A 113508-nucleotide genomic window follows, 5' to 3' on the forward strand; every position below is an offset into this window, starting at 1 on the left:
GTGCCGAGGTCCTCGGTGTTGAACCCGTGCGGGTAGCTCTTGATGCGGGGCATGTCCCGGACGTACGCGGGCTTCCGCCGCGCCGGCAGCAGCGCGACGAAGCGCGCCCGCGCCTTCAGCGCCCCACGCGACAGCGTCCGGGCGAGCCGCCCGGGCTCGGGGTAGCCGAACGCCTCGAGCAGGTGCGGCTCCATCAGCGACAGCGAGAAGATGCGGATGATCGGCGCCAGCGGCCGCGGATAGAAGGTCGTCAGCAGCTCGAGGGTCGAGTCGGCGACGGCGCGGCCGCCCTCGTCGTACCCGAAGTGCTCGGCCTCATAGGAGTCGAGGAGCTGCTCGAACTCCTCATAGGTCGCCGGGATGTCCTTGATCCCCATCCGCTTCCCGAGCGCCTGGTAGTAGCGCAGGGCGGCGAGCTGCTCGTCGGGGGTCGACTGCCGCCAGCCGAACTCCTGGTTCCAGCGCCGGGGGATCACCACGAACGTGGAGAGGACGTAGACCATGTCGTCGTTGGAGATGTCGTACATCTTGTGCATCTGGTTGATCCGCCGCACCGCGGCCCGGCCGCGAGGGCTGTCCAGGTCCTCGATCGCCGCGTCCTCCAGCAGCAGCGCGGTGTCGTCGTAGCGCTTCTGGGTGTTCTCGGTGAACTGGTGCGTGTCGGCCAGCAGCCGGCCGATCGAGGGCACCGCGTAGGTCCGGAACAGTGCGAAGCTGAGCGCCTGAGTCGTGTCCCAGGGGAACTCGTAGAGCCCCAGACGCCTCGAGATCTCCTGGAACTCGGTCTCCGGGTCCAGCCCTGCTGTGCGCGACTTCTTGGCCATGATGCCTCCTCGCTCGATACATAACCGTATCGTGACTTGGCTCACATGTGGTGGCTCTCACCGTAATGTCTTCTGCATGGAGAAGTCGGGAACGCAGACGCCCCTGTCCCTCGCTGCCGCCGAGGCGGTCCGAACGTACGCCGCCACCACCCGTTCCGCTCTCGGGTCCGCCGAGTCCCCGGTGATCTCGTACGCCGGTCTGTGGCTGCTCCTCGCCTCGCTGACGCCCGCGGCGGAGACCGAGACCGACGAGATCCTGGGCCTGAACAAGGCCGACGCGCGGGCCGCAGCGCTGACGCTGCTGGAGGCGCCGCACCCCACGATCGGGGCGGCGGTCGCCGGCTGGCTGCGCCAGGGTGTCGAGCTCACGAAGGGCCTGCCGATCATGCTCGACCCGCTCCCGGACCAGGCCGGGCTCGATGCGTGGGCCGATGAGCACACCCGCGGGCTGATCAAGGAGTTCCCGCTCGAGATCGACGCCCAGACGCTGCTCGTGCTCGCCTCCGCGCTGGTGGTCACGCCACGCTGGAGCGAGCAGCTGGAGGAGGGCGAGGACGGGTTGCTGCTGCTCGAGGACGGCTTCCAGGCCGTGGTGGAGACCGAGGCCGCCGGCCCGGTCGCGGTCGCCTGCCCACCGAGCGAGGACGGCATCTCGGTCTACTCCGTGATCGCCGAGGAGGGCGTGGCCGCCGACGACGTGTGGCGGGCCGCCGACGAGGTCGTCCGGAGGATCGACGCCGGTGAGGTCCACGACCGCACCTTCGATGCCGGCCAGGAGGACGGGCACGCCTGGACGGTCCGCGAGGTCACCGCCTTCGGCAGCGCTCCGTCCGACCGCTGGTGCAGCCACCTGCCGGAGTGGAGCGCGGAGGACCGTCACGACCTGTCGGCCGCGCCGGGGGTCGCCGAGATCGCCCGCGGAGTGATGGCCGCGATCGCGGAGGAGACGGAGGCCGTCTGTGTGCAGAAGGCGGTCGCGTCCTACGACCGCGAGGGCTTCAAGGCGGCCGCGGTGACCGGGATGATGGTCCGCGCCGCCGCCGCGGCGCCGCGCGAGACGAAGGTGCGGCAGATCGACCTGAGGTTCGACCGGCCGCACGCGGTGGTGGCGGTCGCACGCGGAGGAGCCTGGGAGGGCATCCCGCTCTTCGGCTCCTGGGTGACCCCGGCATAATTTCCGTCATGGACGAGCTTCCCCCGATCGCCGGCCGCTACCGGCTCCTCACCCTTCTCGGAGCCGGCGGCATGGGCGAGGTCTGGCGGGCGCGTGACACCGTCCTCGACCGCGATGTCGCGGTGAAGCTGCTGCGTGATGTGGACGACCCCACGATGGCCGAGCGGTTCCGCCGTGAGTCGCTCTCGACCGCCCGGGTCGTCCACGACGACGTGGTCAAGATCTTCGACGCGGGCAGCGACGACAACGACGTCTTCCTGGTGATGGAGCTGCTGCCCGGACCGACGCTGGCCGAGCCGTTGCAGCAGCGTGGCGCGATGCCGGTCGACATGGCGGTCGAATACACCCGCCAGGTCGCCGGCGCGCTCGGCGCCGCCCACCGGGCCGGTGTGGTGCACCGCGACATCAAGCCGGCCAACCTCATGTTCGACGGTGACGGCCGGCTGACCGTGCTCGACTTCGGCATCGCGTACGCCATGACGGGGGTCGACGCCGGGCTGACCCAGACGGGCCACGTGATCGGGAGCCCGTCCTACCTCTCGCCCGAGCAGGCCTCCGGCGACCCGGTCGGGCCGCCCGCCGACGTCTACTCGCTCGGCTGTGTGCTCTTCGAGATGCTCACCGGCAAGGTGCCCTACTCCGCGCCGCACCCGGTCAAGATCCTGCACATGCACCTCAGCGAGCCGGTGCCGCGCATCACCGACTTCCGGGCGGTGCCCCCGCCGCTGGCACGGCTGGTCACCCGGATGCTCGACAAGAACCCGGCCGCCCGACCCTCGATGGACCAGGTCGGCCACGAGCTCGGCTACGTGCTCAGCGGTGCCGACCCCGATGCCACCGACCGGCTCTCCGCCGGGCAGACGCCGCGGCCGACCCAGGCGATGGCGCCGCGCCCGCTCGACGAGCCGATGGCGCTCGCCAACCCCCGCACCGGCGTCCTGCCCAGCCCCGGCACCCCGCCTCCGGTCCGCGGGCCGCGCCCGAGGTCGTTGCGGAAGTTCCCGACGGGCCGTCTCCTCGGGGCGGTGGCGATCGTGATCGCGTGCGTCTTCGCCGCCTCCTGGCTGGCGGCCTACGAGCCCGCGCCAGCCGAGGCCCAGCCGTCCCAGCGCTCCGACAACTCCGACAACACGGACAACAACGCCGACAACAACGACACCAACGACACCAACGACAATGCCGACAACTCCGCCGATGAGCCCGTCGACAAGTCGGACAACAAGACCCTCAACCGCCTCGACCGGCTCGACCGCTGGCGCGAGAACCTGGAGGGCTGGAACGTCATCGACGAGGGTCAGTCCCAGGAGTGGGAGGACCAGATCCAGCAGATCCGCGACCTCGTCGAGAAGGGCGAGAGCGCCAAGCGCGAGATGGAGCAGCTCCGCGAGGAGTTCGACAGCCTGAGCAAGGGTGACGGCAAGGACGGCGAGAAGATCCTCGACGGGCTGCTGAAGGGCAACTGACCTACGCCCCGCTGGTCGAGCCGCCGGAGCCGCTAGGCGGAGGCGTGTCGAGACCAACACGGTCCTATCGAGCGCCGAGGGGACTGTGTTGGTTTCGACACGCCGTCGCTCGTTCCTCACGACGGCGGCTCAACCAGCGAGGGCGGTCCTGAAACGCTCGACCTGCGGGGCGTGAGGGTGCAGACTTCGCGTCCATGACCCGACTCCAGCTGGCCCGGATGGCGGTCTTCGTCGCCTTCGCGGTGCAGGGACTGACCTTCGCCTCGCTGATCACCAGGCTCGAGTCGATCGCGACGAAGCTCGATCTCGGCGCCGGTGACGTGTTCGTGGTGCTCGGCATCACCACCGCGGTCGGGGCGGTCGGCAGTGTCGTCGCGGGTCACCTCGCCACCAGGATCGGCAGCGCCGCGACCCTCTCGCTGATGCTCGGCGGGGCCTCGCTGGCCGCGGTCGCGCCCGCCTTCGCGCCGACGATGGTGACCCTGCTGGTCCTCAACGGCGTCTACGGCTTCTTCCTCGGTGGCGTCGACGCCTCGATGAACATGCAGGGCACGGCCACCCAGGACGCGTACGGACGCCCGCTGATGAACGGGTTCCACGCGATGTGGAGCGCGGCCGCCGTCCTCGGCGCCGTCTACGCGACCGTGACGATCGCCCTCGGCGTACCTCTGGGTCTGGACATGATCCCGATCGCCGTCATCGGCCTGGCCGCCAACCTCGCCACGTTCCGGCTCCTGCTGCCGCCGGAGGCGGTCGACGCGGCCGAGAAGCGGACCAGCAGTACGCAGCACCCGAAGCCCCCGCTGCCGTGGCTGCCCCTCCTCCTGGTCGCGGTGCCGACGTTCGCGATGTGGTTCATCGACTCAGCGGCCTCCGCCTGGGGCGGGATCTACGTCGTCGACGGACTCGGCGCCGCGGCGGCGGTCGCGCCGGCGATCTACGCCGCCTACCAGTTGGTCCTCCTGGCCGTGCGTCTCCCCGGTGACCGCCTCGTCGCCCGCTTCGGCGCCGAGCGGGTGATCCGGACCGGCGGCATCGTCGGCGTCGGCGCGCTGGTGCTGATCGTCGTCGCCCCGCACTGGAGCGTCGCGGCCATCGGATTCGCCGTCCTCGGCGGCAGCCTGGCGATGGTCCCGCCGCAGTCGTTCGTCGCCGCAGCGCACATCTCCCCGGACAACGCCGAGGACGCGATCGCCCGGGTCAACCTCGCCAACTACGCCGGCTACCTAGCCGCCGCCTCCCTGATCGCCGCGGTCGCCGAGGTCTTCGGCGAGCGCTCGATGTTCCTCATCCCGCTGGCGATCTCCGTGCTGATCCCGCTGATGGCCGGCCGCTTCGCGACCCGTCCGGCACCGGAGTCTCCGGAGACCGTGAAACTGGGTTGATTCACTCCAGAAATTTCCCCATCGTTTCTTGACTCATTCAGGAATTGGCGTAGTGTCTGGGTTGTGGGGAACGCGGACTACGAACAGCTGCTGAGAGGTGCCTCCCTGCGCGTCACTCGCCCGCGAGTGGCCGTTCTGGGGGCCGTCACCGAGAACGCGCACGCCGACACCGAGACGATTCTCGGAGCGGTGCGCGAGCGGCTTCCGGACGTCTCCCATCAAGCCGTCTACGACTCCCTCGCCGCCCTCTCGGCGGCCGGGATCGTGCGCCGCATCCAGCCGTCCGGCTCGGTGGCTCGTTATGAGACCCGGGTCGGGGACAACCACCACCACGTGGTCTGCCGCTCCTGCGGGGCGATCGCCGACGTCGACTGCGCTGTCGGCCATGCGCCCTGCCTGACGGCATCTGATGACAACGGCTTCACGGTCGATGAGGCCGAGGTCATCTACTGGGGCACCTGCGCGGACTGCAGCCTGTCCCAGGGGTAGAGCCCGCGCCGGCGGAGCTTGTCATCGGCCGGCGCAACACATGTGAATCACAGCGTCTGGCAGCAGCCAGTCCGATCAGAAACGGATAGGAATCTCATGTCTGAAGAGGCCGTGAGCAAGTGCCCGGTGATGAACGCAGGCCGCGTTCACCCCACCGCCGGCAGTGCCAACCAGGAGTGGTGGCCGAACAAGCTCAACCTGAAGATTCTCGCCAAGGACGCCCTTGTGAGCGACCCGATGGGCGAGGACTTCGACTATGCGAAGGCTTTCGAGTCCCTGGACCTGCCTGCCGTCAAGGCGGACATCGCCGCGGTCATGACCGACTCCAAGGACTGGTGGCCGGCTGACTTCGGTAGCTACGCCGGGCTCTTCGTCCGGATGGCGTGGCACGCCGCCGGCACCTACCGCAGCCACGACGGTCGCGGTGGCGCCGGCCGTGGCCAGCAGCGTTTCGCGCCGCTCAACTCCTGGCCGGACAACGTCTCCCTCGACAAGGCCCGCCGTCTGCTGTGGCCGGTCAAGAAGAAGTACGGCAAGAACCTCTCCTGGGCCGATCTGATGGTCCTGGCGGGCAACGTGGCGATGGAGGAGGGCGGGTTCAAGACCTTCGGCTTCTCGGGCGGTCGCGCGGACGTCTGGGAGTCCGACGACGACATCTACTGGGGTCCGGAGAAGGTCTGGCTCGACGACGAGCGCTACACCGGCGACCGCGACCTGCAGGCGCCGCTGGCCGCTGTCCAGATGGGTCTGATCTACGTCAACCCGGAGGGCCCCAACGGCGAGCCCGACCCGATGAAGTCCGCGGTGGACATCAAGGAGACCTTCCGCCGCATGGGGATGAACTCCGAGGAGACCGTCGCCCTCATCGCCGGTGGCCACACCTTCGGCAAGACCCACGGTGCCCACCCCGACGATCTGGTCGGCCCCGACCCGGAGGCCGCGCCGCTGGAGAACCAGGGCATCGGCTGGAAGAACGGCCACGGCACCGGTGTCGGCGCGGACGCACTCACCTCGGGCCTCGAGGTCACCTGGACCTACCACCCGACCCGCTGGGACAACGAGTTCTTCCACATCCTCTACGCCTACGAGTGGGAGCTGTTCGAGTCGCCGGCTGGTGCCAAGCAGTGGCGTCCGAAGAACGGCGCGGGCTCCGACATGGTCCCGGAGGCGCACGGTGAGGGCAAGCGCGAGCCGCGCATGCTCACCTCCGACCTGGCGCTGCGCGTGGACCCGGAGTTCGACGAGATCTCCCGCCGGTTCAGGGACGACCAGGAGGCCTTCTCTGACGCGTACGCCCGTGCCTGGTTCAAGCTGACCCACCGCGACATGGGTCCGAAGAGCCGCTACGTCGGCTCCGAGGTCCCGGCCGAGGACCTGCTCTGGCAGGACCCGCTCCCCGCTGAGGGTGGTGCGACCGACGAGGCCGCGATCTCCGCCGCCAAGGCCGCGATCGCCGCGTCCGGTCTGAGCGTGCAGCAGCTGGTCTCCACCGCGTGGAAGGCGGCGGCCACGCACCGTACGTCCGACCACCGCGGTGGCGCCAACGGCGGTCGCATCCGTCTCGAGCCGCAGGTCTCGTGGAAGGTCAACCAGCCCGAGGAGCTCAAGCCGGTCATCGCGAAGTACGAGGAGATCGCGGCCGCGACCGGTGTCTCCTTCGCCGACGTGCTCGTCCTCGCCGGTGGCGTGGGCATCGAGCTGGCCGCCAAGGCCGCGGGCCAGGACGTCACGGTCCCGTTCTCCGCCGGCCGCGTCGACGCGACCCAGGAGCAGACCGATGCCGAGAACTTCGCCTGGCTCGAGCCGGTCGCCGACGGCTTCCGCAACTACGACTCCGGGTTCCTCAACCTCCCCACCGAGTTCCTGTTCGTCGACCGGGCGAGCCTCCTCGGCCTCTCGGCCCCCGAGGCCACGGTTCTGGTCGGCGGCCTGCGCGTGCTCGGCAACAACTGGGACGGTTCCGACCTCGGTGTCTTCACCAAGACTCCGGGCGTGCTGACGAACGACTTCTTCGTCAACCTGCTCGACTACGACCAGCAGTGGACCCCGTCCGCCGACGAGGCGACCTACACCAGCTCCAACGGCTGGACCGGTTCCCGCGTCGACCTGGTCTTCGGTGCCAACTCCGAGCTCCGCGCCCTGGCGGAGGTCTACGGTGCCGACGACGCCAAGGAGAAGTTCGTCAACGACTTCGTCAAGGCGTGGGTCAAGGTCATGGAGAACGACCGCTTCGACCTCAAGAAGTGATCTAGAGCGGTACGCCGCGGCGTACCGCCTGACTACGGAGGCCGGCCCCGTGCGGGGTCGGCCTCCGTTGTCATACCCACCCGGGTAGGATCAACGGCCGCCGCAGTCAGTTGCCTAGGTCAGGTGGAGCAATGGAACACCGGAGCGCCGAGCCTCCGAAGGGTCCGACCGGTCCGCCGCCGTCGTGGCGGCCGCCTCCTCCGCCCGCCCCTCGGATCGCGGCCGAGCCGCCCAGGACCACGCCCAGCAGGCCCGGCGCGCGTCGTGCGGCGCCCAAGCCGTCCTCCGCCGGCGCCTGGCTCGCGAAGGTCGAGCCCGTCAAGATCTGGGCAGCCGAGAAATGGGCGGAGGCCAGGAGCTCGACGTCCACTGGTTCCAAACCCCCGACCTCGACGCAGGCGACCTGGCGACGCTGGGGAAAGGTCACCGCGAAGGTGGCGCTGGTCGGGTTCCTGGCCATCGCCCTGATCGGGTCGGTGACGGCGATCGTGGCCTACAACCGGATCACGGTGCCGGACCCCAACGCCGCGTTCGAGGTCGAGACCTCCTTCGTCTACTACGGCAACGGCAAGACCGAGCTCGGCCGCTACCAGGACGGCGACCAGAACCGGATCAAGCTCGACGCCGACGAGATCCCGGAGACCGTCAAGCACGCTGTGGTGGCCGCCGAGGACCGTACGTTCTACGAGAACAGCGGCGTCGACGTGAAGGGCATCGTGCGGGCCGCGTTCTCCAACACCACCGAGGGCACCTCGGGCGGTGCCTCCACGATCACCCAGCAGTACGTCAAGAACTACTACCTCAGCTCCGAGCGCTCCTACTCCCGCAAGCTGAAGGAAGCGGTCATCGCCCTGAAGCTGACCCGGCAGAAGAGCAAGGACCAGATCCTCACCGACTACCTCAACACGATCTACTTCAACCGCGGCGCCTACGGCATCGAGGCGGCCGCGAAGGCCTACTTCGCGAAGTCCACCAAGGACCTCTCGCTGCAGGAGACGGCGGCCCTGGCGGCCATCCTCAACAACCCGGCCGGCTTCGACCCCGCCAGCAGCACCTTCCGTGGCGAGGAGAAGCTGCTCGGCCGCTACCAGTACGTCCTCTCCGGCATGGTCGACCTCGGCTACCTGAAGCAGGCCGACGCCGACAAGGTGAAGGACGCGCTGCCGAAGTTCCCCGCGAAGACGGTGCCGAGCCGGCTCGGCGGTCAGCGCGGCCACGCGCTCACCATGATCAAGGCCGAGCTGCTCGGCCTCACCGACGCGCAGGGCAAGCCGCTGTTCACCGAGGAGAAGATCGACAGCGGTGGCCTTCGGATCACCGCGACGCTCTCGCCCAAGGTCATGAAGGCGTCGGCGACCGCGGCCAAGACCGTGAAGCCGAAGAACCGGAAGGCGTACGTCAAGGGCGACCCCGAGCAGAAGAACGCCCTGCACGTGGCGACCGCCTCGGTCGACGTCGAGTCCGGTGCGCTGCTCGGCTTCTACGGTGGCCAGGACTACCTCGACAGCCAGCACAACTGGGCCGCGACCGGTGGTCACGCCGGATCGACGATGAAGGCCTTCGCCACCGCGGCGGCGATCGCGAAGGGCTACTCGCTGAACTCGACGTGGGCGGGTGACTCGCCGTTCACGACCTACGCCGGCTCCGAGGTCGTCAACGAGGGTGAACAGGCCGGGATCGCGGACGGGATGGACTACGGCCAGCACATCACCATGCTCAAGGCGATGGAGCAGTCGGTGAACACGGCCTACATCGACATGACCGAGTCGATGGGTGGCCCCGAGGAGGGCCGCAAGGCGATCTACGACACCGCGGTCGCCGCGGGGGTCGCCCCGGCGAAGGCGGACCCGAAGTTCCCGGGGATCCCCAGCACCACCACCGACTTCGACCACAAGACCGACGACCGGATCGCCCTCGGCCGCGCCAACGTCAGCCCGGTCAACATGGCCAACGCCTACGCCACGATCGCCAACGGCGGCTACCGCCACGACGTACACGTGGTGAAGAAGGTCCGCGACCGCGCCGGCAACGTCCTCTATAGCTGGAACGGCCGGAAGCACGCCCGGCACGCGATCTCCGAGGACATCGCCGCTGACGTGACGTACGCGATGCAGGGTGTGGTGCAGAGCGGCTCGGGGCAGAAGGCCCAGAGCATCGGGCGTCCGGTGGCCGGCAAGACCGGCACCGGCACCTGCACCAACGCGCAGTACGTCTGCTCGTCCTGGTTCGTCGGGTTCACCCCACAGATCGCCACCGCCGTGCGCTACTCGCGCGGCAACGGCGAGGGGAAGCTCGACGGCGGCTGGATGCGGTCCTACTTCGGCGCCGACTATCCCACCGAGACCTGGGCGGCCATCATGGCGAAGGCCATGGAGGGCAAGGAGGTCGAGAACTTCCCCGAGCCCGTCTACGTCGACGGCCAGGATCCCGAGACCGGACACGAGGAGGAGCTGATCGCTCCGCCCGCTCCGCCGGAGAAGGACAAGGAGAAGTGCGACCCGGTCTCGGAGTTCTTCGGCACCTGCGAAGGTGACGGCGAGGGCGGCTGGGGAGGCGGCGGCAAACCCTGGGAAGGCCGTCCGTGAGGTGAGCTGAGGCGTACGCCTCGAGCGTTTCGCGACACTTGTGCATTAATTAACACGTGTCTAGGATCACGCTCATGGAGTTCGAGCTGGCCGCGGCCACCCCAGCCAAGGATCGCCGCGTCCGGCGTTCGCGGGCGGCGCTGATCCAGGCAGCGGTCGCGCTGGTCACCGAACGGGGCACGGCAGCGATTCCGATCTCCGACATCGCGGCGGCGGCGGACGTGAGCCGGCAGCTGGTGTACCAGCACTTCGGCGATCGCGACGCCCTGCTGCTCGAAGCCGCGCTCGACCTGGCCAGGACCGAGCTGCTGCCACGTTTCGCAGAAGCGTCGGCGGAAGGGCGCGAGCGTGCGTTGGCCATGACGCGGCACTTCGCCGAGCATCGCGTCTTCTACCGGGCGATGCTGAACAGCTCCAGCGCCCATGCGCTGACCAAAGCACTCAGCGGCCTGATCCTCCCGGTCAACCGGCGTGCCGTGGAGGCGCACTTCGCGGAGGACCACGACCCGCAGCAGCTCGATGACCTGGCGGTCTTCATCACTGGCGGCGGGGCCGCCTTCATCAACGCCTGGGTGACCGACGCGGAGGACCCGCTCGACCCCGAGGACCTCGCCGACCGACTCATCGGGCTGCTCGGCATCATCACCGCCGCAGTGCGCCAGACGGCTGCTTCCGACGTGCCCGTGCTGAAGAGGGAGACCGACCGATGAGCCTCATGAGTCACATCATCCAGCGTCAGATGCAGCTCCCCGATCCACTGACACGGAAGGTCGTCGTCGACCGCGACCTGCGCATTCCGATGCGCGACGGCGTGGAGCTGCTGGCCGATCGCTGGACCCCGAAGGGCGGCGCGGAGCGACTGCCGACCGCACTCATCCGGAGCCCGTACGGCCGCTCGGGCATCTTCGGCGCGATCATGGCCCGCCCGCTCGCAGAGCGCGGCTACCAAGTGCTGATCCAGAGCGTCCGCGGCGGCTTCGGCTCCGGTGGCGTCATGGACCCCATGCTCCAGGAGCGTGCGGACGGCCTGGACACGTTGGACTGGGTGATCGAACAGCCGTGGTTCGGTGACTCCATGGTGCTGGTCGGCCTGAGCTACCTGGGCTATGCGCAGTGGGCGGTCGCCGACAGCCTGCCGCCGCAGGTCAAGGCCATGATCCCCGTGGTCACCGAGTCGGCGCTGACGAGCGAGTTCATGCGCGCCGACGGCCGTTCGCTGGAGCTGCCGGTCGAGTGGGGTGCCATGGTCGCCACCCAGGAGCGCCCCTTCGCGATGTTCCGCAGGAACGCCCAGACCAAGAAGACGGCCGGCGCCATGCACGTACTGCCGCTGCAAAAGGCAGACCTCGAGGCCACCGGCCGGCGTTCGCAGTACATCCAGGACGTTCTCGCCCATGACGCCGACGATCCGCACTGGGATGGTCTCGACCACCGCCACCGAGTCGCCGGCGCGAGCGTCCCGGTCAGCTCCATCGGGGGCTGGTACGACATCTTCTTGCCCGGTCAGCTGCGGGACTTCGCGATTCTTCAGGACGCCGGCAAGCCCGCCCGGCTCACGGTCGGGCCCTGGACTCACACGGACACCACGATTCCTGGCGTGGCCGAAGCGGTCGACTTCGGCTTGGCGTACGCGCGCGGCGAGGAGCCGGCCGAGCGGGCACCGGTGCGGCTGTTCGTGATGGGTGAGGACGCCTGGCGCGACTTCGAATCCTGGCCGCCGAAGGGCTATGAGCCGCAGCGTTTCCACCTCCAGGGTGATGGCGGACTGTCGGTCAGCGTCCCGCGCGATTCGGATCCCGACCGCTATCACTACGACCCGGCCGATCCGACCCCGGCGGCCGGGGGCATCAGCATCAGCCACGGCGGCCGCGTCGACAACGGCGCCGTGGAGGCTCGGGCCGACGTGCTCACCTACACCACAACCGTGCTCGACGAGGACGTCGAGGTCGTCGGCGAGGTAAGTGCCGAGATCTGGTTCCAGTCGAGCCTGGCGTACGCCGATGTCTTCGTCCGGCTCTGCGATGTCGACGAAGAGGGCCGATCCCATAACGTCTGCGATGGGCTCACCAGTCTGACGGGCGCCGACGAACCCACCCGTGCGGTGGTGCGCCTCTGGCCCACGGCGCACGTGTTCAGGCGCGGCCACCAGATCCGCGCGCAGGTCTCCAGTGGTGCCTTCCCGCGCTACGCCCGTAATCCCGGGACCGGAGAGCCGCTCGCCACCGCCACGACGCTCCTGGCTGCCGACCAGACGATCCACCACGATCCAGAGCATCCTTCGGCGCTGATCCTGCCGGTTCGCGCCGTTTCGACCACCTAGAGGCGTGTCCAATATGTAGGACGAGCGTCCATGTTTCGAGACGCACGCCTTGCGGGCACCCGCGGTCTCCGGCACCATCATCGGCGAAGGTCACGACTGCCAGCGCGAAGCCCCGGCTTGCTGGCGGGCAACCCTCCCACGCGGTGGGGTGCTCCGGGTGACGACCAGGCCCTCGCCGAGGTGGCGCGGGCAAGCGCGTGCTTCGCCGGGCAGCCCTGGGGAGCCATGACCCGAAGGGTGCCCCATGTCCCTGCTTCCGCTCGTCGGCTCGAACACACAGGTCCCGCTGCTGGACGGAACGACCACGACGTACGCCAACCTCGATGTCGCCGCGTCGGCGCCGGCGCTGCAGAGCGTGGCCGACCGGGTGGCCGAGGTCCTGCCCTGGTACGCCTCGGTGCATCGTGGCGCCGGCTACCTGTCCCAGGTCTCGACCGCCCTCTACGAGGAGTCGCGGGCGACGATCGGCGCCTATGTCGGCGCCCGCGCGGACGACGTCACCGTCATCACCCGCAACACCACCGACTCGGTGAACCTGCTGGCCGGCTGCGTACCCGGCCGGGTGCTCGTCCTCGACATCGAGCACCACGCCAACCTGCTTCCGTGGCGCCGCGTCGAGGCCGGCGTGACCGTGGTCGCCGGCCGGGACACCCTCGCCGGGACCATCGACGCCCTCGCCGGCGAGCTGGCCTGGAACAGCTTCGCCCTGGTCGCGGTCACCGGTGCCTCCAACGTCACCGGCGAGGCGCTGCCGGTCGCCGAGATCGTCACGCTGGCCCACGCCCACGGCGCCCGGGTCCTCGTCGACGGCGCCCAGCTGCTCGCCCACCGCCACTTCTCGCTGGCCGCTACCGGCGCCGACTACGTCGCTCTCTCCGGCCACAAGCTCTACGCCCCCTACGGCGCCGGCGCCCTGGTCGGGCGCCGCGACTGGCTCGACGTCGGCACCCCCTACCTCGCCGGGGGAGGGGCCGTCGATGACGTCGAGGTGGGGGAGACGACGTGGCAGCCTGCCCCCGCGCGTCACGAGGGCGGCTCGCCCAACGTCATCGGCGCCGCGGCGCTGGCCGCTGCCTGTACGACTCTCGGCGGCCTCGAGCCCGCCGAGCTGGACCGCCACGAGGCGTCACTGAGGGGGCGCCTCGTGGCCGGCCTGTCCGCGCTGGAGGGGGTCGATGTGCTGCGCTTGTGGCCCGACTCCGAGGAGCCCGTCGGCGTGGTGACGTTCACGGTCGACGGCATCGAGCCCGGTCGCGTAGCCGCCTACCTCTCCGCCGAGCACGGCCTGGGCGTACGCGACGGCCGGTTCTGCGCCCAGCCGCTCCTCAAGCGCCTCGGGCTCACCGGCGGCGCGGTCCGCGCGAGCATCGGGATCGGCACCTCGGTCGCCGACGTGGACCGGCTGGTGGCCGGCGTACGTGCTCTTCTCGCGGGTGACGTCCGGGGCGACTACGTCCTCGTGGACGGGGCCTGGACGCTCGCCGAGGACCCGCGCCCGCTCGTCGGGCCAGCCGGCCTGACTCGCCTGGCCGACACCGCCGGCTCGTGCGGAGCGGCCGTCTAGCCGGGATGATTCGGGGCGCTCACGGTGTTGAGAAATCGTGAGCGAAAGAGTGCATGGCGAGCGGAAGGTACGCGGCGGCAAGCTGGTCGTCGTCGACGCGACAGTCTCCGCTGACACGATCATCGACGTCGTCCTCTCGGGCGACTTCTTCCTGGAACCCGACGAGGCGCTGGGCTGGCTGACCGAGGCGCTGGAAGGGCAGTCCGTCGACGTCTCCCTCGACCAGCTGACCGCGGTGCTCGACGTCGCTGCCCGTGACGCGGAGTTGGTCGGCTTCGGCACCCGCGACGTCGCCCTGACGGTGCTGCGGGCGCTGGGCCGGGCCACGACCTGGGACGACCTCGACCTCGAGATCGTCGAGACCGGGCCGCTGTCGCCGCGGATGCAGATGGCGCTCGACGAGGTCATCGTCCGCCAGGTCGCCGAGGGTCGCCGCGCCCCCAACCTGAGGTTCTGGGACTGGGCCAGCAGCGCGGTCGTGATCGGCAGCTACCAGTCGATCTCCAACGAGGTCGACGAGGCCGCCGCCGAGCGTCACGGCATCGAGGTCGTACGCCGCATCTCAGGTGGCGGCGCCATGTTCATCGAGCCGGGCAACACGATCACCTACAGCCTCGCCGTCCCCGACACGCTCGTGGCCGGCATGTCCTTCCAGGAGTCGTACGCCTTCCTCGACGAATGGGTGCTGCGCGGCCTGCGCAGCGTCGGCATCGAGGCCGCCTACGCCGGTCTCAACGACATCGCCTCGCCGGTCGGCAAGATCGCCGGCGCCGCGCAGAAGCGGATCCCCGGCGGCGTCCTGCACCACGTCACGATGGCCTACGACATCGACGCCGACAAGATGCTCGACGTGCTCCGGATCGGCCGGGAGAAGATGTCCGACAAGGGCACCCGGAGCGCCGCCAAGCGCGTCGACCCGATCCGTTCCCAGACCGGGCTGAGCCGCGAGAAGGTCATCGACGCGCTCTTGGCGGAGTTCGAGCAGAGCTTCGGGGCGGCGTACGTCGGTCTCGACCAGGCCACGATCGACGAGGCCGCGGCGCTGGTCGAGAGCAAGCACGGGACCCCGGCCTGGCGGGCGAGGGTGCCGTAGACCGGTCAGCGGTCGATGAAGGCCAGCAGGTCGGCGTGCAGCCGGTCGCGGTCGGTGTCCGGGAGGGCATGGCTGGAACCCTCGTAGACCTGCAGCTCCGCGTCGTCGATCAGCTCGGCCGAGCGGCGGCCACCGACGTCGATCGGCACGATCTGGTCGTCGTCGCCGTGCACGACCAGCGTCGGCACGTCGATCTTGGCCAGGTCGGGCCGGAAGTCGGTGGCGGAGAAGGCCGCGATGCACTCGTAGGCGCCACGGTGCCCGGAGGCCATGCCCTGGAGCCAGAAGGCGTCGCGAGAGCCCTGCGGGACATCGCCGTTGCGGTTGTGCCCGAAGAACGGCCCGTCTGCCAGGTCGCGGTAGAGCTGTGCCCGGTTGGCCAGCTCCCCGGCGCGGATCTCGTCGAAGACCTCGATGGGCAGCCCGTCGGGGTTGTCCTCGGTCCGCAGCATGAGCGGCGGCACCGCCGAGACCAGGACGAGCTTGGCGACGCGGGCGGTGCCGTGCCGCCCGACGTAGCGGACGATCTCGCCGCCGCCGGTCGAGTGCCCGACGAGGGTGAGGTCCTGCAGGTCGAGCGCGTCGATCAGACACGCGAGGTCGTCTGCGTAGGTGTCCATCTCGTTGCCCGACCAGGTCTGGCTGGAGCGGCCGTGGCCCCGGCGGTCATGGGCAACGGCTCGGTGGCCGCGCTCCGCGAGGAAGAGAGCGGTGGCCTCCCAGGCATCGGAGTTGAGCGGCCAGCCGTGACTGAGCAGCACGGGGCTTCCGCTGTCGCCCCAGTCCTTGTAGAAGATCTGGGCGCCGTCGTCGGCGGTGATGTAAGGCATCGGCTTCCTCCCACGGTCGGTTGGGTCCTGTCCTGACGAGCCTCGCGCGGCCACCCGGCTCCGCGGACCACGTGGACCGCGTAGTCCCGCGGGACTACGTGTCGTACGTGGTCCGGAGGCATCGCGACCCGAAGGACGATCGGAGCGTCTCAGCCCCCAGCACAGGAGCCAGATCATGTCCTTCAAACATCGAGCGGGCGGGTTGCTCGCCGTTCTCGTGGCAGCGGTGCTCGCGCTCGCTCCGGCGGCCGACGCCCTCACCACCCGCGGGGTCGCCCCGGCGCCGAAGCCGACCATCGTGCTCGTGCACGGTGCTTTCGCCGACTCCTCGGGTTGGGCCGACGTCGCCGGCAAGCTGACCGGCCGCGGCTACCCGGTGCTCGCCTTCTCCAACCCGCTGCGCGGCCCGTTGTCCGATGCCGAGTACCTGCGGCTGTTCCTGGACACGATCGAAGGCCCCGTCGTGCTCGTCGGCCACTCCTACGGTGGCGCGGTCATCACCAACGCCGCCACCGGCGACCCAGACGTCACGGCACTGGTCTATGTCGCCGCGTACGCGCCGGCGGCGGGTGAGAACGTCTTGGCGATGAACGACCTGGGCGGTGGCCACACGGAGGTGTCCGACCATCTCGTCACCAGGCCGTTCCCCGGTGCCCAGCCCGGCGACATGGATGCCTACATCGACCCGGCGTGGTTCCCGCAGGGGTTCGCGCAGGATCTGCCGCGGGCCGAGGCACGGTTCCTGGCCGCCTCACAGCGGCCCGGTGCACTCGCCGCACTCGTCACGCCGTCGGGAGAGCCGGCGTGGGAGGACCTGCCGAGCTGGTACGTCGTCGCGAAGCAGGACCGGATCATCCCGCCCGAGGCGGAGCGCGCCATGGCGGCCAGAGCCGGCTCGAGGACCGTGTCCGTCGACTCCTCCCACGCCGTGATGATCAGCCACCCCGGACTCGTCGCCGACGTCGTCCACAACGCGGCGCGCACGACTGTGCGCTGACGTGCCTGACCGAGCACCAGAGAGGAAACCTGACATGAGCACTCCGGACACCATCGTCCTGATCCACGGCTTCTGGGTCACACCCCGGTCGTGGGAACACTGGAAGGCGCGGTACGAGGCCAACGGCTTCACCTTGCACACCCCCGCCTACCCGGGCTTCGAGGTCGAGGTGGAGGCCCTCCGGGCCGACCCGACCCCGATCGCCGACCTCACCCTGGAGGCGATCGTCTCCCACCTGGAGGCCTTCCTCGACACGCTCGACACCGCGCCGATCATCATGGGCCACTCGGCCGGCGGGGCGTTCACACAGGTCGTGATGGACCACGGCTACGGGGCCGCGGGCGTCGTCCTCAACTCCGCTCCGACCGAGGGGGTCCGGGCCACGCCGTGGAGCCAGCTGCGCTCGGTCTTCCCGGTGCTCAAGAACCCGGCGAACCATCACCGCGCCGTCGGGTTCGACGCCGAGCAGTGGAGGTACGCCTTCACGAACACCTACACCGAGGAGGAGTCGGCGGCGTTCTACGAGCGCTACCACATCCCGGCTTCGGGCCGGGTCCTGTTCGACTCCGTGCTGGCGAACTTCCAGCCCGGTCACCAGGGCGCCTGGGTCGACTTCAAGAACGCCGACCGCGCGCCGCTGCTGTTCCTGTCCGGATCCGAGGACCACATCATGCCGCCGTCGGTGCAGGCTTCGAACGTCAAGCACTACAAGGGCGCCGGAACCGTCACCGAGCACGAGACGTACGAGGGCCGGCCGCACCTGATGGTCGCTGGCCCGGGATGGGAGGAGATCGCCGACCACGCGCTGGAGTGGGCGCTCTCCCATGCGGTACAGCGGGGGGCCGCCGAGCCCACCGCGTCCTGAAGGCACGCGATGGACCTCACCCATGTGGGCGGGCCGACGACCCTCCTCGAGGTGGCCGGGTGGCGGATCCTGACCGACCCGACCTTCGACGCCCCCGGCCGGACGTACCGGTTCGGCTGGGGTACGTCCTCGCGGAAGACCGCAGGTCCTGCGGTCCCCGCCGCTGAGATCGGCCCCATCGACGCCGTCCTCCTCACCCACGATCATCACGCCGACAACCTCGACGACGCCGGCCGGGCGCTGCTGCCGGATGTCGGCGTGGTGGTCACCACCGCCTCGGGCGCGGTCAGGCTCACCAGGTCGGGCCTGGGCCGAACGGTCCGGGGTCTGCGGCCGTGGCAGACCACGGTGCTGCAGGCTCCGGGCCGTCCGACGGTGACGGTGACCGCCACCCCGGCGCGTCATGGCATCCGAGGCAGCAGGCCGATCGTCGGCGACGTCATCGGCTTCTCCCTGACCTGGGAGGGGCAGGAGCACGGAGCGGTCTGGTATTCGGGGGACACGGTGCTGTACGACGGCCTCGAGAAGGTCGCGACCCGGGTCGACGTCGGGACCGCGGTCCTGCACCTCGGCCGTGTCGGGTTCCCGGTGACCGGGCCGCTCGCATACACGATGGGCGGTCGGGATGCGGTCGAGCTCTGCGGGCTGCTCGACCCGGTCACGGTGGTCCCGGTGCACTACGAGGGCTGGTCGCACTTTCGTCAGGGGCGGGACCGGATCATCGCCGACCTGGCCGATGCTCCGCCCGGGATCGCAGACCGCTTCCGCTGGCCGACACCGGGCTTGCCGCTCCGGCTGCCGGTGTAGACCTATGCGTTCAGACGGTCGGTGAGCTGCCGGCGAGAGGAGATGCCGAGCTTCTGGAAGACCTTCCGCAGGTGGTAGTCGACGGTGTTCGGGCTGATGAACAGGTTGGCGGCGATCTCGGCGTTCGTACGTCCGGACGCGGCCAGGCGCGCGATCGTGTGCTCCTGCGTGGTGAGCTCCAGCGGCGGGGCCGTCTCGGCGTTCACGACGTCGTCGGTCCGGGCACCGAGAACCTCGAGCTCGGCCAGGACGCGGGGGACGAAGATCTCGGCGCCGCTGTGGCGCAGGTGCCGCAGCGCGAGCCGGAGCTGCTCGGCGGCCTCGCGGCGGCGCCGGACGCGACGGAGCCACTCACCGTAGAGCAGGTACGACCGGCCCAGCTCGGTCTCGGCCAGCGTCTTGTGCAGGGCCGCGACCGAGGCGAGGTAGTGGGCCTCGGCCTCGTCGTCCGGGCTCACCAGGGCGAGCGCGCGCTCGGCGGCCCCCTGACACCACGGCATGCTGTTGACCGCCGCCCGGCTCGCCAGGTCCTGAGCGACCCGCCGTGCAACGTCTGGGTGACCGGAGCGTACGGCTGACTCGACGAAGTCGGCGTACCAGATCGGGGTGACCTGGAGGAACGGCTCCTCGACCAGCGGCTTGTGGCGCTGGTAGGCGTCCTGGTAGCGCCGGTCCGCGAGGTCACGCGCGACCAGCCCCTCGATGCCCGAGAACTGCACCCCGCCGAACCCGAGCGCACCGGCGCCGTCGGCCACGGCCGCCACCAGCTCGCGTGGCTCGCCGGACCAGGCCATCACCGCGACGTTGGGCACGTTCGCGTCGTCGTAGCCCATCGCGACACGTACCTCGCGATGCGTCTCCACGCAGCGGCCGGCCCGGTGCAGGGAGCCGCCGTAGACCTCGCAGAGGGCCATGATCCACAGCAGCGTGTCGAGCACGAGCAGGGCGCCTCGGTCGCGTGCGGCCCGTGCGGCGCGATCGAGGCCGGCAGCTCGGGCCTGGTCATCCCACAGGTAGGCACCGAGGCCGCCGATCACGCTGCCGAAGTACATGATCTCGTCATCGGGCAGGGCGAGCACCGCGTCGAACGCCGCACGAACCTTCGGGTGCGCCGTGTCGTACGGCTCCAGGATCAAGGCGGCCAGCCCACGCAGCACGACCGACCACCGCCCGTCCAGGTCCGCGCCGCCGAGCATCCGCCGGCCCAGCTCGGCCTGGGTCACGCCGGTCATGAGCCGGTCGGCGCTCGAACATCGGTCGAAGGCCCGGAGCAGGGCGTCCTGCTCGCGTACGTCGTCGAACCCGTGGAAGAGATCGGCGGCCCGCAAGTGGTCGGCCGCACCGCTCATCACCCCGTCCCGTTCGGCGCGCAGCAGCGTCAGCGAGCTGCGGATGAGCAGCGCACGGCCTCGGGTGACTGCGCCGGCGGACGCCTCGTCGAGGTCTTCGACGAGCCGCTGCGAGAGGTGCGCGGCGCCGACGGCCAGCGCCGCCTCCGCCGCGCCGACCTGTCGTACGGCACGAGTCTCGCCCGGCGGGCTCAGCTCGGCGGCACGGGCGAGCAGACGGGCACAGGAGACGAGGCCGCCGCGGCGGGCGGCCAGCTCCGCGGTCAGGGCCAGCCGGGCGGCGACCTCCTCGTCGGTCCCGACCACGGCCCGTGCCGCGTGCCACGCTTCCGCCTCGGTCAGGTCCGCCCGGTCGGCGGCCAGCGCGAGGGCACGGTGGACCCGGCGTCGTTCGACTCCCGAGGCCGCGTTGTAGACCGCCGAGCGCACCAGGGGATGGCGGAACCGCACGGTCGGGCTGAGCTGGACGAGCCCGGCGATCTCGGCGCGGTCGGCGTCGTCGAGGGTGAGGTCCAGCTCCGCGCCCGCGGCGGTGAGCAGGTCGATGTTGCCGGTCGAGTCCGCGGCGGCCAGCAGCACCCAGGTCTGGACCGGCTGGTCGGCCTGGCGAACCCTGCGTACGTAGTGGGCTTCGAGGTGGCGCCCGACGGGGACGGGGTCGCCGGCCATGCCCAGGTCGGGCAGCTCGTGGACCAGCGACTCACCGGCGAGGTCGATCAGGGCGAGGGGGTTGCCGCCGGTGGCCTGCGCGATCGCCAGGGCCACCGATGGCGGGAGGGGTTCTGTCACCGCGCGGTTCAGCAGGTGGACGGCGGCATCGGTGTCCAAGCCGGTCAGCACGAGCTGGGACACGCCGCCGAGATGCTCGGCCAGGCCGGCCTCGTCGCGTCCGGCGAACACCACCGCGACGCGCTCCACCGCGATCCTGCGGGCCACGAACGCCAACGCGTCCAGGCTCTCCGGGTCGACCAGATGAGCGTCGTCGATCGTGCAGACGATGCCCTGCCCGTCGCTTGCGGCAGCCAGGAGCCCGAGGACTCCCAGGCCGACCAGATAGCGGTCGGGCGGTGGTCCGTCCGCCTCGCCCGAGGCGACGAGCAGGGCCCGGCGTTGCTGCTCCGGGAGCATCCCGCACTCGCGGCGCAGCGTCGTCGCCAGTCGCTGGACCGCGGCGAACGCCATGTCCGACTCGGACTCATAGCCGTCGAGCCGGATCACCCGAAGGCTCGTGCCCGTGGTGGCTGCTGCGAGCAGCGCGGACTTGCCCATGCCCGGTTCGCCGAGGACGGCGATCGACCCGCCCTTGCCGTTCCGGGTACGGCTCAGCAGTGCGGCCAGGCGTACCTGCTCCGGGTCTCGGCCGACGAGGGCGGCCTGGTGCTGCTGCTCGGGGGCGCTCTGCACGAGGACGACGCTAGCTACCGGGGCGGGTATGTCGCATGACCCAAATGGACGACAACCCGGGGGATGTTCGGGTCGGCGCCGCGAATGCGGAAGCCCCTACGACCGGGTCGCAGGGGCTCCGAAGCTTGGACTCCGCTGCTCGGAGCGTTCCTTGGATGAGATGGGGGGGTCCTCATTCACGACCGACATCACGAGCAGCGGAGCGCCGCCAGTCTGGCACGCTCAGATGGGCCCTCGCAATAGGTGAACGCCCCTCCGAGCCTATTTTCTGTCGGTCGATCTGCAGGGCGGAACACATGGACTATGGAAAGTACTAGACCAGAGGATTTGGACCGTACTTTCCGGGTCCTCTGACCTAGACGGGCCATGTCCGTGGACGGGGTCGCGAATGACGGTGACCGCGGTGGTCGGCTACCCTTGACACATGCAGATGTCTGTCCTGCTTCTTAGGCAGCCGCGCTGACCCTGAGGGACACACCCCGGTCACGCGGCTACCCCTCCATGTGAGGGGCCCTTCTCATTTGTAGGGCTTCTTTCAGAAGCAGTCTCGACGCACGACACTCGACAAGGACGAAAGACCAATGACGCAGGAGCAGGCCGAGCACGCGACGTACGACGTCAACGAGCTGCAGGACAAGTGGCGCCCCATCTGGGAGAAGCTGGAGCCGTTCAAGGCGGGCCAGCGCAAGGGGGCTGAGAAGCGCTACGCGCTCACGATGTTTCCCTACCCGTCCGGTGACCTGCACATGGGCCACGCCGAGGTGACCGCGCTGCACGACGTGCTGGCCCGCTACTGGTGGCTGAAGGGTTTCGACGTCCTGAACCCGATCGGCTGGGACTCCTTCGGCCTGCCCGCCGAGAACGCCGCGATCAAGCGCAACGAGAACCCCGCCGGCTGGACCTACGCCAACATCGAGACCCAGGCGGAGTCGTTCAAGCGCTACGGCATCTCCTTCGACTGGTCGCGCCGTCTGCACACCTCCGACCCGGAGTACTACAAGTGGACGCAGTGGATCTTCCTGAAGCTGTACGAGGCCGGCCTGGCCTACCGCAAGAAGTCGCCGGTCAACTGGTGCCCCAACGACCAGACCGTGCTGGCCAACGAGCAGGTCGTCAACGGCGAGTGCGAGCGCTGCGGCGCGGTGGTCACCAAGCGTGACCTGACGCAGTGGTACTTCAAGACCACGGCCTACGCCGAGGAGCTCTACAACGGCCTGGACCAACTGCAGGACACCTGGATCGGCAAGGTCGTCAACATGCAGCGCAACTGGATCGGCCGGTCCGAGGGCGCGCACGTCGACTTCGAGATCTCGCTGACGGACGGCACCAAGAAGTCGGTCACCGTCTTCACAACCCGTCCCGACACGCTGTACGGCGCGACCTTCATGGTCGTCGCCGCCGATGCGGAACTGGCTGCCGAGATCGTGGCGCCGGACCGGGCGGCCGCGCTGGAGGGCTACCTGGAGGACGTACGCAAGGCCTCCGACATCGACCGCCTGGCGACCGACCGTCCCAAGACCGGTGTCGACCTGGGCGTCACCGCGACCAACCCTGTCAACGGCGAGCAGATCCCGGTGTGGGCGGCCGACTACGTGCTGGCCGACTACGGCACCGGCGCCGTGATGGCCGTCCCGGCCCACGACCAGCGCGACCTGGACTTCGCCAAGGCGTTCTCGCTGCCGGTGCGCCGCGTGGTGGACGTTCCGGGCGCGGAGAACCCCGAGGAGACGTACGTCGCGACCGCGGGCGACGGCGCGTACGTGAACTCGCCGGAGCTGGAGGGCGTCGCCGACAAGGCGAGCGGCATCCACAAGATCATCGAGAAGCTGGAGGCCGAGGGCCACGGCAAGGGCACGATCAACTACCGGCTGCGTGACTGGCTGCTGTCGCGGCAGCGCTACTGGGGCGCGCCGATCCCGATCATCCACTGCCCGGTCGACGGCGAGGTGCCGGTGCCGGACGACCAGCTGCCGGTGCAGCTGCCCGATCTGGCTGGCGCTGACCTGAAGCCGAAGGGCGTCTCGCCGCTGGCGGCCGCCTCGGAGTGGGTCAACGTCTCCTGCCCGAAGTGTGGTGGTCCGGCCACGCGCGACTCGGACACGATGGACACCTTCGTGGACTCGTCGTGGTACTTCCTGCGCTACCTGTCGCCGACGGACGAGACCCAGGCGTTCTCCTCCGAGCTGGCCCGCGAGTGGGGCCCGGTCGACTTCTACCTGGGCGGCGACGAGCACGCTGTGCTGCACCTGATGTACGCCCGCTTCTTCACCAAGGCGCTGCGTGACATCGGCCTGATCGACTGGGACGAGCCGTTCTCGGCGTACCTGTCGCAGGGCAAGGTCATCAACGGCGGCAAGAAGATGTCGAAGTCGCTGGGCAACGGTGTGAACCTGTCGGACGTGCTGGAGGAGTTCGGTGTCGACGCGACCCGGCTGACCCTGGTCTTCGCCTCCCCGCCGGAGGACAACATCGACTGGGCCGACGTCTCGCCGGCGGGTTCGGTGAAGTTCCTGCAGCGGGCCTGGCGCCTGGCCGGGGACGTGACGTCCTCCCCGGGTGCCGACGTCTCCGGTGGGGACGTCGCGCTGCGGCGTACGACTCACAAGACCGTCGCCGAGGCCGAGCAGCTGATCGAGTCCTACCGGTTCAACGTGGTGGTGGCTCGCGTGATGGAGCTGGTCAACGCGACCCGGAAGGCGATCGACTCCGGTGTCGGTCCCGCCGACCCCGCCGTACGTGAGGCCGCGGAGACGGTCGCGATCCTGCTCTCGCTGGTCGCGCCCTACACCGCCGAGGAGATGTGGGAGCGTCTGGGGCACGAGCCGACGGTTGCGCGGGTTGCGTGGCCGACGGTCGAGCCCCACCTGCTCGTGGAGGACTCCGTGACCGCCGTCGTGCAGATCAAGGGCAAGGTGCGTGCGCGCCTGGAGGTCTCGCCCTCGATCTCCGAGGCCGACCTGGAGGCCGCCGCGCTGGCCGACCCGGCGATCGCGGCCGCGATCGAGGGTCAGACCGTACGCAAGGTCATCGTCCGCGCGCCGAAGCTCGTCAACATCGTCGTCTGATCGGCTCGGCTCGCGCTGTCGAGGCGATGGGTCGATCTGTAGGCTTCTGACATGGCCCGGGTAGCGATCGTGACCGACTCGACCGCGATGCTTCCATCCGATCTCGGGGATGCCACGGAGCTGATCACATCGGTGCCGTTGCAGGTGATCGTGGATGGGACGTCGTACGACGACGGGGTGGAGGAGACGTCGCCCGAAGCGCTGCTGACGGCGTTGGCGGCACACAAGACGGTGACGACCTCCCGGCCCTCGCCGGCGCTCCTGGCGGAGGTCTACGCGAAGCTCGCGGCGCAGGGCTTCGAGGAGATCGTCTCCATCCACCTCTCCGCGGAGCTGAGCGCGACGTGCGAGTCCTCGATGCTCGCGGCGCGGGAGGCTCCGGTGCCGGTGATCACCGTGGACACACGGCTGGTCGGACCCGGGGTCGGGTTCGCCGTTCTGGCTGCCGCGGAGGTGGCCGGGCGCGGCGGGAGCGCTGCCGAGGCGCGCGAGGCCGCGCTGGCGCGGGTCGCCGCCACGCGTTCCTACTTCTACGTCGACACGCTCGAGTACCTGCGCCGGGGCGGGCGGATCGGAGCCGCTGCTGCCCTGCTCGGGACGGCGCTGGCGGTCAAGCCGCTGCTCACGATCGAGGACGGCCGGGTCGTGCCGCACGAGCGGGTGCGTACGGCCGAGCGGGCGATCGCGCGGCTGCAGGCGCTCGGGGTCGAGGCGGGTGAGGACGCGGACGCCGTCGAGATCGTCGTCGCTCACCTGGGCAGCCCTGATCGTGCGGCCGCTATGACCGAGGGGCTCTGCGCCGATCTGAACGGCAAGATCAACGGCGACGTACGCGTCGGGGTGCTGGGCGCGGTGCTCGGTGCGCATGTCGGGCCGGGGTGTGTGGCGGTCGTCGTGGGGCCCAAGCTCTGATTCTGGGCCTGATCTGGGCCTGATTCTGGGCCGGTTACCGTCCACAGGGGCGGTTGAGGATCGGGTTGTCCACAGGCGCTGAGAACACGCTCGGAAGTGTCGGCGCGGGCGCATAGCTTCGGCGTCATGCGGACCCGACCGACCTCTGATCACGCCGATGCCGTCGCCCGGCGGCTGGAGCAGTTGCGCACCGAGCTCGACCCGCCGGGGGAGGAGGACGAGGGCGAGGAGGACTGGCAGCCGCCGTGGTGGGACGGACCGAGAGCGACCGACACCGCGGAGCTGGATCCGTTGGTGCCGGTCCCGGGACGCCACGCGTCTCGGCGTCAGGTCGTGATCTCGCCTGATGCGGTGCTGCCCGAGCCGTTGCGCGGGCGGGTGAGCCTCGGTCCCTGGCATCTCGTCGTCGTCTCGCTGGTCCTGGTCGCCGGACTGGCGGTGGCGTGCTGGTGGATGATCCGCGCCGACCCGGAGGTGGTGCCGGCCGCCCGGGCCTCGCCCTCGGCCTCCCCGCTGGTCGCGCTGCCGACCGCCTCGGCGGCGCCCGGGAGCGCGGCCGCGGTGCCGTCGGGCGGGGCGTCGGCCGGGACGGTGACGGTCGACGTGGAGGGCAAGGTGCCCAAGCCCGGCATCGTCGTGCTGCCGGTCGGCTCGCGGGTGGTGGATGCCGTCGAGGCCGCCGGTGGGGCCTCCCACAAGCAGCTCGCCGGGCTCAACCTCGCCGCACTGCTCAGCGACGGTCAGCAGATCGTGGTGGGTGCGCCCAACGGGGGAGTGGGCGCTGCAGCGGCCGGCTCCGGTGGTCCGGCCGCCGGGGCGCCGGGTGCGGGAGTGAGCCTCAACGCTGCCTCCATGGAGGAGCTGGAGACGTTGCCCGGGGTGGGCCCGGTGACGGCGCAGGCGATCATCGACTGGCGCACCACCAACGGCGCGTTCACCTCCGTCGACGAGCTGCTCGAGGTCGACGGGATCGGACCGAAGACCTACGACTCGCTGGCACCGCTGGTCACGTTGTGAACGACCTGCGACTGCCGCTTCTCGGGGCCGGTGCGTGGGCGGGGGCGTTGGCCGGGCCGGTGGTGGTGGCCGGCGGACGGTCCGGGGTGGTTCTGCTCGTGCTCCTCGCCGCGGTCCTCGGCATCGGTGGTGGATGGGCCGTTCGGAAGCGCCGCCCGACGGCGCTGGCGTTGGTGCTGATGGTCGCCGGGACCGCCGTCGTCGCGGGCCTGCACGCCGCCCGGGTCAGCGACAACCCGGCGGCGGACCTGGCCGCGCGCAAGGCGCAGGTGCGGGTGGTCGCCACCGTCACCACCGACCCGAAGGAGGTGACGGGCCAGCACGCGACGTACCAGCTCCGGCGCGCCAGCGTGAGGGAGATCAGGGGCCGAGGGGTGGTCTACCGGCTGCGTACGCCCGTGGTCGTGCTCGGCGACGACGCCTGGGCGGACATCCCGCTGGGGGCGACGGTGTCGACGACCGGACGCCTGGGGAAGAGCGACTCGCACGAGGAGTCGGCGCTGCTGATCGCCGGCCCGCCGAGAGTCGTCGCCGGTCCGGGGATCTGGTGGCGAGCCTCCGAGACGCTGCGTGCCTCGATCCGGGACGCGGTGGCACACCGGCCGCCCGACCAGGCAGCGCTGGTCCCGGCGCTGGTCGATGGCGACGACACCGGCCTCTCCGACGACCTCGCGGACGACTTCCGCACGACCGGCCTGACCCACCTCCTCGCGGTCTCCGGCACCAACCTGACCCTGGTGGTCGGGTTCCTGCTGATCGTGGCCCGCTGGGCCGGGGTGCGGGGGAGAGGGCTGTACGCCGTCGGGGTGCTCGGCATCCTCGGGTTCATCGTGCTCGCCCGCACCGAGCCGAGCGTCGTGCGGGCCGCCGCGATGGGTGCGGTCGGACTGCTGGCGATGACGCACAACGGACGCCAGCGAGCGTTGCGTGGGCTCGGCGCGGCGGTGATCGGGCTGCTGCTGATCGACCCCGGGCTGGCTACCTCGATCGGGTTCACCCTCTCGGTCCTGGCCACGGCCGGCATCCTGCTCTTCGGGCCACCATGGCGCGACGCTCTGAGGCGTTGGATGCCGCAGTGGTGCGCGGAGGCGATCGCGGTCCCGGCAGCGGCGCAGCTCGCCTGCACTCCGGTGGTAGCCGCCATCTCCGGCCAGGTCAGTCTCGTCGCTGTGCTCGCGAACCTGCTCGTCGAGCCCGCCGTCGCACCCGCGACGGTGCTCGGTCTCCTGGGAGGTCTGCTCGGGCTGGTGTGGGGTCCGCTCGGCATGGTCGCCGGCACGATCGCGACCTGGTGCGTCGCCTGGATCATCGCGGTGGCCCGCTTCGGCGCCGGGCTGCCGAACGCGGAGGTCGGCTGGGCGACCGGGCCGCTGGCCCTGGCGGTGCTCGTGGCCGTCTGTGCCGCGATCGCCTTCCTGGCTCCTCGCATCCTCCGGCATCCGGTCACCGGGGTGGCCGGATGCCTAGTGCTGCTCGCGGTCGCGCTGGTGCGGCTGCCGAGCCCGGGCTGGCCTCCACCGGCGTGGGTGCTCGTGATGTGCGACGTGGGACAGGGAGACGCCCTGGTGGTGCGCACCGGGACGGGGAGTGCCGTCGTGGTGGACGCCGGTCCCGATCCCGATCTCGTCGACGACTGCCTCGACCGCCTCGAGATCGAGGACGTTCCGCTCGCCGTGATCACCCACTTCCACGCCGACCACGTCAACGGCGTCGAGGGCGTCTTCGCCGGCCGCCGGGTCGGTGAGGTGTGGACCTCGCGGCTCCAGGACCCGCCCGAGGGCGTACGGGTCCTCGGGGAGACCGCCGGTGCGGCCGGGGTGGTGCCGGTTCCGGCTCCCTACGCGGCCACGACCACCATCGGTGAGGTCCGGATCCAGGTGCTCTGGCCGACGGGCGAGTCCGACACCCGCGGCCCCGGGGACGGCTCCACCGCCAACGACGCGAGCGTCGTCCTCCTCGTCGAGTCCCGCGGCCTGCGTCTGCTGCTGACCGGCGACATCGAGCCGGAGGGTCAGGACCAGCTCGCCGACGACCTGGCCGAGCTCGACATCGACGTGCTCAAGGTGCCCCACCACGGCTCGCGCTATCAGGACCTCGACTGGCTGCGTACGCTGCGAGCGCAGGTCGCGCTCACCTCGGTCGGTGCCGGCAACGACTACGGCCATCCCGCCACGGCCACGGTCCAGGGGCTCGAGGAGAGCGGCACCAAGGTCTACCGCACCGACCGCGACGGCTCGGTCGCGGTGGTCGAGTCGGGAGGTGAGGCCGCCGTGGTGACGCGATAGTTGTCGGTGGCGTGTGGGAGGGTTTGAGCATGGCACGCACCGCCTCCGCACCCAGCCCCACCGGCGACCTGTCGGCCTCCGACGTTCTCGGCCGGGTGACGCTGGTGACCGGCAAGGAGGAGTTCCTCGGGGAGCGTACGGTCGCGGCGGCGAAGGCCGCGGTGAGGGCCTACGACGCGGAGGCGGAGGTCTCCGAGGCAACCGCAGCTGAGCTGACCCTGGCCACGCTCGGCGAGCTGAGCGCGCCCTCGCTCTTCTCGAGCATCAGGTGCGTCGTCGTCCGAAACCTCGAGAACCTGCCGGACGAGTCGGTCGAGGGCCTGGTGGCCTATGCCGGGATGCCGGCGGAGGAGGTCGCGCTCGTCCTCGTCCACGGAGGAGGGCAGAAGGGCAGCGGCACGCTCTCGAAGCTGCGCAAGCTTCCGAAGGTGACCGAGCACAAGTCGGTGGAGCTGAAGGCGCGTGAGTTCGGGAGCTTCGTGAAGGCCGAGGTGCGGCGGCACGGCGGGAGCATCGACGAGGAGGGCGCTGACTTCCTGATCCAGGCGGTCGGCCAGGATCTCCGCGCCCTGTCGGCAGCGGCCAGCCAGCTCGCCTCCGACAACGAGGCGAAGCGGCTCGGGCTGGAGCATGTGAAGCAATACTTCGGCGGCCGGGCCGAGGTGAAGAACTACGTGATCGCCGACGCGATCATCTCCGGCGACCGGGTCAAGGCCCTCGAGGAGATCCGCTGGGCGCTCGACACCGGCTCCTCCCCGGTCTACGTCCTCTCCGCGGTGGCCGGCCAACTGCGCACGGTCGCCAACCACGTCGCCGGCATCCGCGACAGCGGCACCCCGCCCTGGAAGCAGAAGTCCATCGCCGGCCTCGCCCGCGGCTGGTCCCGCGAAGGCATCGGCGAGGCCCTCCGCTCGGTCGCCCGAGCCGACGCCGACCTCAAGGGCGCGGCCAGCGACCCGGCGTACACGCTCGAGCGCCTCGTCCTCACCATCGCCGCCCTTCGCCAGCGCTGACCCCCGCCCGAGGCGTCACCCCGGTCGGCCGATGCGTCAGGTGCGTCGGCCGAGATGGCAGCACGCTGCCCACTCGGCCGACGCACGTGACGTCTCGGCCGCCACAACTGCCGTCTCGGCCGACGGGGGCGACTTCTCGGCAAATGAACAAAGCCCCCGTCGCGAAGGACGGGGGCTTCGGTGGGGCTTACCTCAGAGGGAGGAAGCCTTCTTGGCGATAGCCGACTTGCGGTTGGCGGCCTGGTTCTTGTGGATGACGCCCTTGGAGACGGCCTTGTCGAGCTTCTTGGTGGCGACCTTGGCGGTCTCGACCGCAGCGTCCTTCTCGCCGGCCTCGGCGGCGGCGTGGAACTTGCGGATGACGGTCTTGAGCTCGCTCTTGACGGCCTTGTTGCGCTCGTGCGCCTTCTCGTTCTGCTTGTTGCGCTTGATCTGCGACTTGATGTTCGCCATGGGTGAATGATCTCCAGTGCTTCGACGTGTGGTGGTGCGAGCTCTCAATCCGGCCCCTCGGGGAAATGAGAGGGGAGAGGCCTACGCGAACACGCTTGCGGTCAAGATTACAGACTCGCGTCGTTTGGCCTCAAATCGCCGTACGTCACGTAGCTACTCCGGGGTAGGCTGTGGTGATCTCGGTCACGAGATTTCCGGCGGAACCCCCTGTTGCGGCTCGGCTCCAGCGTCTAGGGTCCCCCGCGCGGTCCCTCTCGTGCTAACCGCCCACCGTTCACCCCCACGCACACACTGCAGGCCAGGAGAATCATGCCGACCCAGTCCGCGATCGATCTCGCATTCCTCGACGAGATGCCGGCGAACTTCGCCCTTCACTTCCTCAACCGGGTCAAGGCGACCCCGAACGCTGAAGCGTTCCGCTATCCCGTGGTCGGCTCGACGACCGAGGCAGGCGGAGAGGAGTGGAAGTCGCTGACCTGGAAGGAGGCCAGCGACCTGGCCAGCCGGCTCGCGGCGGGCCTGGTCTCGCTCGGCCTCGAGCTCGAGCAGCGGGTCGGCATCGCCTCGACCACGCGCTACGAGTGGATCATCGCCGACCTCGCGGTCATGCTCGCCGGTGGCGCCACGACGACGGTCTACCCGACGACCAACGTCGACGACACCGCCTACATCCTCGGTGACGCCGAGTGCCGCTTCGTCTTCGCCGAGGACGACGGTCAGCTCGCCAAGATCGCCGAGAGGGCCGCCGACCTGCCCGAGATCGTCAAGGTGATCACCTTCGACGGCGAGACCGACGGCGAGCGGGTCATCGGCCTGGACGACCTGGCCGCCATCGGCGACAAGTACCTCGCCGACCACCCGGACCTGATCGAGGAGACCGCGGCCAAGATCACCCCGGAACACCTGGCCACGCTGGTCTACACCTCCGGCACCACCGGCCGGCCGAAGGGCGTACGCCTGCTCCACCGCGCCTGGGTCTACGAGGGCGAGGTATTTCGGGCCAAGGGCGACGTGCTCGGCCCCGACGACCTGCAGTTCCTGTGGCTGCCGATGTCGCACGTCTTCGGCAAGGTGCTGCTCTCGGTCCAGATCGCCTGCGGCTTCCCGACCGCGATCGACGGCCGGATGGACAAGATCGTCGACAACCTGGCGATCGTGAAGCCGACCTTCATGGGCGCCGCCCCGCGCATCTTCGAGAAGGTGCACTCCAAGATCACGATGATGGTCGAGAACGACGGTGGTGTGAAGAAGAAGCTCTTCGACGCCGCCTTCGCCAACGGCATCGCCCGCGACCGGCTGCTGCGCGAGGGCAAGTCCGTGCCGACCTCGATCGCGCTCAAGCACGCAGTGCTCGACAAGCTGGTGCTCAGCAAGGTCCGTGACCGCTTCGGTGGCCGCGTACGGTTCTTCATCTCCGGCTCGGCCCCGCTCAACCGCGAGATCGCCGAGTGGTTCCGGGCCGCGGGGATCCTGATCATGGAGGGCTACGGCTCGACCGAGAACGCCGCAGGCGCGTCGGTCGGCACTCTGCAGGAGAACAAGCTCGGCACCGTCGGCAAGGCGTTCCCGGGCAGCGAGGTGAAGATCGGCGATAACGACGAGCTGCTCATCCGCGGCCCGCACGTGATGCCGGGCTACCACAACCTGCCCGAGGAGACCGCCAAGGCGCTCGACGCCGAGGGCTGGTACCACACCGGTGACAAGGCCTCGATCGACGAGGAGGGCTACATCACCATCACCGGCCGGATCAAGGAGCTCTTCAAGACCTCGGGCGGGAAGTACGTCGCGCCGCCGGCGATCGAGTCGAAGTTCGCCGCGCTGTGCCCCTACACCAGCCAGTTCCTGGTCTTCGGTGCCAACCGCAACTTCGTCAGCGCCCTGATCGCCCTCGACCCCGAGTCGATCACGGCCTGGGGCGCCTCCCACGGTCTGGAGGGGAAGTCCTACGAGGAGATCGTCACCTCGCCGCAGGTGCGTGAGCTGATCGGCGGCTACGTCGACGAGCTCAACGCGGGCCTCAACCGCTGGGAGACCATCAAGAAGTGGGAGATCCTCGAGCACGACCTGACCGTCGAGAGCGGTGAGCTCACCCCGTCGCTGAAGGTCAAGCGCAACGTCGTCGAGGCCAAGGAGCAGGCGCGGATCGACGCCTTCTACGCCGGGTCCTGATCCCAGCCTCGGCGCTCCGCCAGCCAGTCCAGACACACCTCGCCCTGCCACCGCTGCATCCTGCGGAGGTGGGGCGAGGTCGTCTTGACCGGCTGGTCGGCTGCGGCCAGGAAGTAGCCGGCGAAGAGGGCCAGGACGGAGTCGATGGCCTCCGGTGCGGCCCGCGACAGCAGCGGATGGGTGGCCAGGAACGACTCGGCGTCGAGGCCGTCACCGCGCGGCCCGACCAGCAGCAGGAGCGAGTCGATCCAGTCGGCACCGAGGACCGGCCAGGTCCACTCGACCAGCAGGACGCCACCGTCGGGGCGGATGAGGATGGTGTCGTCGCGTACGTCCAGGTGGACCAGCGTCTCGCCGGCGGTGTGCTCCGCGAACCCGGCGGCGAGCTCGGCCGCCTGGTCGGCATACGGGTAGCCGGCCACCCGGTCCCACAGGGCGGGGTAGGAGGCGTGCTCCTCGGCGAAGGTCGGCCAGCCGATGCCCGGGGCCGGGGTGAGTGCGGCGGCGGTCTCGACCAGCGCCTGCGAGACGATCTCGAGGTCCGAGGGAGTCCAGGGCCGCGACGGTACCCGCGACTCGATGTGCTCGAAGGCCAGGACGACCCACTCGCCGTCGTCGAACCACCTCAGCTTCGGGGCGGGGACCCAGCCGGCGAGCTTCTTCAGCTTCGCGGCCTCCTCCCGGTAGAGCGCCGCGGAGTCGCGCTGCGCCTTGGCGGAGGCGGCCTTCACGAAGTGCTGGGAGCCGTCCTGGCAGGTCAGCACCGAGGCGAACCCCGGCGTGAACCCGGCCCCGTGAGACTCCGCCGAGACCACGGGCCCACCGCCGAGCCGCTTCTCGATCGAGGACCGCAGGAACGGCGGCAGGTGTGGCCACTCCAGGCGGCGGGCGGTCTGCCCGTGCGGGATGTTCGTCGGGATCGCGCTCACGACCACATCCTTGTGTACGCCGGCCATGATGCGCCAGCGCACCACGGCACGGGCAGCTAGGACATCGGCGGCTGGTCGAGCTCTGCGGCGGGCTTGCCGGTGGCGACGTCCCAGGCGGCGACACCTTCCTCAGCCGACGCGGTGTAGAGGGTCTTGCCGTCGGGGCTGAAGATCACGTTCGCTCCTGGAGCCGCGGTCCGGGCAAGGTCACGGGACTCGCCCGTGCCGCCCAGCGCTTTGGGTGCCCACAGGATCAACCGGGCCTCGTCGGAGTCGTCGGTGGCGGCCAGCGAGCGAGAGTCGGGGGAGAATGCGACGGTCGCGACCGGGTGACCGGGAAGCGTCTCGGCGGCCTCGAGCGTCTCGGCGTCCCAGATCGTGGGGTAGCCCTCGGTGGTGACGCCGGCGATCCAGCGGCCGTCCGGGCTCCAGACCGGGTCGGCGCCGCCAGCGGCCGCGAGGGTGCCGATCTCGTCACCCGACTCGGCCTCGAGCACCGAGACGCTGTCGTTGGAGGCAACTGCCACCTGCTTGCTGTCGGGGCTGAACGAGATCGATCCGACGCCGTTGCCGAGATCGGTGCTCGCCACCTCGTCGCCGTCCTCGACCGACCAGATGATCAGGTCGCCCTCGAGCCCGGCGCCGGCCACGAGCCGACCGTCGGGGCTGAACGCGATCTCGCCGACCGGGCTGGCGTCGGTGACCTTCGGGTTCGGCAGGCCCTCGAGCCGCTGGGTCTGCTTGTCGCCGTCCACCTCGACCAGCGCGATGTCCGAGCAGCCGACCTTCCGCGCGACGAGCGTGAGGTCGGGGCTGATGGCGCCGTAGCCGGTCTCGGAGATCGTCTCGTACGCACCACCGGCGGCGCTCCAGCGGCAGGTGCCGTCGGTGCAGCTGGCCACGACGTACTTCCCCTCGGGGTCGGTGACCAGCGAGCCGGCGTCGAGCCGCGACGGCATGACCGCGGCGGCCAGGCTGATCGAGCCGCCGGACGTCCCGAGCGCGGAGATGTCGCAGCCGTCCTGGTCGGGGTCGCCGGCGCACGCGGCCAGGAGCGCGGCGGCGAGCACGCCGATGAGCGGGACGCTGAGGACGTACGTTCGGGGTTTCATCGGTCCTTCTGGAGAGATCGGTCAGGCGAACGAGGACACGTCGAAGTAGGCGACGGTGCCGTCGGTGCAGGTGAGGCGGTCGAGTCGACGGCCTCCGGTCTCGACGAGGTCCTGGCGGTCCCGGACCTTGTCGAGGGCTCGGAGCATGTCGTACTCGTCGTTGATACGCAGCACCGACCACGGATGTTGCTCGCTGCCGTCTCCGGTGGAGCGGATGCTGCGCAGCGCGGCCCCGGCGACCTGGCGCTCGCGCGCGGCGGCCCGTCCGTCGCCGGACTGCTCCAGCGCGGTGGCCATCCGCAGGTGGACCGAGGGGCTGAAGATCGCCCCCGGCATGACCCGCCGTAGCTCGGCGGCGGCCGCTGCGTACGACCCCTCGGCGAGCAGCCTGTCGACCGAGTCGAGGTCGAGGTCGGGGGTGAAGTTGGCCGAGCCGCGGACGGCGCGGCGAAGCGGCCCGAGGGTCTCGGGGCCGGGGTCGTCGAGGTAGGCGGAGACCAGGTCGGCGTACGTCGTCATCGGGACTCCTCGAGGAGACGGTTGAACTCCTCCTCGGTGAGGTTGTTCAGGTAGTCACGGCCGGAGTTGCGGGCGTCGGTCTCGACGGGCTGGTTGTAGTACTCGTCGAAGGAGTCGCCGTTGTCGGTGCTCTTGTAGTCGTCGAAGTTCTCCTCCCACTCCTCGGCCTGCTCCTCGCTGATCCCGTCTTCCTTGTGCTCGTCGAAGGGGTCGTCCTCCCACCAGAACTGCCAGTCGTTCTTGTCGTCGATGGCCTCGTGCTGGCGCCCGTGACGGACCTCGTGGGCGACGGTGTTGATCAGCTGGCCGGGGTCGTCGAGCACGTTGGGGTTGAGCGCCATCGTGGGCTCTTCGTCGCTCCAGTAGCCGTAGGTGATGCTGTTGTCGTCCCAGGTGTCGTTCTCCAGGGCGTCCCAGTCGATGGTGGGCATGTCGACGCCGCTCTCCGCGGCGATCTTCTTGACCATCTCCTCCAGCACGGCCTTGCGCTCCTCGATGCTGAGCGTCTCCCACTTCTCCGCGATGGCCGGGTCGATCTTGCCGTACTCGTCGCCCTGCTCGTCGATGCCGGTCGGCAGGCCGCGGGCGAGGATCGCGTCGACGCCGACGGCCTTGGCGAGGGCCTTCTCGATCTCGTCGGCGATCTCTTGGGCGACGTTCTGACGGCTGTTGCCCCACTCCTCGGCCTCGAAACGGCTCTTGAACGTCGGTGGGGTGGCTGTGCTGGTCACCGTGCCGTCGTCGCTGACGGTGAACTCGTTGGTCTTGGCCCGGTCGAGGATGCCCTGGACGAGTCGCTCGATCGCCTCGACCTCGGGCTCGGCGGTGTAGAGCGCCTTCTGCATCTCCTGCTTGGCGGTGATGTGGCTGCTGAGGCTCTTGACCAGGCCGTCGCGGTGCCCTCGGGCGGCGTCCGCCGCCATTCCCGTCCAGGACTTGGCCACGCCGTTGGCCTCGAGCTCGTCGCGGCTGGTCTCCAGCTTGCGAAGATCGGCCTTGAGGCCGTCGCCGGCGTCACCCAGCGGTGCCGCCTTCCAAGTCTTGACCTGGCCGAACGTGATCGCCATCAGACGAGCGCGGTCGCGTCGAAGTGAGCGAGGGTCCCGTCGGTGCAGGTGTGGCGGTCGATACGCCGCCCGTCGACCTCCAGGAGATCCTGGCGGCCGGGGACCTTCTTGAGGGCACGGAGCAGGTCGTACTCGTCATTGATCCGCAGCACGGTCCAGGGATGCTCCTCGGTGCCGTCGCCGCTCGCCCGGATGCTCCGCAGGGCGGCGCTGGCGACCTGGCGCTCGCGAGCGGCGGAGCGCTCCTCACCGGAGCGCTCCAGGGCGGTCGCCAGGCGCAGGTGGGCGGACGGGCTGAAGATCGCCCCGGGCATGAGTGCCCGCAGCGCGGTCGCGGCCTCGGCGTAGGCGCCCTCGTCGAGCAGCTTGTCGACGGCGCTGAGGTCGAGGTCGACGGTGAAGTTGGCGGAGTTGCGGACCGCGCGGCGCAGCGGCGCCAGCGTCTCGGGGCCGGGGTCGTCGAGGTAGGCGGTGACCAGGTCGGCGTACGTCGTCATTTCGACTCCTTCAGGAGGCGGTCGAGCTCAGCGGGCGTCAGGTTGTCGAGATAGTCGCGACCGGACTTGCGGGCATCGGCCTCGACGGGCTGGTTGTAGTACTCGTCGTAGGTGTCGCCGTTGTCGGTGCTCTTGTAGTCGTCGAAGTTCTCCTCCCACTCCTCGGCCTGCCCCTCGGTGATGCCGTCCTCCTCGTGCATGTCGAAGGGGTCGTCCTCCCACCAGAACTGGAAGTCGTTGTTGTCGTCGATCGCCTCGTACTGCCGGGCGTGGCGCATCTCGTGAGCCACGGTGTGCAGGATGTCGGGATCGTCGACGTTGCCCGGATTGAGGTGCACGGTGTGGTCGTCCTCGCTCCAGTAGCCGTTGGTGCTGCCCTGCGCGTCCCAGACGATGTCCTCGACATCGACGCCGTACTCCTTGGCGAGCTCCTCGATCTTCTGGTCGATGATCGCCTTGCGCTCGGCATCGGTGAGCTGGGCCCAACGCTCGGTGGTCTCGGGGGAGGCCATCCCGCGCTGATCGCGGGTCTGGTCGAGGTCCGCGTCGGTGCCGGCAGGGATGCCGTCGGTGAGGATCTGGTCCACACCGGCCGCCTTGGCGAGGGCGTCGGTGATGTCGTCGGCGAGCTCCTGGGCGATGGTCTGGCGGCTGGTGCCCCATTCCTCGGCCTCGTAGCGGTTCTTGAACGTCGGAGGCGTAGCCGTGCTGGTCACGGAGCCGTCGTCGCTGACGTTGAACTCGTTCGTCTTGGCCCGGTCCAGGATGCCTTGGACGAGACGCTCGATGGCCTCGACCTGCGGCTCCGCGGCATAGAGCGCCTTCTGCATCTGCTGCTTGCCCGTGATGTGGCTGCTCAGCTTGGCCACGAGGGTGTCGCGGTGGCCGCGGGCGGCGTCGGCGGCGACACCGGTCCATGACTTGGCCACGCCGTTGGCCTCGAGCTCGTCACGGCTGGTCTCCAGCTTGCGGAGGTCGGCCTTGAGGCCGTCGCCGGCGTCACCCAATGGTGCCGCCTTCCAGGTCTTGACCTGGCCGAACGTGATCGCCATCAGTTCGGGCCCATGACCTTTCCGCCCTTTTCGCCGGCGGCCTTGTCGGCGGCCTCGAACTCGTCGAGAGCCTTCTGCATCTCCGCGGCGAGCTTCTGGGAGCTGTCGGCCGCGGCCTTGGTCTCGTCGGTCCAGCGGGTGCCGAGATCGGACATGTAGGTGACCGACTCCGCCCCTGGGACCGCAGCGCCCGCCTTGCTCAGATAGCCGGCGGAATCGGCTTTGCGTACGGCGCTCTCGGCGTCCGTGGCGATGCCGATGGATGTCTTCATGTCCTTGGGGACGACATGAATTTCGCTCATGGTCTGCTGGTCCTCCTGGGCCCGAACGGGAGACGGCTAGGGCGTGTCTTCGCTGAGACACGCCCTAGCCCGGAGACCCTAACGGAAACTCGGGTCCAGCGTCTTCGTAAAAAGCGCACCGCCGTCGACGTCACGGAGGGTGACGGTGAGCTGCTGCGTACGTCCGTCGATCTCGACCTCGCCGAAGAACTGGAAGCCGTCGGCGGGCGAGGCGTTGGCGGCCGGGGGAGCGGCCACGAACTCGGCGGCCGGACCGAAGGTGGGGTCCAGCTTGTTGGGGCCGAACGCGCCGGCGTTGAGCGGGCCGGAGACGAACTCCCAGAACGGGTCGAAGTCCTGGTAGGCGGCGCGCCCGGGGTCGTAGGAGTGCGCTGCCGTGTAGTGGACGTCGGCGGTCAGCCAGACGTGGTTGCGGATGCCGAGGCGCTTGAGCCCGGTGAGCACCTTCGCGATGTCGAGCTCGCGGCCGAGCGGGGCGCCGGCGTCGCCCTGGGAGATGCCCTCCTGCAGGGTGCCGTCGGGGACGACCAGGCCGATCGGCAGGTCGGCGGCGATGACCTTCCAGGTGGCCCGGGATGCCGCCAGCTCGCGCAGCAGCCACTTCGTCTGACGCTCGCCGAGCACGCCGCCGTCGGCGCTCGTCTCGGCGTTGGTCGTGTTGGCGTCCTTGTGGGTGCGCATGTCGAGGACGAAGAGGTCCATCAGCGGGCCGTAGGAGAGCTTGCGGTAGATCCGGCCGTCGGGGTCGGGGGAGGCGTCGCCGACCGGGATGTACTCGTGGAAGGCCTGCTTCGCGCGGGCCGCGAGGACATCCACACGGCGCTCGGTGTAGCGGCCGTCGTCGGGGAGGATCTCGCCCGGGTACCAATTGTTGGTGACCTCGTGGTCGTCCCACTGCGCCACGATCGGCGTCTGGGCGAGGAACGCGCGCCAGTTGTCGGCGAGCAGGTTGTAGGCGTACTGCCCGCGGAACTCGGCCAGCGTCTCGGCGACCTTGTCCTTCTCCTCGGTGACGATGTTGTTCCAGACCCGTCCGTCGGGGAGGGTCACGGTCGAGGTGAGCGGGCCGTCGGCGTAGACGTTGTCGCCGGAGCTCAGGAAGAAGTCGGCCTCGCGCGCCGCCATCGCGGGCGCGATCCGGAAGCCACCGAAGTCGGGGTTGGCGCCCCAGCCCTGGCCGGCGATGTCGCCGGACCACAGGAACCGGATGTCCTGGCGGCGTGCCGGGGCGGTACGCAGCCGGCCGAGCTCCCAGGCGCTGCCGCGTCGCGGGTCGTCCGGGTCGACGGCGCGGACCCGGTAGAAGTAATCGCGCCCATCCTCGAGGCCGTCGACCTTCAGCTCTCCGGTGAAGTCGCTGCGTCCTGTCACCACGGGACCGTTGACCGGTCGGGCGCGGCGGAAGGACTCGTCGGCCGAGATCTCCGCGACCAGGCGTGAGGTCTTGTCCGCGCGGCTCCACAGGACCCCGCCCCGGGCGCCGACGTCGCCGGACTGGACACCGTGGGTGAGGGATGGGCGGTTGCTCCGTACGAAGGCGGGGGCAGCTGCTGCGGTCGTGGGGATGACGAGTCCGGCACCGGCGGCGGCACCGAGGCCGAGGACGGAGCGGCGGTTGAGTGGGGTCATGGGCCAAACCTGCCGATTCCGGCGGAACGATCGGTGAGTTCCGCGGGTCGTGTCGGTGAACACGTACGCGAAGGGTGCCGTCCCCCTTCGGTGACGGTCCGTTCGCCGAGCTGAAGGAGGTGCTGGCCAGCTTCGCGGTCATCGACGTGACCAGCCAGGAGCGCGCCATCGACATCGTGTCGCGGATGGTGGCGGTCCTCGGGGAGCCGATCGAGATCCGGCCGGTGATGGGGGACGACTTCGCGCAGGTGTGACCCGCTGGGATGCGGGTGGCAGTATCTGCGGTGATGTGGGCAAGAAAGAACCTGTTCGCCGCTGTGCTGCTGCTCCTGGCGGCGCCGGTGCTGTTCGGCTGCGCCGCCGAGCCCCCGGCGGAGGCGGAGTCCGCCTCGCCGTCGATGCCCGCGAGCCCCATGAACCCCGCGCCCGAGACGTCGGCGAGCGTGCCACCACGCGCGCCCGAGTCGCTGGAGATCCCGTCCGTCCCACCCGCCGACGATCGCGGGATCGTCGAGGGCGGTGACCTGAGCTGGCCGCAGTGTCCCGAGGGGATGGGCATCAAGGAGCGTCGGACGCTGGGGCTGCCGATGCCGCTCGCTTCGGCGGAGTACGTGGTCATCGGGCTCACCAACGGCCCGGCGTTCACCCCCAACCCGTGCCTGGCCTCGCAGGTCGAGTGGGCCAAGAAGAACAAGGTGATGACCTCGGCCTATGCGGTCACCTCCTACCCCCGTGCCGCCGCGATCCGTGAGTACGGCGGCGAAGGGCCGGGCGACCCGGACACGAAGATCGGCCGGCTGACCAACGTCGGCTACCAGCAGGCGGTGTGGAATCTCGAGGCGATGGAGCGCGCCGGCCTGGAGTCGCCCTCGGTCTGGCTCGACGTCGAGCCGGTCGCGGTCTGGGAGTGGTCCGACGACATCGAGGCCAACCAGGCGGTGGTCAAGGGAGCCCTGGCCGGCTATCAGGACGCCGGGAAGCGAGTCGGGGTCTACTCGATCGAGGGCCTGTGGACGCCGATCGTCGGCGACCTGCAGCTGCAGCTGCCCGAGTGGCGCCCGGCGGGCGAGGCGTCGCGGGCCGCGGCCCTGGAGCGGTGCGGTGGCGAGTGGATGTTCCAGGGCGGCGCCGCGGTGATGGTGCAGTGGCTCGAGGACGGCCGCGACCGCAACGTGACCTGCCCGGGCGAGTCGGTGCAGCTGCCGCTTTGGTTCCATCAGTACTGAGCGTGGGACAATCGAAAGAAGACGTACGTCCCCCTCAAGAGACACAGAGCGAAAGCAGCCCGTGCCCACGAACTCCGCGCCGAAGCCTGGGTCCACCGACCCGGCGATCATCCGCAACTTCTGCATCATCGCCCACATCGACCACGGCAAGTCGACGCTGGCCGACCGGATGCTGCAGCTGACGGGTGTCGTCGGCGAGCGTGAGGCCAAGGCGCAGTACCTCGACCGCATGGACATCGAGCGCGAGCGTGGCATCACGATCAAGTCGCAAGCGGTCCGCATGCCGTGGACGGTGGCGGAGGGCAACGAGGCGGGCGCCGAGCCGGGCACGTACATCCTCAACATGATCGACACCCCCGGCCACGTCGACTTCACCTACGAGGTCTCCCGGTCGCTCCAGGCGTGTGAGGCCGCGATCCTGCTGGTCGACGCCGCGCAGGGCATCGAGGCGCAGACGCTGGCGAATCTCTACCTCGCCATGGGTGCGGACCTGCAGATCATCCCGGTGCTCAACAAGATCGACCTGCCGTCGGCCAACGTCGAGAAGTACGCCGAGGAGTTGGCCAACCTCGTCGGCTGCGACGTCTCGGACGTCCTGCTCACCTCCGCCAAGACCGGTCTCGGCGTCGAGAACCTCCTTAACGAGATCGTGAGGCAGGTGCCGGCGCCGGTCGGCGACCCGGACGCTCCCGCGCGGGCGCTGATCTTCGACTCCGTCTACGACACCTACCGCGGCGTGGTGACCTACGTCCGGGTCTTCGACGGCAAGCTGACCCACCGCGACAAGATCAAGATGATGTCGACCAACGCGGTCCACGAGATGCTCGAGCTCGGTGTGATCAGCCCGGAGCCGATCAAGGCCGATCACATCGGCGTCGGCGAGACCGGCTACCTGATCACCGGCGTGAAGGACGTACGCCAATCGCGCGTCGGTGACACCGTCACCGGCAACAACCGCCCGGCCGAGGAGATGCTCGGCGGCTACTCCCACCCCAACCCGATGGTGTTCGCGGGGCTCTACCCGATCGACGGCGACCAGTACCCGGTCCTGCGCGAGGCGCTCGACAAGCTGCAGCTCAACGACGCGGCGCTGACGTACGAGCCGGAGACGTCGGGCGCGCTCGGCTTCGGCTTCCGCGTCGGGTTCCTCGGTCTGCTGCACATGGAGATCACCCGCGACCGTCTCGAGCGCGAGTTCAACCTCGACCTCATCTCGACGGCTCCCAACGTGGTCTACGACGTGATCATGGAGGACGGCTCCGAGCACATCGTCACCAACCCGTCGGAGTTCCCCGAGGGCAAGATCCGCGAGGTCCGCGAGCCGGTCGTCAAGGCCACCATCCTCTCGCCGTCCGACTACATCGGCACGATCATGGAGCTGTGCCAGAAGAAGCGCGGCACCCTCGGCGGCATGGACTACCTCTCCGAGGACCGCGTCGAGATGCGCTACGTCCTCCCCATGGGTGAGATCGCCTTCGACTTCTTCGACCAGCTCAAGTCCTCGACCAAGGGGTACGCCTCGCTGAACTACGAGTTCAGCGGCGACCAGGCCGCCGACCTGGTCAAGGTCGACATCCTGCTCCAGGGCGAGCCCGTAGACGCGTTCTCCGCGATCGTCCACCGCGAGGCCGCGTACGGATACGGCGTGATGATGGCCGGCAAGCTCAAGGAGCTCATCCCGCGGCAGCAGTTCGAGGTGCCCATCCAGGCCGCCATCGGCGCCCGCGTCATCGCCCGCGAGACCATCCGCGCCATCCGCAAGGACGTCCTCGCCAAGTGCTACGGCGGCGACATCTCGCGTAAGCGCAAGCTGCTCGAGAAGCAGAAGGAGGGCAAGAAGCGGATGAAGATGGTCGGCCGTGTCGAGGTCCCCCAGGAAGCCTTCGTCGCCGCGCTCTCCACCACCCAGGCCTCCACCGACAAGACCGCCGGGAAGAAGTGAAGCCTCGCTGGTCGAGCCGCCTTGCTCGCTGGTCGAGCCGCCTTGCTCGCTGGTCGAGCCGCCGGAGCCGCTAGGCGGAGGCGTGTCGAGACCAACACGGTCCTCTTCTTCGGGAAACCTCGCTTAGCGGCTGTTCTTCGTTTCAGAGGTTCGCCGCCGACCCGGTCTTTGAGTGTTTCTCGATCGCGCGCCGCGTCAAGGACGGGCTTCGCCCGCCGCTTCGCGGTGGCCTTCGGCCATCCTTGACCCGGCACCCGATCGAGAAAGATTTCGCCTGTATCGGGGCGGCGGCGAGAGAGTGGCGCAGCACTCACGTTTCCTGTTCGCTGACCGCTAAATATGGGTCTGACCTGCTTAAATGAGTCGCGACATGGTGCCCGATCGCATATAATAAGGCCTATGTACGAGACCGTCGACCGCCTCCTCGCAGGGCCGCCTCCGGGCGCGTCCGAGAGTGAGCTGGTCGACTGGATTGCTGGTCTCGAAGCGGTCAAGTGCACCGCCGAGGCGGTCCAAGCCGAAGCGGCGGTACGTCTCGACGAAGCCGTCCGGGCCCGCCAGGCCGAGGCTGGGGTCCCTTCCCGCAGGCTTGGCGAAGGCGTGGCCTCCCAGGTCGCGCTGGCGCGGCGGGTCTCGCCCGAGAAGGGCGCCAAGCTGCTCGGGCTGGCGAAGATCCTGACCGCAGAGATGCCGCACACCTTCGCCCTGATGAAGGCCGGCTTGTTCTCCCAATGGCAGGCCACCATCCTCGCCCGCGAGACCGCGTGTTTGTCGGTGGAGGACCGGCGGGTCATCGATCACGAGCTCTGCGCCGCCGGTCCTGGCGGTGAACCGGCTCGTGCTGTGGCTATGGGGCTACGCCAGCTCGAGAACGCCGCCAAGAAGCTCGCCATCACCCTCGACCAGGCATCCGTCGTCGCCCGCGCCGCGAACGCGGAGAAGGACCGCCGCGTCAGCCTCCGGCCGGCACCGGACACGATGACCTGGCTCGGAGCCCTGCTCCCGGTCAAAGATGGTGTCGCCGTCTTCGCCGCACTGGACCAGGCAGCCAAGACCGCTGCCGCCGCCGGTGATGAGCGGACCCGTGGTCAGGTCATGGCCGACACCCTCGTCGACCGGATCACCGGTCGTGCTGAGGGAGCCAAGCCTCGGATCGAGGTCAAGATCGTGATGACCGCAGACTCCCTCACCAACACCAGCGACCAGCCGGCCATGGTCGAGGGCTACGGCCCCGTCCCCGCCGCCTGGGCCCGCGACGCACTCGCCGATGCGGAGGTGTTCGTCCGGTGCCTGTTCACCGACCCGGCCGGTCAGTTGGTGGCGATGGAGTCCCGTTCACGCAAAGCCCCCGACGGGCTGGCCGAGTTCGTCGCGACTCGTGACGGCGGGATCTGTCGCACCAACGGCTGTGATGCCCCGATCCGCAACATCGACCACGTCGAACGTCACGCTGATGGCGGCACCACCAGCGCCGAGAACCTGCAGGGTCTGTGCGAGAGATGCAATCAGGCCAAGGAAGCTCTCGGCTGGCGAGCCAGACCAGGACCCGACGGCAGCATCATCACCACCACACCCACCGGGCACACCTACATCAGCCCGCCACCCGACACCTGGCCGCCGGATCCACCATCCTTGTCGCCGGCGGAGCTCAGGCTGCGCGAAGTACTCCGCGATCACACGCTCGCGGCCTGAGCCGCTACGCCTTACGCTCGATGGACGACAGCCTTTCCCTGGGGCGACGAACGGGAGGGGACGTGGATGCGATCCGATGAGGAGCGCTCGGGCGCCCGTGGCTGGGTGTGGTGGTACGGGCTGTTCATCGGCTGCCTGCTGCTCGCGGCGGGAGCGGCAGAGACCGTTCGGGTCGTACGCAGCGGGGACGGTGGTCTTGCCTTCTGGTTCGGCACGCTCGTCGGTGGGGGTGTACTCGTCCTGGTAGGCACACTGCTGCTTCCCCGCAGACCTCGGACGGGGTTCGTGCTCACGGCGATCGGATGTGTCGCGGGGCTGCTCCCGACCATGTGGACGCTGATCGTGCCCGTGATGCTCGTGGCGCTGATCGTCGTCAGCGGCAGCCGGGCTATGGCGGCGCCGGTCAGGAGCGGATGAGCTCGATGCTGTCGAGGACGACGTCGAGGTCGTCGAGCCGCTGGTCGATGTCGTCGGGGTTCTGCCAGAACACACGGATGCCGTTGGCCTGCACATGGACGCAGTCGGCGGGCACGCCGTCGGAGTAGGACCACCAGCTGAGCCGCTCGCCCTCCAGGTCGCCAAAGGTGTCGGTCGGAGCGTCGTAGGTGACGTCCTTGACCTCGTCGTCACCGCCGATGTCCTCGTACTCCTTCAACTCGTCGTTCAGGTCCGCGAGCGACTCTTTCTCGCCGATCTCAACGCTGAAGAAGCGCTCCTCGGACGTACGCCAAGTGCACTGGCCGTCGGGGGTCTGGTCGCTCGGCTCGATGGACTCCGGCTCGAACTCCTTCGGCACGTCCAGCTTCAAGATCACCCGCTTCCCGCCGACGATCCCGGGGCACTCTGCCGTCGTGAATCCCTCCTGCGTCGAGGTCGAGGACGCCGAGAACGGCGTCGGTGCGTCCGTCGTCACCGGCCCCGAGCCGGCCCCGCAGGCCGACGTGGCAGCGATCAGGACGATCAAGGGTGCAGCCCGAAAATGCATGCCGGGTAGTCCATCACAGCAGGCGCCGGGGCCGCCGCCGAGCCACCGGTTATGCGCAAGAACGGTCGGGTCGGCCGGGGGCGGGCAGTGGTTGAGTGAGGCACATGCGTACAGAACAGATTCGGTTTCCGGAGGGATACGGCACGCCGAGCGAGCTGCTGGCGTGGGAGGACGTGCGGCAGCAGTTGGTCGAGGCGAAGCAGTTCTGGTTCGCGTTCGAGAGGCCGGGGCGGAGTCCGCACGTGACGCCGCTGGACGGGATCTGGTTCGAGGACAAGCTGGTCTACGGCGGCAGCCCGGAGACGCTGCACCGGCGGCTCGCGGCCGAGCATCCGAAGGTGACGGTGAACCTGCCGGATCCGTGGAAGTTGGTCGTCATCGAGGGCGAGGTGCGGACAACACCCTTCGCGCCCGAGACGGCCGAGGAGATCGCGGGGCTGCTGAACGCGAAGTATCCCGAGTACGGCGAGAACGTCTTCGAGGCGAAGCACTACATCGAGGGGGCGCCGGCGGTGCATCCACGGCGGATCCGGGCCTGGACGTCGTTCCCGAAGGACGCGACCGCCTTCGTCTTCGACTGACTTCCTGCTGGTCCGCGCTAGTCTCGCAGGGATGCACTTCACCGACTACGACACTCGGGTGGCGGCGTACGCCGTCATCGTCGACGACGCGGGGCGGATCCTGCTGAGCTGGTTCAACGGCAACCACCGCAACGACCCGGGCTGGACGCTGCCGGGTGGCGGTGTCGACTACGGCGAGCAGATGCCCGCCGCAGTCGTGCGGGAGGTGAAGGAGGAGACCGGCTACGACGTCGAGGTCGGGGCTCCGCTGACGACGAACGTGTACGTCGTGCCGTTCGACCCCGGTCGCCGGCCCTACCAGTCCACCCGGGTGGTCTTCGAGGCACGGATCGTCGGGGGTGAGCTGGGCACGCTGGAGGTCGACGGAACCACCGACTTCGCCGCGTGGGTCGGGCTGGACGACCCCGCGATCGAAGCCGACACCACCAGCCCGATCGTCCGGATGGGGATCGCGGCCCTGAAGGTCGCTCAGTCGACCCAGTAGTTGTCGTGGAGCTTGTAGAACTCCGCCATCTCGTCCGGACCGAGCTCGGTGCCCTCGGCCAGCTCGCGCAGCCCCTCGAAGTAGCCCTCCCGCGGCGCTCCCGGGGTGAAGTGGAGCAGCATCGAGGCGGGCTCGTCGGTGGTGTTGCGGAAGCCGTGCAGGCCGCCGACCGGCACGTGCACGAAGTCGCCGGCGCCGGCCGGGATCCACTCCTCGCCGTTGTAGATCCGCACGGTCCCGGTCAGCACGTAGAACGACTCGGCCACGGCACGGTGGAAGTGCGGCCCCGGGCCGGTCTCGTTGGGGCCGAAGTGCCAGCGGTAGAGCCCGTAGTCACCCGCGGTCGTCGCTCCGGTGGCGAGATAGTCGACCTTCACGCCGTTGGGGTAGGACAGGTCGGGCGGGGTGGTGTCGGGACGGTAGAACGCCGAGACCTCACCGGCCTCGCCGTCGTAGCGCTCGGGCGGGTAGGGAACACCTTTGGTCCCCATCGACTCTGGAAGTGACATGGGCACAACCTGCCCGATCCGTCCGGGGTTGGGAAGCGGATTAAGGTGGCTCGCGTGACGCCGCTGCCAGACTCCTTCGTGGCACTCGCGGCGAACGGTCCCGACTGGGCAGCGTGGCTCGACCGGCTGCCCGGGCTGGTGCGCGACCTGCTCGAGGAGTGGTCGCTGACACCGGACGGCGAGGCGACGCACGGCAATACCGCGGTCGTGGTTCCCGTGCGGACCACTGAGGGCGAGGCCGCGGTGCTGAAGGTCGGCTGGCCGCACTGGGAGGCCGAGCACGAGGCGCTGGCGCTGCAGACCTGGGGCGGTCGGGGTGCCGTACGCCTTCTCCGGGCCGACCCGAAGCGCTTCGCGCTGCTGTTGGAACGGCTGCACACCGAGGACCTCTCGGAGCTCTGGGACTTGCAGGCGTGCGAGATCGTGGGCGGGTTCTACCGGCGGCTGCACGTCCCGGCTCCGCCGCAGCTGCGTACGTTGTCTGCGCAGGCCGCACGCTGGGCGAGCGAGCTGGGGGAGTTGGAGCGACGGCTTCCGGTGCCGCCGCGGATGGTCGAGCAGGCACGGGCGATCGCCCGCGACTTCGCCGCCGACGAGGCCACCGACGGGAAGCTGATCCACACCGATCTGCACTTCGACAACGTCCTGCGAGCCGACCGCGAGGAGTGGCTGGTGATCGACCCGAAGCCCCTCTCCGGCGACCCGCACTACGAGCTCGCGCCGATGCTCTGGAACCGCTTCGAGGAGTACGCCGGGCGGATCCGTGACGGCGTACGGATGCGATTCTTCGCCCTTGTCGACGCCGCCGAGCTCGACGAGGACCGCGCCCGGGCCTGGGCGGTGCTGCGGCTGGTCGTCAACGTCAAGGACGAGGTCGAGGACAGCCAGGCCCCCGACAAGGACTGGATCACCGCGATGATCTCGGTCGCGAAGGCGGTCCAGGACTGAGAAACTCGCGTGCCTGATTCCGGCGCGGACTGGAGAATCTGCGCCATGCCCATCGTGCGAAGCGTCAACATCGGTCAGTCCAAGCCCGCCGAGTGGGCGGAGGTGGGCGCCACCTCGATCGAGAAGCTCGCCACGCCCGAGCCGGTGACGGTCGGCAGGGAGGGCATCGTGACCGACACGCAGACCGACCGGCGCCACCACGGCGGCGAGGAGCAGGCGGTCTACGCCTTCGCCCGCGAAGACCTCGATGTGTGGGGCTCGCGCCTGGGCGTGACTCTCCGTGACGGGCAGTTCGCCGAGAACCTCACCACCGAGGGGATCGACGTCAACGCGGCTCTGGTGGGGGAGCGGTGGCGGATCGGGACGGTGCTGCTGGAGATCTGCAGCGTGCGTACGCCGTGCAACGACTTCAAGAACTGGATGGGCGTCTCGGGCTACGACAACGCCCAGTGGGTCAAGAAGTTCACCGCCGAGGCCCGCCCGGGGCCCTACCTCCGCGTCCTCGAGGAGGGGCAGCTGCAGTCCGGCGACGAGATCGTCGTCGTCCACCGCCCCGACCACGGCATCACCGTCTCGACGCTCTTCAAGGCGCTCACCACCGACCGCGGTCTGCTCCCGAGCCTCATCGGCATCGACGGGCTCGGGGACAAGCCGCGGGCGGCGGCGGAGAAGTACGTCGCAGCCCAGCGTTAAGGACCGCAGTGCGTTTTGCCGCAACCGCGCAAGTAGTAACCCTCGGGGGAGATGCCCTGGATCTCGAGCTTGTTCAGCTGGTCCGTGGTGAGCTCGCCGGTCGGGATCAGCGCGACGGCCACGTTGTCCTCGGTGATGGTCGCGTCGAACCGCTGCTTGCCGACCCAGAACCAGGCGGACTCGATCGTCTCGTTGCCGAGCGATCGCGTCACCCGGATCCCATCCGCGGTCTCGGTCCACTCGGTGGTCGGCGGTTCCCGTGTCTCGCCCGGCTCGGGATGAACCAGGTTGCCGTCGGCGTCGTAGGCGCGGAACGTCGCCGACGTGACGGCGACCTTGTGGTCGGTCCAGGCGACCGCTACGCCGTTGACGACGGTCGCCGGGAAGTCCTCGCCGCTCGAGGTGAAGACCACCTCGGTGACGTTCATCTTCTCGGGGAGCGGAAGCAGGAACTCCGTGCCGTCGCCGACGCTTCCACGAGAGAAGTCCTCCCACTGCCCGGTCTCGGCGAAGGTGCCCCAGATCTGGGGTTGGCCGAATGCCCCCGCGAGATCGGGCTCGCTGTCGGCGTCCCGCCCGGCGCTCTGCGACGTCGAGCAGGTCACCTCATAGTCGGGGCCGTCGAAGATCGCCATTGCCGTCGATCCACGCTTCTCGGCGAGGAATGGCCAGGTGTCTGACGGGATCTTCTGGACCTCATCGGGGTCGATGGCATTGTTCGCCTCGGGGGCGTAGTCGTACAGGAGGTCCACGTCAGCCCAGGCCGTCTCCAGGCACCGCTTGCTCAGCGTGTCGAGCTCCTCGGAAGTGAGGTTGGTCGGGTTGCCCGACCAGTCGACCGGAGTCTTCTGCCCGGGCGCGGCCGTCCTCGACGGTTCCGGGGTGGCGATGTTCGAGTCGATCAGCCGATCGGGGATCGCGACGTACGCCATGACCCCGGCGAGTGAGAAGGCGGCGACGGCGGCGATCGCCTTCGCCGCGCGGCGGCGGCGACGCATCCGGTCACCGCGGCGCAGGATCTCGTTGGCAGGAAGGTCCAGGGTCTGGTGGCTGCTGTTGCGCAGCAAGGTCTCGATGTCGTTCATGACAGCATCCCTTCGGGGTCGGTCAGCTGCAGCCGCAGAGTCTTGAGCGCGTGGTGGAGCGTGGCGGAGACGGTGCCGCGAGCGATGCCGAGCTCGTGGGCGGTCGTCTCGGCGTCGAGGTCGAGGAAGTAGCGCAGCGCGACCACCTCGCGTTGCCGTGGTGGCAGCCGGCGTACGGCCTCCAACAGGTCGTGGTCGGTGTCGTCGTCGGAGTCGTGGCGGGGGAGCTCTTCGGGGGTGTCGGGAACGGTCAGCTCGCGGCGGCGCTTGCGCCACCAGGAGATGTCGACGTTGACCGCGGTGCGAACCACCCACGCCGCCGGGGAGTTGGCCAGTCTGACCGTCGGCCAGCGCGACCAGGCGCGTGCGAAGGCCTCAGCGGTCGCTTCCTCGGCCCGGCCGGGATCCATGCCGGTCGCGATCGCCGCACGCAGGCAGCGGTCCTTGGCACCGACGTAGAAGTCGGTGAATTCTTCTCGGCTCACGCCTGGATGACGCACAGCAGCCATTATCGGTTTAGGCGCGACCCGAATAATTGTTTGACGGTTCTGGCCGGCCTCACCAGACTCACTCCCCAACAAATCTTGGGAGGTTCGGGTGGACGAGGAGATCTCGCGGCTGCGGGCGGCCGGGCACCCGCTGCGGCTCCGGATGCTGTCACTGCTGACGGGCGCGGAGCTGTCGGCGGCGGAGGTGGCACGCGAGCTCGATCTGACGCATGCCAACGCCTCCTACCATCTCCGGCTGCTCGAGAACGCCGGGCTGATCGAGGTCGCGGGCGAGGAGCGGATCCGCGGTGGGGTCGCGAAAAGGTATCGGTACGTCTGGCGCCGCGACGCCGCCCAGGGGCCGCCGTCCAGGGAGGACGACGAGGTCCACACCCGCGCGATCGCCGAGGAGCTCGTACGCCGCCGCCGCTTGCGCGCCGACGGACCGGCCATCGTCTCGGACGCGGAGATGTGGGTCGACCCCGATGTCTGGCAGCGGGTCCACGACCTCGTCCGGGAGGCGAGCGGTCTGCTCCACGACAACGCTCGTCCGCCGCGTACGGAGGGCACGATCCACGTGAACCTGACCGCTTCCGCGTTCGTGATGGGTGAGGGCCAGTGAGCATCAAGGAGAGCCTCTTCGTCCTCAAGGAACGCGACTTCGGGTGGTTCTTCGCCTCGCGGTTCGTGAACCTCGCCGGCTCGTCGATGTCGCACGTGGCGCTCGCGTTCGCGGTGCTCGAGGTGACCGACTCGGCCTCCGCGCTGGGCTACGTCGTCGCCGCGCACACCATCCCGATGGTCGTGTTCCTGCTGATCGGCGGGGTGATCGCCGACCGGTTCTCGCGGCGGCTGGTGCTGCAGCTGAGCAACGTGGCCTCGGCCGTGACCCAGGCGGCCGCGGCGGCACTGGTCATCACCGGGCACGCCGAGATCTGGCATCTGGTCGTCCTGCAGGCGATGAACGGCACCACGATGGCGATGGCATTCCCTGCGATGCAGGGGATGGTTCCGCAGTTGGTGGCGAAGAAGGACCTGCAGCCGGCCAACCTGCTGCTCTCGATGTCGCGCAGCACCCTGACGATCCTGGGTCCGTCGGTCGCGGCCGCTCTCGTGGTCGGCGTCGGTGCCGGCTGGGCGCTGGCGGTCGACGCCCTGACCTGGCTGCTCGCGGCGATCTTCCTGCTCCCGGTGCGGATCCCGCCGCGCCCGGCGGACGCGGAGAAGACCTCGGCCATCGAGGATCTGCGGGCGGGGTGGACGTACTTCCGGAGCACCACCTGGCTGTGGGTCGTGGTGGTCGCCTTCATGATCCTCAACGCGATCCAGTCCGGCGGGCTGCACGTGCTGGGTCCTGCGTACGCCAAGTCCTCATCGCTCGGCGTCGAGGGCTGGGGCCTGGCCAACTCCGCGCTCGCGGCCGGGATGCTCGTCATGACGATCTTGCTGATGCGGGCCACGATCCGGCGCCCGTTGCGAGCGGGGATGTTCGGGATCATGGCGTTCTCGCTGCCCTTCTTCGCGCTCGCGCTGTGGCCGGAGACGGTGCCGCTCATCGTGGCGATGGCCATCGCCGGCGCCGGGATCGAGATCTTCAGCCTCGGCTGGAGCCTGGCGATGCAGGAGAACGTCCCGGGCGAGATGCTCTCCCGCGCCTACTCCTACGACGCGCTCGGCTCGTTCCTCGCGATGCCGATCGGGCAGCTCCTCTTCGGGCCGCTGGCGGCATGGTTCGGCGAGCGGCCGGTCTTCCTCGTCAGCGGCGTCCTCTACGCCGCGGTCTGCCTTGCCGCACTCTCGGTGCCCTCGGTGGTTAGGCTGCAACGCGTCGAGCAACCTGCCTCCGAAGGAACGCCTGTATGAGTGAGCGCCAGCGAACGACTATCGGCCTCAGGCCGCCACGTCCGTATTCTTGCCTCTGCCCAACGGAGGTGGCGGCATGAGCCTGAACACCTCCGTCGTCGACGAGCTCTTCCAGCAGCGCTTCGAGGAGAACCTGACTCCGGGCCTGGCCTATGGGGTCGTACGCGGCTCCGAGCTGCTCCACTCCGGCGCGTTCGGGGCGACGAGCGAGGGTGGTCCGGCGCCGACGGCCGAGAGCGTCTTCCGGATCGCGTCGATGTCGAAGTCGTTCACGGCGGCCGCGGTGCTGCTGCTGCGCGACCGCGGGCTGGTCGACCTGGACGAGGCGATCGCGCAGTACGTGCCCGAGCTCGTCGACCAGGCGCCCTACTCAGCCGACTCGCCGGCGGTGACGCTGCGGCTGCTGCTCTCGATGTCGGCCGGGCTGCCGACCGACGACCCGTGGGGCGACCGGCAGGAGTCGCTGTCCTATGACGACTTCGGGACGTTCCTCGACGGAGGCTTCTCGACCGGGCGGGAGCCGGGGGTCGGGTTCGAGTACTCCAACCTCGGCTATGCGCTGCTCGGGCGCGCGATCGAGAACGTGGTCGGTGGTTCGTCTCCTGAGGGGGCCAACCGGGACTTCGTCGAGCACGAGCTGCTGGCGCCGCTGGGGATGACCTCCTCGGCCTACTCGCCCGACGCGGTGCCGAACCGAGTGCCGGGTCATGTGCCGCCGCTGCATCCGGCGTGGGCCGGCGACCGGCTCGAGGGTCCGCCGACGTGGGCCGCGATCCCGCCTGTGCCGTCCGGGTCGTTCGCGGCGATGGGCGGTCTGCACTCCTCGGTCGCCGACCTGGCGCGCTGGGTCGGCGGCTTCCTGGGCGCCTTCTCCGCCGCCGCCGACGGGCATCCGCTGTCGAAGGCGTCGCGGCGGGAGATGCAGCAGCTGCACCGGTTCGGCTCGGTGTGTGCCTCGCTGGGGTTCTCCGGTGCCGAGGCGGGCGTCGGAGCGGTCGCCGCCGGCTACGGCTACGGCCTGATGGTCGACCACGACAGCCGTCTCGGGCAGCTCGTCCACCACTCCGGCGGCTACCCCGGCTACGGCTCGCGGATGGTCTGGCACCCCGAGACCGGCCTGGGCGTGATCACGCTGTCCAACAGCACGTACGCCGGGGGCTACCCGACCGCGATGACCGCGCTGCGCTCGCTGGTGGCGGACGAGCTCGCCGGTAATGGTCCGCAGCGGTTCTCGACGGTGGTCAAGGGCCTGCGGCCGCGGCTCGACACGGCGCTGGAGGCCGCGGTCGAGCGGCTGCGTACCTTCGATCCTGCGGGTGCTGAGGTGTTCGCGCTGCCGTCGCTCTTCGCCGACAACGTCGAGCTCGACGCCCCCGACGCCGGCCGCCGCGTCCAGATCACCCAGGCGCGTGCGAAGGTCGGGCTGCCGCTGGGCGGCGCGCCCTACGGCTACTTCTCCCGCGCGATGGGTGTCGCGCTCGCCGTGGTGCCGGCCGAGAAGGGCCGTTACGACATCGAGGTCATGCTCTCGCCGGAGGCCGAGCCGCGCATCCAGACCCTGCGTGTCAACGCCGTCCCCGACGCCCACGGGGGCCTCGTCGCCGCCGCCCGCGCCGCCCTCGAGGAGAGCTCCCCGGTCATCGCCGCCCTCCGGGCCTTCGGCGTGCCCGAGCTGATCACGACGCCCCTGTCCGGCGATGGTTCGTCGAAGGCCGACTTCCTGGTCGTCGCCGGCACGACCTACTGGAAGATCGCGGTGGCCAAGACGACCACCGTCACCGCCCTCCCCACCTCCGACCACCCCCGCCTCACCTACCTCGCCTCCGCACTCCGCGGCTGACTCCTGCGTCGGCCGAGATGGCATTCCGCTGCCCGCTCGACCGACGTAAGTGACGTCTCGGCCGGCGGGAGCGACGTCTCGGCGGGGTTGCTTCGTTCGAACAAATGTTCGATACTCATTGAGTGGGAGTGGTAGCGGGGATTGAGCGACACCAGAAGCTGGCTCAGATCGAGCAGCTTCGGTCGAAGGTGCGACGGCTGGAGCAGAAGCCGGGCATCGGCGCGGAGCTGGCGACGCACGAGGCGCTCGGTGGGGTGGTGCAGCTACGGGCCGGAGGGACGTACGCGGCCGACTCGCTGTCGCTGGCCATGCTGCTGCTCGCGGGGCCGTCGGCGGCGGGGGAGTGGACCGCCGTCGTCGGGGTGGAGGACTTCGGCGTCGAGGCGGCGGCCGAGGCCGGGGTCGACCTGGAGCGGACCATCCTGGTGCCACGGCCGAAGGACTCCTGGCTGGAGGCGACCGCGGCGCTGGTCGACGTGGCCACGCTGGTGCTGGTCCGGCCGACCGGTCGGGTGACCCCGGGCGTCGCCGAGAAGATCGGTGCCCGGCTGCGCACCCGCGGCGCCGCGCTGGTGGCGCTGGGGGAGTGGCCGAGAGCAGACGTACGTCTGCGGGCGACCGAGCCGCGCTGGGTCGGGCTGGGCAACGGCGACGGCCATCTCCGGGCGAGAAGGATGGTGGTCGAGGCGGTGCGCGGGACGGCTCCGCCGCGGCGTACGGCGCTCTGGTTCCCGGCCGAGGACGGCGGTCTGCGGCGCGTCCTCGAACCCGTCGCTGACCTTGCTGACCTGCGGAAACAGGAGTCGGCATGAGTCGCACGGTGGTGGTCTGGTGCGCCGACTGGCCGGTCGCCGCGGCGCTGGGCGAGGCCGGCTTGCCGCGGCACCTGCCCGCCGCGGTCTTCGCGCAGAACCGGGTCCAGGCCTACAACCAGGCGGCGCGGGAGTTCGGGATCAAGCGCGGGATGCGGCGCCGGGACGCCCAGTCGCGCTGCCCGGAGGTGCAGGTGCTCGCCGCCGACGAAGCCCGTGACGCGCGGGTCTTCGAGGAGGTGCTGGTGCGCCTGGAGGAGCTGCGTCCCGGCGTCATGCCGCTGCGTCCCGGGCTGGTCGCGCTGCGCTCGCCCGCACGCTTCTACGGCGGCGAGGCCGAGGCGGGCGCGGCGATCGCCGAGTGCGTGGTCGGGCTCGGGATCTGGGACGTACGGATCGGCATCGCCGATGAGCTCTTCACCGCCGAGCAGGCCGCGCGGAGCGCCGGGCTGCAGGAGACGTACGCCGTCCCGGCAGACGGAGGCTCCACCGCGTTCCTGCGCGCCCTGCCGGTCCATGTCCTCGAGGATGCGAACGCGGTCAGCCTGCTGCAGCGGCTCGGCCTGACCACGCTCGGCGGCCTCGCCGACCTGCCCGGCGCCGACGTCAAGGCGCGCTTCGGCGCGCAGGCCGCCTGGGTCCGCCAGGTGATCCACGGCGAGGGAGCGCGGCCGGTGACGGGGCGTACGCCACCGCCCGAGCTCACCACCGAGGTGGCCTTCGAGCCGCCGCTCGACTCCGCCGAGGCGGTCTGCTTCTCGGCCCGGCAAGCGGCGGAGGGGTTCGTCAAAGGCCTCGCGACGCGCCAGGAGGTCTGCACCGAGGTGCGGATCGAGGTCGCCATGGAGGACGTCCCCGACTCGGTACGCACCTGGGCGCATCCGCGGTGGTTCTCCTCCGTCGATCTCATCGACCGGCTGCACTGGCAGCTGGCCGGGGTCGTTGCGGGCGGGGCGGTGACCGAGGTCCGCTTCGTCCCCGAGGTCGCCGTCTCCGAGGCGGTCCACGCCGACGGTCTCTGGGGTGGCACGAACGAGCGCGTCGATCGCGGCATCGCCCGGGTGCAGGGCCTGCTCGGCCACGAGGCCGTCGTCTCCCCGGTGCTCCAGGGCGGCCGGACCCCACGCGACCGCCAGGCGTACGTCCCCTGGGGCGACCGCCCCAGCACCCTCCGCGACCGCACGTTGCCTTGGCCAGGAAGCATTCCGCCGCCGGCGCCTGCCCGGGTCCTGGCCGAACCCTGGCCGGCGGAGGTCTGCGACCAGGCCGGACGGCAGGTGCTGGTGCTCCCGCGCGGAGGCGTCTCCGCCGACCCCGCCCGCTACCGCCCCTCGGCCGGCCAACCCTGGCAGCGGGTCGCCTCCTGGGCCGGTCCGTGGCCGGTCACCGAGGCGTGGTGGGAGCCCGGCGGCGGTCGGCGGGTCGCCCGCTTCCAGCTCGTCGGGGTCGACGGCCGCGCCTGGCTGGCCACCTTCGACACCGACCACTGGCTCACCGAAGCCAGCTACGACTGATGGGCTCGGCTGATGGGCTGGAACAACCCCGAGATCCCGTGGAAGGAGCTGGAGCGGCGACTGTCGGGTCGTCCGCCGAAGGACCCCTACGGCGATGCGCCGATCTCGCGCCGCAAGAAGCGGCTGACCGATGAGGAGGTGCGCGGGCCGGAGGGCCCGGTGGTGCCGTACGCCGAGCTCCACGCCCACTCCGACTTCTCCTTCCTCGACGGAGCGAGCTCCCCGTCGGCGCTGGTCAGCGAGGCGATCCGGCAGGGGCTGCACGGGATCGCGATCACCGACCACGACGGGTTCTACGGGGCACCTGCCTTCGCCGAGGCGGCGCAGAAGCTGACGGGACCGGCACGGCTGCTGACCGTCTACGGCGCCGAGCTGTCCCTGGGCCTGACCAAGCCGCAGAACGGGATCGCCGACCCCGAGGGCAGCCACCTCCTCGTGCTCGCCCGGGGCGTCGAGGGCTACCGGCAGCTGGCCGGCGCGATCACCGAGGCGCAGCTGCGCGGCGACGAGAAGGGCCGGCCGGCCTACGACCTCGACGAGCTCGCCGACCGGGCTCGCGTCGGCAACTGGCTGATCCTGACCGGGTGCCGCAAGGGCACCGTACGTCAGGCCCTCACCGGCACCGGCCCGATCGCCGCGGCCAGGGCGCTGCGCGAGCTCACCGACAGGTTCGGCCACGACAACGTCGTCGTCGAGCTGACCGACCGCGGCCATCCGACCGACTCCTACGACAACGACCTGCTCGCCGGCATCGCCCGCGAGGCCGGCCTGCCCACGGTCGCCACCAACAACGTCCACTACGCCACGCCCGACCGGCACCGGGTGGCCGACGCGCTCGCGGCGGTCCGCGCGCGCCGCACCCTGAGCGACATCGCCGGCTGGCTCCCGGCCGGCCCGGTGGCGTACGTCAGGTCGGGGGAGGAGATGGACCAGCTCTTCCGGCGCTACCCGGGCGCGGTGGCACACAGCGTCGAGATCGCCGACGAGTGTGCCTTCGACCTGCGCAAGGCCACCCCGAAGCTGCCCAAGCGCGGGATCCCCGAGGGCGAGACCGCCGCGAGCCGGCTGCGTCACCTGACCGAGGAGGGTTTCGCGGAGCGCTACGCGAAGGCGTACGCCAGCGACCCGGAGTTCGTCGAGAAGGCCCGCAAGCGGGTGGATCATGAGCTCGACGTCATCGAGCGCAAGGACTTCCCGGGCTACTTCGTGATCGTGCACGACATCGTCGAGTTCGCGCGGAGCGAGAAGATCCTCTGTCAGGGGCGAGGGTCGGCGGCCGCGTCCGCGGTCTGCTACGCGCTCGGGATCACCGCGATCGACCCGGTCTTCTACAAGCTGCCGTTCGAGCGGTTCATCTCCGTGCACCGGGAGGAGGAGCCGGACATCGACGTCGACTTCGACTCCGACAAGCGCGAGACGGTGATCCAGTGGGTCTACGACACCTACGGCCGGCGCAACGCCGCGCAGGTCGCGAACATCGTCGGCTACCGGCCGAAGATGGCGGTCAGGGACGCGGCCAAGGCGCTCGGCCACAGCCCCGGCCAGCAGGACGCCTGGTCCAAGCATCTCGGCTACTCCCGCGTCGAGGCACCGGACGACGTCGGCATCCCCGCTCCGGTCCTCGCGCTGGCCGAGGAGATCCACGGAGCCCCGCGCCATCTCGGCATCCACTCCGGCGGAATGGTGCTGACCGAGGAGCCGATCGGCGAGGTCGTACCCATCGAGCGTGCCCGCATGGACAAACGCACCGTGATCCAGTGGGACAAGGACGCCGCCGAATACATGGGGCTGGTGAAGTTCGACCTGCTCGGGCTCGGAATGCTGGCGGCGCTCGACCACATGATGCATCTGGCTCTCGAGCACCTGGGGGAGGGCTGGGCCCTGGCGACCATCCCCAAGGAGGAGCCGGCGGTCTACGACATGCTCTGCCGGGCCGACTCGATCGGGGTCTTCCAGGTCGAGTCGCGCGCGCAGATCGGCACCCTGCCGCGCCTGCAGCCGCGCTGCTTCTACGACCTGGCCATCGAGATCGCGCTCATCCGGCCGGGGCCGGTGCAGGGCGGAGCGGTCCATCCCTACGTACGCCGGGCCACCGGGCGCGAGGAGGTCAGCTACGCCCACGAGCTGCTGGAGCCGGTGCTGGAGCGCACCCTCGGGGTGCCGCTGTTCCAGGAGCAGCTCATGGAGATGGGCCGCGTCCTGGGCGACTTCAACCACGACGACGCCGATCTGCTGCGCCGGGCGATGGGCTCGAAGCGTGGTCTCGAGCGGATCGACTCGCTCAAGGAGCAGCTCTATGAGGGCATGCGAGCCAAGGGGATGACCGAGGAGACTGCCGAGGCGGTCTACACCCAGATCCTCTCCTTCGCGAACTTCGGCTTCGCCGAGTCCCACGCGCTGAGCTTCGCCAAGCTCGTCTACGCCTCGTCGTGGTTCAAGCTCCACTACCCGGCCGTGTTCCTGGCCGGCCTGCTCCGCGCCCAGCCGATGGGCTTCTACTCACCGCAGTCGCTGACCCAGGACGCCCGCCGCCACGGAGTGGAGGTACGCCGCCCCGACCTCGTCCTCAGCCAGGCCGCCGCAGACCTGGAGCCGCTCGACGTCGACGTCGTGTCGCCGACCGGGAAGGAGGACTGCCGGCTGGACGGGGAGAAGACCCCGTGGGTGCCCGGCACCCCCGACCCGACCCCGGAGCACCGGCGTGACGGCAACTTCGCGGTACGGCTGGGCCTGGACTCCGTACGCGGCATCGGCAAGGACGTTGCCAAGCGGATCGTGAAGGCCCGCGAGGAGGCGCCGTTCAAGGACTCCCTCGACCTCTCCCGTCGCGCCGGGCTGGAACGCGCCCAGCTCGAGGCGCTGGCGACCGCCGGATGTTTGGAGGTGTTCACATCGAGCCGTCGCCAGGCGCTGTGGCAGGCGGGCTGGACCGAGACCGAGGACCAGCTCGAAGGGGTGCGGTTCACCGCCGAGACCCCTGCGCTGCCCGGCCTCGACCCGGTCGAGGAGACCCTGGCCGACCTGTGGGCGACCGGCGTGACGCCCGGCAGCCATCCCTTCGCCCATCTCCGAGCCGGCCTGACCGCGGCGGGACTCCCGAAGATCAGCGACCTCCCCACCTCGGAGCCCGGCCGGCGCATCACCGTCGCCGGCCTGGTCACCCACCGCCAGCGCCCCGGGACCGCAGGCGGCGTCACCTTCATCAACCTCGAGGACGAGACCGGCATGCTCAACGTCGTCTGCTCCGCCGGCCTGTGGAGGAAGCACCGCAAGATCGCCGTCTCCACCTCGGTCATGCTCATCCGCGGCATCCTCGAGCGCAACGACGGGGTCACCAACCTGGTCGCCGACCGCCTCGCCCCGCTCGAGGAGATCCACCCCGAGGCCGCCAAGGCCATCGCCTCCCGCCACCGCTCCCGCGACTTCCACTGACCCCTGCCGAGACGTCAGCTAGGTCGGCCGAGGCGTCAGTACGTCGGCCGAGAAGTCACTCCCGTCGGTCGAGACGGCAGCCGGTGACCTCTCGCGCGACGTACGTGACCTCTCGGCCGACGCGGGTGACGCCTCGGCGCTAGGCGGCCGCGCGGAAGAGCTCGAAGGTCGTACGCCGCCGCTCCTCGAACCCGAGACCGAGGTAGACCGAGATGGCGCCGGTGTTGGCGACCGAGGCATGCATCAGCGCACGAGAGCCGCGGGCGTGGATGTCGGCGGTGACGGCGCGGACGAGGCGGCCGGCCAGTCCGCGACCGCGTGCCTCGGGGGCGGTGCAGACGGCGCTGATCTCGATCCACCCGCCCGGGTGCATCCGCTGGCCGGCCATCGCGACGAGGCGGCCCTCGTGGCGCAGCCCCAGATACGTACCCATCGTGTGGGTGGACTTCTCGAACGGTCCCGGCTCGGTGCGGGCGACGAGGTCGAGCATCTCGGGTACGTCGGCGGCCCCGAGCACGACCGCCTCGGGATCGGGCGCGGCAGCGACACGTGACGTCTCGACGAGCTGGACCCCTTCGCCGCCACCGACCATCTCCCACCCGTCCCCGCAGACACCGGCCGCGCCGGTGATCAGCGCGGTGCCGCCGGGCCCGACGGCCGCGGCCAGGTCGCGCCACGCCTGCGGGTCGCGCGGGTCGGAGACGGCGGCGAAAGGCGAGACGTCGGGACGGTAGCGACGGGCGAGTCCCGAGCCCTCGGCGAGCGAGGCATGCGCACCGGTCAGCGAGTGCCAGACCGGGTTGTCGAGAACATCGTCGAGAAGAAGATCAGGCTGCGAGACGGACACGCCGGAATTTTCCCACCACCCCTCCCATGACGGTTAACCCTTTTCGACAGGTGGATCGATAATGGAGGGGTGCCTTCCGCTCTGCCTCCCGGTGACCCCGCCCCCACCGACGGGTCACTGCCGGCCGAATCGCTGAGCACGCTGGGGGAGAAGGGGCTGGGCTTCTACGTCCACGTCCCGTTCTGCACGGTCAGATGCGGCTACTGCGACTTCAACACCTACACCGCGATCGAGCTGGGTCCGGGCGTGAGCCGGCAGACGTACGCCGACCAGGCCATCGAGGAGGTCCGGCTGGCGCGCCGGGTGCTGGCCGACAGTGACAAGCAGGTGGACACCGTCTTCTTCGGCGGCGGCACCCCGACCCTCCTGCCAGCGAGCGACCTGACCGGCATGCTCGGTGCGATCAGGGACGAGTTCGGCCTCGCCGACGACGTCGAGGTGACGACCGAGGCCAACCCCGACTCTGTCGACCTGGACTACCTGCGCACCCTGCGCGAGGGCGGCTTCACCCGGCTCAGCTTCGGCATGCAGTCGGCCGTCCCCCACGTACTGAAGACCCTCGACCGCACCCACGACCCCGAGCGGGTCCCACTGGTCGTGGAATGGGCGCGCGAGGCCGGTTTCGAGCAGGTCTCCCTCGACCTCATCTACGGCACCCCGGGAGAGTCGATCGACGACTGGCGCACCAGCCTCGACGCCGCGCTGGCCAGCGACCCCGACCACATCTCGGCCTACTCCCTCATCGTCGAGGACGGCACCGCCCTGGCCCGAAGGGTCAGAAGAGGCGAGATCGAGATGCCCGACGAGGACGACCTCGCCGACAAGTACGAGCTGGCCGACGCCACCCTCCGAAAGCACGGCCTGACCTGGTACGAGGTCTCCAACTGGGCCACCGACGAGTCCCAGCGCTGCCGTCACAACATGCTCTACTGGCAGGGCGGCGACTGGTGGGGTGTCGGCCCCGGCGCCCACAGCCACGTCGGCGGCACCCGGTGGTGGAACGTCAAGCACCCCAAGGCGTACGCCGACCGCATCGGCGCCGAGCAGAGCCCCGCCCACGCTCGCGAGATCCTCGCCGAGGAGGACCGGCGGGTCGAGCGCGTCCTCCTCGAACTGAGGCTCGCCGACGGCCTCCCGGCGGACGCCCTCGACGACGAGGGCCACGCCGCTCTCCCGGAGCAGGTACGTCGCGGTCTGGTCACCGTCGCCGACGACACGATCTTCCTCACCGAGACCGGCAGACTCCTCGCCGACGCGGTGGTCCGAGACCTGCTCCCCTAGCCCATCCCTGAGTCCGGGACCTTGGTCCTGATCGAAGGATCAGGGGTGATCCTGATTGGTAAAGAGGGCCCGAGAGGGGAGAGTGGAGTCATGGCAACCACAACTCTTTCCCGTCCCAGCAACGACAAATGGATCGCCGGCGTCTGCGGCGGTCTCGGCGACCGTTTCGGCATCAACTCGAACCTGATCCGGCTGGCCTTCGTGATCTCCTGCCTGCTCCCCGGACCGCAGTTCATCGTCTACATCGTGCTGTGGATCATCATGCCGAAGAAGTCGTCCTACTGACCGAGGCTCAGACGGGCTCGGTCACGAAGTCGATCAGCTCCTCGACCCGCCCGAGCAGGGCGGGCTCCAGGTCGCCGAACGAATTGACCCGTCCCAGGATGTGCTTCCAGGCCCGCGCGATGTCGGCCTGATCCCGGTGGGGCCAGCCCATGTGCTGGCAGATGCCCTTCTTCCACTCGATCGACCGCGGCACGTTCGGCCAGGCCTCGAGCCCGAGCCGGCCCGGCTTGACCGCCTGCCACACGTCGATGAACGGGTGACCGACGATCAGCACGTGCTGACCGACCGCGGAGCGCCGGATCGACTCCGCGATCCGGGCCTCCTTGGAGCCTTTGACCAGGTGGTCGACGAGCACCCCGACCCGCCGCTGCGGTCCGGGTTTGAACGAAACCAGGTGGTCGGCGAGGTCGTCGACACCGCCCAGATACTCGACGACGACGCCCTCGATCCGCAGGTCGTCACCCCAGATCTTCTCGACCAGCTCGGCGTCATGACGCCCCTCGACGAAGATCCGCGACTCGCGCGCGACCCGGGCCTTGACGTTGTCCACGGCCACCGAGCCCGACGCGGTGCGGGTCGGCTTCGCCGGCGCTGTGCGGGTCACCGGGGGAGTGAGGATGACCGGCTTGCCCTCGAGCCAGAAGCCCGGCCCGAGCGGGAACGTACGCCGCTTGCCCTTCCGGTCCTCGAGTGTCAGCGTGTGCAGGTCGCGGTCGATCCGCACGATCTCGCCGACGAAGTCGGTCTCGACCTCCTCGATCACAGCGCCCAGCTCTGCGGGAGTCTCGACGGCACGCCCGTTCTTGGGCTTGCGCCAGTCGCCGGCCAGTACGTCGGAGCCGTAGCGATCGCTCATCCGGAGAACGGTAGTGGAGTCAGCAGCGAGAACCGGTGAGCACGCGCCCGAGCTGCTCGAGAACCTCGTCCGGCGTGGCCGCGGCCTCCGGGAACCGGAAGGTCACGTGGTGGCCGCCGTCGAGGGTGATCCAGGAGACGTCGACGCTCTCGGCGGTGAGGTTGGAGAGGCGTACGCCCACGATGTGACGCGGTCGCAGGCCGAGCCGTGCCGAGAGCGAGCGGCACAGGTCCGCCTGGTGCTCGTCGTTGGCGTGGGCCGTGATGCGGACCAGCAGATCGTCGGCGATCATAGGACTCTCCAGTGGGGCGGAAGCAGTGCAGAATGGCTCTAAGGTCAGCCTAACCTAAGGCTATCTCGATAGCGAGAGAAGTGTCCCGTTCCACAGAGCGGAGCGGCCACCGGAAACTGGTGCCTGTGACGCGAACCGGTAGGATTGGCACTCGCACGGAATGAGTGCCAGGCAGCCAGGACGATAGGAGGGCAGATGCAGAACGAACGCAGGCTCTCCGTCCTCCGAGCGATCGTCGAGGACTATGTGAAGACCGAGGAGCCGGTCGGCTCCAAGGCGCTCGTGGAGCGTCACGGTCTCGGTGTCTCCCCGGCGACGGTACGCAACGACATGGCCGCGCTGGAGGAGGAGGGCTACATCACCGCCCCCCACACCAGCGCCGGCCGGGTGCCCACCGACAAGGGCTACCGGCTCTTCGTCGACCGGCTGACCACGGTCAAGCCGATGACTACCGCCGAGAAGCGGGCGATCGCCGGCTTCCTCGAGGGCGCGGTCGACCTCGACGACGTCGTTACCCGCTCGACCCGGCTGCTCTCGCAGCTGACCCGCCAGGTGGCGGTGGTGCAATACCCGACCCTGAGCCGCTCGACCGTCCGCCACGTCGAGCTGGTCGCGCTGGCCCCGACCAGGCTCCTCCTCGTGCTCATCCTCAGCACCGGCCGCGTCGAGCAGCGACTGCTCGAGGTGACCGAGGAGGTCTCCGAGGAGACCCTGGCCACGTTGCGCGCGAAGATCAACACCGCGGTCGCCGGCGCCGTCATCGCCGAGGCCGGCGAGGCGCTGCGCACGATCGCCCAGCCGGCCGACGCGCCCGCCGACGCCCCGCAGACGGATACATTGAAGGATGGGCTCGCGGCCGCGGTGGCGGAGGCCCTGATCGAGGCGATGAACGACCACCGCTCCGACGAGCGGATCTCCATCGGCGGCACCAGCAACCTGGCTCGTTTCGGCGACAGCTTCGACACCGCCGTACGCCCGCTCCTGGAGGCCCTCGAGGAGCACGTCGTCCTGCTCAAACTGATGGGCGAGGCGACCGCGGGCGGACTGGTCACGGTGCGGATCGGCGCCGAAGGCCCCTACCAGGAGCTCTCCCAGACCAGCGTGGTCGCGACCGGCTACGGACCTGGCGACGAGGCGCTGGCCACGCTCGGCGTGGTCGGCCCCACCCGGATGGACTACCCCGGATCCATGGCGGCGGTGCGCGCGGTGGCGCGCTACCTCTCCCGGATCCTCGACGAGGCTTGAGCAGCAGACTCGATTCAAGGAAGATCAGCGAACTTCGATGGCAGGAAGACCGACGTTGGACCCCTATGAGCTCCTCGGTGTCGACAAGGACGCCGACGACGCAACGATCAAGAAGGCGTACCGGAAGCTGGCGCGCCAGTACCACCCTGACGTCAACCCCGACGCCGAGTCGCAGGAGAAGTTCAAGGAGATCTCCCACGCCTACGAGGTGCTGAGCGACCCGCAGAAGCGGGCTGCGTACGACCGCGGTGGCGACCCGTTCGCGGGAGGCTTCGGCGCCCAGGGCGCGGGCTTCTCGTTCACCGACATCATGGACGCCTTCTTCGGTGGCGCAGGTGCCGGCACGGGAGGCGCGGGGCGTGGCCCCCGTCCGCGCGTACGCCGCGGGCAGGACGCCCTCATCCGTCTCGACATCGACCTGGCCGAGGCCGCCTTCGGCGTCACCCGCGACCTCAAGGTCGACACCGCGGTCGTCTGTGACACCTGTGGTGGCGAGGGGGCCGCGGAAGGCTCCCACCCGATCCCGTGCGAGACCTGCCACGGCCAGGGTGAGGTCGCGGTCGTGCAGCGCTCCTTCCTGGGCGAGATCCGCACGCTGCGCCCGTGCTCGGCCTGCAACGGCTTCGGCACCGTCATCCCCGACCCGTGCCGTGACTGCAGCGGCGAGGGCCGGGTGCGCTCCCACCGCACCCTGACCGTCAAGATCCCGCCGGGCGTCGACGACGGCACCCGGGTGCAGCTCGCCGAGCAGGGCGAGATCGGCCCCGGCGGCGGCCCCGCCGGCGACCTCTACGTCGAGATCCACGTCGCCAAGCACGCCACCTTCACGCGGAGGGGCAACGACCTGCACTGCACCGCGAAGGTGCCGATGACCGCGGCCGCGCTCGGCACCACGCTCAACCTGCCGACGCTCGAGGCCGACCTCGTCGGCGAGGGCGCCGACCAGATCGACCCCGAGGACGCCTCGATCCAGATCGACCTCAAGCCCGGCACCCAGTCCGGCACCGACCACGTCCTGCGTGGCCGCGGTGTGCCCGGTCTGCGGGGAGGTCGCGGCGACCTGATCGTGACCATCAACGTGGAGACCCCCACCAAGCTCGACCTCGAGCAGGAGGCGCTGCTGCGCCAGCTCGCCGAGATGCGCGGTGAGGAGTCCGTCCAGGGCCAGCTCAAGGCGGCCCACAAGGGCGGCGTCTTCTCCTGGTTCAAGGACACCCTCAACGGGCACTGAGTCATGACCCTTCCCGTTCACCTCGTCGAGTCGCTCGTCGGCACCCGTGTCGGCGACGACATCGAGGTGAGCGGCGACGAGGGCCACCACGCGGTCGTCGTACGCCGCCTCCGGGTCGGCGAGGAGGTCGTGCTCACCGACGGCGCCGGCGAGGGCGTCACCGGCACGATCACGCAGACCACCAAGAAGTCGATGACCGTACGCGTCGACGAGATCATCCTCGGCGACGCGCCGCCCGAGCCCGCGCTGACGGTCGTCCAGGCGCTGCCCAAGGGCGACCGCGGCGAGCTCGCCGTCGAGATGCTCACCGAGATCGGCGCCGCCAGCATCGTCCCGTGGGCGGCAACCCGCTCGGTCGCCGTCTGGAAGGGCGAGCGCGCGGTCAAGTCCCTCGCCCGCTGGCGAGCCACCGCCCGCGAGGCCGCCAAGCAGTCGCGCCGGCTGTGGCACCCCGAGGTCGAGCCGCTGGCCACCACCGACGCCGTCGTGGCCAAGGTCGAGGCGGCCGACGTCGCCGTCGTGCTCCACGAGGAGGGCACCCTCCCGCTCGGCGCGGTCCCCGTCATCGACGAGGGCACGATCCTGGTCGTGGTCGGCCCCGAGGGCGGCCTGACGGAGGAGGAGATCTCCCTGTTCGAGAAGGCCGGCGCCACCACCATCCGTCTCGGCGGTGAGGTCCTGCGCACCTCGACCGCCGGCGTCGCCGCCTCAGCCGCCCTGCTGGCCCGCACCCGCCGCTGGGACTGACCGCCGACTGCTCGGCGTGGTGGGTTCGTCCTTCGGGGATGCCGGGTGAGTATGGAGGCATGAGGAGCACACGTACGCGTCCGGCGGGCGCCATGATCGCTCTTGCTCTCTGCGGCGTACTGGCTGCCGGGTGCGGCAGCAACGATGCCGTCGCCGAGGATCCCGACGTGTCGGCCGAGCCGTCCGAGGAGCCGTCGACACTGCCACGCACCTCCGGCCTGATCACGCTGGCGGCACCGGCCGAGGGGGCGACGGTCTCCGACAGCTTCGAGGCCTCGGGCAAGGCCAACTCGAACGAGGCGAACGTGCCGTGGGAGGTCCGCGACACCACTGGCGAGACAGTGCTCGAGGGGGCCGCGACGGCCGAGGGCTGGGTGGACAAGCTCTACCCGTGGAAGACCACGGTCGACGTCTCCGAGCTCGAGCCCGGGACGTACCTCTTCATCGCTCGCACCGACGACACCTCCGACGGCGAGGGGAAGCCTTCTGAGGAGGTCGGCGCCCGGATCACCGTCGAGTAGGAGATCATCGCTACCGTGATCCTCACCGAACGGCAGCTCAACCGGACCCTCCTGCTCCGCCAGCACCTGCTGTCGCGGGCCTCGCTCACCCCGGCCGAGATGATCGAGCATCTGGTCGGCCTGCAGGCGCAGGAGTCGATGCCGCCGTTCTTCGCGCTGACCGCCCGGCTGGAGTCGTTCGACCCCTACGCGCTCAGCGCGCAGCTCGAGTCGAGCGCGCTGGTCCGGCTCTCCTCGCTGCGGTCGACGATCCACATGCACACCGCCGCCGATGCCGCGCTGATCAGGGCCTGGACCCAGCCGGTCCACGACTTCTACACCCAGCGGGTCGAGATCGTCCGCCCGGCGGCGCAGCTGGAGGGCTTCGTGGAGGCGGCCGAGGACGTACTCGCTCTCGGGGCGCTGCCCAACGCGGCCCTCGAGGCCGGCCTGGTCGAGCACTTCCCCGACGTCCCGGCCAAGGCGCTCGGCCTGCGGGCGCGCAACGAGCTGCCGCTGGTGCAGCTGCCGCCGCGAGGCCTGTGGAAGGGCTCGGGCGGGCTGGTCTACGACCTGCTCCCGCGCTGGACGGGCGTGCCGCCGGTGGCCGTGGACGATGTCGTCCCCACGCTGGCGCCGGAGATCGTACGCCGCTACCTGCGCGCCTTCGGGCCGGCGACCGCCGCCGACATCACCACCTGGTCGTCGCTGACCCGCCTGGGTCCGGTGGTCAAGCGGATCGAGGGCCTGGTCACCTACCGCGACGAGGCCGGCAAGACCCTCTACGACGTTCCGGACGCTCCGCTCGCCACCGGCGAGGAGCACGCCCCGGTGCGACTGCTGGGCAGGTTCGACAACGTCTGGCTCTCGCACGCCAACCGGGAGCGGATCACCGCCAAGGGGACCCGGAAGGAGTGGGGCATCGGGGGCGGCGGCGCGGTCATCATCGGCGGTGGCCACCTCATCGGTCTCTGGAAGCCGGTCGACGGCAAGGTCGAGGTCGTCAAGCTGCTCCGCGACCTCACCCCGGACGAGCGCGACGAGCTCGCCGAGGAGACCGTACGCGTCGAATCGCTGCTGGCGAGCTGACGCCGCAACTATCCAGTAGGAGAGGGGCCGAGCGCCCGCGTACCATGGACGCATCAGCCTCGTGACGAGAAAGGGCCCGCTCCGGGCATCCATGACCGATCGACACCCAAGTCCGCTTCCGACCGACACCTCCGACCAGGGGGTCACCGCGACCACCAAGCACACCGTGGTCGTTCCGAACAGCGTCGACATGGTGACCGTCCTCGGTCCGGCCGATGAGCACCTCGGGATCATCGAGGCCCACTTCGACGCAGACGTGCACGTGCGCGGCAACCGGATCACCCTCCACGGTGCCCCCAGCGAGATCGCGATGATCGAGCGGGTCCTGGAGGAGCTGGTCCAGATCATCCGCACCGGCCAGGGCGTCAGCGGCGAGACGGTGGAGCGGGTGATCGGCATGCTCCAGGCCGACACGACCGAGAAGCCGGCCGACGTGCTGAGCCTCAACATCCTCTCCAACCGCGGCCGGAGCATCCGCCCCAAGACGCTCAACCAGAAGCGCTACGTCGACGCGATCGACAAGCACACGATCACCTTCGGCATCGGCCCGGCCGGCACCGGCAAGACCTACCTGGCGGTCGCCAAGGCGGTCCAGGCGCTGCAGACCAAGCAGGTCACCCGGATCATCCTGAGCCGTCCGGCGGTCGAGGCCGGCGAGAAGCTCGGCTTCCTGCCCGGCACCCTGACCGAGAAGATCGACCCCTACCTGCGCCCGCTCTACGACGCGCTGCACGACATGATGGACTCGGAGCTGATCCCCAAGCTGATGGCGTCGGGGACCATCGAGGTCGCCCCGCTCGCGTTCCTCCGCGGGCGAAGCCTCAACGACTCCTTCATCATCCTCGACGAGGCGCAGAACACCACGCCCGAGCAGATGAAGATGTTCCTGACCCGCCTCGGCTTCGGCTCCAAGATCGTGGTTACCGGTGACGTGACCCAGACCGACCTCCCCAACGGCCAGAAGTCCGGGCTCCGGGTCGTGGAGGGCATCCTCGACGACGTCAAGGACATCAGCTTCAACAACCTGACCAGCCACGACGTCGTACGCCACCGGCTGGTCGCCAAGATCGTCGCCGCCTACGAGGAGCACGACGTGCAGAGCCAGGGCCGGGCCTCGGGAGAGAGCAGGGCATGAGCGAGCGCCAGCGAGCGACCGTAAGCCTCAGGCCGCCGCGTCCGTATGATTGCGCCTGCGCTACGGAGGCGGCGGCATGAGCACCGAGATCATCAACGAGTCCGAGCAGGAGATCGACGTCGAGCACGTCGCCAAGCTCGCTCGTTTCCTGCTCGAGCAGCTGCGTGTGCACCCGCAGGCCGACCTGCGGATCAAGTTCGGCGACGAGGCGACGATCACCGAGCTCAACGAGCGCTACTTCGACACCGAGGGCCCGACCGACGTGCTGTCGTTCCCTGGTGACGAGCTGCTCCCCGGCCGCCTCGACGAGGAGCCGGAGGAAGGCGACCTGGGCGATATCATCATCGCCCCGACGATCGCGGCCAAGCAGGGCGAGGCAGCCGGCCACGGCACCGTGGCGGAGATCGAGCTGCTGACCACCCACGGCATCCTCCACCTGCTCGGCTACGACCACGTGGACCCCGACGAGCACGCCGAGATGTTCGGGCTGCAGGCCAAGCTGCTCAAGGCCTGGGGCTCCTCGGCCACCGCACCCGAGTAGGAGCACCACCAACACCCATGGACGATGCGAGGCTGCTGATCGCAGCCGCAGTTCTGGTCCTGATCGCCGGCATCTTCTCAGCCGCCGACGCGGCGCTCAGCGCCTTCTCCCGCGCCCGGGCCGCGGAGCTGGTCTCCGAGGGCCGCGCCGGCGCCAAGCGCCTGGTGGCGGTGGTCGGCGACCCCGCCCGCTACGTCAACACGGTGCTGCTGCTCAGGATGCTGTGCGAGATCGGCGCGACCGTGCTGGTCGCGCTGTGGGCGTACGACCTCTACCAGGGGCGCTGGTGGCCGACGGTGCTCACCACGACCGGGACGATGACCGTGGTCTCCTTCGTGGTCATCGGCGTCGGTCCCCGCACGCTGGGGCGGCAGCACCACGAGGGCATCGCCCTCGCGGTCGCCGGTCCGATCGGCGCGATCACCACCATCCTCGGCCCGATCCCGAGCCTGCTGATCATGCTCGGTAACGCGCTCACCCCCGGCAAGGGCTTCCGCAAGGGTCCGTTCTCGACGGAGACCGAGCTGCGTGAGCTGGTCGACATCGCCGAAGCCTCTGACCTGATCGAGGCCGACGAGCGCCGGATGATCCACTCGGTCTTCGAGCTCGGCGACACCCGTGCCCGCGAGGTGATGGTGCCCCGCGGTGACATCGTCTTCCTGGAGCGCCGCAAGACGCTGCGCCAGGCACTGTCGCTGTTCCTGCGCTCGGGCTACTCCCGCATCCCGGTGATCGACGACAGCCTCGACGACATCATCGGGATGGTCTACCTCAAGGACGTCGTCGCGCGAGACTTCGAGGCGCCGGAGGTCGAGACCACCCAGCGGGTCGAGTCGCTGATGCGCAAGCCGACCTGGGTCCCCGACTCCAAGCCGGTCGACGAGCTGCTCGCCGAGATGCAGCAGCACCGCCAGCACATCGCGGTCGTCGTCGACGAGTACGGCGGCACCGCCGGCCTGATCACCATCGAGGACATCCTCGAGGAGATCGTCGGCGAGATCACCGACGAGTACGACATCGAGGACCGCGAGCCCCTCCACCTCGGTGACGGCTCCTGGCGGGTGCCCTCGCGCTTCCTGGTCAGCGACCTCGAGGAGCTCATCGGCCTCCCCGTCGAGGAGGACGACGTCGACTCCGTACGCGGTCTGATGGCCAAGCATCTCGGCCTCGTGCCGATCCCCGGGACCGAGGTCGAAGCCCACGGGCTCTGCTTCGTGGCCGAGGAGGCTGCCGGCCGGCGGAACAAGATCGGTACCGTACGCATCAGCGTCGTCGTCCCGGCCCAGACCGAGGCCGACGACGAGGACGAGCAGAGCGAGAAGACGGACAGGAAGAAAGAGGCACATGCCCGAGCAGAGTGAGCTCACCGCGGAGGACCGCAAGCTGGTGACCCTGGCCCGGGCGACGCGTGCCCGCGCCGGCGCGGCCGAAGGAGCAGCCGTACGCGACCTCGACGGCCGAACCTACGCCGCCGCCACCGTGGACCTGCCCTCGCTCCAGGTCTCCGCGATCGGCGTCTGCGTGGCGATGGCGGTGGCCTCCGGCTCCAAGGGCCTCGAGGCCGTGGTCGTGCTCGGCGAGGCCGAGGAGGCCTCCGCGAACGACCTCTCGATCGTCAAGGAGTTCGCGGGCGAGGATGTCCCGGTCCTCGTCGGCGACCCGCGCGGCAACCTCCGCTGAGTCCCTGCGGGCCGCTCAGCGAGCGGCTCGGTGGCCGCCGGTGCCGCCGGCCCCGCCGGACTCGGCGAGGAGCGGAAGGGTGCCCAGCTCGATCGTGACGTGGATCCCGTCCTCGTCCCGGTAGGCGGTGAGGCCGTTCATGGTCGCCATGTCGACGCCCTTCTCACGCATGTGCACGACGATCTGGTCGATCGCCAGCGCGAGCCGGGCCTGGGACACGGACTTGTTGCGCCACTTGACCTGGTTCTCGGTGAAGTAGGGGGTTGCCTTCTCGGCGAGCGTTGACACAGCGTCACGATGGGCAGCACTGGACATGGGGACCCTCCAGGGTGCACGAGATTGGGGGCGCTCGACGGGAGCAGTCGGCGCTTGTGACTGTAAGCGAACGAACGTGAAAATCGAAACCCGAGATCCCAGGGCGCGAGTAAAGTGCGTCAAGTGACGGGTGAGACTGGTTGGCAACGACACACCGAGGCCGTCGAGCGGTTGACGGCCTCCTACAAGCGGATCCCTGACGGCGCTCCCGTCAGGCTGGCCAAACGCACCACCAACCTCTTCCGGGCCCGGGCGGCGACCGACGCCCCCGGTCTCGACGTCTCCGGCTTGGGCGGCGTGATCGAGGTCGATGCCGAGGCGGGCACTGCCGACGTACAGGGGATGTGCACGTACGAAGACCTCGTCGACGCCACCTTGGCGCACGGGATGATCCCGTACGTCGTCCCGCAGCTGCGCACGATCACGCTCGGTGGCGCGGTGACCGGGATGGGCATCGAGGCCACCTCGTTCCGCAACGGGATGCCGCACGAGTCGGTGCTGGAGATGGACATCCTGACCGGGTCGGGCGAGATCGTCACGACGCGTCCGGGGGAGGATCTCTTCGACACCTTCCCCAACTCCTACGGCTCCCTCGGCTACGCCACCCGGCTCAAGATCAAGCTGGAGAAGGTGCCGGGATACGTCGCGCTGCGGCACGTACGCTTCGACGATGTCGGCCTGCTCACCAAGACGATCGCGCAGATCACCGAGACCAGGACGTACGAGGGGGAGCGGGTCGACGGACTCGACGGTGTCGCGTTCGAGCCGGGGGAGTACTACCTGACCCTCGCGACCTGGACCGAGAAGGCCACCACCCGGACTCTCAGCGACTACGGCGGCCAGCAGATCTACTACCGCTCGATCCAACAGCGTGAGACCGATGTGCTGACGACCTATGACTACCTGTGGCGCTGGGACACCGACTGGTTCTGGTGCTCGGGGGCCTTCGGCGCGCAGAACAAGTACCTCCGCAGGGTGTGGCCGCGCCGGCTGCGGCGCTCGGACGTCTACATGAAGCTGGTCGGCCTGGACCGGAAGTTCGGCATCGCCGACAAGCTCGACGCGCGTGCCGGACGGCTCCTGAGGGAACGGGTGATCCAGGACATCGAGGTCCCGGTCGAGAACCTCCCCGCATTCCTGGAGTGGTTCGACGCCGAGATCGGGATGCGGCCGGTATGGCTGTGTCCGCTGGTCTCCCAGGGGACGAACACAGGAGGGAAATGGCCGACCTACCCGCTCGAGGCGGGCCGGACGTACGTCAACGTCGGCTTCTGGGGCACGGTCCACGTCGGCCCCGGAGCCGTCAACGCTCCCAAGAACCGTGCGATCGAGGATCAGGTCCACGAGCTCGGCGGGCATAAATCGCTCTACTCCGAGGCGTTCTATGACAAGGATGTCTTCGACGCTCTCTATGACGGGGACAACCTCGCTGCCGTGAAGGCGAGGTATGACCCCGGCAACCGGTTGACCGATCTGTACAGCAAGGCGGTGAAGAGACTGTGAATCACATTGCAGAGACCATCAACGAACTCTTCGACGGTGGGCTGCCAATCAAGCTCACCGCGTACGACGGCAGTGTCGCCGGCGACAAGGACTCTCCCTTCGGGATGGAGATCCTCAACCCGCGCGGGCTCGCGTTCCTGCTGACCGCGCCGGGCGATCTGGGGCTGGCTCGTGCCTACGTCAGCGGTGACATGGCCCTGCACGGCATCCACCCGGGCGACCCCTACCCGCTCCTGGACCTGATCCTGGACAAGACCGACTTCAAACGGCCCAGCCCTCGGGAGACGGTCGACATGGTGCGCGCGCTCGGGGTGAAGAACTTCGTCCCGCCCAAGCCACCGCCGCAGGAGCACCTGCCGGCATGGCGGCAGCGGGCCGAGAACGTACGCCACCTCTCCGGCCGCGCGATCAGCGCGCTGCCGTGGACACGGCACTCGCCCGAGCGCGACGCCGACGCGATCCACCACCACTACGACGTCTCCAACACCTTCTACGAGTACGTCCTCGGCCCGTCGATGACCTACACGTGTGCGCTCTACCCGACCGATGACGCCACGCTCGAGGAGGCGCAGGCGGCCAAGTACGACCTGATCTGCCGCAAGCTCGGGCTCGAGCCCGGGATGCGCCTGCTCGACATCGGCTGTGGCTGGGGCGGGATGGTGCGCCACGCGGCTCAGCACTACGGCGTCAAGGCGCTCGGCGTCACGCTCTCGCGCGAGCAGGCCAACTGGGCACAGAAGGCGATCAAGGCCGATCGTCTCGACGACGTCGCCGAGGTGCGCTTCTCCGACTACCGCGACGTGGTCGAGGGGGACTTCGACGCGGTCAGCTCCATCGGGCTCACCGAGCACATAGGCGTGGCCAACTACCCGGCCTACTTCGGCTTCATCAAGAGCAAGCTGCGCGATGGGGGCCGGCTGCTCAACCACTGCATCACCCGTCCCGACAACATCTCGAAGGCGAACGCGGGGGCGTTCATCGACCGCTACGTCTTCCCCGACGGCGAGCTGATCGGCTCGGGCACCATCGTGTCCGCGATCGAGAACACCGACCTCGAGGTGCAGCACCACGAGAACATCCGGGTCCACTACGCCAAGACCCTGACGGCGTGGAACGACAACCTCCGCGACAACTGGGACGCCTGCGTCAACGAGGTCGGTCTCGGCACCGCGAAGGTCTGGGGCATCTACATGGCCGGTTCCCGGATCGGCTTCGAGCGCAACAACATCCAGCTCCACCACGTGCTCGCGACCAAGACGGTCGATGGGCTCTCGGGCTACCCGCTGCGGCACACCTTCTAAGTAACTCTGAGTAGCTGAGTGGGCGAAAGTGGCAGTTCGGACCGCGGTCCGGCTGCCACTTTCGCCCACTTGCTATGAGACTTCGGGCAACTGCCAGGTTCGTCGCATCGTCGCCGTCCCGGACTTCGAGAAGAGTGACGCCTCCAAGAGCTTCCACCATGGTCGGATGTCATCGACGGTGAGCTCTCGTCCGAGCGCATCCATCGCCGCCCGGAGGATCAGCCAGCTGTCGTGGCGGACCTGGCTCGCGATCCATCCGTGGCGTACGTATCCGGCCTTGGCGAGGTCCGCGTCCCTTCCCCGGTCGCGGCGGTACTGACCGCGCTCACGGTGCTGTGCTCCGTCGTACTCCTGCAGCGTTTTGGTCCCGGTCACCACGAGATCGGCTCGCCCGATGAAGACGCCACGGGCATCGTGGATTTCCACCTGCGGCTCGACGTCGACCCCGCACGCGGTGTGCAGGATCCGCAGGACGGACTCCCAGGCGGACTCGGAGCGCCGGTCGCACCAGCGCAACGCCTCGCTCAGCCGACGTGATCCCGGTCGACCAGTGGCTGCGGCCGCCTGGAGATCGGCGAGCGTGCACTTCTCCAGATGGAGGGCGCTGTCGATCAGAACCACCAGATCCAGAACGCCGAGGTCGCGTGCGCAGGCAAGAGCTGCATCGGGCACCGGCGCGACCCGAAGATTGTCGAGCGAGATGGCTGCCGGTGGCCGCGGGTGTCGGCTGATCCGCAGCTCGGGCCGGCGTATCCGCGCGGACGACTCGTGGAGCGCCACGAAGACCGGCAGATCGTCGGGCACCGGTGGGAGCCAGAGGTCGTGGAGCCGCATGGCGGTCAACCCGGTGAGAACGGCCGAACCGGGAAGAACATCTGTCCACGCTGCCAGCCCTGCTCGCCACCTGGAGTCACCGTCGAGCCCCGCTGGCACGTACACGCCGTTCCCGACCCGCTCCCAGGTCGGACCCCGCCGCCGGGGTTGTCGCGGACGTCGTCGGCGGGTGGTCGTTCGCGGTGCGTCGCCTGTGAAGACCGTCGATGTGTCCTCGAGGGGGTGGCCTTCGATATCGATGAGATCCATGGGGCTCAGCATCCTCGCGACCACCGACATCTCTGGTCGACGGCCATCGAGAGTGGGCGAAAGTGGCAGGTTGGAGCGCGGTCTGGCTGTCACCTTCGCCCACTCGTATGTGGCACGGTGTCGGAATCGGCCTTTTCTGTTCGTGGAGTAGGTGAAACATCCTGTTCCAGCCGAAGGAGACAGTCATGGAGACCCACAACCTCGCAGAGATGTACGACGCCCCGCCGATGTCCTGGGCGGAGGTGACCGCTCGACTGGACCAGGGCTTCAACCAGGGGCCCGGGTCGCAGGAGGGCGAGCCCGGGCGCTACACGACCTGGGTGAGCACGATCAACGCCGACGGCGGTCCGCACGTGAACGCCGTCGGCGCGATCTGGCTCGACGGCAGCTTCTACCTGGTCACGGGACCTGGGACGCGGCGTGGCCGCAACCACGCCCGCGATCCCCGCTGCGCACTGTCGCTCTCGGTCCGTGAGTTCGACCTGGTCGTGGAGGGCCGCGTGACGCGGGTCCTCGGCGACGAGCTCGAGCGCGTGGCCAAGCACTACCATGACGACGAGGGCTGGCCGGCCGAGGTCGACGAGTCGGGCGAGGCCGTCACGGCGCCGTTCAACGCGCAGAGCGCGGGCCCGGCGCCCTGGCACGTCTTCCGCATCGACGCGACCTCCGCCCACGCGGTCGCGACCGTCGAGCCCTACGGCGCGACCCGCTGGAGGTTCTGAGATGACCGACCTGTTCGCCGGACTTCCGGTCGCGGACCTGGCCCGTGCGGCCCGTTGGTACGAGGCCCTGCTCGGCGGCCCGCCGGCCTTCTACCCCAACGATGTCGAGGCCGTCTTCGAGGTGGTCGAGCACGGCTACGTCTACGTCGAGGTGAGGCCGGAGCTCGCCGGCCGTGGCTTCGTCACCCTCTTCGTCGACGACCTCGATGCCCGCCTCGCCGCGATCGCCGACCGCGGCCTGCGGCCGGAGTCGCAGGAGACGTACGACAACGGGGTCCGCAAGACCATCTTCCGCGATCCCGACGGCAACGAGATCGGGCTGGGCGGTGGCCCGGCCTGATCAGGCCGGGACGCCGTGCTCCTTGGCGTAGGCACGTCGGCAGGACGCGGCGCAGAAGCCGATGGTCTCCCCGTCGTGCTCCATCGTGATCGCTCCGCGGCCGAGGGTGACCTGCATGCCGCACATCGGATCGATGACGACGCCTTCGGGGAGGTCGACCGCGCCCGCGCTGTGTCTCGCCCGGAACTCCTCGGTCATCCAGCTCGTCAGCTCGTCCGCCGTCGCCGGTCGGCCGTTGAGCCCGATGCTGCCGTCCGCGATCCCGACGAGGTTGACCCAGAGGTGCCCGCCCGGCCTGGTCCAGCCGTGGACGCGGTCGACCTTGCGTACGCCGGCACGGATGGCGCCGGACAAGGGGCGAGACATCTCCTCCCGCCACGCCTCGGGAACGGTGGCCGTGATGACCAGCGGCGGCGGGGCCGGCGGGCTCCACGCGCCGTCACCGGTCGTCCACCCGGCGAGCTCCCGGAAGGCGATGTGGGTCACCGCCCGGCCTCGAGCCATCGTCTCCTCCGGAGCGCTGACTCCCTCGTTGAGGAGCGAAGTCACGGCCTTTGTCAGCGTCGCGCGGTCGCCGTCGGTGAGTGCGCCGGCGGGAGCGGCGATCTCGATCAGGAACACGTCAGGCCTCCTCGTGGTGGGCGTCGGGATCGAAGCCGTCGGGGGCGCGATCGATGAACGCGGTGATCGCGGCGATCCGCCCTGACCGGTCCAGATCGAGGACGTCGGTGCCCTCGGCGAACGAGCCCTCCTCCTTGCGGATCTCCCAGCGCACGCGGACGTGCTTGTGGTGTGAATCGGGCTCGGCGCGGGCCACGAACGTGTAGTCGCCGACGCCCTCGGTGAACTGGCGGGTGAAGTCGATCAGCGCCTCGAGGCCGGTGGACTCGCCGATCGGCGTGGAGCGAGCGACGTCGTCGGCGAACAGGGTGGCGCCGAGGATGCGCTGCTCCTCGGCGGAGAGGTTCCAGAACGAGACGTACGCCTCGGCGGTGGCGGCAGGTGAGCGGGGTGTGGTTTCAGTGGTCATGGCCAAGACGATCCGCCTCCCGGTGAGCCCTGTCGATTACCTCTCGGGTAGTTGCCGCGCCGCGCTCCGCCCGGCAGCCTGGGTGCATGACAACGGCCCAGCTGAGCGTCGGAGACCTGCTTCGGGACTGGCGCGAGCGGCGCCGTCGCTCGCAGCTCGAGGTGGCGATCGCGGCCGACGTGTCGGCCCGCCATCTCAGCTTCATCGAGACGGGACGGTCGGGGCCGAGCCGGACGATGATCGAGCGGCTCTGCGAGGAGCTCGAGGTGCCGCTGCGTGAGCGCAACCGGCTCTATCTCGCGGCAGGGTTCGCGCCCGTCTACCAGGAACGGCCGCTCGACGACCTCGGCGTCGCCAGGTCCGCCGTCGAGGCGGTGCTCACCGCCCACGAGCCCTATCCGGCCTGCGCGGTCGACGTCCGCTGGGACATGGTGGCGACCAACCGGCCCATGGAGCTCTTCCTGGCTCCGCTGCCGGACGCGCTGCGGCAGCCGCGGCTCAACATGCTGCGCGCGACGTTGCATCCCGACGGCCTGGCGGCGCAGGTGCGCAACTACCCGCAGTGGCGGGCCCATGTCGTCGGCCGCATCCGCCGGCAGCTCGACCGCACCGCGGCCGACGGGCTGGTCGAGCTCCTCGAAGACGTCGAGGGCTATCCGGCGCCGCCCGGAGCCGATGTGGAGGCGCCGGCGGTCACGGCGAGGGACGGTGCCTTGCCGGTGCTGCCGCTGCTGCTGCGTACGAGCTTCGGCGATCTGTCCTTCCTCTACGTCCTCTCCGTGATCGGCGCGCCGCGCGACGTGACGGTCGACGAGATCGCGGTGGAGGCGATGTTCCCGGCCGACGACGCGACTCGAGAGGCTCTGCTCGCCATCAGCCACGAATGAGTGCGGCGCTGATGCGGGCGGGCCGCGTCTGCGCGGATAACCTTGAGGCGATGAGTGTCAAGGCCCAGCAGTACGCCGCGGAGGTGTTGCGGCGCGAGCAGATCACGCCCCACCTCGTACGTCTGGTGCTCGGCGGTCCCGGCCTGGCCGGGTTCGAGTCCACCGGGATCCCCGACGAATGGGTCGGGCTGATCGTCCCGGGGCAGTTCCAGTCGCGCTACTACACCGTCCGGTCCTGGCAGGGTGGCGAGCTGACCCTCGACGTCGTCGTCCACGATGTCGGTCTGGTGACCGAGTGGGCCACGCGCACCGACCCCGTGGGCCAGAAGGTCACGATCACCGAGCCCAAGGGCTCCTACGCCGCGCCCGAGGCCGCGCAGTGGCTGCTGCTGGTCGGCGACTTGACCGCGATGCCGGCCATGGCGCGGATCACCGAGACCACCACGCTGCCGACGCGGATCTGGGCCGAGGTGCCCGACGACCTGCCTGGCTATCTGCCCGGCACCGCTGAGGTCACCTGGTCCACGCCGCCGTCGGAGACCTCCTCCGACCTGGCGGCGGCCGTGGAGAAGATCGAGTGGCCCGAAGGCGACGGCTACTTCTGGATGGCCGGTGAGTCCAGCCAGATGCGGGCGATCCGCAAGCATCTGATGCGCGAGCGGAAGCTCGACTCCCACGCCTACGACGTGATGGGCTACTGGCGCGGTGGCGGCCAGAAGCGGCAGCCGCGCTCGGTCGATCCCGGACCGGTGTGGCGCGAGGGCAAGGCCCAGGGGCTCACCGACGAGCAGATCTGGCAGCGATACGACGAGCAACAGGAGCAACAGTGACCGAGCCAGCTTTCCGGAGCGGCTTCGTGTCGTTCGTCGGACGCCCCAACGCGGGCAAGTCCACCCTGACCAACGCACTGGTCGGCACCAAGGTGGCGATCACCTCCGACAAGCCGCAGACCACCCGCACCGTGGTCAAGGGCATCGTCCACCGGCCCGACGGCCAGCTGATCCTGGTCGACACCCCGGGCATCCACCGGCCGCGTACGCTGCTCGGCGAGCGCCTCAACGACCTCGTCGAGGCCACCTGGACCGAGGTCGACGTGGTCGCGATCTGCTTCCCGTGCAACGAGAAGATCGGCCCCGGTGACCGCCGGATCGCGGAGAACGCCAACAAGCTCAAGAAGGGCATCAAGCGGGTCGCGATCGCCACCAAGACCGACCTCGCCACCCCCGAGCAGATCGGGGAGCACCTGATGTCGATCCAGACCCTCGGGGTCGAGCTCGGCATCGAGTGGGCCGAGATCGTCCCGGTCTCCAGCGTCGGCGGCGACCAGGTCGACCTCCTCGGTGACCTGCTGATCAAGCTCCTCCCCGAGGGGCCGCCGCTCTACCCCGACGGCGAGCTCACCGACTCGCCTGAGGAGATCATCATCGCCGAGCTCATTCGCGAGGCAGCCCTGGAAGGCGTACGCGACGAGCTCCCGCATTCCATCGCCGTCGTCGTCGAGGAGATGCGCCTGCGTGAGGACCGCCCGGAGGACAAGCCGCTGATGGACATCCACGCCTTCCTCTACGTCGAGCGCGACTCCCAGAAGGGCATCGTGATCGGCCACAAGGGCTCGCGCCTCAAGGACGTCGGTCAGCGCGCGCGCCTGCAGATCAAGGAGCTGCTCGGCATGCCGGTCTACCTCGACCTGCACGTCAAGATCGCCAAGGACTGGCAGCGCGACCCGCGACAGCTGCGCAAGCTCGGGTTCTAGTCCCAGGCGTCTCACCGGTCACAGCGCTCCGGTCTTTCCTGCGCTTCTCGGGTGTTGCAATGCCCGAGAAGTGCAGGAATACCCGGTTAACCGGGTATTCCAACCGCCCTAGCTCGGCGCCCAGCAGATCCCGTAGGTCTGCCCGCCCTGCCACTGCTCGGCGCTGGGGAACTCCCAGGACCACTCGTACTTGAGCGGGTCGTCGGCGACCTCGGCGGCAGCGGCCTTGCAGTCCTCGGCGCCGGCGCTGTTGACCTTCGACTCGCCGGGGTACTTCCCGGAGCCTAGGTCGATGACCGACAGGGCTCGCCAGCTGTGCTTGAGGGAGCACGGGACGCGCTTGAAGGATTCAGACTTCGGCGAGGCCGTGCCGCACATCCGGAACGGCTCGGCGGTCTTGGAGTCGCCCAGGACGCCCTTCATGTTGCCCTTGAGGGTCATCAGGGCCTTGGGGCCGGCGATGCCGATGACGTCGCAGCGGAACCAGTTGGCGCCGGCCTCGGACTCCTTGATCGTCGGCGTGAACCAGACCGGGCGCAGCATCGAGAGGCGCAGATCGTCGGCGTCGCCACCGAGATATTTGGTGACCTTGTTGGGGCACGCCTCGGCGACCTGGGCCGCGACCTGCTCCGAGTCGACCGCGACGAGGTGGCCGTCGACGACGTTCCTCAGCCGGCCCACGGCGTACGTCTGGGTGGTGTGCTTGCCCTTGCAGGTGACCGCGGTGCCGCCGGCGGTCGGGGCCAGCGCCTCGTCGTAGGTGAGGTTGTAGCAGGCCCCCTCCTTCGGGGACGGCGCCGCAGATGCGGAGGCGGACGGAGGCGCCGACGAGGGCGAAGGAGCCGACTTCGGCTCGCCGCCACCGCAACCGGCGAGAGCCATGGCCCCCACGACGACGAGAGCCCCCCACAGCGGCGCCGATCGGTTCGGGCTCCGCTTCAGCGTGTCTCGCATGCTCACTCCTCGGTCACCGCCCAGCAGACCGCCCAGCGGTTGCCGGCGTTCCACTCCTTCTCTCCAAACCATGTGTACCCGTAGTCGAAGCTTTCCGGGTAACCCAACCAGGCCTGGACCGAGCCCTTGCAGTACTGCGTGGCCTTCTTCTTGGACTCCGCGACACCGAGGAACTTGGTCTTGGCCTCGCCCAGCTTGATGGTCGTCACCGCGCGCATCTGGTGCGGCTCGGAGCAGGGCACCTTCGCGGAGGCGACGCTCTTGCCCTCGGCGCACACCATCCAGCGGTCCTCGACGTCCTCGACCTTCTTGACCTTGAGGAGGTTGCGGGTGGTGGTCGGCAGGTCGACGTACTCGGCGCCCTGCTGGCCACCGCCGACCACGTCGCAGCGGATCCAGCGAGCGCCCTCCTCCCAGGCCTTCTCCGAGGGTCCGAAGTAGACGTGGGAGAGCATCGAGCGCATCAAGAGGCTCTGGTCGGAGCCGACGTACTTCTCCAGCAGCTTGCGGCACTGGCTGAAGGCCCACTCGTTGACCTTCTCGTCGCCGTACTCCGCGTCCTTGAACTCGTCCGGGAGCGGTCCGGCCCCGAAGGTCTCGGCGTTGTGCGGCTCGTCGCAGGGGACGTACTTGTCGAAGTTGTAGGCCTCGGCGACATCCTCGTGGGTGAGGTTGCGGCACTTGCCGACCTCGGGCAGCGCGGTCGAGTCCACCTGCTTCGGGTCCTCGCCCTTGGCGGCAGCCCGATCACCACCGCACCCGCTGAGCGCGAGGACGGCAAGCACCACGATCAGGAGCGACAAAGATGTCGTACGTCTGGGGGTATGGCCGATCACGGGGATCGACTCTACTTGCGAATCCATGAGCAGGCCGAAAGGACAATCAGTCGAGGACGGCGGCCAGCGTGGCTCCCAGCTCGTACGCCGCCTCGACATGCGCGTCCTCGACGTCTCCCAGGACGTCGAGGATGTCGTAGGACTGGGCCCACCCGAGCGCGCCGACGATGGACTGCACCGAGCGGATCGCGCCGGTGGTGTCGTAGCGGCCGTGGACGTAGAGACCGTAGGGGCGCTTGGCGGTCTCGCCGGCAGATTCACCAGCGCCCCCGGAAGAGTCGAGCGCGCCTCCGACGGCCAGGAAGGTCGAGTCGAAGAAGTGTTTCAGGGCGCCCGACATGTAGCCGAAGTTGGCGCTGGTGCCGAGCACGTAGCCGTCGGCTGCCAGGACGTCGTCGGCCGTCGCCTCCAGAGCGGGACGTACGACGACCTCGACTCCCTCGATCTCGGGGTCGTTGGCGCCAGAGACCACCGCGTCGGTCAGACGCCGCAGCGACCGGGTGGGGGAGTGGTGGACGATCAGCAGCCTGGCCATGGTCACAGCCAACCATTGTTGTCGGCCGTGAGCACGGCCTCGGTGCGGTTGGCCGCGCCGGTCTTGCCGATCGCGGCGGAGAGATGATTGCGCACCGTGCCCTCGGAGAGGACGAGCCGGGCCGCGATCGAGGAGACCGGTGACCCGTCCCGGGCAGCGCGGAGCACCTCGGTCTCGCGCTGGCTCAACGGCGACTCACCGGCCACGAGGGAGTCGGTGGCGAGCTGTGGATCGACGACGCGCAGGCCCTCGTGCACGCGGCGCACGGCATCGGCGAGCCGGGCGGCCGGGGTGTCCTTGACGACGAACCCGGACGCACCGGCCTGCAGCGCCCGGCGCAGGTATCCGGGGCGGCCGAAGGTGGTCACGATCAGCACCCGCGTCCCTGGGGTGGCGCGGCGGACCTCGGCGGTCGCCGCGATGCCGTCGAGCCCGGGCATCTCCACATCCAGCAGTGCCACGTCGGGTCGGTGCTCCAGCACGGCCGGTAGGACCTCGGACCCGCTGCCGACCTCGGCGACGACCTCGAGATCAGGCTCGAGGCCGAGAAGGGCCGAGAGGGCGCCTCGTACGAGCGCCTGGTCATCGGCGAGCAGCAGCCTGATCGTCATGAGGTGACCTCCTTCTCGGCGGTGGTGGCCAGGTCGGCGGACATGACCAGCTCGAAGCCGGAGCCCGTACGCGTGGTCAGCACCGCGCCCATGGCGCCGGCCCGCTCCCGCAGGCCGGTCAGGCCGGACCCGTCAGTGGTTTCGCCGGCACCGTGGCCGTCGTCGTGGACGGTGACCGAGGTCGGGGCGAGCACGATCTCGCACCGGTGTGCACCGGAGTGCCGGATCACGTTGGTGACCCCCTCGCGGATGGTCCAGGCGAAGAGCTCACGCAGCCCGGAGGGCACCTCGTCGGTCGATTGGGGAAGCACCGGCTCGATACCGGCAGCCTCCAACGCCGCCCGCGCGCGGGCGAGCTCGCCCGGCAGGGTCAGCTCGCGGTAGCCCTCGACCGCGTGGCGTACGTCGGCGAGCGCGTCGCGGGAGAGCCGCTCCAGATCGGCCAGCTCCTGCTTGGCCCGGTCGGGCGCGACGTCGACCAGACGCTGGGCCAGCTCGGCCTTGACCGTGATGACGGTCAGCGAGTGGCCGAGGATGTCGTGGAGGTCGCGGGCGAACCGGTTGCGCTCGTCGGCCAGCGCCAGCCGGGTGTTCTCGTGCTGTGCGCCGATGAGGGCGACGTTGCGCCGCAGCACCGAACGCATGCCGAGCATCGCCGCCGACGCGGCGCAGACCGCGAACGCCGTACCGATCTGCGAATCCCAGCCCGGCACCAGTCCGGTGGTCGCCACGCCGCCCGCGATGCAGACGATCGCCACGTAGACCACCGGGGTCGGCAGCGTCATCACACAGGCGACCGCGACGTAGACCAGGCCCGCGATGCCGCCCTCGCCGAGGGTGGCGATCATGACCGCGGCCAGCAGGCCGAGCACGGCGAGGTAGGGCGCCACGAAGCTCACCGGTGGCTGCTCGACGATCCGGAGCATGCCACGCGCGCGCACCCAGATCACCATGTAGGCGACTGCGAAGCAGAGCGTCGCCGCGATCCCGATCACGCCCTCGGGAGTGTCGCGAGCCTGCCAGCCGACGTGGAGCGGGGTGAGCAGGAAGAAGAGCCAGATGAAGGCGAACCAGGGGCCGAAAGCGGCCCACCGCCTGCTCGCGGTGGCCGGCTGCGGCACTTGGTCGATGCTCATGGAGACAGGTTAATTAGTCAGGCGGGTTAGTCAGACCCGCGCCGTGTCCTTGCTCATTCGCCAGGCGGCGCCGGCGATGAAGATCAGGAACCAGGCGATCGCGTTGACGACGGCGTACCAGGGCAGCTCGTGGGTCAGCGGCGCCCGGGTGACCTCGGCGACGCCGTACATCGGGGTCCAGTAGGCGATGTGCCGCACCATCGAGGCGTACTGGCTCAGCGGGATGAAGAGGCCGCCCAGGAAGGAGAGCAGCGCCAGGCCGGGCCCGAGGATCTGCATCGCGTTCTCCCCGGGGACGACGTAGCCGACGAAGACGCCGAGCGCGGCGAAGGTGAGGGTGCAGAACAGGGTCACCACCATGGCCATGACCCACACCGAGACCGGCATCTCGGCCTTGCCCTGCAGCATGCCGATGAGGTTGACGGTCAGGATCGCCAGCGCGCCCATGGCGAGCGCGACGACTGCCTTGGTCAGGATGTACGCCACCGGGTTCAGCGGCGTGAGCCGCAGCTGTCGCGACCAGCCGACCGAGCGCTCCAGCGCCACCATCGAGCCGACGCTGGCCGCCGTCATCGCGGCACCGTACATGGCCATCGAAATCAGGATGTAGGCCGCGACGTTCCCTTCGCCGGCCGGCTGCTCCCACCCCGACTGGCCGCCGAAGGCGAGCGCCAGACCGGCCGGGAGGAGCAGCGTGAAGATCACCGTACGCCGGTTGCGGAGCAGCCGCCGCAGCTCGATCCTGAGCAGGGTGAGGTTGAAGCCGCCCAAGGGAGGGGTGCGGCGGTCGGCGATGGCTGTGCTCGTTGCGGTGGTGCTCACTGGTCGTCTCCGGTCAGGCTGAGGAAGGCTTCCTCGAGGTTCTTGGACGTGATCTCGAGGTCGCGGGCGGCGGTCTCGGTCAGGAGGAAGCGCGCGACCGCGTCGCTCTCCTTGGTGTGGACGACGACCTGCTCGCCGCGTACGTCGATGCCGTCGATCCCGCCGACGGCGCGCAGGCGTGCCTCGGTCTCCGCGGTGAACCCGTCGACCGTGGCACGCACGGTGCGGCCGGCGGCCAACGCGCGGATCTGCGACCCGGTGCCGTCGGCGACGATGCGCCCCCTGGAGATGAGCACGATCCGGTCGGCGTACTGGTCGGCCTCCTCGAGATAGTGAGTGGCGAACATGACCGTCCGGCCGCGCTCGGCGTCCGCGCGGATCGCGTTCCAGAACGTACGCCGCCCCTCGACGTCCATGCCGGTGGTCGGCTCGTCGAGGAGCAGCAGCGCCGGATCGGGGAGCAACGCCATCGCGAAGCGGAGCCGCTGCTGCTCCCCGCCGGAGCACTTGCCGACCTTGCGGCCGGCGATGCCCGAGATGCCGGCTCCCTGAAGCGCCTCCTCGACCGGCATGGTGTCGGCGAAGAGGCTCGCGGTGTATTCCACCGTCTCGCGCACCGTCATGTCCTTGAGGAGTCCACCGGTCTGCATCACCGCGGAGACGAGGCCGTGGGCGACCGCGTCGCGCGGGGTGCGACCGAGCACCTGCGCGGCGCCGGTGGTGGGACGGGTGAGGCCGAGGATCATGTCGATCGTGGTGGTCTTCCCGGCCCCGTTCGGCCCGAGGAACGCCACCACCTCCCCCTGGTCGAGGTCGAGGTCGATGCCGCGAACCGCCTCGACGTCACCGAAGTGCTTGGTGACGGAGTCGAGGCGCACGGCAGACGTGGTGCGAGTTGGTGTGGCAACGCTCATGCCGACAAGCGTGGCCCGAGGTCACCTGCGATGCCTCGTCCCTTCCTCACGACCGTGAGGTGACAAATGTCAGGGGCCCAGTCGGCGCCCGGTGACCTCCTTGGGGCGCAGCCGCACCCACAACGGACGAGGGCCGGCCGGCCAGGGGTGGAGGTTCTTGACGAGGTCGGGGATCTGGTCCTCGCGGTAGAGGATCTCCGCGTGGCCCTTGAACAGCGCCGACCAACCCACATGGGTGTCGGGGTCGAGGTCGTCGACCAGCAGCGCGACGGCGCTCTCGTCGATCTGCTCGGCCATCGAGGAGTGGGCAGAGGTGCGGATCCAGAGCGCTTCCTCGTGCACGACGTGGTTGACCGGTAGCACCACCGGGCCGCGCGGGCCGGTCCAGCCGATCCGGGACACCTGGATGTCCGTCGCGAGCCGCCAGGACTCCTCGACCGTGAGCTCTTCCAGTTGGGCCACGCCCGTTCCTCCCCTTCGTCGTCACTTCTGCGTCTCAGTGTTGAGGATCAATCGCCTGCCCGGCCAGTCTGCCAGTTCTGTTCTGTTATTGTTACCGAGTCATGATGCGCAGCCTCCTCCTTAGCTGCCGCAGCGGGGTCTGAGAAAGCCGGACTCCCTCGCTGCGGAGGTTCGACGTGCGCCGGCACTCGCTTCCATCTGTTGAGGATTCCGCATGACCAACCTGAGCAACTCCAGCAACCAGCAGAAGCCGTCGGGGATGCCGCACCAGCGCTATCGCGCTTTCGTGCCCGTCGACGTACCCGATCGCACCTGGCCGGCCAAGAAGATCACCAAGGCTCCGCGCTGGCTCTCCACCGACCTGCGTGACGGCAACCAGGCCCTGATCGACCCGATGACGCCGGCCCGCAAGCTGCGGATGTTCGAGCTGCTGGTCGCGATGGGCTACAAGGAGATCGAGGTCGGCTTCCCGTCGGCCTCGCAGACCGACTTCGACTTCGTGCGCAAGCTGATCGAGGACGACCGGATCCCCGATGACGTACAGATCTCGGTCCTGACCCAGGCCCGCGAGGACCTCATCTCGCGCACCGCGGAGTCGATCGCCGGCGCCCCGCGCGCCACGATCCATCTCTACAACGCCACCGCCGAGCTGTTCCGCCGGGTCGTGTTCAACGTGACCCCGGCCGAGTGCATCGGGATCGCGGTCCGCGGCACCGAGATGGTGATGAAGTACGCCGAGGAGCACGTCCCCGAGCTGATCGGCACCGAGGACTTCGGCTACCAGTACAGCCCGGAGATCTTCACCCAGACCGACACCGACTACGCGCTCGAGGTCTGCGAGCGGGTCTCGGACGTGTGGCAGCCGGAGGCCGGCCGGGAGATCATCCTCAACCTGCCCGCCACCGTGGAGATGTCCACCCCGAACACCTACGCCGACCAGATCGAGTACTTCGGCCGGGGCCTGACCCGCCGCGAGCACTCTGCCATCAGCCTCCACCCGCACAACGACCGCGGCACCGCGGTCGCGGCCACCGAGCTCGGCCTGATGGCCGGCGCCGACCGCGTCGAGGGCTGCCTGTTCGGCCACGGCGAGCGCACCGGCAACGTCGACCTGGTCACCCTGGGCATGAACCTCTTCTCCCAGGGCATCGACCCGCAGATCGACTTCACCGTCGGCGGCGGCATCGACGAGATCCGCCGCACGGTCGAGTACGTCACCAACATCAACGTCCACCCGCGCCACCCCTACGCGGGCGACCTGGTCTACACCGCCTTCTCCGGCTCCCACCAGGACGCCATCAAGAAGGGCCTGGAGGACCTCGACCGGATCGCCGCCGAGGCCGGCAAGCCGACCAGCGAGATCCCGTGGGAGGCGCCCTACCTGCCCATCGACCCCAAGGACGTCGGCCGCACCTACGAGGCCGTCATCCGCGTCAACAGCCAGTCCGGCAAGGGCGGCGTGGCCTACCTGCTCAAGACCGAGCACTCCCTGGACCTGCCGCGTCGCGCGCAGATCGAGTTCAGCCGCGTGGTCCAGCAGCACACCGACTCCGAGGGTGGCGAGGTCAGCCCCGAGGAGATCTGGTCGATCTTCTCCGCCGAGTACCTCGAGCGCGAGGAGCCGTACGCCCTGGAGAGCTGGTCCTCGGTGACCGACGCCGAGGGTGGCGACGAGCAGGTCGTCGACCTGCGGGTTCGCGGCGAGGAGCGCACCTACAAGGGTGTCGGCAACGGCCCGGTGGCCGCGTTCGTCGACGCGCTGAAGGAGGCCGGCGCCGAGATCCGGGTCCTCGACTACGCCGAGCACGCCCTCTCCGCCGGCGGCGACGCGGCCGCGGCTGCGTACGTCGAGTGCGAGATCGCCGGCGAGATCGTGTGGGGCATCGGCATCCACGAGAACATCGTCACCGCCTCCCTGCGGGCCGTCGTCTGCGCGGCCAACCGCGCCCAGGCGGTCACGATCCCGCGCGGCTGACCTCGGCGCCGCTGCGGGGGCGACCCCGCAGCGGCGACCCGCGCAGCCCGATCACCAGGCCCAGCGCGACGACCGCGGTGCCCAGCCACACCATCGGTCCGGGCACGATCCCGTTGAGCGGTACGCCGAGGGCGGCCGCGGACACGGGCACGACGCCGGTCAGCAGGCCGGCGCGGCCGGAGCCGAGGCGCTTGACGGCGGTGAACCAGAGCAGGAACGCGAGCGTGGTGACGACCACGGCCAGGTGGAGCGCCGCGAGTAGATCGCCGGTGTCGAGCGTGGTGACGGCGGCCGGTCCCTCGGTGGCGACACCGATGACGGCCATGCCGGCGGTGGCCATCCACACCGAGTGGAACGAGACGCCGAAGGCGCCCAGGCGCGGGAGGACGGGCACCGCTAGGAGCGTGAAGCCGGCCTCGCAGACCAGCACCAGGAGGGCGTAGCCGACCCCGGCCGCATCGGTCCTTCCGAAGCCCTCGACCACGACGGCGCCCGCGGTCACGACCATGGCCCCGATGATCACCGTGCGAGCCGGGAGCGTGCGGGTCGCGACCGCCGGGACGACCGCGAGAAGCATCGGGACCGCGGCGACGGCGACGCCGATCACCGCCGGCTCGGCATGGGCGACACCGCGGACGACACCGACGTTGAAGAGCACCAGACCGGCGGTCGCCACCCCGGCCAGCCAGAGCCACTCGCGACCGCGCGGCCGCGGCACCCGCCAACCGGTGACTCGCGCGACGGCGAGCAGGAGCAGGGCGGCGAGGGCGTACCGCACGCTCTGCAGGGTGAAGAGCGGGGCGTCGGTGATCGCGGCCGAGACGGCGACGCTGCTGCCGACGCAGACCATCCCGGCCGCGGCGAAGACGATGCCGAGCAGGGTGCCGCGGTGCAGTGCTGTTCTTCCAGCGGTATCGGGGTGCGGGATGGCTTCGGTGGTCATGTCTACGAGGTTCGCCCCAACTTGGTCTGGCAGACAGATCCAAACCACACGTGACAGAGTGGACCAAGTGACTGGCGCGGACTTCCTCCAGCTCGACCCGACCGGCGTACCGCCGGGTGGGCTGGCGGCCTGGCTGACTGGCGCACTGCGCGACGCGGTCGCCGATGGCCGGCTCGCGGTCGGGGCCCGGGTGCCGGCATCGCGCACCCTCGCCACCCAGCTCGGCGTCTCGCGCGGGGTGGTGGTCGAGGCGTACCAGCGGCTCACCGACGAGGGGCTGCTCTCGGCCCGCAGCGGCGGCGGCACCCGGGTGAGCGCTGTCCCCGGAGCCGTACGCCGCCTCGGTGCCGCCACCCGGTTGCCGACTCCCGATCTGGACCTCTCCCCGGGAGTGCCCGACCTCTCGGCCTTTCCGCGGGCCGCGTGGGCGAAGGCGTCGCGGGAGGTGCTCGCCGAGATCGGCAGCGCCGACCTCGGCTATGGCGACCCGCGCGGCGTGCCGGCGCTGCGGGAGGCGCTCGCGGTCTGGCTGGGCCGCACCCGCGGCCTCACGGTCTCGCCCGACGAGATCCTGGTGATCAACGGCGTCGCCCAGGGACTCGTGCTCCTGGCGCGCTGGCTGGAGGAGCGCGGCCGGACCAGGGTCGGCTTCGAGGAGCCGGGATCGTACGGCGGCCGCGTGCACCTGCAGCGGTGGGGGATGACGACGGTGCCCGTGCCGGTGGACGGTGATGGCCTGGACGTGGCGGCGCTCGATGCCAGCGGTGTCGATGCCGTCGTGGTCACACCCGCGCACCAGTTCCCGACCGGGGTCGTGCTCTCCCCGCAGCGGCGCCGGGAGCTGGTCGAGTGGGCCCGGGCGGTGCCGCACCGGCTGGTGATCGAGGACGACTACGACGCCGAGCACCGCTACGACCGGCCGCCGGTCGCAGCCGTGAAGGTGCTCGCCCCCGACCAGATCGTCCACCTCGGCAGCGTCTCCAAGACGCTCGCGCCCGCGATGCGGATCGGCTGGCTGGTCGCCCCGTCCGGGATGCAGGAGGAGCTCGTCGAGGCGCGCTACTGGCTCGACCTGGCCAGCCCGGCGCTACCTCAGATCACCCTGGCGCGGATGCTCACCTCGGGTGCCTTCGAGCGGCACCTGAGACTGGTCCGGCAGCGGCACAAGGCTCGCCGCGATGCGCTGCTCGAGGCGCTCGCCGAGCACCTGCCGACGGTTCGGGTCCGAGGTGTCGCGGCCGGACTGCACGTGCTGGCGACGCTGCCCGAGGGAGTCGACGACGCGGCCGTCGCCACGGCCGCGCTCGAGGCGGGCATCGCCGTCCACCCGTTGAGCCGGCACCGCGAGGGCGAGGGTCCGCCGGGCCTGGTGATCGGCTACGCGGCGACGACCCCTGACCGCCTCCGGGAGGCGGTCAGGCGGCTGGCGCCACTGATCTCCTAGGCGTCTCTAGGACTCGACGTCGTACTTCGCGCAGAGGCCCAAGCGGCTGCCGGCCATCCAGGCGGTCCTGAACGGTGGCTTGAACATCGTCGCCTCCGACGGGCAGCCGCCCAGCCCCTGGATGTTGGTCTCGCTCTGCTCGGGGTAGGCGTCGCCGGTCATCTCGAAGGTGTCGACGACGACGTAGTCGTGGGTGGTCCCGCAGCGGACGACCTTGTCGATCTTGCTGTCGACGCAGGCCCGCAGGTCGGCCGGGAACGGGTCGGGCACCGGGTCCTCGGGCAGGTCGATCATCGGCGCCCCCTGGACCGTCACCCCGACATCGCACCGGACGTAGCGGTCGCCATCGTTCCAGGTGGCCTCCGCCGGCCAGTACCAGCTCACGATGTAGGCGGTGCGGGCCAGCGTCTCGGGGTGCAGCCCGAGGCCGGTCTCCAGGCGGGTGAAGCAGGCGGCCCCGGCGGCCTCGTTGTCGTTGTAGGTCTTCACGTCGGTGGCGACGTGGAAGGTGTAGAGCGTGTGCGGCTCGGCGCAGTCCACCGGCTCCGTCTCGTCGACGAACTCGGTGGCCGCGGCGTAGTCGAGATTGCGGCACTCACCGGCCTCGGGTACGTCACTTCGCCCGTTGGTCACGAAGAAGATCAGCCCGGCGACGAGCCCGACGACCACCACCGCGGCAAGGCCACCGACCAGGAGACCGGTGCGCTTCCGCTTCGGCGGGTGCTGCGTCGCGATGCTGGTCGGCACCGTCGTCGGCTGCTCGAACGGCGATCCGGTCGGCGGGCCGCTGGGCGGACCGCTCGGGGGTCCGCTCGGCGGGGCTGCCGACTTCTGCCACGGCGAGGTGGGCGGCGGAGGCTGGGACGCGGAGTGAGGCTGCGGGCCAGGGGTGACGCGGGTGCCCTTGACCGCGCCGCGGAGCGCGTCGGCGAACGAGCGCGCATCGGGCCAGCGGTCCTCGGCCCGGGGCTCCAGCGCCCGGGCGATGGCCTGGCTGATCGGGGCCGGGAGGGGACGTACGGAACCTGCCTCGGGCACTCGGGAGGTGAGCCCAAGAGCGGGGGCGGGGGAGCGGCCGGCGAGCAGTGCCCAGGCGACCGCGCCCAGGGCTCGTACGTCGGCGCGGTGGTCGATCGGCAGTGACGGGTCGAGCTGCTCGGGCGCCATGTAGGACGGGGTGCCGATGTCGCGGGTGACCTCGTTGAGCGAGTCGAGCGAGCGGGCCACGCCGAGGTCGGCGATCATCACCCGGCGAGCGCCGGCGGTGCCGCCGGAGGTCTCGGAGGTGAGCAGCAGGTTGGCGGGCTTGATGTCGCGGTGGATCACTCCGCGAGCCTTCAGCGCCATGAGTCCGTCTGCGGCCTGCGCGACGATGTCGGCGACCTCGTGCACGTCCAGGCCGCCGGGGGAGCGCTTGAGCAGGTCGGCGACCGAGCCGCCGTCGGCGTACGACATCACGAAGAATGGGATGCCAGTGCTCGTCTGGCCGATGTCGTAGACACGCACGACATGGGGCGAGTCGACCGAGCGGAGCAGCCGTGCCTCCTGGAGGAAGCGCTTGTGGATCTCGGGGTTCGACACCCAGCCGGGGGAGAGCGCCTTGACCGCGACGTGGGAGTCGAGATCGGGGTCGTAGTAGAGCCACACGGAGGCGAAAGCGCCGGCGCCGATGTGGCGGACCTGTTGTAGCCGCCCGAGACTGGTCGGGAAGGTCGCGCTCATGGCCGAATCATGCCCTGAATCCGGCCCGGCGGACTGCGGTGACACCTACTTCAGCGGGTTTCGCAAAGAAATCGAGACCTACTTGCCGAACCGCTCCTGATCCCGCTTGACCGCGGTGTGATGGTCAGAGCCGATGTTCTCCCGCAGCTCCTTGGCGGACTCGCGGATGGCGTCGGAGATGATCTCGTGGACCCGCGGGTCGGCCAGGCCCTGGTCGACCAGGCGCAGCACCGTGTCGGCCACGAGCCGGACGACGTCGTCGTGGAAGGGGAGGTACCTCAGCTTCCCGGCCGCCTGGTCCTGACGGATGAGGTCGATGATGAGGGTGTCGATCTCGGCGCGGTTCTCCTCGATCGCGCTGGAGATGTGCCGGGTGTAGTTGCCGGTCTGGATCACCGCGATCACCTCGTCGAGCACCGCGACCGTGATCGGCTTGCGGATCGCGTTGACGATCGCGCCGGAGAACCTCCCCACCACGTACGCCGATACCCGGTCGCCGAACGCACGGTCGGCGGCGCGCATCAGCCTGAGCAGAATGAGCACGATCCGCAGCAGCCGGAGGCTGCGGAAGGCGGGGCTGGCGGAGATGCCGAGCGGGATCATGCCGAGCAGCTCGTACCAGTACATCAGCGGGAACTTCCAGCCGAGCGCTGAGCGGCGCCAGCGCCACGCGAACTCGATGGCGAAGATGGCGCACACGACGTAGTCGGCGGTGATGACCCGGTCGTACCAGACTTGCGACACGTCCCAGAACGTCACCCACACGGCCGCCGCGACCGAGAAGATGGCGAGCACCAGCATCAGCCAGTCGACGACGGTGACCGGCGGTCCGGCGGCGGTGCCGGGCTTGCGGTCGTCGTGCGCGGGGCGGGTCGGCACGGTCGCGATGCCTGTTGAGCTCATGACCGGCACGATAGGAGACGCATCCACCAAAGGCGACGACCCACACGCCTCGTTGCCGTCATGTGGGCCATCGGTCGGTCTGTCGCTGCCGCGGTTGTCGGTGCCGCACGGCAGAATGGGGTTGTGCCCCTCTACCGCGACGAGGCCATCGTGCTTCGCACCCACAAGCTTGGTGAGGCCGACCGGATCATCACCATGCTCACCCGTCACCACGGACGGGTGCGTGCGGTGGCGAAGGGCGTGCGGCGTACCACCTCGCGGTGGGGTTCGCGGCTGGAGCCGTTCACCCACGTCGACCTGCAGTTCGCCGAGGGGCGCAACCTCGACACGATCACCCAGGCCGAGACGCTCACCCTGTTCCATGCCGGGATCGGGCTGGACTACGACCGCTACACCGCCGGCACCGCGATGCTCGAGACCGCCGACCGGCTGGTCCACGAGGAGGGCGAGCCGGCGCCGCAGCAGTATCTGCTGCTCGTCGGCGGGCTGCGGGTGCTCGCCCAGGGCGACCGGCTTCCCCGGCACGTCCTCGACTCCTACCTGCTCCGCTCGCTGGCCGTCGCCGGCTACGCGCCGAGCTTCGAGGCCTGCGCACGCTGCGGGCTGGAGGGTCCGCACCGGTGGTTCAACGTGTCCATGGGCGGCGCGCTGTGCACGACCTGCCGGGTGCCCGGCTCGGCGACGCCCTCGCCCGAGACGCTCGGCCACCTCGGTGCGCTGCTCTCAGGTGACTGGGATACCGTCGGCGGCGCCGAGGACCGGACCAGCAGGCAGGCGAGCGGGTTGGTCGCCGCGTACCTCTCCTGGCATCTGGACCGCAACCTGCGCTCGCTGGAATACGTCGAGAGCTGAGGAACCGATGGCCCACTCCCACGGCCACTCCCACGGTGGGCACGACGCCGAGGTGGAGGTCGAGGCCCTGCCGCGGATGGTGCTGACCGTCTCGCTCGTGCTCGTCGCGGTCCTCACCGTGGTCGGGGTGGCGATGTGGTGGCCCGACAGCACCGCCGTCGACAAGCTCCAGGGATCGCAGGAGTTCATCGCCGACGGCGTCGTCTTCGAGACCGCCGAGGTCGTCTCGGTCGCCGAGCCGTGCAGCGCCGAGGGCACCCCGAAAGGCTGCGACACCGCCACGGCCAAGCTCACCAGCGGACCCGACACCGGCACCGAGGTCGGGGTGAAGATCTCGACCCCGATGGCCCGCTCCGGCCTGGAGTCCGGTGACGAGGTGGAGCTCTCCCTCACCGAGAAGGAGGGGGAGGCGACGTACGCCTTCTTCGACGTCAAGCGCGGGCCGCCGCTGCTCCTGCTGGTCGGCCTCTTCGTGGTCTGTGTCGTGGCGGTCGCGCGCCTGCGCGGGCTGATGGCGGTGCTCGGCCTGGGGTTCGCGGGGGCGGTGGTGTGGCTGTTCCTGCTGCCCGCGCTGCTCTCCGGCGAGCCCGCGGCGTGGGTCGCGCTGGTCTCCTCGGTGCTGATCCTCTACGTGGTGCTCTACACGACCCACGGGTTCTCGGTGCGTACGTCGGTGGCGCTCGCCGGCACGCTGGCCGGGGTCGCGGTGACGGCGCTGATCGGCACCTTCGCGATCGGTGCGAGCCGGCTCAGCGGGCTGGGCTCGGAGAGCGGCCAGACGCTCTCCTCGCTCGACGCCGCGCTCGACCTGCAGACCCTGCTGGTCGCCGCGGTGATCATCGCCGGCCTCGGCGCGCTCAACGACGTCACCATCACCCAGGCCTCCGCGGTGTGGGAGCTGCGCGCCGCCGGCCCGGACACCTCACGCTGGGACGTCTTCCGCGGCGCGATGCGGATCGGCCGTGACCACGTCGCCTCGACGATCTACACGATCGTGTTCGCCTACGTCGGCAGCGCGCTCACCCTGCTGCTGGTGATCCAGCTCTACGACCGCACGTTCCTCTCGCTGCTGACGACCGAGCAGATGGCCGGCGAGATCGTCGCCACGATGGCCGCGGGCATCGGGGTGGTGCTGGCGATGCCGATCACCACGATCATCGGCGCGCTGACCGTCCCCGGTCCGGCCGGGCGACCCGAGGAGATGGAGTACGACGCGCCCCGGCGCCCGATGGTCCCGCCCAGGCCGCAGCCTCCCGGGCCGCAGCCGCCTCCTGGCTATCGCCCGACTAGGGTTGCACCTCGTGAGCAAGCCGGTCCGTACCCCAACACCCCACCCGTCCGGGGCTACCCCGCCCCCGGTCCCCAAGGACCTCGTCCCGCACCACGTGGCGATCATCATGGACGGCAACGGCCGATGGGCCAAGGAGCGTGGCCTCCCCCGGACCAAGGGCCACGAAGAGGGTGAGTCCTCGCTCTTCGACGTCGTCGAAGGTGCCATCGAGATCGGCGTGAAGGCCATCTCGGCCTACGCGTTCTCCACCGAGAACTGGTCGCGCTCGCCCGACGAGGTGAAGTTCCTGATGGGCTTCAACCGCGACGTCATCCGCCGCCGCCGCGACGAGATGAACGAGCTCGGGGTCCGGGTGCGCTGGGCCGGTCGTGCTCCGCGGCTGTGGAAGTCCGTCATCAACGAGCTGAAGATCGCCGAGGAGATGACGAAGGACAACACCGTCTGCACGCTGACGATGTGCGTCAACTACGGCGGTCGCGCCGAGCTCACCGACGCCGTGCGGCGGATGGGGGAGGACGTACGCGCCGGGAAGCTGCGTCCGGAGAAGATCACCGAGAAGACCTTCGAGCGCTACCTCTACGTCCCCGACCTCCCCGACGCCGACCTCATCTGGCGCACCTCCGGCGAGCAGCGGCTGTCCAACTACATGCTCTGGCAGGCGGCTTACTCCGAGTTCGTCTTCACCGACGTGCTGTGGCCCGACGTCGACCGTCGCCACCTGTGGCACGCCATCGAGACGTACGCCTCCCGGGACCGCCGCTACGGCGGCGCGCTGCCGAACCCGGTCCAGCTCTAACGGCAGTCGGTGCAGGTGCCGAAGATCTCCAGGGTGTGGGAGACGTCGGTGAAGCCGTTGTCCTCGGCCATGGTCTTGGTCCAGCGCTCGACGGCAGGGCCCTCGACCTCGACGGTGCGGCCGCACTGACGGCAGACCAGGTGATGGTGATGCGTATCGGAGCAGCGGCGGTAGATCGTCTCGCCGTCCTCGGAGCGCATCGCGTCGACCGCGCCGGCCTCGGCCAGCGCGGTCAGCGTGCGGTAGACGGTGGCCAGGCCGACGGCACCGTCGAGGCGGGAGTGGATCTCCTGGGCGGAGTGGAAGCCGTCGTACGTCCGTAGCGCCTCCACCACGGCGAGCCGCTGCTTGGTGGGGCGCAAGCCGGACGGGTCAGTCGCCGAAGGATCAGTCGCTAAAGGATCAGTCGCCAAAGGATCAGTGCTCGTCATAGTGCTCTCCCTCCGCGCCGACGTGCGCCGCGTGCCGGTGGCCGTCGTGGATGTAGTCGACGTGGTCGCCGTGCTCGACCGCTACGTGGCCGCACTTCTCGCCGTGGTGGTGCGGGTGTGCCTCGTCGACCGGCTTCTCCACGGGCGCCGTCTCGGGGAACGGGGCCACGAGCGCTCGCCGGCGGCGTAGCCAGGCGCCGATCGGCCAGACCAGGAAGAACCCGGCCAGCGCGACCAGCACGATGCTGGGTCCGGGCTGGACGTTGGCGCCGGTGCGGGAGAGCGCGGCCGCCAGCCCGAGGCCGCCGACCGAGGCGACCAGGCCGGCGCCCATCGCGCCGAGCAGGGTCATCCGGAACGACCGGGTCAGCTGCTGAACGATCGCGACCGGCACGACCATGAGTGCGGAGACGAGCAGCAGTCCGACGGTGCGCATCGCGATCACCACGCTCAGGGCAGCGAGCACGGCGACGAGGATCGAGTAGAACCGCACCGGCAGCCCGGCGACCTTGGCGTAGTCGGCGTCCTGGGAGACCGCGAACAGCTGCGGCGAGAGGCCGACGCAGATCACGATCAGCACGACCGCGAGGGCCATCGTCACGAGCAGGTCGTCGACCGAGATGGTGAGGATCGAGCCGAAGAGGAACTCCTGGAGCCGGGAGGCGCCGGTGCCGGCGAGCCCGGTGACGAAGACGCCGCCGGCGAGCCCGCCGTAGAAGAGCATCGCCAGGGCGACGTCGCCTTCGGCATGGCCGCGCTCGCGCACGATCTCGATGACCACGGCCCCGGCGATGGCCACGACCACCGCGGCCCAGGTCGGCGAGGTCTGGGTCCACAGGCCGATCGCGACGCCGGTGACGGCGACGTGACCGATGCCGTCACCCATCAGCGCCAGTCGTCGCTGCACGATGTAGGTGCCGACCGCCGGCGCGGCGATCCCGACGAGGAACGCCGCGATCAGGGCCCGCTGCATGAACGGCACCGAGAAGAGCTCGAGGAGAGTCATCAGAGCTCCTTGAGTGGGGTCGGGACGGCGGCGTTGGGCGCGGCGGTCGAGCCAGCTGAATCGAGCCCAGTGTCGCAGTGGACGTGCCCGGCGTCGAAGCCCTGGGCGTGGACGTCGGCATCGGAGAGGGGCGGGCCGTCGTAGGCCTTGCGCCCGTCGCGCATGACGACGGCGCGGTCGACCAGCGGAGCCAGCGGCCCGAGCTCGTGAGCGACCAGCACGATCGTGGCGCCGTCGTCCTTGAGCCGGCCGAGGGCCCCGGCCAGCGCGTGCTGGTTGGGCAGGTCGACACCGGCGGTCGGCTCGTCGAGCAGCAGCAGCTCGGGACGGCCGGCGAGCGCCCGCGCGATCAGCACCCGCTGGTGCTGACCGCCGGAGAGCTGGGCGACCCCACGGTGCGCGTACGCATCCATCCCGACCACCTCGAGCGCGGCCCGGATCGCGGCCCGGTCGGCGCTGCGCAGCGGCCGCAGCAGCTTGCGGTGGGTGAGCCGGCCGGAGGCGACGACCTCCCAGACCGAGGCGGGTACGCCGCCTGTGGCGGTGCTTCGCTGCGGCACGTAGCCGACCCGCGACCAGTCGTGGAAGCCGGCCAGGGGGCGGCCGAACAGCTCGAGGCGACCGGACGAGAGCGGGTTGAGGCCCACCAGGGTGCGTACGAGCGTCGACTTGCCGGAGCCGTTGGCGCCCATCAGCGCGACGAACTCACCGCGCTTGACGGTCAGGTCCACCTCGCGAAGGACGGGACGTCCGGACAGGGCGACATCCCCGTGCAGGAGCTGCACGGGGACATCGGCGGGGACGGTGCTGTTTCCGGTCCCTGATCTGGTCACTGACAACCGTTGGCCGCCTTCAGGGCGTCGAGGTTCTGGCGCATGAGGGAAAGGTAGTCCTCTCCCTCGGTGTCTGCCGAGAGGCCCTCGATCGGGTCGAGCACGGCGGTCTTCAGGCCGAGGTCGTCGGCGAGGGTGTCGGCGAGCGCGGTGCTGACCAGACGCTCGGAGAAGATCGTGGTCACGCCGTGCTCCTTGGCGTGCTCGCCGATCTCGGCGAGCTGGGCAGGGTTGGGTTCGGCGTCGGGGGTCAGGCCGGCGATCGACTCGAACTCCAGGCCGTACTTGTCCAGATAGGCGAAGGCGTCATGCGAGACGACGACGTCCTTGATCTTGCACTGGGCCAGACCGGTCTTGAACTCCTCGTCGACCTTCGTCAGGTCGTCGGTCAGCGACTTGGCGTTGGCCTCGTAGGTCTCGGCGTTGTCGGGGTCGGCCTCGACCAGAGCGTCGCGTACGCCCTCGGCGTACTGCGCCATCAGCAGCGGGTCGTGCCAGAAGTGGGGGTCGGTCTCGCCGTGGGCGTGCTCCTCCTCGGCGGCCTCCTCGCCCTCGGCGTGCTCGTCCTCGTGGCCCTCCTCCTCGGCCTTGCGGAGGTCGACGACCTTCTCGACGTCGACGACCTCGCCCTTGACGTCCTGCTCGACCGCATCGTCGACGGCGGGCTGGAAGCCGTGCTCGGTGAGGATCAGGTCGGCGCTCTGCAGCGCCGCGGTCTGGTTGATGCTGAGCTCGAGGTCGTGCGGCTCGACGCCCGGCTTGGTGAGGGGAGTGACGTCGGCGAGGTCACCCGCTACCCGCTCCGCGACGAACTCCAGTGGGTAGAACGCAGCTGCGACCTGGACCTTCCCCGAGTCGGATCCGGAGGCGGAGGAACCGGAGTCGTCGGAGAGGGCGGCACAGCCAGAGGTGAGCAGGAGTGCGCCGGCGGCAAGGAGGCCAACGGAGCGGGTAGTGGGGGTCATGAGAACCATTCTCAGGCTAGTTGAGAATGGTTGTCAATTCCTTCCGGGATGCCGAAGAGCAGGGGTACGCCGGTCACGCGGGGAAGGTCGATGCGGTTGCACCGTTCCGCGAGCCCTGGATCGCCCGGCCAGGAGCCGATGATCAGCCCGTCGGGCTCGTGCCCACGAGCGCGCAGCGCGGCCACGGTCAGCTCGGTGTGGTTGAGGGTGCCCAGGCCGGCCGCGGTGACGACGACGAACGAGGTGGGAACGCCCCCGGCGAGGAGTGCATCGGCCAGGTCGAGGAGCGTGCCGCCATCGGTGTCCAGTCGCACCAGCAGACCACCTGCGCCCTCGACGAGAACGAGGTCGCTCTCGCTGGTCAGGGCCGAGATCGTCGGAGCGTACGCAGCAACCGGGGGGATCTCCACCCCGGCCCGCCGGGCGGCGGTGTCGGGTGCGAGCGGCTCCTCCAGGCTGGTGAGTTCGTGGACCTCGATCCCGGTCAGTCGGCGGATCTCGGCGGCGTCGCAGTCGCCGTCGGCGGTGCCGGTCTGCACGGGCTTCACGATCGCGACCTTCTCGCCGTTCGTACGCGCCCGGGCGGCCAGCGTCGCCGTCGCGACGGTCTTGCCGACGCCCGTGTTGGTGCCGGTGACGATCACCACCCGCCCGCTCATGCCGCGCCCCGGGACGCAGACCGAGGTACCTCGGTGTCGGTGCGCTTCCCTCGTGGAGTTCCGCGAAGGAAGTGAGCGCTGACCGAGTTACCTCGGTGAACATTCGGCAGCCCGCTCATCTGACCTCACCCACGATCGTGTCGATGGCCTTGGCCGCCCGATCCCACTCCTCGTCGGTGACGCCCGCGCCGGCGGTGATCCGCAGCCGGGAGATCCCGTCGGGGACCGACGGCGGGCGGAAGCAGCCGACGCGTACGCCCTCGCTGAGCAGGGCCGTCTGCGCGGAGACCGCCGCCTCGGGCGACGGCATCGACACCGACAGCACCGCGCCGGCGGGGGCAGGGACCTCGAGGGTCCGGGCCAGCTCGGTGACGCGAGCACGGATGGTGTCGGCGAGCTCCGGGCGAGCGCGCGCGACCTGCGCAGCGGCCAGGGCCGCGGCGGCGGAGGCGGGGGCCAGTCCGGTGTCGAAGATGAACGGGCGGGCGGTGTTGACCAGATGGTCGAGGACCGCTCGCGGCCCCAGGACGGCTCCGCCCTGGCTGCCCAGGCTCTTGGAGAGCGTCGCGGTGACGAGCACGTCGGGCCGCCCGGCGAGGCCGCACCGGTGGACGAGCCCCGGCCCGTGCACACCGACGCCGTGGGCTTCGTCGACGACGAGCAGCGCGCCGTGCTCCGCGCCGACCTCCGCCAGCTCCGTCAGCGGCGCCTCGTCGCCGAGGACGGAGTAGACGGACTCGGCCAGCACGAGGCTGCGTACGCCCGGACGCGCGGCGAGCGCTGCCCGGACCGCGGCCACGTCGTTGTGCGGCACGACAGTCAGCTGTGCCCGGGAGAGCCGTACGGCGTCGATCAGCGACGCATGGATGTGCGCGTCCGAGACGACGTGGGCGGTCCGGTCGGCCAGTGCGCCGACGACCGAGAGGTTGGCGTGGTAGCCGGTCGAGAACGCCAGCGCGCCAGGCTGACCGAGCCAGTCGGCGAGCTCGGCCTCCAGGTCGCCGTGCAGGGTCAAGGTGCCCGTGACCAGCCGAGACGCACCCGCGCCGCCGCCCCAGAGCATCGCCGCGTCGGCCGCGGCGCGGCGTACGTCCGGATGGCCGGACAGGCCGAGATAGTCGTTGCCGGCCAGATCGACGACGCTGTCATCAGGCCCGCGCGGCTGCAGCCGCCGGGTCAGCCCGGCCTCCTCTCGCGCCGCAGAGGCCTCAGCAATCCAGTCATCCCACATCACCGATCGGCCTCCGTCGGTCGAGCCGCGAGCGCTAGCGAGCGTGTCGAGACCAACACGGTTCGCTGTCGCGCTCGATGAGGACTGTGTTGGTCTCGACACGCCTCCGCCTAGCGGCTCCGGCGGCTCGACCAGCGAGATCCTGACCATCAGGCCACCTCCGCGGCTGCGGCGACGGCGCGGCAGATGCGGGCGAGGTCGTCCTCGCCGGTGATATAGGGAGGCATCGTGTAGATCAGGTCGCGGAACGGCCGGATCCAGACGCCCTCGCGCAGCGCGGCGTCGGTGGCCTTGGCGACATCGACCGGATGGTCGAGCTGGACCACGCCGACGGCGCCGAGGACGCGGACCTGGCTGACGCCGGGCACGGCGGTGAGAGGGGGGAGGCCCATCGAGAGCCCGGCGGAGACCCGGCGTACGTCCTGCTCCCAGCCGCGGGCGGCCAGCAGGTCGAGCGAGGCCAGCGCCACCGCGCAGGCGAGCGGGTTGCCCATGAAGGTCGGCCCATGCATGAGTACGCCCGACTCGCTCCGGGAGATCGCGTGCGCGACCTCGGTGGTGGTCAGCACCGCGGCCAGGGTCATGTAGCCGCCGGTGAGCGCCTTGCCGAGACAGAGGATGTCGGGGGTGACCAGCGAGGACACGAAGAGGTCGCCGGTGCGGCCGAGGCCGGTGGCGATCTCGTCGAAGATCAGCACCAGTCCGTGCTCGTCGGCGATCTCGCGGAGCACGACCAGGCAGCGGTCGTCGTAGACCCACATCCCGCCCGCGCCCTGGAGCCGCGGCTCGACGATGATCCCCGCCAGCTCGTGAGCGTGGGCCTCGGCAACCAGGCGTACGCCTTCGGCCCACGCCTCCACGTCACCACCCGGCGCCGGCGGGCGCTCCGCGAAGACCTGCGGCGCGAGCATCTCGGTGAACATCGAGTGCATCCCGCCGACCGGGTCGCACGTGCTCATGCACCCGAAGGTGTCGCCGTGGTAGCCGCCGCGCACGGTCAGCAGCCGCGTACGCTCCGGCCGCCCGCGGCCGCGCTGGCTCTGCAGTGCCATCTTGATCGCCACCTCGACGCTCACCGAACCGGAGTCGGCGAGGAAGACGTGCTGGAGGGGGTCCGGGGTGATCGAGACGAGCCGCTCGGCGAGGTCGATCGCCGGAGCGTGGGTCAGGCCGCCGAACATCACGTGCGCCATCCGGCCGGCCTGCTCGGCGAGCGCGGCGTCCAGCTCGGGCACCCGGTAGCCGTGGACCGCAGACCACCACGACGACATCGCGTCGACGACCTCGAGGCGCTCGCCGCCGTCGTCGAGGTGGAGGCGTACGCCCTCGGCGCCGGTGACGAGCCGCACCGGCGCCGGGTCGGTCATCGAGGTGTAGGGGTGCCAGATGTGCTCGCGGTCGAAGGCGAGCAGATCGTGGCGCCTGTCAACGCCCAGATCAAGCATTGGCAGCGACATCGGTCCCCGCTCCGCGGCGCCGGATCACCGGGCCGTCCTGCTCGTCGTGGCCACCGCAGGCCCCGCCAGAGGCAGAGCCGCAACCGTCGCCACAGCTGCTGCCGCAGCCACCGCCCGCGACGCGACCGGCAGCCTTGGTGCGGTGCTCCTCGACGAGCTCGTCGAACGCACTCTCGTCCATGCCGAGGATGACGAAGCCGTTGTCGCGCAGCATCTCCAGGTCGGCCAGCGCGTCCTGACCCTCGGAGGTCAGGTAGTCGCCGAGGAAGAGCGAGTTGGCGATCTGCAGCGCCGTGGCCTGCAGCGAGCGCAGGTGCATCTCGCGCCCGCCCGCGATCCGGATCTCCTTGTCCGGGCAGACGAAGCGCGCCATCGCCAGGATCTTCACGCAGCGGGTGGGGGAGAGCTCCCAGGTGTTCTCGTACGGTGTCCCGTCGAACGGCATCAGGAAGTTCACCGGGATCGAGTCGGCGTCGAGCTCCTTGAGCGCGAAGAGGGCCTCGACGAGCTGCTCGTCGGTCTCGCCCAGGCCCGCGATGAGGCCCGAGCACGGCGAGAGGCCGGCGTCCTTGGCCTTGCCGATGGTGTCGACGCGGTCCTCGTAGGTGTGGGTCTGGACGATGTTGTCGTGGTTGGACTCGGCGGTGTTGATGTTGTGGTTGTACGCATCCACCCCGGCTGCTTTGAGCCGCTCGGCCTGGCCGCCCTTGAGCAGCCCGAGACAGGCGCAGACCTCGACGCCCTCGTGCGCGTCCTTCAGAGCGGAGGTCATCTCGACGACCTTGTCGATGTCGCGCTCGGAGGGTCCGCGGCCCGAGGAGACCATGCAGACGCGGGTGGCGCCACCGCGCAGCCCGGCGCCGGCCTGCTCGAGGGTCTCGTCCTTGGAGAGCCAGGAGTACTTCAGGACCGGCGCCTGCGAGCCCAGCGCCTGGCTGCAGTAGTTGCAGTTCTCCGGGCAGAGGCCCGACTTGAGGTTGACCAGGTAGTTCACCTTCACGGTGTTGCCGAAGTGCTCGCGCCGCAGTCGCCCCGCCGCGGCGACGACGCCCATCAGCTCCGCGTCGGGCGTACGCAGCACGGCCACCGCGTCCTCCGCGGTGGCGGCCCCGCCGGACAGGATCCGGTCGGCAAGCTGGTCGAAGGCTGTCGTCATGCGGGAGTCTCCTCGGGATGGCTACCTGAACAACGTTCAGTTGAACGGTGTTCAGGTTAGGTTCTGCCGGGCCGTACCGCAACGTCGCCGTCCATCTGACCGGCATAGGATCGGCATAGGATCGGCTGGTGCACACCGAGACGATCCCCGGACTGGTCCTGATCGAGCACGAGATCGAGGTGCCCCTCGACCATCGCGGCGGCGGGCCGGAGACGCTGACCGTCTTCGCCCGCGAGGTGCGTCGTCCGGGCGATCGCGACGACCGCGACGCGCTGCTCTTCCTCCAGGGCGGCCCGGGCGGGGAGAGCCCGCGCCCGATCGACCTCCCGATGGCGCCGGGATGGCTCGAGCGAGCGCTGGAGGACTATCGGCTGATCCTCCTCGACCAGCGGGGCACCGGACGGTCGACACCGCTCACCGCGATGACCGGGATGAGCCCGCAGGAGCAGGCCGACTACCTGGCCCACTTCCGCGCCGACTCGATCGTCGAGGACGCCGAGCTCCTCCGCTCGTCCCTGGGGATCGAGCGCTGGTCGCTCCTGGGCCAGTCCTTCGGAGGCTTCTGCTCGCTGCGCTACCTCTCGGCCCATCCCGAGTCGCTGCGCGAGGTGATGTTCACCGGGGGAGTGCCGCCGGTCGGGTTGCCCGTCGACGAGATCTACGCCGCGACCTTCGCCCGCACCATCGAGCTCACCGAGCGCCACTACGCCAGGTTTCCCCGGGACCGCGACCGGATGCGGGCGCTGATCGAGCGCTGCGACGCCGGTGAGATCCGGCTCCCGCACGGCGGCCTGCTCTCCGCCCGCCAGGCACGGTCCCTCGGCAACCGGCTCGGCATGACCGGCGGCTCCGAGCAGATCCACTACCTTCTCGAGCGCGATCCGGCCGGACTCGGCTTCGGTCACGAGGTCGCGTCGCTGCTGCCCTTCAGCGGCCACTCGCCGCTCTACGTACTCGTCCACGAGGCCTGCTACGCCGATGCCCAGGCGACCCGCTGGGCCTCCGCGCGTGTCCAGCCCGCGGCGTACGAGGATCCGACCCTCTTCACCGCCGAGCACCTCTTCCCGTGGCACCTGACCGAGGACCCGCTGCTGGCTCCCTTCGCGGAGACGGCGGACCTGCTGGCCGAGCGCGAGTGGCCGAGCCTCTACAACCCGAGCGCGCTCGCCGCCGTCGACGTCCCGTGCGCCGCGGCGGTCTACTACGACGACCCCTACGTCCTGCGTGAGCACTCCCTCGCCACCGCCGAACTGGTCCCCACCCTCCGCCCGTGGGTCACCAACGCCCACCTCCACAACGGTGTCCAGGTCGCCCCCGAGGAGGTCCTGGACCGCCTCATCGGGATGGTCCGCGGGCGCGTCTGACGACGGTTCGTCAACGAAGGGCCAACATCCGCGGCAGCGCGCGACGGTGCCGGGCATCATGAGCGCATGAGCCTGCCCTCGACCGCTTTTCGTACCGCCTCCTTCGTCGTCACCATGGTGCTCGTCGGGCTCGCCTACCCGGTGCTCGCCGGGTTGGTCTACGTCGGTCTCCTGGTCGCATCCGTGACCGGCGACCAGGGGATGGGCGGACCGCTCGCGGGGCCGGTGCTCGTCCTGCTCGGTGCTGCCGTCGGGGCGCTCTGTACGGCCATCGCCGCGCCCGCGGCGCTCGCCGCCCGTGTCGTGGGTGGCCTCAAGGGAGTCCTCGCCGGCGCTGCGGTCCTGGTGTTCCTCACCGCCGGAGCCACCTGGCTGGCCTGGCTCCTCTTCGGGCTGTCCGGGAGCCCAGCGGTCACCGCCGCGGTCCTGGTCGTCGCCGCGACCCCGGCGGTGCTCGTCCTCGCGCTCTCCGACGCCGTCGCGGGTTCGTCACCGGCCTCCGCCTCCGGCCCCGTCCATTTGCCGCCGAAGTCTGAGCCGACCTGAGAGACTCTGGTTCCTGTGAGCATCGATGTAGTGGCGTACGACCCGTCGTGGCAGGACCGGTTCGAGAAGGTTGCAGCGGTACTGAGCGGCGCGCTGGCTGACGGCCCGGCCGCGAGCGTCGAGCACGTCGGCTCGACCTCGGTGCCGGGTCTCGCCGCGAAGCCCATCCTCGACATCGACGTGATCGTCGCGCCGGAGGACGTCTCCGCCGCGGTCGCCGCGCTCGTACGCATCGGCTACGTCCACCGCGGCGATCTCGGCGTCGCCGGCCGCGAGGCGTTCTTCGCCCCCGACGAGGATCCGAGACGCCACGTCTACGTCTGCGCCGCCGGGACGCTCAACGTACGCAACCATCTCGCCGTCCGCGACGTCCTGCGCCGCCGCGACGACCTTCGCGACGAGTACGCAGCGGTGAAGCTGGCGCTGGCCGCCGAACCGGACATGGACATCGACACCTACATCGCCCGCAAGTCCGACGTGATCCAGAAGGTCCTCGCTGCCTCCGACCTGACTGACACCGAGCGCCGCCAGATCCTCTCCCTCAACGACCCGAGCCGCTGATGCTGCCCACCCATGTCGGCGTGGTGATGGACGGCAACCGCCGCTGGGCGAAGAAGGCAGGATTCGCGAACCCGGGCGCCGGGCACGATGTCGGCGCCGACCATGTCGAGGACCTGCTGGGCTGGTGCACCCGGTGGCGGATCGACCACCTCACCTCCTACGTCCTCTCCGCCGACAACATCCGGAAGCGCCCGAAGTCGCAGGTCGACCACCTGTTCGGCATCCTCGCCGACAAGCTCCCGCAGACAGTCGTACGCAGCGACCGCTGGGCCCTGCACGTCTCCGGCGATCTCTCCCTGCTGCCCGTCGCCGCCGCCGAGGCGTTGCGCGCGGCCGAGCGGGAGACCGCCGACCGCCCGGCCCACCTGACGATGGCGATCGGCTACGACCCGCACGGTGACATCGTCGAAGGCATCCGCCGCGCGATCGCCGCTGGCGTCACGAAGATCGACGAGCGGGCGATCACGGCAGCGCTGCCCGGCGGCCCGGTCAAGGAGATCGACCTCGTCATCCGCACCAGCGGCGAGCAGCGCCTCTCCGGCTTCTTCCCCTGGCAGACCTCGAACGCCGAGATCATCGTCAGCGAGAAGCTCTGGCCCGACTTCACCGAGCACGACTTCGCCGACGCCCTTGGGCTCTACGCCGAGAGACGATCGGGCGGCTAGGTCAAAGCTGCAGCGCGTACGCCGCCATCCGGTACGCCACGGCAACGCCGTCAGGGTCGTGGGACGAGTCGTCCTGGAGGACGGACTCGGCGTGGGCGCGGATGCTCTGCGAGGGATCCTCGGTCAAGAGGTCACGGCAGAGGCCGTCGACGACGCCGCGAGCGTCGTGCTCGTCGAGGCCCTCGAGGACGTTGCCGAGGTCGAGCAGCATCGCCGCCTCGGCGAAGATCTCCTGGAGGGTCTCCAGGTCGGCTTCGGTGCCCGGGCGCGCGGCGGCCTCCTCGGCCAGGCCGAGGACGGGGAGGAGGCGAGGGTCGAGGTCACTCATCGGTCGAGGTCGTCGAGGTTCAGGCCCATCGGTGACTGGCCGGGGATCTCGCCGGAGGCGACCACAGCCTTGGCCAGTGGTCGCAGCAGCGCGATGAGCTCGTCGATCTCGGCAGGCTCCAGGGTCGCGTACGCCGTGGCAGCAAGCGCATCGGTCGTCGACTCGATCCCGGCCTTGGTCTCCCGGCCGGCATCGGTGAGGGACTGGCCGTCGTCGGTGACGAGCCCGCGGGATTGCAGCCCGGAGACGAGGGTGTCCCACTCGGTCTCGTGGATGTTGCGGGAGGTGGCGTAGACCGACGGGGAGGTGCCGTTGGCGAGGGCGTGGAAGACGTGCGACTCGCGGCCCCCGATCCCGGCAGCCAGCAGGGTCGCGACGTGACCGTCGCCGCGGTGTTCGCGCAGCAGAGTCGCCGAATCCCATAGGAGGGTCAGCGGGTCGTCGGAGACGGGGAGCGAGCGCAGCGCGGCGTACAGGGCCCGTCCCTCCGAGGGTGCGCCGAGAGCGGCTCGTGAGGCGAGCGAGGCAGCCCGGGTGACGTCATCGGCGAGTGGGCCGAGGTGACGGCGGAGCGCGGCGACGGCGCCGGTGCGGCGGGCCTCGTGCGCGGCCTCGGGCGGAGCGTACGTCCAAGCGTCGGGAAGTGCCCGGGAGACGTGCGAGAAGGCGAAGTTGTAGAAGACGGCATGGACGACCTCGGCCGGAACCGCCCCCAGCGGAGCGGACCGAGCGGCGAAGTAGCCCATCCAGTAGCCGCGGTAGCCGGCCTCCTTGAGCAGGGCGATCGGTTCGGGTGAGAAGTAACCCACCGCATGGATCGGCTCGAGCAGCTTCCACAGACGACGCGCGTTCGACTCCATGCTCAGCGACGCTATCGGCAGATGCCCGAGCAGCCGAGCGAATTGGCCCCGCGGGCGGCGTACATAACAAGATGACACCACGGATAGGATTTCCCTGTCGCTGTAGACATCCCCCTCAACACCAGGCCCGGCAGCCGGCCGGGCTCACCTCGAGCAGAGAGCATTCATCGTGGCAAAGCCGCCAGCATCGACCCTTGACCTCGTCGTCTCCCTCGCCAAGCGGCGCGGATTCGTCTTCCCCAGCGGCGAGATCTACGGCGGCACCCGGAGTGCCTGGGACTACGGCCCCCTCGGTGTCGAGCTCAAGGAGAACATCAAGCGCCAGTGGTGGAAGGCGATGGTCCAGCAGCGCGACGACGTCGTCGGCCTCGACTCGAGCATCATCCTGCCGCGCCAGACCTGGGTCGCCTCCGGCCACGTCGAGACCTTCAACGACCCGCTGGTCGAGTGCCAGTCCTGCCACAAGCGCTACCGCTTCGACCACCTCCAGGAGGAGTACGCGGAGAAGAAGGGCATCGACGACCCCGACACCGTCGTCATCAACGATGTCGTCGCCTGCCCGAACTGCGGCACCCGTGGCGCCTGGACCGAGCCGCGTGAGTTCTCCGGCATGCTCAAGACCCACCTCGGTGTCCTCGAGGACGAGTCGGGCCTGCACTACCTGCGTCCCGAGACCGCGCAGGGCATCTTCGTGAACTTCGCCAACGTGGTCACCTCGACCCGCCAGAAGCCCCCGTTCGGCATCGCCCAGACCGGCAAGAGCTTCCGCAACGAGATCACGCCGGGCAACTTCATCTTCCGCACCCGCGAGTTCGAGCAGATGGAGATGGAGTTCTTCGTCAAGCCGGGCGAGGACGAGGAGTGGCACCAGTACTGGATCGACGAGCGCACCCGGTGGTACACCGACCTCGGCATCAACCCCGACAACCTGCGCCACTACGAGCACGCCAAGGAGAAGCTGAGCCACTACTCCAAGCGCACCGTCGACATCGAGTACCGCTTCAACTTCCCCGGCTCCGAGTGGGGTGAGCTCGAGGGCGTCGCGAACCGCACCGACTTCGACCTCGGCACCCACATGAAGCACTCGGGCCAGGACCTGCAGTACTTCGACCAGGCCAACAACGAGCGCTACCTGCCCTACGTCATCGAGCCCGCGGCCGGTCTGACCCGCGCGCTGATGACCTTCCTCGTCGACGCGTACGCCGAGGAGGAGGCCCCCAACGCCAAGGGCGGTGTCGACAAGCGGGTCGTGCTCCGTCTCGACCACCGGGTCGCACCGGTCAAGATCGCCGTGCTCCCGCTCAGCCGCAACGAGGCGCTCTCGCCGAAGGCGAAGGCGCTCTCGGCCGAGCTGCGCGCCAATTGGGCCGTCGACTTCGACGACTCCCAGTCGATCGGCAAGCGCTACCGCCGCCAGGACGAGATCGGTACGCCGTACTGCGTCACCGTCGACTTCGACACCCTCGAGGACAACGCGGTCACCATCCGCGAGCGCGACACCATGAAGCAGGAGCGGATCCCGCTCGAGGGCGTGAGCCGCTACTTCGCCGAGCGTCTGATCGGCGCCTGAGGCAGTACTTCACCGCCGGGCCGTTACCACCTCGTAAACCTTGCAGGGGGCGTCCTGCTGCGCGATCTCGAGAGGCGTGCGGCAGGATGTCCCCATGCAACGAGCGGGGTCCGTACTCGCCGCATCCGTCACGGGTGCGGTCATGGCCATGTCAGTGATGGGGTGCAGCGGCACCGCGCCGAGGACGAACGCGCCCAAGCCGTCCGGGAGCGCATCCGCCTCGTCCTCCGCATCGCCCTCGGCGTCGGCCTCGCCCTCCGCCGGGGCGCTCACCGAGCCCGGTGCCGACCGCGAGCTCGGTGAGACCGCGACGGTCGAGTGGGCGCCCAAGGAGGGTGTCGACGGCAAGCTCTCGATCACCGTCACCAAGCTCGAGTCGACCTCCTACAAGCAGACCTTCTCCGGGTGGAAGCTCGACGAGGCGACGCTGGCCCGCGCTCCCTACTTCGTACGCGCCACCGTCAAGAACGACGGCAAGACCGACCTCGGTGGCTACGACGTACCGCTGTGGGGCCTCGACGACGATGGCAACCTGGTCGAGGCGGCCGCGTTCAAGGAGCCGTTCAAGCCCTGCGGCGGCAAGACCTTCCCCAAGCCGTTCGCGCCCGGCGCCAGCGTCAACGCCTGCCTGGTCATGCTCGTCCCCGACCAGGGCAAGCTCGTCGGCGTGAGCTTCCGGCCCTACGAGGAGTTCGACCCGATCACCTGGGAGAGCGAGCCGACGCCGTACGTGGCGCCGAAGCCCTCCGGCTCCCCGTCCGCCTCGCCGACTTCTTGACGCCGACCGCTTGATTTCGTACGGCGCGCCGCTGGCCGGACAATGGAAGGCATGTCCCTCCCTGGCCCCCTGAAGCTCGGCAGCCTGACCGTCGACACCCCTGTGGTGCTCGCGCCGATGGCCGGTGTCACCAACGCCGCCTTCCGGCGCCTGTGCGCCGAGCAGGGTGCCGGCCTCTACGTCTGCGAGATGATCACCTCCCGCGGCCTGGTCGAGGGCGACCAGCACACCAAGGACATGCTCGTCTTCGACGAGGCCGAGACCGTACGCAGCGTGCAGCTCTACGGAACCGACCCGGTCTACGTCGGCAAGGCGACCGAGATCCTCTGTGCCGAATACGGGGTGGCGCACGTCGACCTCAACTTCGGCTGCCCGGTGCCCAAGGTGACCCGCAAGGGCGGTGGGGGAGCCCTTCCGTACAAGCGCGGTCTGCTCGGCGAGATCCTGGAGCACGCCGTACGCGCGGCGGAGCCCTACGGCGTACCGGTGACGATGAAGACCCGCAAGGGCATCGACGACGCCCACCTGACCTACATGGACGCCGGCCGGATCGCCCAGGAGAGCGGCGCCGCCGCGATCGCGCTGCACGGGCGTACGGTCGCCCAGGCGTACTCCGGCACCGCCGACTGGGACGCGATCGCCGAGCTCAAGGCCTCGGTCGACATCCCGGTGCTCGGCAACGGCGACATCTGGGAGGCGGCCGACGCGATCCGGATGGTCGAGGAGACCGGTGTGGACGGTGTCGTCATCGGCCGCGGCTGCCTCGGACGTCCCTGGCTCTTTCGCGACCTGGCGGCCGCTTTCGCCGGTGAGACGGTCAACGTCCTGCCGAATCTCGGCGAAGTGACCGACATCATGCGGCGCCACGCCGAGCTGCTCTGCGAGCACATGGGCGAGGAGCGCGGCTGCAAGGAGATCCGCAAGCACATCGCGTGGTACCTCAAGGGCTTCGGCGCCGGTGGTGAGCTGCGCCGGACCCTCGGCCTGGTGAACAGCCTCCAGGACCTCGACGAGATGCTCGCCAAGCTCGACCGGAACGAGCCTTTCCCCTCGTCACAGCTGGGTGCGCCGCGTGGGCGGCAGGGTGCGCCGCGGGACAAGGTGGTCCTTCCGGAGGGGTGGCTCGACGACGCCGACGGACGCGGCTGCGGGTTCGCCGAGAACGTGTCGGAGACCTCCGGCGGCTGAGGCTCCGGGGCCCGTTCGGATGGGTCCTGAGGGGCGTTTTCAGCCTTCGGAATCAGTCGCTCGACAGGTACAAGACTACGCAAAAACTCGGTAAGGGAATTGGAATACCCCCTGTCGTGTGTGTTGTACTCATTGCCGTGCCGAGCCCCCACCAGCACAACCCTCGACGGGTTTCATCCGTTGAAACCGTGGGAAAAACTCGGGCACAGACCATGTAGTCGAGCAAAGGATTGCGTGTGGCCGGCAGCCACAGAGGCGACACTCGGGCCGTCCGTAAGACCAAATCCATAGTTGTCAGCGCAGGGGTCGCGGTTCTCGCGACAGGCGCCGCAGTCGGCGCCGGAGCCGCTTTCGCGGAGCCAACCTCCTCCCTGATCGCCAAGAACGCAGGCGCATCCGTCTCCTCGTCCAAGGCCAACGTGCCGAGCACCCGTGACGACGCGCGCGTCGCCGGCGACCGTCGCGAGACCGTCGTCAGCCGTGACGGAGGCGACCGCGAGTCGGTCTCCTCGGTCGAGACCCTGACCAAGGGCCCCGAGCAGGTCGAGACCGGCACCGCCAAGGCAGTCAAGCGCTGGACCGAGGAGACGCTCAACCTCTGGTCCGCCTACGGCAAGCACGCCACCCAGTCCGGTGAGATCGAAGCCGGCGAGCTGGTCTACGCGACCGGTCGCACCGAGTCCGGCCGCGACGAGATCCTCGTCGACGGTGAGGTCGCCTGGGTGACCGCCGGTCACCTCGTCGACGAGAAGCCCGAGGAGACCGGTGTCGCAGCCGGGGTCAGCACTGCCGCGTGCGGTGACCCCGCGGTCGAGAGCGGTCTGGTCGCCGACGCGGTCACCGTCTACCGCGCGGTCTGCAACGCCTTCCCCGAGGTCGCCTCCATGACCGTCGGCGGCTGGGACGGACACGGGGAGCACTCCTCGGGCAAGGCGCTCGACTTCATGCTCTCCGACAAGGCGCTCGGCGACTCGATCGCCGCCTACCTGCAGCAGCACGCCGCAGAGCTCAACCTCTACGACATCATCTGGTACCAGCGGATCTGGACGCCGGTGCGTGCCTCGGAGGGTTGGCGCTACATGGAGGACCGCGGGTCCACCACCGCCAACCACTACGACCACGTGCACGTCTCCACGAACTGACGCGACTGGCCTCGAAAACGCAGGTCGGCCCGGGCTCTCGAAGCCCGGGCCGACCTGCGTTTTCGGTCCGTCGGAAGATCAACAACTTCGCAAAAGTCTCCGACCCATCGTGGGATACCCCCGCAGGTGTGTGCTTGACTCAGGCGCTGTGCCCGGGCTCACGACCCAGCTTCAGCGGAAGTGGCGAAGGGCGTTCTCGGGCGATACCCCCACATTGTCGAGCGAAGGATTGCGCAGTGGCCACCAGCCACAGAGGCGATTATCGAGCTGTCCGTAGAACCAAGAATGCCGTGGCGACCGCAGGGATCGTCACGTTCGCGACCAGCGGTGCGATGGCCGCCGGGGCGGCCGCGGCGAACCCCGGCGTCGTGATCTCCGAGGTGGAGGAGAAGTCCGGA

General features: G+C 69.8%; 109 protein-coding genes, 1 pseudogene and 1 riboswitch (2 of these 111 running past the window's edge). Of the genes and pseudogenes, 66 read left to right on the forward strand and 44 right to left on the reverse strand.

The genetic code is table 11. The features are described 5' to 3' along the window. A protein-coding gene (locus tag OH802_RS12695) for an oxygenase MpaB family protein (RefSeq protein WP_406028403.1) crosses the window boundary here: on the reverse strand, positions 1-824 show its 5' portion. The gene continues 64 nt to the left of window position 1, outside the view; 824 of the gene's 888 nt are visible here — the first part of the coding sequence; the start codon lies at positions 822-824; its stop codon lies off the left edge, out of view. A 76-nt stretch (positions 825-900) separates the two neighbouring features. On the opposite strand from OH802_RS12695, the gene OH802_RS12700 reads away from it, so the two are divergent. The 10 genes from OH802_RS12700 (at position 901) to OH802_RS12745 (ending at position 15144) form a co-directional block, all read left to right on the forward strand. Beyond that, the gene (locus OH802_RS12700; protein ID WP_406028405.1) at positions 901-1998 is read left to right on the forward strand and encodes a hypothetical protein; all 1098 of its coding nucleotides are present in this window, start codon (positions 901-903) and stop codon (positions 1996-1998) included. A gap of 8 nt (positions 1999-2006) precedes the next feature. Beyond that, positions 2007-3461 carry a protein kinase domain-containing protein gene (locus tag OH802_RS12705; RefSeq protein ID WP_406028407.1) on the forward strand — a complete coding sequence of 485 codons (1455 nt, stop codon included), beginning with the start codon at positions 2007-2009 and terminating at the stop codon, positions 3459-3461. A gap of 194 nt (positions 3462-3655) precedes the next feature. Next, positions 3656-4846 (forward strand): MFS transporter, encoded by a 1191-nt coding sequence (locus OH802_RS12710; protein ID WP_406028409.1) that lies wholly within the window; start codon positions 3656-3658, stop codon positions 4844-4846. A 63-nt stretch (positions 4847-4909) separates the two neighbouring features. Beyond that, the gene (locus tag OH802_RS12715) at positions 4910-5335 is read left to right on the forward strand and encodes a Fur family transcriptional regulator (protein ID WP_160028146.1); all 426 of its coding nucleotides are present in this window, start codon (positions 4910-4912) and stop codon (positions 5333-5335) included. 96 nt (positions 5336-5431) lie between these two features. Further along, the gene (katG, locus tag OH802_RS12720) at positions 5432-7582 is read left to right on the forward strand and encodes a catalase/peroxidase HPI (RefSeq protein WP_406028412.1); all 2151 of its coding nucleotides are present in this window, start codon (positions 5432-5434) and stop codon (positions 7580-7582) included. A gap of 131 nt (positions 7583-7713) precedes the next feature. Beyond that, positions 7714-10167 carry a transglycosylase domain-containing protein gene (locus tag OH802_RS12725; RefSeq protein WP_406028414.1) on the forward strand — a complete coding sequence of 818 codons (2454 nt, stop codon included), beginning with the start codon at positions 7714-7716 and terminating at the stop codon, positions 10165-10167. Positions 10168-10241: 74 nt separating this feature from the next. After that, the gene (locus OH802_RS12730; protein ID WP_406028416.1) at positions 10242-10877 is read left to right on the forward strand and encodes a TetR/AcrR family transcriptional regulator; all 636 of its coding nucleotides are present in this window, start codon (positions 10242-10244) and stop codon (positions 10875-10877) included. Then, positions 10874-12487: a CocE/NonD family hydrolase gene (locus OH802_RS12735; RefSeq protein ID WP_406028418.1), complete on the forward strand. Its 1614-nt coding sequence runs from the start codon at positions 10874-10876 to the stop codon at positions 12485-12487. Before OH802_RS12730 ends, OH802_RS12735 begins: the two co-directional genes overlap by 4 nt. A gap of 88 nt (positions 12488-12575) precedes the next feature. Beyond that, positions 12576-12689: riboswitch (SAM riboswitch) on the forward strand. Positions 12690-12731: 42 nt separating this feature from the next. Continuing rightward, positions 12732-14051 (forward strand): aminotransferase class V-fold PLP-dependent enzyme, encoded by a 1320-nt coding sequence (locus tag OH802_RS12740; RefSeq protein WP_406028420.1) that lies wholly within the window; start codon positions 12732-12734, stop codon positions 14049-14051. 37 nt (positions 14052-14088) lie between these two features. Further along, positions 14089-15144, forward strand: a complete 1056-nt coding sequence (locus tag OH802_RS12745) for a biotin/lipoate A/B protein ligase family protein (protein ID WP_406028422.1) — start codon at positions 14089-14091, stop codon at positions 15142-15144. Between the two features lie 5 nt (positions 15145-15149). Here the strand turns inward: OH802_RS12745 and OH802_RS12750 are convergent, their stop codons facing one another. Next, a complete protein-coding gene (locus tag OH802_RS12750) occupies positions 15150-15974 on the reverse strand; it encodes an alpha/beta fold hydrolase (protein WP_406028424.1) in 825 nt (274 codons plus the stop codon). 175 nt (positions 15975-16149) lie between these two features. Between OH802_RS12750 and OH802_RS12755 the strand changes: the two genes are divergently transcribed. From OH802_RS12755 to OH802_RS12765, 3 genes are read left to right on the forward strand one after another with little or no spacing between them, the layout of a single operon-like run. Beyond that, a complete protein-coding gene (locus tag OH802_RS12755) occupies positions 16150-16971 on the forward strand; it encodes an alpha/beta fold hydrolase (RefSeq protein WP_406028426.1) in 822 nt (273 codons plus the stop codon). Positions 16972-17005: 34 nt separating this feature from the next. Further along, a complete protein-coding gene (locus OH802_RS12760) occupies positions 17006-17836 on the forward strand; it encodes an alpha/beta hydrolase (RefSeq protein ID WP_406028428.1) in 831 nt (276 codons plus the stop codon). 9 nt (positions 17837-17845) lie between these two features. Then, positions 17846-18643 (forward strand): MBL fold metallo-hydrolase, encoded by a 798-nt coding sequence (locus OH802_RS12765; protein WP_406028430.1) that lies wholly within the window; start codon positions 17846-17848, stop codon positions 18641-18643. Positions 18644-18645: 2 nt separating this feature from the next. Here OH802_RS12765 and OH802_RS12770 read toward each other — a convergent pair whose 3' ends face one another. Beyond that, positions 18646-21396 carry a LuxR C-terminal-related transcriptional regulator gene (locus OH802_RS12770; protein ID WP_406028432.1) on the reverse strand — a complete coding sequence of 917 codons (2751 nt, stop codon included), beginning with the start codon at positions 21394-21396 and terminating at the stop codon, positions 18646-18648. A gap of 581 nt (positions 21397-21977) precedes the next feature. Between OH802_RS12770 and leuS the strand changes: the two genes are divergently transcribed. From leuS to holA, 5 genes are all read left to right on the forward strand, one after another. Next, complete coding sequence (gene leuS / locus OH802_RS12775) at positions 21978-24461, forward strand: leucine--tRNA ligase (protein ID WP_406028434.1); 2484 nt, start codon at positions 21978-21980, stop codon at positions 24459-24461. A 51-nt stretch (positions 24462-24512) separates the two neighbouring features. Next, a complete protein-coding gene (locus tag OH802_RS12780; protein WP_406028436.1) occupies positions 24513-25373 on the forward strand; it encodes a DegV family protein in 861 nt (286 codons plus the stop codon). A gap of 126 nt (positions 25374-25499) precedes the next feature. Next, positions 25500-26390 carry a helix-hairpin-helix domain-containing protein gene (locus OH802_RS12785; RefSeq protein ID WP_406028438.1) on the forward strand — a complete coding sequence of 297 codons (891 nt, stop codon included), beginning with the start codon at positions 25500-25502 and terminating at the stop codon, positions 26388-26390. Next, positions 26387-28675, forward strand: coding sequence for a ComEC/Rec2 family competence protein (locus OH802_RS12790; protein ID WP_406028440.1), 2289 nt, complete (start codon positions 26387-26389; stop codon positions 28673-28675). Before OH802_RS12785 ends, OH802_RS12790 begins: the two co-directional genes overlap by 4 nt. Before the next feature lie 29 nt (positions 28676-28704). Further along, the gene (holA, locus tag OH802_RS12795; protein ID WP_406028442.1) at positions 28705-29688 is read left to right on the forward strand and encodes a DNA polymerase III subunit delta; all 984 of its coding nucleotides are present in this window, start codon (positions 28705-28707) and stop codon (positions 29686-29688) included. A 192-nt stretch (positions 29689-29880) separates the two neighbouring features. On the opposite strand, the gene rpsT is transcribed toward holA, so the two are convergent. Next, positions 29881-30141, reverse strand: coding sequence for a 30S ribosomal protein S20 (gene rpsT, locus OH802_RS12800; RefSeq protein WP_091048431.1), 261 nt, complete (start codon positions 30139-30141; stop codon positions 29881-29883). A 309-nt stretch (positions 30142-30450) separates the two neighbouring features. Between rpsT and OH802_RS12805 the strand changes: the two genes are divergently transcribed. Next, the gene (locus OH802_RS12805) at positions 30451-32310 is read left to right on the forward strand and encodes an AMP-dependent synthetase/ligase (protein WP_406028444.1); all 1860 of its coding nucleotides are present in this window, start codon (positions 30451-30453) and stop codon (positions 32308-32310) included. On the opposite strand, the gene OH802_RS12810 is transcribed toward OH802_RS12805, so the two are convergent. The 8 genes from OH802_RS12810 to OH802_RS12845 all read right to left on the reverse strand — a co-directional run bounded on the left by OH802_RS12810 (position 32295) and on the right by OH802_RS12845 (position 39417). Beyond that, positions 32295-33239: a hypothetical protein gene (locus OH802_RS12810; protein ID WP_406028446.1), complete on the reverse strand. Its 945-nt coding sequence runs from the start codon at positions 33237-33239 to the stop codon at positions 32295-32297. The two genes, OH802_RS12805 and OH802_RS12810, sit on opposite strands and share 16 nt — an antisense overlap. Before the next feature lie 56 nt (positions 33240-33295). Then, positions 33296-34351 carry a WD40 repeat domain-containing protein gene (locus OH802_RS12815; RefSeq protein ID WP_406028448.1) on the reverse strand — a complete coding sequence of 352 codons (1056 nt, stop codon included), beginning with the start codon at positions 34349-34351 and terminating at the stop codon, positions 33296-33298. A 21-nt stretch (positions 34352-34372) separates the two neighbouring features. Beyond that, positions 34373-34870 carry a DUF4919 domain-containing protein gene (locus OH802_RS12820; protein WP_406028450.1) on the reverse strand — a complete coding sequence of 166 codons (498 nt, stop codon included), beginning with the start codon at positions 34868-34870 and terminating at the stop codon, positions 34373-34375. After that, positions 34867-35937 carry a hypothetical protein gene (locus OH802_RS12825; protein ID WP_406028452.1) on the reverse strand — a complete coding sequence of 357 codons (1071 nt, stop codon included), beginning with the start codon at positions 35935-35937 and terminating at the stop codon, positions 34867-34869. Before OH802_RS12825 ends, OH802_RS12820 begins: the two co-directional genes overlap by 4 nt. Then, positions 35937-36434, reverse strand: coding sequence for a DUF4919 domain-containing protein (locus tag OH802_RS12830; protein ID WP_406028454.1), 498 nt, complete (start codon positions 36432-36434; stop codon positions 35937-35939). Before OH802_RS12830 ends, OH802_RS12825 begins: the two co-directional genes overlap by 1 nt. Further along, entirely contained in the window at positions 36431-37486 is a 1056-nt protein-coding gene (locus tag OH802_RS12835) for a hypothetical protein (RefSeq protein WP_406028456.1), read from the reverse strand. Before OH802_RS12835 ends, OH802_RS12830 begins: the two co-directional genes overlap by 4 nt. Continuing rightward, positions 37486-37788: a hypothetical protein gene (locus OH802_RS12840; protein WP_406028458.1), complete on the reverse strand. Its 303-nt coding sequence runs from the start codon at positions 37786-37788 to the stop codon at positions 37486-37488. The genes OH802_RS12835 and OH802_RS12840 overlap by 1 nt, the downstream gene beginning before the upstream one ends. Positions 37789-37866: 78 nt before the next feature. Next, positions 37867-39417 (reverse strand): alkaline phosphatase D family protein, encoded by a 1551-nt coding sequence (locus OH802_RS12845; RefSeq protein ID WP_406028460.1) that lies wholly within the window; start codon positions 39415-39417, stop codon positions 37867-37869. Between the two features lie 74 nt (positions 39418-39491). On the opposite strand from OH802_RS12845, the gene OH802_RS12850 reads away from it, so the two are divergent. From OH802_RS12850 to OH802_RS12870, 5 genes are all read left to right on the forward strand, one after another. Beyond that, positions 39492-39671, forward strand: coding sequence for a YciI family protein (locus tag OH802_RS12850; RefSeq protein WP_406028462.1), 180 nt, complete (start codon positions 39492-39494; stop codon positions 39669-39671). Between the two features lie 15 nt (positions 39672-39686). Continuing rightward, positions 39687-40643 (forward strand): hypothetical protein, encoded by a 957-nt coding sequence (locus tag OH802_RS12855; RefSeq protein WP_406028464.1) that lies wholly within the window; start codon positions 39687-39689, stop codon positions 40641-40643. A gap of 61 nt (positions 40644-40704) precedes the next feature. Beyond that, positions 40705-42585: a translation elongation factor 4 gene (gene lepA, locus OH802_RS12860; RefSeq protein WP_406028467.1), complete on the forward strand. Its 1881-nt coding sequence runs from the start codon at positions 40705-40707 to the stop codon at positions 42583-42585. 399 nt (positions 42586-42984) lie between these two features. Further along, positions 42985-44277: a DUF222 domain-containing protein gene (locus tag OH802_RS12865; RefSeq protein ID WP_406028469.1), complete on the forward strand. Its 1293-nt coding sequence runs from the start codon at positions 42985-42987 to the stop codon at positions 44275-44277. A 66-nt stretch (positions 44278-44343) separates the two neighbouring features. Next, positions 44344-44694: a hypothetical protein gene (locus OH802_RS12870; protein ID WP_406028471.1), complete on the forward strand. Its 351-nt coding sequence runs from the start codon at positions 44344-44346 to the stop codon at positions 44692-44694. Here the strand turns inward: OH802_RS12870 and OH802_RS12875 are convergent. Then, the gene (locus OH802_RS12875; protein WP_406028473.1) at positions 44681-45262 is read right to left on the reverse strand and encodes a hypothetical protein; all 582 of its coding nucleotides are present in this window, start codon (positions 45260-45262) and stop codon (positions 44681-44683) included. The two genes, OH802_RS12870 and OH802_RS12875, sit on opposite strands and share 14 nt — an antisense overlap. A 104-nt stretch (positions 45263-45366) precedes the next feature. On the opposite strand from OH802_RS12875, the gene OH802_RS12880 reads away from it, so the two are divergent. Both OH802_RS12880 and OH802_RS12885 read left to right on the forward strand, forming a co-directional pair. After that, positions 45367-45843, forward strand: coding sequence for a pyridoxamine 5'-phosphate oxidase family protein (locus OH802_RS12880; protein WP_406028475.1), 477 nt, complete (start codon positions 45367-45369; stop codon positions 45841-45843). A gap of 31 nt (positions 45844-45874) precedes the next feature. After that, a complete protein-coding gene (locus OH802_RS12885; protein ID WP_406028477.1) occupies positions 45875-46327 on the forward strand; it encodes an NUDIX hydrolase in 453 nt (150 codons plus the stop codon). Here the strand turns inward: OH802_RS12885 and OH802_RS12890 are convergent. Further along, positions 46312-46836, reverse strand: a complete 525-nt coding sequence (locus OH802_RS12890; RefSeq protein WP_355018123.1) for a cupin domain-containing protein — start codon at positions 46834-46836, stop codon at positions 46312-46314. The genes OH802_RS12885 and OH802_RS12890 overlap by 16 nt on opposite strands. Positions 46837-46890: 54 nt before the next feature. Here OH802_RS12890 and OH802_RS12895 point away from each other — a divergent pair, with 54 nt between their 5' ends. Both OH802_RS12895 and OH802_RS12900 read left to right on the forward strand, forming a co-directional pair. Next, entirely contained in the window at positions 46891-47784 is an 894-nt protein-coding gene (locus OH802_RS12895; RefSeq protein ID WP_406028480.1) for an aminoglycoside phosphotransferase family protein, read from the forward strand. A 45-nt stretch (positions 47785-47829) separates the two neighbouring features. Beyond that, complete coding sequence (locus OH802_RS12900) at positions 47830-48477, forward strand: MOSC domain-containing protein (RefSeq protein WP_406028482.1); 648 nt, start codon at positions 47830-47832, stop codon at positions 48475-48477. On the opposite strand, the gene OH802_RS12905 is transcribed toward OH802_RS12900, so the two are convergent. After that, entirely contained in the window at positions 48474-49562 is a 1089-nt protein-coding gene (locus OH802_RS12905) for a hypothetical protein (RefSeq protein WP_406028484.1), read from the reverse strand. The two genes, OH802_RS12900 and OH802_RS12905, sit on opposite strands and share 4 nt — an antisense overlap. Then, positions 49559-50047: a sigma-70 family RNA polymerase sigma factor gene (locus OH802_RS12910; protein ID WP_406028486.1), complete on the reverse strand. Its 489-nt coding sequence runs from the start codon at positions 50045-50047 to the stop codon at positions 49559-49561. The genes OH802_RS12905 and OH802_RS12910 overlap by 4 nt, the downstream gene beginning before the upstream one ends. Before the next feature lie 112 nt (positions 50048-50159). On the opposite strand from OH802_RS12910, the gene OH802_RS12915 reads away from it, so the two are divergent. From OH802_RS12915 to OH802_RS12940, 6 genes are all read left to right on the forward strand, one after another. Further along, positions 50160-50672 carry an ArsR/SmtB family transcription factor gene (locus OH802_RS12915; RefSeq protein WP_406028488.1) on the forward strand — a complete coding sequence of 171 codons (513 nt, stop codon included), beginning with the start codon at positions 50160-50162 and terminating at the stop codon, positions 50670-50672. Next, on the forward strand, positions 50669-51913 hold the full coding sequence (locus tag OH802_RS12920) for an MFS transporter (RefSeq protein WP_406028490.1): 1245 nt from the start codon (positions 50669-50671) through the stop codon (positions 51911-51913). Before OH802_RS12915 ends, OH802_RS12920 begins: the two co-directional genes overlap by 4 nt. Before the next feature lie 76 nt (positions 51914-51989). Then, positions 51990-53753: a serine hydrolase domain-containing protein gene (locus OH802_RS12925; protein ID WP_406028492.1), complete on the forward strand. Its 1764-nt coding sequence runs from the start codon at positions 51990-51992 to the stop codon at positions 53751-53753. 122 nt (positions 53754-53875) lie between these two features. After that, positions 53876-54565: a hypothetical protein gene (locus tag OH802_RS12930; RefSeq protein WP_406028493.1), complete on the forward strand. Its 690-nt coding sequence runs from the start codon at positions 53876-53878 to the stop codon at positions 54563-54565. Next, entirely contained in the window at positions 54562-56079 is a 1518-nt protein-coding gene (locus tag OH802_RS12935) for a Y-family DNA polymerase (RefSeq protein ID WP_406028495.1), read from the forward strand. The genes OH802_RS12930 and OH802_RS12935 overlap by 4 nt, the downstream gene beginning before the upstream one ends. A gap of 12 nt (positions 56080-56091) precedes the next feature. Then, complete coding sequence (locus tag OH802_RS12940; protein WP_406028497.1) at positions 56092-59511, forward strand: error-prone DNA polymerase; 3420 nt, start codon at positions 56092-56094, stop codon at positions 59509-59511. Between the two features lie 139 nt (positions 59512-59650). Here OH802_RS12940 and OH802_RS12945 read toward each other — a convergent pair whose 3' ends face one another. After that, positions 59651-60358 carry a GNAT family N-acetyltransferase gene (locus OH802_RS12945; protein WP_406028499.1) on the reverse strand — a complete coding sequence of 236 codons (708 nt, stop codon included), beginning with the start codon at positions 60356-60358 and terminating at the stop codon, positions 59651-59653. A 69-nt stretch (positions 60359-60427) separates the two neighbouring features. Between OH802_RS12945 and hemW the strand changes: the two genes are divergently transcribed. Next, positions 60428-61639 carry a radical SAM family heme chaperone HemW gene (gene hemW, locus OH802_RS12950; RefSeq protein ID WP_406028501.1) on the forward strand — a complete coding sequence of 404 codons (1212 nt, stop codon included), beginning with the start codon at positions 60428-60430 and terminating at the stop codon, positions 61637-61639. A gap of 90 nt (positions 61640-61729) precedes the next feature. Next, the gene (locus tag OH802_RS12955; protein ID WP_355018139.1) at positions 61730-61924 is read left to right on the forward strand and encodes a PspC domain-containing protein; all 195 of its coding nucleotides are present in this window, start codon (positions 61730-61732) and stop codon (positions 61922-61924) included. 7 nt (positions 61925-61931) lie between these two features. Here the strand turns inward: OH802_RS12955 and OH802_RS12960 are convergent, their stop codons facing one another. Together OH802_RS12960 and OH802_RS12965 are read right to left on the reverse strand one after the other, a co-directional pair. Next, positions 61932-62780, reverse strand: a complete 849-nt coding sequence (locus OH802_RS12960) for a DUF3097 domain-containing protein (RefSeq protein WP_406028504.1) — start codon at positions 62778-62780, stop codon at positions 61932-61934. Positions 62781-62799: 19 nt separating this feature from the next. Then, the gene (locus tag OH802_RS12965) at positions 62800-63072 is read right to left on the reverse strand and encodes a hypothetical protein (RefSeq protein WP_406028506.1); all 273 of its coding nucleotides are present in this window, start codon (positions 63070-63072) and stop codon (positions 62800-62802) included. A 195-nt stretch (positions 63073-63267) separates the two neighbouring features. Between OH802_RS12965 and hrcA the strand changes: the two genes are divergently transcribed. The 9 genes from hrcA to OH802_RS13010 all read left to right on the forward strand — a co-directional run bounded on the left by hrcA (position 63268) and on the right by OH802_RS13010 (position 71240). Next, complete coding sequence (gene hrcA, locus OH802_RS12970; RefSeq protein WP_406028508.1) at positions 63268-64317, forward strand: heat-inducible transcriptional repressor HrcA; 1050 nt, start codon at positions 63268-63270, stop codon at positions 64315-64317. A 37-nt stretch (positions 64318-64354) separates the two neighbouring features. Beyond that, positions 64355-65548, forward strand: coding sequence for a molecular chaperone DnaJ (gene dnaJ, locus OH802_RS12975; protein ID WP_350840099.1), 1194 nt, complete (start codon positions 64355-64357; stop codon positions 65546-65548). Positions 65549-65551: 3 nt separating this feature from the next. After that, positions 65552-66295 (forward strand): 16S rRNA (uracil(1498)-N(3))-methyltransferase, encoded by a 744-nt coding sequence (locus tag OH802_RS12980; protein ID WP_406028510.1) that lies wholly within the window; start codon positions 65552-65554, stop codon positions 66293-66295. Between the two features lie 59 nt (positions 66296-66354). Further along, positions 66355-66816, forward strand: a complete 462-nt coding sequence (locus OH802_RS12985) for a Gmad2 immunoglobulin-like domain-containing protein (protein WP_355018143.1) — start codon at positions 66355-66357, stop codon at positions 66814-66816. Positions 66817-66831: 15 nt separating this feature from the next. Next, entirely contained in the window at positions 66832-67884 is a 1053-nt protein-coding gene (locus tag OH802_RS12990; RefSeq protein ID WP_406028512.1) for a winged helix DNA-binding domain-containing protein, read from the forward strand. Between the two features lie 91 nt (positions 67885-67975). Then, complete coding sequence (locus OH802_RS12995) at positions 67976-69019, forward strand: PhoH family protein (RefSeq protein WP_406028514.1); 1044 nt, start codon at positions 67976-67978, stop codon at positions 69017-69019. Positions 69020-69095: 76 nt separating this feature from the next. Next, on the forward strand, positions 69096-69560 hold the full coding sequence (gene ybeY / locus OH802_RS13000) for an rRNA maturation RNase YbeY (RefSeq protein WP_008363762.1): 465 nt from the start codon (positions 69096-69098) through the stop codon (positions 69558-69560). 17 nt (positions 69561-69577) lie between these two features. Beyond that, positions 69578-70921: a hemolysin family protein gene (locus OH802_RS13005; RefSeq protein WP_406028517.1), complete on the forward strand. Its 1344-nt coding sequence runs from the start codon at positions 69578-69580 to the stop codon at positions 70919-70921. Next, positions 70905-71240, forward strand: coding sequence for a cytidine deaminase (locus OH802_RS13010; protein WP_406028519.1), 336 nt, complete (start codon positions 70905-70907; stop codon positions 71238-71240). The genes OH802_RS13005 and OH802_RS13010 overlap by 17 nt, the downstream gene beginning before the upstream one ends. Before the next feature lie 15 nt (positions 71241-71255). Here OH802_RS13010 and OH802_RS13015 read toward each other — a convergent pair whose 3' ends face one another. Beyond that, on the reverse strand, positions 71256-71528 hold the full coding sequence (locus tag OH802_RS13015; RefSeq protein ID WP_355227979.1) for a hypothetical protein: 273 nt from the start codon (positions 71526-71528) through the stop codon (positions 71256-71258). Between the two features lie 150 nt (positions 71529-71678). Here OH802_RS13015 and OH802_RS13020 point away from each other — a divergent pair, with 150 nt between their 5' ends. Beyond that, positions 71679-73058, forward strand: a complete 1380-nt coding sequence (locus OH802_RS13020) for an FAD-binding oxidoreductase (protein ID WP_406028521.1) — start codon at positions 71679-71681, stop codon at positions 73056-73058. Beyond that, entirely contained in the window at positions 73055-74359 is a 1305-nt protein-coding gene (locus OH802_RS13025) for a class I SAM-dependent methyltransferase (RefSeq protein ID WP_406028523.1), read from the forward strand. Before OH802_RS13020 ends, OH802_RS13025 begins: the two co-directional genes overlap by 4 nt. 72 nt (positions 74360-74431) lie before the next feature. Here OH802_RS13025 and OH802_RS13030 read toward each other — a convergent pair whose 3' ends face one another. Next, positions 74432-75193 carry a hypothetical protein gene (locus OH802_RS13030; RefSeq protein WP_406028525.1) on the reverse strand — a complete coding sequence of 254 codons (762 nt, stop codon included), beginning with the start codon at positions 75191-75193 and terminating at the stop codon, positions 74432-74434. A 434-nt stretch (positions 75194-75627) separates the two neighbouring features. Between OH802_RS13030 and OH802_RS13035 the strand changes: the two genes are divergently transcribed. Together OH802_RS13035 and OH802_RS13040 are read left to right on the forward strand one after the other, a co-directional pair. After that, a complete protein-coding gene (locus OH802_RS13035; protein WP_355227985.1) occupies positions 75628-76164 on the forward strand; it encodes a pyridoxamine 5'-phosphate oxidase family protein in 537 nt (178 codons plus the stop codon). Position 76165: 1 nt separating this feature from the next. After that, complete coding sequence (locus OH802_RS13040) at positions 76166-76504, forward strand: VOC family protein (protein WP_406028528.1); 339 nt, start codon at positions 76166-76168, stop codon at positions 76502-76504. Here OH802_RS13040 and OH802_RS13045 read toward each other — a convergent pair whose 3' ends face one another. Continuing rightward, positions 76505-77125, reverse strand: coding sequence for a hypothetical protein (locus OH802_RS13045; RefSeq protein WP_406028530.1), 621 nt, complete (start codon positions 77123-77125; stop codon positions 76505-76507). Between the two features lies 1 nt (position 77126). After that, complete coding sequence (locus OH802_RS13050) at positions 77127-77534, reverse strand: isomerase (RefSeq protein ID WP_406028532.1); 408 nt, start codon at positions 77532-77534, stop codon at positions 77127-77129. 86 nt (positions 77535-77620) lie between these two features. On the opposite strand from OH802_RS13050, the gene OH802_RS13055 reads away from it, so the two are divergent. The 3 genes from OH802_RS13055 to era are packed head-to-tail and all read left to right on the forward strand — an operon-like array spanning position 77621 to position 80174. Next, positions 77621-78421, forward strand: coding sequence for a helix-turn-helix domain-containing protein (locus OH802_RS13055; protein WP_406028534.1), 801 nt, complete (start codon positions 77621-77623; stop codon positions 78419-78421). Between the two features lie 50 nt (positions 78422-78471). Next, positions 78472-79251 (forward strand): siderophore-interacting protein, encoded by a 780-nt coding sequence (locus tag OH802_RS13060; RefSeq protein WP_406028536.1) that lies wholly within the window; start codon positions 78472-78474, stop codon positions 79249-79251. Then, a complete protein-coding gene (gene era, locus OH802_RS13065; RefSeq protein WP_355227996.1) occupies positions 79248-80174 on the forward strand; it encodes a GTPase Era in 927 nt (308 codons plus the stop codon). The genes OH802_RS13060 and era overlap by 4 nt, the downstream gene beginning before the upstream one ends. A 108-nt stretch (positions 80175-80282) precedes the next feature. On the opposite strand, the gene OH802_RS13070 is transcribed toward era, so the two are convergent. The 8 genes from OH802_RS13070 to OH802_RS13105 form a co-directional block, all read right to left on the reverse strand. After that, positions 80283-81128 carry a septum formation family protein gene (locus OH802_RS13070; RefSeq protein WP_406028538.1) on the reverse strand — a complete coding sequence of 282 codons (846 nt, stop codon included), beginning with the start codon at positions 81126-81128 and terminating at the stop codon, positions 80283-80285. A gap of 2 nt (positions 81129-81130) precedes the next feature. Then, positions 81131-81964 carry a septum formation family protein gene (locus OH802_RS13075; protein ID WP_406028540.1) on the reverse strand — a complete coding sequence of 278 codons (834 nt, stop codon included), beginning with the start codon at positions 81962-81964 and terminating at the stop codon, positions 81131-81133. A gap of 46 nt (positions 81965-82010) precedes the next feature. Next, on the reverse strand, positions 82011-82499 hold the full coding sequence (locus tag OH802_RS13080) for a flavodoxin family protein (RefSeq protein WP_406028542.1): 489 nt from the start codon (positions 82497-82499) through the stop codon (positions 82011-82013). A gap of 2 nt (positions 82500-82501) precedes the next feature. Beyond that, a complete protein-coding gene (locus OH802_RS13085) occupies positions 82502-83110 on the reverse strand; it encodes a response regulator (RefSeq protein ID WP_406028544.1) in 609 nt (202 codons plus the stop codon). Next, complete coding sequence (locus OH802_RS13090; RefSeq protein ID WP_406028546.1) at positions 83107-84246, reverse strand: sensor histidine kinase; 1140 nt, start codon at positions 84244-84246, stop codon at positions 83107-83109. The genes OH802_RS13085 and OH802_RS13090 overlap by 4 nt, the downstream gene beginning before the upstream one ends. A 30-nt stretch (positions 84247-84276) precedes the next feature. Further along, positions 84277-85068: an ABC transporter permease gene (locus tag OH802_RS13095; protein ID WP_406028548.1), complete on the reverse strand. Its 792-nt coding sequence runs from the start codon at positions 85066-85068 to the stop codon at positions 84277-84279. After that, positions 85065-85982, reverse strand: coding sequence for an ABC transporter ATP-binding protein (locus OH802_RS13100; protein WP_406028550.1), 918 nt, complete (start codon positions 85980-85982; stop codon positions 85065-85067). The genes OH802_RS13095 and OH802_RS13100 overlap by 4 nt, the downstream gene beginning before the upstream one ends. Positions 85983-86051: 69 nt before the next feature. Beyond that, complete coding sequence (locus tag OH802_RS13105; RefSeq protein WP_406028552.1) at positions 86052-86444, reverse strand: pyridoxamine 5'-phosphate oxidase family protein; 393 nt, start codon at positions 86442-86444, stop codon at positions 86052-86054. A 214-nt stretch (positions 86445-86658) separates the two neighbouring features. On the opposite strand from OH802_RS13105, the gene leuA reads away from it, so the two are divergent. Then, complete coding sequence (gene leuA / locus OH802_RS13110; RefSeq protein WP_406028554.1) at positions 86659-88419, forward strand: 2-isopropylmalate synthase; 1761 nt, start codon at positions 86659-86661, stop codon at positions 88417-88419. On the opposite strand, the gene OH802_RS13115 is transcribed toward leuA, so the two are convergent. Then, positions 88400-89362 (reverse strand): DMT family transporter, encoded by a 963-nt coding sequence (locus OH802_RS13115; protein ID WP_406028556.1) that lies wholly within the window; start codon positions 89360-89362, stop codon positions 88400-88402. The genes leuA and OH802_RS13115 overlap by 20 nt on opposite strands. Before the next feature lie 67 nt (positions 89363-89429). Between OH802_RS13115 and OH802_RS13120 the strand changes: the two genes are divergently transcribed. Next, positions 89430-90806, forward strand: coding sequence for a PLP-dependent aminotransferase family protein (locus OH802_RS13120; protein ID WP_406028558.1), 1377 nt, complete (start codon positions 89430-89432; stop codon positions 90804-90806). 6 nt (positions 90807-90812) lie between these two features. Here OH802_RS13120 and OH802_RS13125 read toward each other — a convergent pair whose 3' ends face one another. Continuing rightward, a complete protein-coding gene (locus tag OH802_RS13125) occupies positions 90813-92528 on the reverse strand; it encodes a protein kinase domain-containing protein (protein WP_406028560.1) in 1716 nt (571 codons plus the stop codon). A 78-nt stretch (positions 92529-92606) separates the two neighbouring features. Continuing rightward, complete coding sequence (locus OH802_RS13130) at positions 92607-93431, reverse strand: ion transporter (RefSeq protein ID WP_406028562.1); 825 nt, start codon at positions 93429-93431, stop codon at positions 92607-92609. 123 nt (positions 93432-93554) lie between these two features. Between OH802_RS13130 and recO the strand changes: the two genes are divergently transcribed. From recO to OH802_RS13145, 3 genes and pseudogenes are all read left to right on the forward strand, one after another. Next, positions 93555-94283 (forward strand): DNA repair protein RecO, encoded by a 729-nt coding sequence (gene recO, locus OH802_RS13135; RefSeq protein ID WP_355018167.1) that lies wholly within the window; start codon positions 93555-93557, stop codon positions 94281-94283. A 343-nt stretch (positions 94284-94626) separates the two neighbouring features. Further along, positions 94627-95388: pseudogene (locus OH802_RS13140) on the forward strand (YibE/F family protein); the annotation flags it as partial. Positions 95389-95575: 187 nt separating this feature from the next. Beyond that, the gene (locus OH802_RS13145; protein WP_350664605.1) at positions 95576-96370 is read left to right on the forward strand and encodes an isoprenyl transferase; all 795 of its coding nucleotides are present in this window, start codon (positions 95576-95578) and stop codon (positions 96368-96370) included. Here OH802_RS13145 and OH802_RS13150 read toward each other — a convergent pair. From OH802_RS13150 to bioB, 8 genes are all read right to left on the reverse strand, one after another. Further along, entirely contained in the window at positions 96367-96801 is a 435-nt protein-coding gene (locus OH802_RS13150; protein ID WP_406028565.1) for a Fur family transcriptional regulator, read from the reverse strand. The two genes, OH802_RS13145 and OH802_RS13150, sit on opposite strands and share 4 nt — an antisense overlap. Continuing rightward, a complete protein-coding gene (locus OH802_RS13155) occupies positions 96788-97807 on the reverse strand; it encodes a metal ABC transporter permease (protein WP_406028567.1) in 1020 nt (339 codons plus the stop codon). Before OH802_RS13155 ends, OH802_RS13150 begins: the two co-directional genes overlap by 14 nt. Further along, complete coding sequence (locus OH802_RS13160; protein WP_406028569.1) at positions 97807-98640, reverse strand: metal ABC transporter ATP-binding protein; 834 nt, start codon at positions 98638-98640, stop codon at positions 97807-97809. The genes OH802_RS13155 and OH802_RS13160 overlap by 1 nt, the downstream gene beginning before the upstream one ends. Continuing rightward, positions 98637-99605, reverse strand: a complete 969-nt coding sequence (locus tag OH802_RS13165; protein ID WP_406028571.1) for a metal ABC transporter substrate-binding protein — start codon at positions 99603-99605, stop codon at positions 98637-98639. Before OH802_RS13165 ends, OH802_RS13160 begins: the two co-directional genes overlap by 4 nt. An 11-nt stretch (positions 99606-99616) precedes the next feature. Beyond that, the gene (gene bioD, locus OH802_RS13170; protein WP_406028573.1) at positions 99617-100264 is read right to left on the reverse strand and encodes a dethiobiotin synthase; all 648 of its coding nucleotides are present in this window, start codon (positions 100262-100264) and stop codon (positions 99617-99619) included. A 115-nt stretch (positions 100265-100379) separates the two neighbouring features. Next, the gene (locus OH802_RS13175; protein ID WP_406028575.1) at positions 100380-101495 is read right to left on the reverse strand and encodes an 8-amino-7-oxononanoate synthase; all 1116 of its coding nucleotides are present in this window, start codon (positions 101493-101495) and stop codon (positions 100380-100382) included. Positions 101496-101644: 149 nt separating this feature from the next. Continuing rightward, complete coding sequence (gene bioA, locus OH802_RS13180; RefSeq protein WP_406028577.1) at positions 101645-102952, reverse strand: adenosylmethionine--8-amino-7-oxononanoate transaminase; 1308 nt, start codon at positions 102950-102952, stop codon at positions 101645-101647. Beyond that, positions 102933-104108, reverse strand: a complete 1176-nt coding sequence (gene bioB, locus OH802_RS13185) for a biotin synthase BioB (RefSeq protein WP_406028579.1) — start codon at positions 104106-104108, stop codon at positions 102933-102935. The genes bioA and bioB overlap by 20 nt, the downstream gene beginning before the upstream one ends. A gap of 128 nt (positions 104109-104236) precedes the next feature. On the opposite strand from bioB, the gene OH802_RS13190 reads away from it, so the two are divergent. From OH802_RS13190 to uppS, 4 genes are all read left to right on the forward strand, one after another. Continuing rightward, complete coding sequence (locus tag OH802_RS13190) at positions 104237-105472, forward strand: alpha/beta fold hydrolase (protein ID WP_406028581.1); 1236 nt, start codon at positions 104237-104239, stop codon at positions 105470-105472. A gap of 66 nt (positions 105473-105538) precedes the next feature. Continuing rightward, positions 105539-106018 (forward strand): hypothetical protein, encoded by a 480-nt coding sequence (locus OH802_RS13195; RefSeq protein WP_406028583.1) that lies wholly within the window; start codon positions 105539-105541, stop codon positions 106016-106018. Between the two features lie 15 nt (positions 106019-106033). After that, positions 106034-106579, forward strand: a complete 546-nt coding sequence (locus OH802_RS13200; RefSeq protein ID WP_406028585.1) for a GrpB family protein — start codon at positions 106034-106036, stop codon at positions 106577-106579. Continuing rightward, the gene (gene uppS, locus OH802_RS13205; RefSeq protein WP_406028587.1) at positions 106579-107244 is read left to right on the forward strand and encodes a polyprenyl diphosphate synthase; all 666 of its coding nucleotides are present in this window, start codon (positions 106579-106581) and stop codon (positions 107242-107244) included. Before OH802_RS13200 ends, uppS begins: the two co-directional genes overlap by 1 nt. A 1-nt stretch (position 107245) precedes the next feature. Here uppS and OH802_RS13210 read toward each other — a convergent pair whose 3' ends face one another. Both OH802_RS13210 and OH802_RS13215 read right to left on the reverse strand, forming a co-directional pair. Then, positions 107246-107572 carry a hypothetical protein gene (locus tag OH802_RS13210; protein ID WP_406028589.1) on the reverse strand — a complete coding sequence of 109 codons (327 nt, stop codon included), beginning with the start codon at positions 107570-107572 and terminating at the stop codon, positions 107246-107248. Then, positions 107569-108432 (reverse strand): SCO6745 family protein, encoded by an 864-nt coding sequence (locus OH802_RS13215; protein WP_406028591.1) that lies wholly within the window; start codon positions 108430-108432, stop codon positions 107569-107571. The genes OH802_RS13210 and OH802_RS13215 overlap by 4 nt, the downstream gene beginning before the upstream one ends. Positions 108433-108601: 169 nt before the next feature. Here OH802_RS13215 and OH802_RS13220 point away from each other — a divergent pair, with 169 nt between their 5' ends. The 5 genes from OH802_RS13220 to OH802_RS13240 all read left to right on the forward strand — a co-directional run. Continuing rightward, the gene (locus OH802_RS13220; protein ID WP_406028593.1) at positions 108602-110002 is read left to right on the forward strand and encodes a glycine--tRNA ligase; all 1401 of its coding nucleotides are present in this window, start codon (positions 108602-108604) and stop codon (positions 110000-110002) included. 94 nt (positions 110003-110096) lie between these two features. Continuing rightward, on the forward strand, positions 110097-110780 hold the full coding sequence (locus OH802_RS13225) for a hypothetical protein (protein ID WP_406028595.1): 684 nt from the start codon (positions 110097-110099) through the stop codon (positions 110778-110780). A 51-nt stretch (positions 110781-110831) separates the two neighbouring features. Beyond that, positions 110832-111968 (forward strand): tRNA dihydrouridine synthase DusB, encoded by a 1137-nt coding sequence (dusB, locus tag OH802_RS13230; RefSeq protein ID WP_406028597.1) that lies wholly within the window; start codon positions 110832-110834, stop codon positions 111966-111968. A 236-nt stretch (positions 111969-112204) separates the two neighbouring features. Beyond that, positions 112205-113110, forward strand: coding sequence for a mucin-2 protein (locus OH802_RS13235; RefSeq protein ID WP_406028599.1), 906 nt, complete (start codon positions 112205-112207; stop codon positions 113108-113110). 290 nt (positions 113111-113400) lie between these two features. Continuing rightward, positions 113401-113508: the start of a mucin-2 protein gene (locus OH802_RS13240; protein WP_406028601.1), read on the forward strand. It continues 882 nt past the right edge of the window; the window shows 108 of its 990 coding nt (coding positions 1-108); its start codon is at positions 113401-113403; the stop codon falls past the right edge of the window.

Origin of the sequence: Nocardioides sp. NBC_00850 (genome assembly GCF_045207335.1) — a bacterium.
In the GTDB taxonomy this organism is placed as follows: Bacteria; Actinomycetota; Actinomycetes; order Propionibacteriales; family Nocardioidaceae; genus Nocardioides.

Excerpts from the sequence above, each read along its gene's own strand:
- OH802_RS13085 (WP_406028544.1), bottom strand. The coding sequence starts at position 83,110 with ATGACGATCAGGCTGCTGCTCGCCGATGACCAGGCGCTCGTACGAGGC.
- uppS (WP_406028587.1), top strand. The coding sequence starts at position 106,579 with ATGCTGCCCACCCATGTCGGCGTGGTGATGGACGGCAACCGCCGCTGG.
- bioA (WP_406028577.1), bottom strand. The coding sequence starts at position 102,952 with ATGTCGCTGCCAATGCTTGATCTGGGCGTTGACAGGCGCCACGATCTG.
- OH802_RS13035 (WP_355227985.1), top strand. The coding sequence starts at position 75,628 with ATGGAGACCCACAACCTCGCAGAGATGTACGACGCCCCGCCGATGTCC.
- holA (WP_406028442.1), top strand. The coding sequence starts at position 28,705 with ATGGCACGCACCGCCTCCGCACCCAGCCCCACCGGCGACCTGTCGGCC.
- OH802_RS12840 (WP_406028458.1), bottom strand. The coding sequence starts at position 37,788 with ATGAGCGAAATTCATGTCGTCCCCAAGGACATGAAGACATCCATCGGC.
- OH802_RS12760 (WP_406028428.1), top strand. The coding sequence starts at position 17,006 with ATGAGCACTCCGGACACCATCGTCCTGATCCACGGCTTCTGGGTCACA.
- OH802_RS12885 (WP_406028477.1), top strand. The coding sequence starts at position 45,875 with ATGCACTTCACCGACTACGACACTCGGGTGGCGGCGTACGCCGTCATC.
- OH802_RS12880 (WP_406028475.1), top strand. The coding sequence starts at position 45,367 with ATGCGTACAGAACAGATTCGGTTTCCGGAGGGATACGGCACGCCGAGC.
- bioD (WP_406028573.1), bottom strand. The coding sequence starts at position 100,264 with ATGAGCGGGCGGGTGGTGATCGTCACCGGCACCAACACGGGCGTCGGC.
- dnaJ (WP_350840099.1), top strand. The coding sequence starts at position 64,355 with ATGGCAGGAAGACCGACGTTGGACCCCTATGAGCTCCTCGGTGTCGAC.
- OH802_RS13010 (WP_406028519.1), top strand. The coding sequence starts at position 70,905 with ATGCCCGAGCAGAGTGAGCTCACCGCGGAGGACCGCAAGCTGGTGACC.
- OH802_RS12980 (WP_406028510.1), top strand. The coding sequence starts at position 65,552 with ATGACCCTTCCCGTTCACCTCGTCGAGTCGCTCGTCGGCACCCGTGTC.
- OH802_RS12710 (WP_406028409.1), top strand. The coding sequence starts at position 3,656 with ATGACCCGACTCCAGCTGGCCCGGATGGCGGTCTTCGTCGCCTTCGCG.
- OH802_RS12935 (WP_406028495.1), top strand. The coding sequence starts at position 54,562 with ATGAGTCGCACGGTGGTGGTCTGGTGCGCCGACTGGCCGGTCGCCGCG.
- OH802_RS13195 (WP_406028583.1), top strand. The coding sequence starts at position 105,539 with ATGAGCCTGCCCTCGACCGCTTTTCGTACCGCCTCCTTCGTCGTCACC.
- OH802_RS12815 (WP_406028448.1), bottom strand. The coding sequence starts at position 34,351 with ATGAAACCCCGAACGTACGTCCTCAGCGTCCCGCTCATCGGCGTGCTC.
- OH802_RS12805 (WP_406028444.1), top strand. The coding sequence starts at position 30,451 with ATGCCGACCCAGTCCGCGATCGATCTCGCATTCCTCGACGAGATGCCG.
- OH802_RS13005 (WP_406028517.1), top strand. The coding sequence starts at position 69,578 with ATGGACGATGCGAGGCTGCTGATCGCAGCCGCAGTTCTGGTCCTGATC.
- OH802_RS12780 (WP_406028436.1), top strand. The coding sequence starts at position 24,513 with ATGGCCCGGGTAGCGATCGTGACCGACTCGACCGCGATGCTTCCATCC.
- OH802_RS13060 (WP_406028536.1), top strand. The coding sequence starts at position 78,472 with ATGAGTGTCAAGGCCCAGCAGTACGCCGCGGAGGTGTTGCGGCGCGAG.
- OH802_RS13030 (WP_406028525.1), bottom strand. The coding sequence starts at position 75,193 with ATGCGGCTCCACGACCTCTGGCTCCCACCGGTGCCCGACGATCTGCCG.
- ybeY (WP_008363762.1), top strand. The coding sequence starts at position 69,096 with ATGAGCACCGAGATCATCAACGAGTCCGAGCAGGAGATCGACGTCGAG.
- OH802_RS13115 (WP_406028556.1), bottom strand. The coding sequence starts at position 89,362 with ATGACCACCGAAGCCATCCCGCACCCCGATACCGCTGGAAGAACAGCA.
- bioB (WP_406028579.1), bottom strand. The coding sequence starts at position 104,108 with ATGACGACAGCCTTCGACCAGCTTGCCGACCGGATCCTGTCCGGCGGG.
- OH802_RS12955 (WP_355018139.1), top strand. The coding sequence starts at position 61,730 with ATGGCAACCACAACTCTTTCCCGTCCCAGCAACGACAAATGGATCGCC.
- OH802_RS12705 (WP_406028407.1), top strand. The coding sequence starts at position 2,007 with ATGGACGAGCTTCCCCCGATCGCCGGCCGCTACCGGCTCCTCACCCTT.
- OH802_RS13090 (WP_406028546.1), bottom strand. The coding sequence starts at position 84,246 with ATGAGCATCGACCAAGTGCCGCAGCCGGCCACCGCGAGCAGGCGGTGG.
- OH802_RS12730 (WP_406028416.1), top strand. The coding sequence starts at position 10,242 with ATGGAGTTCGAGCTGGCCGCGGCCACCCCAGCCAAGGATCGCCGCGTC.
- OH802_RS13155 (WP_406028567.1), bottom strand. The coding sequence starts at position 97,807 with ATGACTCTCCTCGAGCTCTTCTCGGTGCCGTTCATGCAGCGGGCCCTG.
- OH802_RS12755 (WP_406028426.1), top strand. The coding sequence starts at position 16,150 with ATGTCCTTCAAACATCGAGCGGGCGGGTTGCTCGCCGTTCTCGTGGCA.
- OH802_RS12905 (WP_406028484.1), bottom strand. The coding sequence starts at position 49,562 with ATGAACGACATCGAGACCTTGCTGCGCAACAGCAGCCACCAGACCCTG.
- OH802_RS13070 (WP_406028538.1), bottom strand. The coding sequence starts at position 81,128 with ATGCGAGACACGCTGAAGCGGAGCCCGAACCGATCGGCGCCGCTGTGG.
- leuS (WP_406028434.1), top strand. The coding sequence starts at position 21,978 with ATGACGCAGGAGCAGGCCGAGCACGCGACGTACGACGTCAACGAGCTG.
- OH802_RS13125 (WP_406028560.1), bottom strand. The coding sequence starts at position 92,528 with ATGAGCGCGACCTTCCCGACCAGTCTCGGGCGGCTACAACAGGTCCGC.
- OH802_RS12900 (WP_406028482.1), top strand. The coding sequence starts at position 47,830 with ATGCCCATCGTGCGAAGCGTCAACATCGGTCAGTCCAAGCCCGCCGAG.
- OH802_RS12870 (WP_406028471.1), top strand. The coding sequence starts at position 44,344 with ATGCGATCCGATGAGGAGCGCTCGGGCGCCCGTGGCTGGGTGTGGTGG.
- OH802_RS12925 (WP_406028492.1), top strand. The coding sequence starts at position 51,990 with ATGAGCCTGAACACCTCCGTCGTCGACGAGCTCTTCCAGCAGCGCTTC.
- OH802_RS13080 (WP_406028542.1), bottom strand. The coding sequence starts at position 82,499 with ATGGCCAGGCTGCTGATCGTCCACCACTCCCCCACCCGGTCGCTGCGG.
- OH802_RS13055 (WP_406028534.1), top strand. The coding sequence starts at position 77,621 with ATGACAACGGCCCAGCTGAGCGTCGGAGACCTGCTTCGGGACTGGCGC.
- OH802_RS12820 (WP_406028450.1), bottom strand. The coding sequence starts at position 34,870 with ATGACGACGTACGCCGACCTGGTCTCCGCCTACCTCGACGACCCCGGC.
- OH802_RS13225 (WP_406028595.1), top strand. The coding sequence starts at position 110,097 with ATGCAACGAGCGGGGTCCGTACTCGCCGCATCCGTCACGGGTGCGGTC.
- OH802_RS12825 (WP_406028452.1), bottom strand. The coding sequence starts at position 35,937 with ATGGCGATCACGTTCGGCCAGGTCAAGACTTGGAAGGCGGCACCGCTG.
- OH802_RS12765 (WP_406028430.1), top strand. The coding sequence starts at position 17,846 with ATGGACCTCACCCATGTGGGCGGGCCGACGACCCTCCTCGAGGTGGCC.
- rpsT (WP_091048431.1), bottom strand. The coding sequence starts at position 30,141 with ATGGCGAACATCAAGTCGCAGATCAAGCGCAACAAGCAGAACGAGAAG.
- OH802_RS12960 (WP_406028504.1), bottom strand. The coding sequence starts at position 62,780 with ATGAGCGATCGCTACGGCTCCGACGTACTGGCCGGCGACTGGCGCAAG.
- OH802_RS13150 (WP_406028565.1), bottom strand. The coding sequence starts at position 96,801 with ATGACGAGCACTGATCCTTTGGCGACTGATCCTTTAGCGACTGATCCT.
- OH802_RS12940 (WP_406028497.1), top strand. The coding sequence starts at position 56,092 with ATGGGCTGGAACAACCCCGAGATCCCGTGGAAGGAGCTGGAGCGGCGA.
- OH802_RS12890 (WP_355018123.1), bottom strand. The coding sequence starts at position 46,836 with ATGTCACTTCCAGAGTCGATGGGGACCAAAGGTGTTCCCTACCCGCCC.
- OH802_RS12830 (WP_406028454.1), bottom strand. The coding sequence starts at position 36,434 with ATGACGACGTACGCCGACCTGGTCACCGCCTACCTCGACGACCCCGGC.
- katG (WP_406028412.1), top strand. The coding sequence starts at position 5,432 with ATGTCTGAAGAGGCCGTGAGCAAGTGCCCGGTGATGAACGCAGGCCGC.
- OH802_RS12700 (WP_406028405.1), top strand. The coding sequence starts at position 901 with ATGGAGAAGTCGGGAACGCAGACGCCCCTGTCCCTCGCTGCCGCCGAG.
- hrcA (WP_406028508.1), top strand. The coding sequence starts at position 63,268 with ATGCAGAACGAACGCAGGCTCTCCGTCCTCCGAGCGATCGTCGAGGAC.
- OH802_RS12725 (WP_406028414.1), top strand. The coding sequence starts at position 7,714 with ATGGAACACCGGAGCGCCGAGCCTCCGAAGGGTCCGACCGGTCCGCCG.
- OH802_RS12740 (WP_406028420.1), top strand. The coding sequence starts at position 12,732 with ATGTCCCTGCTTCCGCTCGTCGGCTCGAACACACAGGTCCCGCTGCTG.
- OH802_RS13050 (WP_406028532.1), bottom strand. The coding sequence starts at position 77,534 with ATGACCACTGAAACCACACCCCGCTCACCTGCCGCCACCGCCGAGGCG.
- OH802_RS12845 (WP_406028460.1), bottom strand. The coding sequence starts at position 39,417 with ATGACCCCACTCAACCGCCGCTCCGTCCTCGGCCTCGGTGCCGCCGCC.
- OH802_RS12785 (WP_406028438.1), top strand. The coding sequence starts at position 25,500 with ATGCGGACCCGACCGACCTCTGATCACGCCGATGCCGTCGCCCGGCGG.
- OH802_RS12875 (WP_406028473.1), bottom strand. The coding sequence starts at position 45,262 with ATGCATTTTCGGGCTGCACCCTTGATCGTCCTGATCGCTGCCACGTCG.
- OH802_RS12985 (WP_355018143.1), top strand. The coding sequence starts at position 66,355 with ATGAGGAGCACACGTACGCGTCCGGCGGGCGCCATGATCGCTCTTGCT.
- OH802_RS13165 (WP_406028571.1), bottom strand. The coding sequence starts at position 99,605 with ATGACCCCCACTACCCGCTCCGTTGGCCTCCTTGCCGCCGGCGCACTC.
- OH802_RS12835 (WP_406028456.1), bottom strand. The coding sequence starts at position 37,486 with ATGGCGATCACGTTCGGCCAGGTCAAGACCTGGAAGGCGGCACCATTG.
- OH802_RS12965 (WP_406028506.1), bottom strand. The coding sequence starts at position 63,072 with ATGATCGCCGACGATCTGCTGGTCCGCATCACGGCCCACGCCAACGAC.
- OH802_RS12735 (WP_406028418.1), top strand. The coding sequence starts at position 10,874 with ATGAGCCTCATGAGTCACATCATCCAGCGTCAGATGCAGCTCCCCGAT.
- OH802_RS13040 (WP_406028528.1), top strand. The coding sequence starts at position 76,166 with ATGACCGACCTGTTCGCCGGACTTCCGGTCGCGGACCTGGCCCGTGCG.
- OH802_RS12750 (WP_406028424.1), bottom strand. The coding sequence starts at position 15,974 with ATGCCTTACATCACCGCCGACGACGGCGCCCAGATCTTCTACAAGGAC.
- dusB (WP_406028597.1), top strand. The coding sequence starts at position 110,832 with ATGTCCCTCCCTGGCCCCCTGAAGCTCGGCAGCCTGACCGTCGACACC.
- OH802_RS12865 (WP_406028469.1), top strand. The coding sequence starts at position 42,985 with ATGTACGAGACCGTCGACCGCCTCCTCGCAGGGCCGCCTCCGGGCGCG.
- OH802_RS13215 (WP_406028591.1), bottom strand. The coding sequence starts at position 108,432 with ATGGAGTCGAACGCGCGTCGTCTGTGGAAGCTGCTCGAGCCGATCCAT.
- OH802_RS12995 (WP_406028514.1), top strand. The coding sequence starts at position 67,976 with ATGACCGATCGACACCCAAGTCCGCTTCCGACCGACACCTCCGACCAG.
- OH802_RS13100 (WP_406028550.1), bottom strand. The coding sequence starts at position 85,982 with ATGAGCGTTGCCACACCAACTCGCACCACGTCTGCCGTGCGCCTCGAC.
- OH802_RS13210 (WP_406028589.1), bottom strand. The coding sequence starts at position 107,572 with ATGAGTGACCTCGACCCTCGCCTCCTCCCCGTCCTCGGCCTGGCCGAG.
- OH802_RS13175 (WP_406028575.1), bottom strand. The coding sequence starts at position 101,495 with ATGTGGGATGACTGGATTGCTGAGGCCTCTGCGGCGCGAGAGGAGGCC.
- leuA (WP_406028554.1), top strand. The coding sequence starts at position 86,659 with ATGACCAACCTGAGCAACTCCAGCAACCAGCAGAAGCCGTCGGGGATG.
- OH802_RS13130 (WP_406028562.1), bottom strand. The coding sequence starts at position 93,431 with ATGAGCTCAACAGGCATCGCGACCGTGCCGACCCGCCCCGCGCACGAC.